This window comes from Corynebacterium axilliensis, assembly GCF_046097495.1.
In the GTDB taxonomy this organism is placed as follows: domain Bacteria; phylum Actinomycetota; class Actinomycetes; order Mycobacteriales; family Mycobacteriaceae; genus Corynebacterium.
Genome location: NZ_CP175768.1, coordinates 2,564,861 through 2,647,055, shown reverse-complemented (window position 1 = coordinate 2,647,055; position 82,195 = coordinate 2,564,861). Strand labels below are relative to the sequence as shown.

The following is an 82,195-nucleotide window of genomic DNA, read 5'->3' as shown; positions in this document are numbered from 1 at the left end:
CACAATCAGTTAACCAACAGTTAACCTCTCGTTGGCGGCTCGGACTAACTTACACAACCAACCAAACGAAGTCAAACTCACGAAGAAATTTTGACCTCACCGGCGCTGAACAAGCTGTCCAACGTCACCACCCGTTAACCTCTCGGCTACCTCGCGGCGACTCGAATTAATATACGCACACCCCCAACAAACAACAAATCGCCAGGCAAACCCACATTTCTTGGCGGGCTCACATGGCGATTTTTGAGCGGTTTCTAGTGATAACAGGCCAACAGCCCGTCCGGGCCATCGATGACTTTGATGTCCGTCTCGAAGATCGGGGTCAAAAGCTCATCGCGCATAATCTCGTGCGGCGAGCCGAACGCCACGATTTCGCCGCCCTTGGCGGCACAGATGTAATCGGCGTAGCGAGCGGCAAAGTTGATGTCGTGCAAGACGATGATGATGGTGCGGCCGAATTCCTGCGCGGCCTGGCGCAGGTGGCGCATCATCTCCACGGAGTGGGCAATGTCGAGGTTGTTCAGGGGTTCGTCGAGAAGCACGTAGTCCGTCTCCTGACACAGCACCATCGCTACATACGCCCGCTGGCGCTGCCCGCCAGAGAGTTCATCCAGGTAGCGGTTCTCCAGCTCCCCCAGGTGGAAGAAGTCGATGTAGCGCGAGACGATGTCCTCGTCTTCCGCAGTCAGGCGGCCCTGCGAATAGGGAAAGCGGCCAAAGCCCACGAGCTGGCGCACCGTGAGCTTGGTGATGAAGTGGTTCTCCTGACGCAGGATGGAGAGAATCTTCGCCAGGTCCTGGGACTTCGTGGAGGAGACGTCGTAGCCGGCGACCTCGATGGTGCCCTCGTCGACGTCGAGAAGCCGGCCAATCATGGTGAGCATCGTGGACTTACCGGCACCGTTGGGCCCGATGAGCGCCGTAATGCCTCCGGAAGGGATCTCCAGATCGATGGGACCAATCTGGGTCTCGCCGGAGTAGGACTTCGATACGTTGGAAAGCTTGATCACAGCTTGCCCTTTCGCAGAATGACAAAGAGGAAGACGCTGCCACCCACCAGCTCGATGATGATGGATACCACGCCCTGGGCGTAGAAGACGTGCTGCATGAGGAAGTACGCGCTGGTCAGTACCGCAAACGCAGTGGCCATGGCCATCGGAAACAGGAATCGGTGGTCGTAGGTTTCCGCCGCCTGGTACGCCAAGGTCGCCACCAAGAATCCCAGGAAGGTCATCGGACCCACGAGCGCAGTGGTGGTGGCCATGAGGATGGAGACCAAGATCAGGGTGTAAATGGCATTCGCCTTGTGGCTCACGCCCAGGTTGGTGGCGGCGTCGCGCCCCAGCGCCAGCACGTTGAGGCGGCGGGAATTCAAGAACATGAGCACCGTGACCACAATGACGAGGGGGATGGCGATGGGATAGTAGGCCGTTTCCGCGTTGCTCACCGAGCCGAAGAGGCGCGCGGTGAGCACGTCAAATTCGCTAGGTGTCAGCATGCGCTGCATGAACGTGGCCACGGATCCGAGGCCGCCGCCGATGACAATGCCCACCAGCAGCATGGCGTGCATGTTGTTGCGACGGCTGGTCAACAGCCAGGAGTACAGAAGCAGGGACAGTCCCACCATGAGAACCAGTTGGAGGAGGAACATGCCCATGTTGCGGGACTGCGTTAGCCCAGCCGCGCCGACGAAGAAGACGGTGGCGGTATTGATTGCCACGTACAGGGACTCAAAGCCCATGATGGACGGGGTAAGAATGCGGTTATTGGTCACGGTGTGGAAGGCCACTGTGGCTACCGCTTGGCAGACCGCCACAATCGCCATCGCCGTAACCGCATCGGCGCGGCGCTTGGCAATGAGCCACCACTTGTGGGTGCCGAAGTCCATGGGGTTGTCGTAAGCCAACAGCCCGAATGCAAACGCGACGCCGACGGCCACAAGAACCCCCAGGATAATCCAGTACTTCCGTGCCGCGGCGGCGGATTGAAAGCTGCCCACGCCGCGCCGACGAGACGTGGGTGGGCGGGCGCTGGACGACGCCGGGAGGGACAGACTGAGACTCATTTCGTGGACCTCACAATCAGGACGACGAAGACGGCTGCACCCACCACGCCGAGGATGACAGAGACAGGCAAAGATCCATCTGGAAATCGCCCAGGCAGCAGATGAGATCGGTGTGAACAACGCGTCTTTCCGCGTCCACCACTTCGTACCGCAAGCCTCAGCCCCGATGCCGCTGCTCGGCGCAGTGGCCGCCACCACCAAGAACATTGAGGTGGGCACTGGCGTGATCGATATGCGCTAGCGCATGTTCGTGTTATGGCTCTCGTTTTCTCGGTCCGCGTCCCTCTACAGGTACCGGCAGACCTGGTCTGGGCTGCATGTGTCGGGGTCCGGGTGCGCGGCGTCGTGCCGGAGGTCGGCGATGGTGCCGTGCAGGGCGGTGAGCTGGGCGATCTGCTGCTCGATCTCGGCCAGGCGCGCGTCGAGGAGGTCTCGCACGTGCTCGCAGGGCGCGTGGCCGCTGTCGCGGATGTCGAGGATTTGGCGGATCTGGGCGAGGGTGAGGCCTGCGGCCTGGCCACGGTGAACGAAGTCGATCCGGGCGACGGCGTCGGGCGCGTAGTCGCGGTACCCGGATGGCGTCCGGTCGGCCGGGGGCAGCAGTCCCTGCTCTTCGTAGAACCGAAGCGTCTTCGAGGTGGTGCCCGCGCGTTCGGCGAGTTCTCCGATGCGCATTGCGGCCTCCGATCATTCGGCAGGGGCCACGCTTGACCTTCCCCTGCACTGGAAGGTCTAGTATGGCTGAAACGGAACAGAAGTCCAAGCCTTGACGGGAGCAGCGATGCCTACGAAGTACGATCTCGCCATCATCGGATCGGGCGGCGGAGCGTTCGCCGCCGCGATTCGCGCGACCATGCTCGGGAAGTCGGTGGTGATGATCGAGCGTGGCACGCTCGGCGGCACCTGCGTGAACACGGGCTGCGTGCCGTCGAAGGCCCTCATCGCCGCCGCCGATGCACGGCACGTCGCCGCCGACGCCGCCGACCGGTTCCCGGGGATCGCGACGACGGCAGGCCCAGTGGACATGCCCGCGCTGATCGCCGGGAAGCAGGCGTTGGTCGAGACGATGCGGGGCGAGAAGTACGCCGACGTCGCCGATTCATACGGGTGGCACGTCCGGCGGGGAGACGCCGGGTTCGCGGGCACCCCGGACGCGCCGGTGTTGGAGGTCACCGCCGCAGACGGAGCGGTCGAGACGATCGAGGCCGAGCACTACCTGGTCGCCACCGGTGCGCGGCCGTGGGCTCCGCCAATCGACGGCCTGGACGAGGCCGGGTACCTGACCTCGACCACGGCGATGGACCTGACCGAGGTCCCCGAGTCGATGCTGGTGCTCGGCGGCGGCTACGTCGCCCTGGAGCAGGCGCAGCTGTTCGCCCGCCTCGGCTCCCAGGTCACCGTGCTGGTGCGGTCCCGGCTCGCGTCGAAGGAGGAGCCGGAGGTGTCCCGGACACTGCAGGAGGTGTTCGCCGACGAGGGCATCCGGGTGGTCCGCCGCGCGGTGCCGACCCGGGTGTCCCGGGACGCGGCGACCGGGCAGGTCGTGGTTACCGCGGACGTGTCCGGCGGCTCGCAGGAGTTCCGCGCCGACCAGGTGCTCGTCGCCCTCGGACGCCGTCCCGTCACCGACGGCTTGAACCTCGATGCGGTCGGGGTGAAGACCGGGGACTCCGGCGAGGTGGTCGTCTCCGACCATCTGCAGTCGTCGAACCCGCGGATCTGGGCCGCGGGCGACGTGACCGGGCACCCGGAGTTCGTCTACGTCGCGGCCCGCCACGGCACCCTCGTCGCCGAGAACGCGTTCGCCGAAGCCGACCGGTCCGTCGACTACTCCCATCTGCCGCGGGTGACGTTCACCGGACCGGCGATCGGCGCGGTCGGGATGACCGAGAAGGAGGTCGTCGCCGCGGGGATCCGCTGCGACTGCCGCGTGCTGCCCCTGGAGTATGTGCCCCGGGCGGTGATCAACCGCGACACCCGCGGGTTCATCAGAGATCGTCGTGAACGCCGATACGAGCGAGATCCTCGGCCTCACCGCCGTCGCCAAGGACGCCGGGGAACTCGCCGCCGCAGGCGTCCACGTGCTCGGCAAGACCATCGCCGAAGTCGCCGACGCCTGGGCCCCCTACCTGACCATGACCGAAGGCATCCGGATCGCCGCGAAGTCCTTCACCACCGACCCGTCACTGCTCTCGTGCTGCGCATGAACGGCAACGCATGCAATCGGGGAGATCTCATCCGGAAGAGGTCCAGACGATGAGCGCCGATCACGACCGCGACGAACGGCGCGCCGGTCCCATCGTCGCCGCAGGGACCGGGCTGCTCCTACTGGCATGCTGCGCGCTTCCGTTGCTGCTCTGCTGCGGCCTGCCGCTCATCGCGACTGTCGTTAGCACCGCCAGCGCCAGCGGCAGGGCCAACCCTTCGAACAAGAAACCCGCTGGCCGTTCTGACCAGCGGGTTTCTTGATATTTGGTGGAGCCGCCGGGAATTGAACCCGGGTCCTTCGTCACCTCGCCAGGGCTTCTCCGTGCGCAGTCTGCACAGGATCTCTACTCGGCCCTCCGGCTCGGGCAAACACGCTCCGGATGATGGGCCCAGTTGCTCTAGAAGTCCCCAACCGGCCGAACAACAAACCGGTCAGGCAAGTTCCCTAGTCGATGCCAGGATCTAGGTCAGGAACCAAACCTAGGCTGACAGACACGCGTCGCTGTAATTAGGCAGCGAGGGCGTAGTCACGCTGAGAGTTCTTCTCTGCGTTTATTGGTTGCTACGACGCTTAACGGTGGTCTCTAGCCTGCACCGGCACGCTTCCCCTGGCTCAATGTACGAAGTCGAAACCAAGTCGACCCCTTGATTCACGTCACCGTGACTGCACATCGCTGTGAAAGCGACGCAGAAAGACTCGCAAGACTTCGAGGTCTCTCTACGGTTCGTATAAGGCTACTGCACCGCGGCCTATTCCCGCAAGAAGCGTCCCCCTCCTTCCACCCTGTCTTATCCGGCCTGGGCAGGCTTGGATAATTCATAAAGCTGCACTTGTGATCGGCGCCAAATCGTTCATTGCTAAGCTGTGCAAGTCACACTCCTCAAGGTAGTAAAGGTAGCGAAGTGAGTTCGACCGTCGAGAAGCACGGCACTGCGTCCGCGGGCAAGCAAGCCAGCAACACTGAATGGGCTATTTCCCTTTTCGGCACCGCCGTGGGCGCCGGCATCCTGTTCCTCCCCATCAACGCCGGCAGTTTCGGTTTCTGGCCGTTGCTCGTGGCCACCATCCTCATCGGGCCGATGACGTACTTCTCCCACCGTGGTCTGGCCCGCATGATTTGCGCCTCCCCGCACCAGGGTGAGGACATCACCGCCGTGGTCACGGACTACTTTGGCAAGACCGCAGGACTTGTCATTTCGGTGGTGTATTTCTGCGCCATCTTCCCCATCGTGCTCATCTATGGCGTTTCCATCACCAACACGGTGGACAGCTTTATTGTCAACCAGCTGCATGGGCCGTCTGTGCCCCGACCGCTGCTGTCCTTCCTGCTTGTCGGCATCATGACCGTCGTCTTTACGTTTGGCCAGCGCATGGTCCTGGCCGTCACGCAGTTCTTGGTCTACCCGCTCATCTTCTGCTTGGGAGCGCTGTCCATCTACCTCATCCCGCGCTGGGACTTCTCCTCCTTCATGGAGGTCGGCAACAACGACTGGCGCGTGGTGGGTGCCGTGGCACTCATCATTCCGGTGCTGGTCTTCTCCTTTAACCACTCCCCCGCCATCTCCCAGTTCTCCCTGGCCATGGTGGCCGCGCACGGCCGTGAAAAGAGCTCCAAAAACGCCTCGCGCGCGCTGGCGCTGACCGCCATTCTGCTCACTGTATTCACCATGTTCTTCGTGTGGTCCTGCACGCTAACCCTCGGTGCGGATGGCTTGGCTGAAGCCCGCGAGCAGAATCTGCCGGTGTTGTCCTACCTGGCCAACGTCACGGGTGTTCCGGTGCTGGCCTTTTTGTCCCCCATCATCGCGATGATCGCCATCATCTCCTCCTACTTCGGCCACGTGCTGGGTGCGACCGAGGGCGGCAACTTCCTCCTGCGCACCGTGGCGCCGAAGGCCACGAAGAAGCTCACGGAGAAGCAGGTCAACTCCATCATGCATGGCATCATCTTCGTCTCCGCCTGGGTGGTGGCCACTATTGACCCCTCGATCCTGGGCCTTATCGAGGCCATCGGCGGGCCGTTCATCGCATCGATTCTCTACCTGCTGCCGATGTACGCCATCCATCGCATCGACGCCCTGGCGCAGTTCCGCGGGCGCGTGAGCAACTACTTCGTGGTCGTCACCGGTCTCATCGCCGTCGGCGCGACTATTTGGGGGCTCTTCGCCTAATTCTCCTCCAGCCACGCCTTCAGCACGACGGCGTGGTTAATTTCTCTGTCCTTGGCGGCGAAGAGGAGGGTGACATCATCGTCGGCGGCACACTGGCGCAACTGCTCCAGCTCCGCGTGGTCGTTCTCATCCAGCTCCGCGCGGTAGCGCCGCGAAAACTCCTCAAAGCTATCCGGGTCGTGCCCCCACCACTTCCGCAGCTCCACGCTGGGGGCCACGTGCTTGAACCAGTGGTCGTAGTCGAGGCGGTGCTTGGCCACGCCGCGGGGCCAGAGCTTATCGACGAGCACCGCGTCCCCACGCAGCTCCTCATCGCCGTGAATAACGTCATGTACCTTTGCCGTGTAAATCATGGCACCCAGGCTAGACGCACAATGGCTAGGCGTTGATCCCCTTCACGCGGCGGCCCAGCTCACGGGTGATATCGCGGTTTTGATCGCGGCGCTTGATGTCCTCGCGCTTGTCGTAATCCTGCTTACCCTTGGCCAGCCCCAGCTCGCACTTGGCGCGGCCGTTCTTGAGGTAAACCTTGAGCGGGATCAGCGTCTTGTTGCCGTCACGCACCTGGCCCATGAGCTTGTCAATCTCGCGGCGGTGCAGCAGCAGCTTGCGGGTGCGCTTGGGCGAATGGTTCGTCCACGTTCCCTGGGAGTACTCCGGGATATGGAGGTTGCGGATGTAGACCTCGCCGTCGTCGATGGTGGCGAAGGCATCCGTCAGGGAAATCTTGCCTTCGCGCATCGACTTAATTTCGGTGCCCACGAGCACCATGCCGCATTCGACAGTATCGAGGATGGTGTAGTCGTGGCGGGCACGTCGGTTAGTGGCCAGGGTCGAGTTGTTATCGGCCACTGCCCCTTTTTTCTTCTTTGCCTTCTTCGCCATAATTCGAACTATGTTACGCCACGGCCAGGCAAAAGCCACATCCGGTCCGCCGCCCCCGTAGGCGCCCCCAGGCGCTGCGCGGCCGGAGTGGCAGCGGATCCTAGGTCCGCACGTAGGCGCGCATGGTGACCTGCGCGGTCAGCGCGGCGAAGAGTAGCGCCACGATGCCGACGATAGGCAGGACCGTCCACAGGTCCCCGGAGGTGATCGGGGCCAGCAGCTGGCGCTGGTAGAGCCCGCTCAGCGCCGGGTCCACAACCAGATTTTTGCCCAACAACATTCCCACGCCGGCCAGCACCACACCACCCAGGGCACCGAGGACGGCTTCCAGGATGAACGGCGCGTGGGTAATCCAGCGAGAGGCACCTACCATGCGCATAATCGCCGTCTCTCGCTGCCGCTGGAAGGCGGCGATCTGCACCATGTTGGCAATGAGCATGATGGCGGCCACGGCCATGACTGCCGCGAGAATGAAGGTGGCGTTGCGGATGGCGTCGAGGTTGCCGGCGGCGCTGCGCACGTCCTCCTGCTGGTCGATGATGTCGGAGACGGCGGGGTTGTCCGCCACGGCGTCGATAGGCGCGGTGTCCGTCGGGTCCTTAAGGCGCACGTGGAAGGCCGCGGGCAGCGCGTCCTTGGACGTCTCCTCCACCATGACCGGATCGGTCTCCTTGAAAAGCTCCACGAAGCGCTCGTAGGACTCCGCGCGGTTGCGGTAGGTCACCGACTCGATGGCGTCGTCCGACTCAAGCTTCTTCTGCAAATCGGCACAGGCCGGGTCCTGGCACTCCGGGTCGTCGGCAGAAATTTGCTCATTGAGCTGCACCATGACCTCCACCTGCTCCAGGTAGATGTCCTTGGTGTCGTTGGTCATCTGCGTGACCAGGATGCCGGCGACCACCAGCGCCACCGAGATGGCGGTGGTGATCACCATGGCGATGGTCATCGTGATGTTGCGCCCCAGGCCCTTGATGGCCTCGCGGAAAACAAATCCCAGGTTCATTTAGATCGCCTCCCCGTAGACCGCGTTTGCCTCGTCGCGCACCAGGGTGCCGTTGTGCAGCTCGATGACGCGCTGACGCGCCTCGTTCACAGCGCGCGCGTTGTGCGTCGACATCACCACGGTGGTTCCGCGGCGGTTGATCTTGGTGAGCAAGGACATGATCTCCGCGGCGGTGGCGGGATCGAGGTTGCCCGTGGGTTCGTCGGCAAGCAGCAGCTTCGGGCGGTTCACAAAGGCACGGGCGACCGCTACACGCTGCTGCTCACCGCCGGACAGCTCGTGCGGCATGCGGTGCTGCTTAGCACCGAGGCCCACCATGTCGAGCACCTCCGGGACCTGCTTGGCAATGCGGGACTTCTTCTTGCCAATGACCTGTAGCGCAAACGCCACGTTGTCGTAGACGTTGAGCTTGGGCAGGAGGCGGAAGTCCTGGAACACGTAGCCGATGGACTGGCGCAGCTGGTTAATCTGGCGGCCCTTGAGCGCGTTGACGTGCATATCCCCGAAGTAGATATTGCCCGAAGATACGTTGGTTTCACGCACCATGAGCTGCAGGAAAGTGGACTTGCCGGAGCCAGACGGGCCGATGACGAAGACGAATTCACCGTCCGTTATCTCGAAGGAGACGTTATCGAGCGCCGGTCTGGTCGATGTCTCGTAGACCTTGGACACATTCTCAAAAGTGATCACTCAAGCAACACTAGCAACAAACGTTGCGCGCGCCTAGGCCTGCTGCTCCGCCATCCGCCAACGGATTCCCGCCTCCAGGAAGCCGTCAATGTCGCCGTCAAGCACCTTGGACGGGTCACCGACCTCGTAATTCGTCCGCAGATCCTTAACCATCTGGTACGGGTGCAACACGTAGGAGCGCATCTGGTTGCCCCAGGAAGCGTTGCCGCCCGCGCCCAGCGCGTCGAGCTCCGCGCGCTCCTCCTGGCGCTTGCGCTCCAACAGCTTGGCCTGCAGCACGCGCATGGCAGACGCCTTGTTCTGGATCTGGGACTTCTCGTTCTGGCAGGTCACCACGATGCCCGTCGGGATGTGCGTCAGGCGCACCGCGGAGTCCGTGGTGTTCACGGACTGACCACCCGGGCCGGAGGAGCGGTAGACATCCACGCGAACCTCCGAGTCCGGCACCTCGATGGAGTCCGTCTGCTCCACCACCGGCAGGACCTCCACCTCCGCAAACGAGGTCTGGCGGCGGCCCTGGTTGTCGAAGGGGCTGATGCGCACCAGGCGGTGCGCTCCCTGCTCCACGGAAAGCTGGCCGTACATGTAGTCCCCATGCACCACGAAGGTGGCGGACTTGATGCCGGCCTCTTCGGCGTAGGAGATGTCGTACACATCCACCTTGTGCCCGTTCTTTTCCGCCCAGCGGGTGTACATGCGCATGAGCATCTCCGCCCAGTCGGCGGCGTCCACGCCGCCGGCGCCGGAGCGAATGTTGATCACCGCTTCACGCTCGTCATACTCGCCGGAGAGCATGGTGGTGACCTCGAGCGATTCGATGGCTGCCCCGAGCTCCTCTAGCTCAGTGGCTACCAGCTCCTTCGAGGCCTCGTCCCCTTCTTCCTCCGCCAGCTCCGCCATGACGGGCAAATCCTCAATCCGCCCGCGCAGGGAGGACAGCTTGCGCAGCTTGGCCTGCTCCGCGGAGAGCGCCGAGGTCACCTTCTGCGCGTGGTCGGGGTCGTCCCACAGCGTTGGGTCTCCCGCCTGGGCCTCCAGCTCGCGCACGTGCTCCGCCACCGCTTCCGGGTCCATCACCTTCTCGATGGAGGTCAGGGTGGCGCTAAGTTCCTCGAGTCGTGCAGTATGTTCCGGACGCATAGCCCCCTATTCTACAAATTCTTGCCCTCTGATTAGCCATCGGCCGCGTTTAGCGCGACAATAGGCGGCATGAGTGACCAGCCAAGCCTCACCGAGATGATCGATGCCATCATCAAAACCTTCATCGTCGCCCACGCGGACGATACCGATGCCCACCTAGCACAGGCCCTTGTCTATAACGCAGGCCGCCTGGCCTGGCGCCTGCGCGAGCAGGGTGTCGACGTAGAGCAAAAGACCTCCGTCTCCGATGTCGTCACCGACGCGGACTTCGCCGCCGAGCGTTTCGTCGCCGGCGTGCTCGAAGCCCTGCGCGGCGAGGACGGCATCGTGGGCGAGGAGGGCGCCAACCGCGACTCGGCCTCCGGCCGGACCTGGGTCATCGATCCCGTCGATGGCACCTACAACTTCGCCTCGGGCGCCGATTACTGGTGCTCTGCGCTCGCGCTTGTCGACGCTGAAGGAGTCATCCTCGGCGCCGTCCACCGCCCCGCCATGGGCTACACGTGGTTTGGTGGCCGTGACTTCCCCACCAGCCTGGATGGCAAGGACGTCACCAAGCTCACCGACGCCCCCGCCGACAAGCTGTGCTTGTCGACGTACCTGCACCCCACCTCCATCACGGATCCCGCCATCGCCTCCGCTTGGGAGAAGGTGGCCCCGCACTTTGCCACCGTGCGCATGCTAGGCGCAGGGTCCGTGGACCTCTCCTGCGTGGCGGATGGCACGTGGGGAGCATGGATGCAGCATTCCGTGAAGGATTGGGATTGGTATCCGGGCCAAGCGCTGGTGCTCGCGGCAGGCGGCGCGGCGCGCAAGGTTGAAGCCGGCGGTGTGGAATGGTGTATCGCGGGCAATAAACAGGTAGTTGATCAGATGGAGGAATGGCTCCGTGGGTAAGTACAAAGAAGACCTCGGCTTGGCCTTGGAGATGGCCGGGCATGCGGATGCCATCACGATGCACCGCTTTGAGGCAGCAGATCTGTCCGTCAAGGAGAAGCCGGACATGACTCCGGTATGCGACGCCGACCTGGCCTGCGAAAAGGCCATCCGCGAGGCGCTGAAACGCTCGCGCCCGCGCGATGAAGTTCTGGGCGAAGAATTCGGCGGCGAGGCCTGCTTCGAGGGCCGCCAGTGGGTCATCGATCCTATCGATGGCACGAAGAATTTCGTGCGCGGCGTCCCCGTCTGGGCCACGCTGATCTCACTACTGGAGGACGGCGAGCCGGTGGTTTCCGTCATTTCTGCCCCGGCCCTGCGCCGCCGCTGGTATGCGGCCAAGGGGGGCGGCGCCTACCGCGTCTTCGGCGGGGAACCCAAGCGCCTACGCGTCTCCGAGGTCTCCGACGTGGCGGATGCCTCCCTTGCTATGAGTTCCTTGTCCGGTTGGGGCTCAAACCGCGATGCTTTCGTGTCCTTGACGGACAAGGTTTGGCGTCTGCGCGGCTACGGCGACTTCTGGAATTACTGCCTCGTGGCCGAGGGCGCCGTCGACATCGCTGCCGAGCCCGAGGTCTCCTTGTGGGACTTGGCCGCTCCGGCGCTCCTCGTCACCGAGGCCGGTGGCCGCTTCACCAACGTTCGCGGTGAAGATGGGCCCCACGGCGGCTCAGCGCTTGCCTCCAACGGCAAGCTTCATGACGTCGCCCTCTCCGCCCTCTCCTAACTCCCCTGCGGCACCGCAGCGCGGCGCCGCACGCCAGCGTCATTCCCCAGCGTCGCGCCCGGTGACGCTTCGATCAAATAAGGCCCCAGAATCTTTAAAGATCTGGGGCACTATTTGTTAGAAACGTACTCTCCCGGCCACGCGCCCACGGCTCCGTGACCGGTTTCGCAGTGGTGGTTAGTTCTCCGGAAGCGCGAAACCGGAACCTACGCCCTCGCGGCGGTTCAGATCCGCGATGATGGCATCGGTGTTAGACACAACCGTGGGGTTGTGCAGCGCGCCCTGCCACGGAGTGTGGCACGACGGCAACCCCGGAATCAGGCCGCGGGATACCGAGCCGACGATGCGGCCGTTGCGGAAGACCGGAGCACCGGAGTCTCCAACCATGGCGCACACCTGGTTGACGGTGACGCGCTCGGTGTGCTGGAAGGTCATGCCACAGGTACGGCCGGTGGCCACGCCGCTCTTGCAGGTGATATCGCCCGGCTGGGTGGTACCACCAACCCCATTAGCGGTCACGCCGTTGTAGCTACGGGACACCTCGGCCTTGGAGCCGAACTCAATGAGCGAATAATCCAGCTGCTCATTCTTTGACACCACGGTGCCGGTCGGGCCAACCTGCCAGGAGTCTGCCGAAGAGACCGGATCGCCGACATTTCCGCAGTGACCAGCGGTAATACCGACCTTGCGGCCTTCCGCATCGGTGCCGGCTGCCGTCAGCGTGCACATGGTGTCCTCATGAATGTAGAGCGGGGTACCCGGGCCGTACAGGGACTTGCCTTCGGTCATCGCTACATTAGATTCCTCCGGAATCTGAGGAGCGTCATAGTAGGAACCAGGCACTCGGTGCAGGACATAGTCCGCCTGCGGTTTACCGGCAGCGATCTTGGAAAACAGGTCATTCTTCCACGCATAGTTCGGATCAGTGCCCTGTGGCACGAATTCCGGCTGCGTGGCCTCCTCCAGCAATCCGATGGGGGCAGGATTCGTCAGCGGTTCACCCGTTTTGGCGTCGGCACCAGCGTAGTCCTGCGGTGCTGCCGGAACCGGTAACTGGGTATCCAGGTTTGCTTGCCCCGCAAGGCGCTGCGCCGCAGGGGAATTCACGGCCCCAGCAACTGCCTGGGACGCATCATTCGACACCGCTGCGGCGGCGCCGTTGACTGTTGAATCGACGGAGTCTGTCAGCCCCTTGTCCACGGGCATGGTCTCAATGCCCACGGACTGCAGATCCTCGCGTACCTGATCAACAAAACCTGCCGAATCAATCTCCGGGATTGTGGGAAGTTCCTGGGCATCCGCCGCTGGGTTACCCAGGAAGAACGCACCTGCGAAAGCCGAGCCCACGAGGACTTTCTTAAGGTGCGGAATTTTTCGCATATTGAGCAATTCCTCTTTCACTTCTTCTCGTAATGGTCTATAAGCCTTCCCCTATGATGGCACGTGCCTTGGACGGCCGTTTTCTAACGTGTGTGACTGTGTCCAACCCGTTACATTACTGACAGCTTTCGGGTGCCCCCTCTCTTTCTTCACCGCTCTCCACACCCCGCGCAGACCTACTATGGAGGCATGTCTGAGACCTCCAATTCTCCTTCACCCTCTGCAGACATTGAGGAAATTGTCGCCGTTGTTCTGCGTGATACCCACGGCCGCGTGCTCGTCCTCCGCATCACCTCCACCCCGGAGTTTGTCCTGCCGTATGGCTCCATCGATGACACAATCAATCCCGCCCACGCAGCCCAGCTCATCGCTCACGAGGCCATACGTGCCGTGGTCGATATGTCCAAACTGCGCCGGCTTGCCACCTACATCTCCCCGGCCACCAACGACGCCCCACAGACCGTCCACGCCCACGTCTATGTCTACGAAGAAGAAATCTCCGTGGCACACCCGGATAAGGAGATCTCTGAGCTGGCGTGGGTCGATCCGGCCGCCCCGGATGTCGATATCGCCCCGTTACTCAAGGAGAGGGTATTCCCCGCCTTGCAGGAACTCTAGCCTCCCAAGTTTTAGACTCCACCCCATGACTACGCAGCGACTACTCCCCGTTCTCGCCGCCGGTTCTCTTGCCCTTGCGCTGGCCGGCTGCGCCACCGATGACAGCACCGACGCCACGCTTTCCGACGTCTCCCCCACCACTCAAGCTGGGTGGAACGATCCGTCAGCCAGTTGTCTGCGCCCTCCGGGATGCCCACGACCGGCGCGATAGCCGACAGTGTGTCGTAGCGCTCTTGATCGCCCGAGGAACGAACGTCGAGGATGAGGATAAGGTCCGGCTGCACGCCGAGCGAGAGCGCCACCTCGGCGTCGCCCCAGCCCAGGGCCACGATGCGCCGCAGGGCCTCCTCGACGGTGACGTCACCGAACTTGGTGGCCACTGTGACCGGATAGGCCGCGGCGTCGCCGTCAGCCGATGCCTACTGCGCCAACGATGCCGACGATGCCGCCACCGAGTTGTCGGCCGCACCGGAATCGGGGTCCGACGAGCATGCGGCCGCACCCCAGCCGACAAGGGCGAGCGACAGGAATACCGCGGCCGAGCGACGAGTGCGGGAAGTCCGCAGAGGCATAAAAGGCCTGTCGAATTGAGAAAAGATAGCCTAACCAACATTAGGTGAACCTATCTCAAGCCGACGAACCTCCAGCAAGGAGAGACAATTCACGTACATCGTCGAAATAAGGTTATCCTTACCTACATGACATCGACGACTCTGCCGACACCGGCCGCGGGCACCCCGCGCGCCGCGGGCCACAGCAGACGACTCCTCGGCCTAGCCCTCCTCGTGGCCACACTCGTCGCCCTCGTCTTCGCCAGCCTGGCACTGGGCGCCAAGGCGACCTCCATCTCAGAGCTCACCCAGGCCTGGCCCACCGCCTGGGAGATCCTGCGCGGGCACACCGACACCGCCCAGGCCGCCGGCACCGTGGGCAGCAGCGTCGCCGAGATCGCCGGAATCCTTGCCACCATGCGCATCCCGCGCACCGTGCTCGCCATCGTCGTCGGAGCTGCGCTCGGACTAGCCGGCACACTCGTTCAAGGCCTGACCCGCAACCCGCTCGCGGACCCTGGACTACTCGGCATCAATGCGGGCGCCGCACTCTTCGTCTCGGCGGGCATCTTCCTCTTCGGACTGACGTCCATGCAGTCGCACCTTTTCCTCGCCTTCCTCGGCGCGGGCCTGGCGGCGCTGCTCGTCTTCGGGCTCTCCGCCGGCGGCATCGGTCGCGGCGACACCCTGGGCCTCGTCCTCGCGGGTTCCGCCCTGTCCGCCGTCCTCGCGGCGGCCACGTCGGCCATCGTCTACATCGATCCCAACGCGCTCGACACCCTCCGCTTCTGGCAAGCGGGGTCCGTCACCGGACGCGGCTTCGACATCATCACCCCTGCGCTCGTGCCGCTCGCCATCGGCGCGGTACTAGCGCTGGCGCTGGGCCCGACGCTCAACATCCTCAATCTGGGCGCGGAGGCCGCGCAGGCGCTGGGCACCAACGTTGCCCGCGCCAATATCCTGGGCTTCGTGGCCATCACCCTGCTGGCCGGCGCGGCCACGGCAGCCGCGGGCCCCATCGGCTTCATCGGTCTCGTGGTGCCCCACGTCGCCCGCGGCATCACCGGCCCGGACTACAAGTGGGTGACCCCCTACTCCGCGCTGGCGGGCGCCTGCCTGTTGCTCGGCGCCGACATCGTGGGCCGCCTCATCATGCGCCCCGGCGAGCTCCAGGCGGGCATCGTCATCGCGCTGCTCGGCGGGCCGGCGTTTATCTGGCTCGTCCGGCACCGAACGGTGGTGAGCCTGTAATGAAGTACCTCAGCCTCGGAAAGTTCAGCTTCCTCTACCACCCGCGCACGCAAGCCTGGACCGCGGCCATCGTGGTCGCGAGCGCGCTCGTGTGGGTCATCAGCCTCGGCATCGGCGAGTTCCCCCTTAACCCCGCCGAGGTCATCGGCGTGCTGGCGGGCGGCGGAAACAAGCTCGAGCGCACCGTCGTCATCGACTGGCGCCTGGCCCGCTCGCTCGTGGGTCTAGCCGTCGGCGCCGCGCTGGGGCTCTCCGGCGCCATCACGCAGCGCATCGCCCGCAACGGCCTGGCCAGCCCGGACATCCTGGGCATCAACCAGGGCGCCACCGTGGCGGCCGTGGCCATCATGGTCTTCGGAGGATCTGCCGGGGCCGGCGGGGCGTTCGGCGCCTACGTCGGCATCCCGCTCGCCGCCATGGCCGGCGGTCTCGCCACCGGCGCGGCCATCTGGATGCTGTCCCGGCGCGGCAGGGTGGATATGTTCCGCCTCGTCCTCGTGGGCATCGGCGGCAACGCCTTCCTCCACGCCCTGGTCACGTACATGTTGGCCGCCACAGATCTCAACACCGCGGCCGCGGCCAAGGTGTGGATGGTCGGCTCGCTCAACGGCTGCACCTTCGAGCACCTATGGCCCACCCTGGGCATGCTCGTGGTGTGTGGCCTAGTGCTAGCCCGCATCGCCATCGATCTGCCCGCGCTGGAGCTCGGCGAGGATTCCGCCCAAGCCCTCGGCGCCCCCTTGAAGAAGATCAACGCGGCACTGCTCATCGTCTCAGTTCTACTGGCCGCGGTGACCGTCTCCGCCGTGGGCCCGGTGGGCTTCGTGGCCTTCGTCGCCCCGCAGATCTCCGCGCGCCTGGCGCGGGTCGGGGCGCCGCCCCTGGGGACATCGGCGGCCATGGGCGCAATCATCGTGTGCGTGTCCGACCTCATCGCCCGCTGTGCCTTCGGCTGGGAGATCCCGGTGGGCATCATCACCTCGGTCATCGGCGGACCTTTCCTCATCTGGCTGCTCTGGCAGCAAACTCGAACACGAAAGTAGACGACCATGCAACGACGTAACTTCCTCAAGATCACCGCTGGCCTCGGCGTCGCCGCCTTCGCTGCGGCCTGCTCCAAACAGGAGACTGCGCCGAGCGAGCAGGCGGCCACCTCCGCGGCATCGTCCAGCGCCGCCGAGCAGCACCAGCGCGTGATCGCGCTCAACACCGGCCAGCTGGACAACCTCCTCATGCTGCGCATTCTCCCGGTGGGCGCGGCCAAGGCCAAGAACCTGGGCGTCGTCCCGGACTACATCCGCAACCGCTTCGGCTCCGACTTCGATCTGGACTCCATCGCGGACTGCGGCCTACGCGCCAACCCGGATCTGGAGACCATCGCCTCCCTGAAGCCCACCCTCATCTGCGCTAACTCGCGTACGGACGAGGCCATCCTGGAGCAGCTCAAGGCCATCGCGCCCGTCGTCACCGGTAAGGGCGGCGGCGAGAACTGGAAGCAGGACCTCCTCACCATCGCCGAGGCCGTGGGCAAGAAGGACTCCGCCGAGCCCCTCCTGGCCGAGTACGAGTCCAACGCCAAAGCCTGGGGCGAGGGCCTATCCTCCAAGCCCACCGTCTCCTTCCTGCGTTCCAAGGAAGACCAGTTCCAGCTCTACGGGGTCAACTCCATGGCGGGCTCCGTGGCCGCCGATGCCGGCCTGCCCCGCCCCGCCAACCAAAAGCAGATTGAGAAGGCTGGCCAGGACATCTCCGCCGAGCAGCTCTCCGAGGCCGACGCCGACTGGATCTTCTACGGCGTCAACGCCGGCGCCGCCGACCCCTCGCAGGCCGCCACATGGCACTCTCTCAAGGCAGTGCAGGCCAACCAGGCCGTGTCCGTGGACTACGAGTCCTGGTACATGAACGCGTCCCTGCTCTCGGCCACCATCATCCTCCAGGGTCTGAAGGACAACATCAGGTAATGAACGCTCGACTTTCCGCGCACTCCGTCTCCGTCGGTTATGGCGATACCGTCATCAGCCGCGACGTCACACTCGACATCCCCGACGGCCAGGTCACCACGCTCATCGGCGCCAACGGCTGCGGCAAGTCGACCCTCCTGCGCGGCCTGTCCCACTTGCTCCCACTGTCGGCGGGCTCCGTCACCCTCGACGGGAAGAAGCTGGGTGACTACTCCTCCCGGGAGCTAGCCACGCGCTTGTCGATGCTCCCCCAGTCCCCCATCACCCCTGCCGGCGTCACCGTCGCAGACCTCGTGGCCCGCGGCAGGCACCCGCACCAGTCCTGGCTGCAGCAGTGGTCCGCCTCCCACTCCGCCGCCGTGGACGAGGCCATGGCGCTCACCAACGTCTTTCAGCTGCGCGACCGCCCCGTGGACTCCCTGTCCGGCGGCCAGCGCCAGCGCGTGTGGATAGCCATGGTCCTGGCTCAGGACACCGACATCGTCTTCCTCGACGAGCCCACCACCTACCTGGACCTGGCGCACTCCATCGACGTCCTCGAGCTCGTCTCCACGCTCAATAAGGAACAGGGCAAGACCATCGTCATGGTGCTCCACGATCTCAACCTAGCCGCCCGCTACTCGGACAACCTCGTCCTCATGAAGGACGGCTCCGTCACGGCCCTGGGCTCGCCCGAGTCCACCATCACGCCGCAGGCCCTGCGCGACGTCTTCGGACTGGACTCCCGCGTCATCGAGGACCCCGTCACCGGCGGGCCGCTCATCGTGCCGGAGCGCCCATAAGCCCCGTCGTTCCCTGCGTTTTTCGATCATGGGAAAGGCAGCGGGAGTTCATCATGTTCACGCTTTCAGTCACAGGACGGCTACTGCACACTGTGTGACACATTCTGCGAATCGTTGCTCATTGCTAGCAAAGACTTAACAGACTCGTGACCAGTAATCTCTAGTCCCCGTCGTGCTGTGAAACTACCCTGTGGGTATGAAGAATCTGCGCGCACTCCTGTCCCTCAGCCTGCTGCTGCCACTCGCCGCGTGTTCCGCCAGCGAGGAGGACTCTGCGGCACCGTCGGCAGTCACGACCACCGTCGTTCACTCGGCCGACGCCCCTGCGGGTGACGATGCCGCCGACGGCACTGTCGGTGCTGGCGGTACTGGCGGTGCTGACGCCGCCGATACCGCCACGGCCGACGACGTTGCTTCCGGGGCCGCTCCCGGCGCGTCCGGCACCGCACCAGCCCCAGCATCCTCCACTATCCCGCCCTTGCCCGAGGGCGCCTGCGCCACCTCCCAGCTCTCCACCGAGATCACCAACGAACAGGGAGCCGCTGGCTCCCGACTCGTCGACATCGTGCTGACCAATACCTCTGACGAGGAGTGCACCCTCACGGGCTTCCCCGGCGTCTCCGCCGTCACCAGCAACGACGGCACTCAACTAGGCCCCGCCGCGCTGCGTGAGACCGGCACCGAAGCTGCCACCGTGACGCTGGCGCCAGGGGCCCAGGCCCGCACGGGGCTCAAGATCACCAACGTGGGATTGCTCGACGCGGCGGCCTGCCAACCGCAGGACGCCGATGGCCTGCGGATCTATCCGCCCGAAAACACCGACAGCCTCTATGTCGCAGTGCCGGGCCTGCAGGCCTGCGCGGGCGAGGTCGACATCTTGTCTGTCCAGCCCATCACTCAGCTCTCCCCGTAAATCATTTCGATCTCCTAACAATTTCCAGCCGGTGATAGGACTCGGCTTCGCGCTTCGTTAGTCTCGGCCACGAGTTCGCCCCTCGGACGAAGGACATACACCATGACCACTCTCCCTGTCCTCCTGCCCCCAACGCACCGCGCGTGCCGCAGTAGCGGCGGCATCAGCAGCCGCGCTCGTTGCGTCCTGCTCCCCCCGACACTCGGCGCGAGGCAGCCCCGTCGGAATCCGCAGTGGCACCTGACTTGAGCGCGGCGACCGAGTCTGCCTCCAACCCACCAGCGACCTCGAGCACTTCCTCACGCGCGACTCGCAGCAGCACCAGCCCAGCTACGTCGAGCAGGGCGGCATCGACACGCAACTGGCCCGTATCCTTGGCCGAAGAAAGCTGCGACCCGAACGCCGGAGTCGCCGACTCCGGAGTCGGCGAATTCGTTGACAAAGGCGAAGCACCAACGGCCATCGTTCATTTCCTGTTGACGGAGGAGCCTGAACGCGGAGCACCTCTCAAAGACTTCAAAGTCACCCAAGATTCTTTCGATGCGTGCGAGCCCCTGAGCTACATCATTGCCTCCGGCAACTACGAGGGCGAACAAGTGGTCTTCTCCATCGTTTTCAACTGGGGCCACCCGCTCAATGACAGCAATGGGTACTTCTCCGGCGACGGCTTCGACTTCACCATTGGCAGCGACTCCGTAAGTTTCACTACGGGCGATACTCCCGCACATGAGGCAGGCAAGCCAGTGAGCGTGACATTTACCGCGATGGACTTCGGAGCACTCAAGACCGAGCTCAACGCAGAAGACAAACACCACATCGGAATCGACCTCACCCATCTGAACGACGCCGTCGATCCGGCCGACCTCGACGAGTTCTACGAATTCGACACCAATAGCGGCCCCGTCCGCTGCCGCTTCTCCATCAGCGAAAGTGAATGCGACTTCCTCGACGGTGAGTTTTCCCCCGCGGAAGCCATGAACGGACCAAGCAACTACTTCCTCAAAACCCATGGCGAAACGGAAGTCGACCTCGCCACCTTCAGAGACGACTCCAAAGACTTCCTGTCCGACAAGAAATTTGAAAAGGTCGGCGACGGCACTTACGAGGCCGGCACCTTGGGTCACCCCATCCAGGCGGAGCTCAAAGACGGCACTCTGACCCTCTACTTCCCCGACGGCGCCTACGTCTTCGAGGACGGCGTCCTCGACTTCTTCAACGAGGATGACCTGGAGGCGGGTACCATGCGCTCGGCGGCAACGTCCTCTGCCCGCGCGGATTAGCCCTCGATGTCGCGCAAGTAACGGGCCGACACCCCGCCCGCAATAGTGCGCAGCGCGACGTCCTTGGTCACCACCGTGCCCGCGGCCACGACCGCATGCTCCCCTTTGTGGATGCCACCTTGATCCTGGAAACGCGCGCCCGAGTTGATGACAACGTTTTCCCGATGTGCGTGTTGCTGCCAAACAGGCTGGATACCTAGCGCGAGCAAGGTATCGCTGTCTCCTAGGCCAACTGCGGCGATGCGCTCGTTCTCATTGCCCTCAATATTTGACGCCGAGGAATCCTCGCCTCGGGAGCAACCGGAAAGGACGAGAGTGGATGCTGCTAAGACAGCGGCCGTCTTCATTGCCGCGCGACGGGTCAGCGAATTGTTTCGAAACATATAGAAGCCTAACGTGTAGGGAGCTCATTGGGGTGCGGTGAAGGCCATCGGACGCACGGGGTGTTGATCGATCCTCGAGCGCGCGTCAATCACGTCTACCGCGTCTACCCCGCATGGGGCAGCCTAACTAGATAAAGGATAGGCTAAGTTAATTATTTCGGGGGGGTGTGTGGCTGCCGATATGGAGGCAGCTCAGCCGCTAGGGGCCAGCCGACAGGCGCTCCCAGCCGAAGGGGTGGGACCCCAGCCGATAGGAAGGCTCCCAGCGGAAGGGGGGATCCCGGCCGACAGGGGGCACTTTAGAAACGGTTTAGCAAACCACCGAACGTCCGCCGCTCCTCCACACGCTTCGCCCGACCACCGGCAGTTACCTACCTCCCCTCCCCACCTCGAACAGCTGGGCACTCCACCCCACCGGCTGCTTCGAACGCACTACCGCACCCACGGCAGCCAGGTGCTTCGCAATCACACGGGCCGTGGGCAGCTGCGATCCATACAGAACGAGGCGTGATAAATCTTCCTGGTAGTCATGATCCTCGGCCCCACTTTCCTGCAACACTGGGGTCACCAGGAACAGCTGCGCCCCAGAACGTAGTACGGCAGCTACCAGCTGCTGCAACTCTATAGTTGGCCAACGTCGCCACGGATCAACCAGCACCACAGCATCTACCTGCTCGCACAAAGTAGCCACTGTGCCAGCCCAATCCGCCCGGCGCGCATCCCCACCGCTACGCCCAACCGTTGGAGCGTGCAGTGCACTATAGCGAGCACGATCCCGGCGGCGTGGAGCAATATCGCGCAGCATAACCTCCTCTGCGCTGGCCCCAGGCTCCGTCATCGCTGCAGTTGCTGCGCCTACTGAGATCCTTGCGTCATCCTCTGCCTCCGAAAACGACCCCAACACCACGGCGTTTGCCTGCGGTATCTTACGTAGAATCTCATCCGCATACACCGCCGCGGCCGGACCTCCCACCGCGCATCGAAGCGAGCCAGCATCCTGTCGCGCTAGTAGCTTGCTGCTCAGAATCTCCGCTGCGGCCGGGGCCGACCACTGAGCACTGGAGGCCGCCTGTTCGTGTTCCTCCACGGCCAGTTGTGGCTGGGTTTGCACAATGTAGTCCCAGCGGTGCTCGCCGGTATCAGCCGGATTCTGCAGTGCCTGCCCTAGCCGGCCAAGTGCTGCGGTCTTGGCGGCCGCCGGCCCGGTAATCCAATCCCTTACTGGAGAATCCGGGTTTACCAACTCGCTGCCCAGCGCAGTGAGGCCGATTCGAACCGCCCGTTGGTCCGCCACATCCTCCGATGAGCTATCCAGTGCTACATCCGCCGACAACGTCACTAACCCCACTGCCTCCAGGTAACGCGCAATCCGGAGAGCCAGCTCCTGCTGCACGCCAGTTGCTTCGGCCAGTTGATCCACTCGATCCGCGCCCTCATCAATCAGGCCGAAAATCCCCATCCCTACGGCTTGGCGCACAAGAATCGCCGACCCCATTTCGGTGAGTTCATGCAGCTCAACCAGCGCATTACGGTAGCTCGTCACAGCCCCTGTCTCCGCCCCCTCACTGTCGCCCTGCAACGGAGTGCCCGTAACCTGCCCCGCACTCTCAGCCTGCGTAGCCGTCGCCCCTGCTTCCGATTGCGCCGGTGCCATTGCGCGCCAGTACCCCGTAATCTCCACGTTTTCCCGCGGAATCCCCAGAGCTCGAACCCAGCGTCGGATCGCCTTCAATCGCCCGGCCTCTCCCGCAGCCCATACATAGGGCATCGCAGCGGGCTCGGCCGCCCACTCTGGGTGTTCTCCGTACAACTCGGTAGCTTTCGCCACGAAGTCCCCGCCCTCGTCTCGCACCTGCCAGTGAATGTCCACCTGTGCTTCGAACTCCAGTCGCTGGACATGTGCCCGCGTGGCTACCTCAATAATCGCCACTGCCCTATACCCGGCGGGCAAAGACTCTATACAGCGAGCAATCGCCGGCAGCGCCGTCTCGTCGCCCACCATCAGTAGCCACGGAGTGTGGGTGGGCAGCGCTGCGCAAGACTTCGGCCCTGCGATATACAGGGGATCTCCCGGTCGAGCTCGTGCGGACCAGTCCTCGGCCAGGCCTTGGCCATGCCGCGCGAAGTCTACGACGAGACGGCCCTGGGAGGCGTCGAATGAACGGACGGTATATGTCCGAAACAGATCTTTGACTTCCTCTTGCCATAGCACCGTCGCGTCCTCCCGTGTGATGGGGTGAGGGCGCTCCCCGGTGGCCGGGTCTGGGAAGATGATGCGGATATCGTCGTCGAAACCATCGCTGACTAGCGGTGGTGCGTCTACGCCGAACGCACTATGGGCGCGTAGTTGTTCGCCCGTCAGAGTAATGCGACGCATCCCTGGTGTGATGTCCTCGATGTCATCGACCTGCAGTTCGCGGATCGTAATGGGGTAGATTTCCCTGTCTCGGCTATTCCTCGCCATGGTCATTCCTTTCTCGTTTCTGGGTTGGCGGTGTGCGGTGAGTCGGTGTGCGTAGGGTCAGTATGTGGGTTGGTTTAGTGGATTGGGACGGTGTGTAGCGGGTCAGTGCGGTGGATCGGCATGCGGTTGGTCGGCATGCGCAGGGTCGATGCCTCTCGCCTCGGGTGCTGGCCGGTCAGCCGAACTCTTGTCCAGCACCGCGGTGCCCACTGCTGAAAAACGTTCTTCCAGCCATCGACTTTCACCAGCTGCGCATGCGTAAGTTCAAGTTCGCTCACCCGCACCGGATACGCCCCCGGACGGCGCCTCCACGCAGCAGCCGGATCCCACTGCGCAGAAGACAAGCAAAGTTCCTTGCGGGTCGGCGGGCGGCAGCGGGGAGGCGAGTGAGCGAACAAGAAAGGGCATAAGAAAACACCCCACGCTGCCACACCGGGCGACACACTCGCGAGGGGTGCTGGAGAAAAAGAGACTAAGAGAGCTTTTTCAAGGTAGGCTTGACCTGCTCCAATACCCATGCACGGGACAGGGAGGTCGGCGTGTTCAGGCCGGCAACCACAGCCTCGTTACCCGCCAGGGTGGCGCCGGACTTGACCTGCGGCAGGTCTGAGTAGCCCGGGATCTTCTCCACCTCCGCGATGTCACCGGTGCGGTTATAGATCACCATGAAGTCCGCAGCCAGGGCGGAGACGTTTTCTGGCGACAGAGTCACGCGCCCCTGCTTTACCTCAATAGAGCCGTCGGTCAGAGGTTCCGGGAATTTCATACCCAGGTCGTAGATGAAAGAGGCTCCTGGGTCCTTCGGGTCGGCCACAGCTCCAAAGGATCCCTGAGCGAACTGGGAGACCACACCGGTCTTACCCTCGATATTCGGCAGCTCGGACTTCGCATCGGTGAAGACCTTCTCATCCTGGTCGATGACTTCTTGAGCTTTATCTTCCTTGTTGAAGATCTTGCCGAGCTCCTTCAGCTGCGACTTCCAGCCGATCCCCTCACCCTCGGTGCCAATACCACCCAGAGTGGGCGCGATCTCGGAGAGCTGTGTGTAGTTATCCTCGGAGATCGTCCAGTAGTCCCCGACGATGAAATCCGGAGCAGCGGCAGCGATCTCTTCCTTCGGCAGAGTCTTGAAATCGGTCTGCTTGATAATCTCCACGCCGTCCAACTTGCCGTCGCGCCACGGGGCATTCATGTCCTTAGCAGACACCACCACGGCGGAGGGCTTGATGCCCATAGCCAGCAGGTTGTCGATGGCTGGACCAATGGCAACGACGCGCTCGGGGTTTACGGGGTATGTGTCTTCCCCCCTGGCGTGCTTGATGGTGACTTCGGAGGCATTATCACCGGAATTCGCTGCGGAGTTTGCGCCTGAGGAAGTATTTTCCGCCTTGCCATCTGTATCGGAGCTGCAGGCTCCCAACATCAGGGTAGTGGAGAGCACGGCGAGACTGAGCGCACGGACAACGATTGAGTTCTTCATCCTGAATGGGTTTCCATTTCACTAAACGAACAAGGTTAGGTAAGGCTACCATCACCCAGGGTAGGCTAACAAGGGTAATCCGAGACTTTTTAACTTAATTTGGATCGGGGAGGGCACGACGATCCAGCTTCCCATTACTGCTCAGCGGCAATGCCTGCAGAGCTGAAGCCATGTCCGACAACAACACGTCCAAACGGCCCCGGCTGAAACATCAACCCCGATTAAGACACCCGCGAGGTTGACAAAATATATCGGAACGCCTCCAAAAATGAAGCCTCGTATATTCCATTACACAGGCCTACAATCGCGGCCATGGAATCGAAGACGCTGACGTCACTGGTATTTGGAAATGTTGTGCTGGAATCGCAGATGACGAAGACGATTATCGTCGTCTACGCCGACGACATGCGGTCATGGTACTTTCGTCCGAACCCGTATACGGAGCTCAAGGTGCCCCTCGATGAGCTGCAGGGGAAGCTGAGCAGAGAGCGCGCGGAACTCATCTCAGAGCGCATTTTTGATGGCGTCAAGCTGGAGCTCGAGGAAAGCTACTCCGGAGGCGTCGACCGCGCCCAAAAGGAGCTCTGCAGTTGGCTCCTGTGTGAGGAAGCAGCCGCTTAGACCAACATCAGGCCGACCCGAGAGCCGACTTAGGCTCAATACGACACGTTGGGCCGTACGCCAGCCGGCGATGCGCCCACTCGAACGGGCCAGGTTTGCCCCAAGCCTCAAGCAGAGCAGCGAGCAGCAGCGTAAGGACAAAGACCAGCAGACCGATTCCAAGCTTGCCGCTCACCGAAGCATCCGCACCTAGTCCGAAGCCGGCTGGGGTGACAAGAACAATAAACAAAACCGATTGCGCAATGTAGCCCGACATAGAGCGCTTGCCCAACGCCACGAAAGCAAAGGCCCACCCAGGAACGCGATTGTTGAGTTTCTCCGTGAGCAGTGCCAAAACCGCCAGAATGCCAGGACCCGTAAGAAAGCCAAAAGCTTGGTTCAGCATCAAGAACACCGGTTCCAATTCGGTTGACACAACACCAGCGGCCGCAAGCCCCCACGGAAGACCAACAAAGACAATGACCATACCTGCAATAACAACCCAGGTGACCAAGGTTCGGCGGTGCGCAGAAACGTTTGCAAGCACGCCCTCCCGCGCCCAGATATATCCGATGAGTAAAACGCCTACCAGCCCCACAAATGTGATGGGGATCTGCCCCAGAGCAGCAACCTCACCGCGCAGGTTGCGGGCGAAATAGTCACCGAATGTGACAAGATCACCGGTCATCGGACGCGAGTTGGGCAGAGGATTGAAGTAACCAAAATAGGCTCCCACCGCGCCCGAGCCGGCGAAAACCGCATAGCCGCCAAAGAACCAGTAGGCAATGCGCCGCAGCGTGCGCGTCGAAAGCGTAAAGCACCAAGCCAAAGCGATGCCGATGAGGCCATAGACCAGCATGATGTCACCGTCGAAAAGCGCGAAGCCATGCGCCAGACCGAAAACTGCCAGCAGCCCGTAGCGGCGGATGAGTACGCGCCGCGATTCTTTAATGGTGTAGCCCTTACGCTGCAGGCTCGCAGCAATGAGACCAATGCCGAATCCCAACAGCATGCAGAACATGGGCAGGCCTCGCACACGTACAAACATGCCGGTGAACACCGCGGCCACGGTGTCCAGGGCGCTATCGGGGCGCACACCGCCCAGGGTGGAGCTGGGACCTATCGACCAATCATTGACTACCCAGCTCTGCACGGCGTTCGCCATGGCGATCCCCAAAAGCGCCGTGCCGCGCGCTAAGTCAGGAACGATAAGTCGTTGTCGTTTCTCCTGCATACACCCTATTTTACTCTTCTCAAGCATCATCTAAGGGCGGTTTGACTAGGCTAAGCCCCATGCCTGAGCCACTGTCGTACTCCTCCACCGAAGGCTTCCCGCAGCTGCACATGTCCCGCGTCATCGACGCTGAATTCGATGATGCCGCGGACAAACTCTTCCGCTGGGGCCTGCAGCGTAGCGGTCTTTTCCGGGTACGGCCCAGTCACGCCACGGTGGAGGAAGGCGCTGAGGTCGGCCTCGGGATGGGGCCGTGGGAGTTTCGCTGCCGGGTGGTGGATGTCTTCCGCGAGGAGGGCCGGTGTGGCTTTACCTACGGCACCCTTCCCGGCCATATTGAGCGCGGCGAGGAGACCTTTACCCTGGAGCGCCTACGGGATGGGCGCACGCTGCTGCTTGTCGACGCCTCCTCCCAACCCGCCCACCTCCCCTTCCTGCGCCCGCTGCTCGATATTCCCCGGCGCGCGCTGATTCGCTTCTTTTACCTCAGGGCGCTGGACTGATCCCCCGCAGCGCCCGCCGGCGGATGGTGGCTAGGCGGTGAATCCGTCCTTAGGATTCCAGGCCTTGCTCACCGCCAGCGCTACCGAAGCATCTTCAGCTTCAACATCAGACACGCGGTAGTAGTGCATGTCCACGTGATCGGCAAAGAGGTGCGCGACGGCATAGCCGTGGGAGTCATAGTCCAAGTGCTTTACCCACGGATTGGCGTCCTTGATTGCGTCCTCAATGAGCAACGAAGTCGAGTTGTCCTCCCCGTGGTAGGTGCCTGTGTAGGTGGTGAGGATTTCGTCGACATTGGGCGCCGTAATTGAGGTAGTCACCAGCTCACAGGCCACGCGCTTATCGTGCAGGTAGATGTCGTTGGCCCATTCCGAGTGAATATCACCGGTAATGAAGAAGGAGTTACCCTCGCGAGCATCAAGAGCCTCAAGCACACGGTCACGGTCGGCGGCGTATCCATCCCACTGATCCGAATTCACGGCAAAGCCAGAAGTATTGCCCTTGACAAAGCGCAAGCCCTCATTGGCCGCGTCATTACCGGGAATGGTCAACAGGCGCATGGGAGCCATCATCACGGAATTGCCCATCACCATCCACGTGGCGTCCGACATCGAAATAGTGTCCCGCAGCCACTGCAACTGCTCGTTGCCCACGATGGTTCGATTCGGGTCCCCGAAGTTAGCGGCGGTGGTTTCCTGATCGCGGTAGGTACGCAGGTCCATCATGGTGAGCTCCATGAGGGAGCCGAAGCGCAGGTTGCGGTAAAGCTTACCGCCCTCGCTCAGCTGCTTTTGACGCAGCGGCATCCATTCGTAATAAGCCTGCAAGGCGTCGTTCCAGCGGCGGGACCACTCGCCCTCTGCAAACCCAGGTGTGTGGTTTTCGGCGCCCTCGCGCCAGGAGTTGTTGGCTGTCTCGTGGTCGTCCCACACCACGACCCACGGGGCCGCAGCATGCGCAGCCTGCAGGTGCTCGTCGGTGCGGTAGCGGCCGTAGCGAATGCGGTAGTCCTCCAGCGTGACGATCTCCCATACGGGGTGGTGCTCACGTGCCACGCCACTCTTGCCCACGTACTCCCCCGTGGGATATTCGTAGATGTAATCCCCAAGGAAGACCACGAAGTCAAGCTCCCCGGAGCGTCCACGCTCCGCCATGTCTTTGTAGGCGTTAAAGAAGCCCGATTCGTAGTTGGCGCACGAGGCCACGGCGAATTTCAGGTTGTCTACCTGGGCGTCGACAGCCGGCGCAGTTTTCGTCCTGCCCACGGGCGAATACGCCCCGCTATGCTCACCCGAGGTCACCTGGAAGCGGTAGTAGTACACGGTGTCCGGGTTCAGGCCAAAGGGATCTACGTGAACGGTATGGTCGTGCTCCGCGGAGGCAACCTCTTGACCGTGTGCCACCACGGAAGCCATCGCCTCATCTGTAGCAATCTCCCATGCCACGTGAACGTCGTCTCCCATGCCAGAACCAGGCAGGGCATCCCGGTCCGGGGTGACGCGGGTCCACAGCACCACCGAGGTGGGCAGCGGATCACCAGACGCAACGCCGTGGAGGAAAGGCAGCTGGGCGCCGGTGTACTGGTTATACGCTTCCAACGGGGCCTGGCGCGGGGTGCCGTGCTGGGCAGTTGCTGCCGACAGCCCATAGCCAGCGGCCGCGGTGGATGCACCAACGGCGCCCCAACGCAGCGCGGTGCGTCGATTAAAGCGGATAGCGCGAGAGTTTCTTAAAGATTCTGAAGAGTCTGGGGTATCTGTGGACCCGAATTCGTGGGACATGGGGCTAAACATAAGCTCACCAAAACTGCTATTTCAACGCGAAACAGCGCGTGATATCCCCTATACCGGGGGCATGTTCCACAGATTTCTATTCTGCTTAACCGAAGGTTCACCTTGAGATGTTTCTGTGACTAGGTCATGTCTGTTTCTCTGTTTTCTCAGCAGAGAAACACTCTCACATTCAACTTCCGATATTCATCGCAAAAGGCACACAAAGCAATAATGAAGCGTTTTAGTTTTTCTCCCGCCTCCGCTGGCGTAGCCACCATGACCGCGGCCGCTCTTGTCTTCACCTCACAGGTAAGCGTTCCCGTTCTGGCTACCGCTCAAACTAGCCCCATTTCCCGGATGGTGCTCCAACCGGGAAGCAAGGAAAGCTCCGTCATTGTCTCGTGGCGCACCCAGGGCCCGGCAGACAAGGAAGTCCTCGAGGTCACCGGCCCAGGCGGCTCCCAGACCTTTGAAGCAGAGGAAAAGGACGGTGGCGCTATTGCCTACGTGTCCAACTACGCCACCGCTACGGGTCTAAAGGAAAACACCGAGTACACCTACCGCGTCGGCTCCGAGGAGGGCGGCTGGTCCGAGCCTGAAACCTTTAACACCGGCAGCTTTGGCCAGGACTGGAGCTTCGTCACGGTTTCTGACGCGCAGATTGGAGTCGATGCCGACATCAAGGGTCAGACCGAGCAGTGGAACAAGACCATCGGCAACGCGGTTGCCGACGCCCCTCAAGCCAGCATGATCTGGTCCCTCGGTGACCAGGTTGAGGGCTGGGGCGCGACGATCGCGCAGTACGACGGCTACTTCTCCTCACCGGAGATTCGAAACATTCCCACCAACGCACTGCCGGGCAATCACGAGACGTACCCGTCAGACCTGGCAATGAAGCACTACGATGAGCACTTCATCAACCCGAATCAGGAGCCAGACCTGCGGGATTTCTACTTTGAGCGCAACAACGTTCTCTTCCTTGGGCTCGACACCAACGCCAGCAGTGACGCGGACATTGAGCGCCATGCGGAGTTCATGCGTAAGACCATTGAAAACCGCGGAGCTTTCAATGACTGGATCATCGTGGGCATGCACCACGCCTTCTTCTCTCAAGGCACCCACTACACCGATGGCGATGTAACCAAGCTCCGTGAAAAGCTCGCTCCGGTCATGTCCGAACTGGACGTCGATGCCGTACTCAGCGGCCACGATCACATCTACACCCGTACCCATCTCATGAACGGCCTTGAGCCGGTGAAGGCTCCTGCGAAGCGTGGCGACGTCCTCGCCCCCAATGACGGTGAGGTCCTCTACATCACCACCACCTCGGCGGGCGGCGGCAAGTTCTATGACTTCCAGGGTGAGGACGGGAAGAAGTACCCCAATGCCCGCATGGAAAACATGGACCCTGCTCTGCCGCACGAGTCCACGGCGATCTGGCGCCAGGACTACGACGAGGACTACATGGTCGTCGATGTGACCGGTGATGAGCTCACCTTCCGCACCTACAACGCCAACAACCCGAACTTGGTGGACAAGGTCACGCTGAAGAACAACGACCACGCCATTGCGGACCCGCGCGAAGAGAAGCCGACGACCCCGGCACCGGCGACCACAACTGAGGTCGTCACCACGGAGGTACCGACCACCGTGACCACCACGGAAACCAAAGAGGTCCCCACCACGGTGACCACCACGCTCCCAGCGGAGAAGACCACCAAGACAGTGACCTCGATGGTGCCCACCACTGAGGAAAAGACCATCACCACCAAGGTGCCGACGACCATTACCACTACCAAAACTGCCGAGCCCTCCGAGCCTTCGGATCCCTCCAAGCCAGCCAAGCCAGGTGAGCCAGCCAAGCCGGATGAGAACTGTGACGAGGGCTCTGCGGGGGCGTCGGCAAGCTCGGCAGGCTCCTCCGATGGATCCTCGGATGATTCGTGCTCGTCCTCTCGCGGCGGCATGATTGGCTTCCTGTTGGGGGCCATCAGCGCGCTGATTGTCGCCGGCGGTGTGGCGGCGCTGGACCCGAACAGCCCGGTCCGCAACAACATTCAGAGCATGCTCGACTCGCTTTACCGGATGTATACCCGGTTGTTCTAAGGCCCCCTAAAACACGCAAACGGAAACGGAATGCACGGGGGTTAATCCCCCTGTATTCCCCGTTCCCAAGCGCAGATCGCCTCCTGTGTGTAATTTAACTCACATGCACACAAAGTCACGTTTCATACCAAAACCATTGCTCACGGCGATTCTTTTCCTCGCAGCAGTCGCTCTCTCCGTCGTAAGCGTTCTCTTTCCCCTCACCGCCACCGCCGAAGATTCACGCTCAACCTCCACTAGTAGCTCCGTGCCGAGCTCCCCCACTGCTTCTAGTGACATGGCCCCGACCATGGTGGTCTTCGATTCCTCCGGTTCCATGATCACCAACGATGCCGGCGGCCAGACCCGCATCGACGCCGCCAAAGATGCCGCCCGCACCTTCATCACCGAAGCCGGGGACGACGCCCCTCTGGGACTTGTCACCTACGGTGGGAACACCGGCGAGGCTCCTGAAGATGAAGCTGCCGGTTGCCAGGACATCACCGTGGTAACGCCACCCGAGGCCGGCAATTCTGAGAAGATGATTGGCCACATGGATGGCCTCCAACCGCGCGGCTTTACGCCCATCGGTGAATCTCTGCGCAAGGCCGCGGCTGAGCTTCCAAAGGAAGGCCAGCGCAGCATCATCTTGGTCTCGGATGGCGTTGCGACATGTACCCCGCCACCGGTCTGCGATGTGGCGAAGGAACTCAAGGAACAGGGTATCGACCTGGTCATCAACACCGTCGGCTTCAACGTTGAGCCCGAGGCTCAGCAGGAACTGCAGTGCATTGCCGACGCCACCGGCGGCACCTATGCCGACGCCTCCGACGCCGATAGCTTGGCCAAGGAGCTTAGCCGCGCAGCACCGCGCACCTTCAACGCCTACGAGTCAGACTTAGAGGAGATCGAAGGCGGCGAAACCGAAGGTTCCCCGGCCACGGTAGACCGTGACGTAGAGGCCTTCTCCACCACTCTTCTTCCGACGGAGGGCAAAGGGCACTCAGCTGAATCCACTACCTTCTTCACTACCCCATTGCTGAAGGCGAGCGCGTGGTGATTGGGCCTGACCCCTTTTTGGTGGACACCTTTCATTCCAGCCCAGTCGGGCTGGGAAGAAAGGTAATCTACCACCATGTCCAGGTACTCCGAACAGTTCAAACGCGATGCTGTGGCCCTCTATGAAAACAATGAGGACCTCTCGCTGAACGCAGCATCAGCAGAGCTCGGTATCAACCGTGCCTCGCTGCATTCTTGGGTCACCAAGTACGGCACCGGAAAGCGTGCCCGCATTAGAGCCGTGCATGATAAAGCCCAAGCGGCGACTGATTCTGAGCGAATCCGCCAGCTGGAAAAAGAAAACGCGAAGCTGCGCGAAGAACGCGATATTCTACGTAAAGCTGCTAAATATTTTGCCGAAGAGACACGCTGGTGATCCGCTTCCAGTTTGTCTATGACCACCGAACCGAATACTCGGTCAAGCGGATGTGCCACGTTTTAAAGCTCAATCGCTCCTCGTTCTATAAATGGGTCCAAACCCGTGAAAAGCGCAGGTTAAAGATGTGTTCCGATGCCCTTATTGGTGCGAGAATTACAACCATCTTCGATGATGAGCACGGGCTTTATGGTGCTAAACGCATCGCTGCAAGCCTCAACGACGATACGGACTTTCCTCCGATCAACCACAAGAAGGTCGCACGCATCATGAAATCCATGGGACTTAAAGGCTTTACCAAGCGCCGCCGATGTGTCACTACCAGGCGCAAGCCTGGCCACCGTGTCATGCCGGACTTAGTAGGCCGTACATTCACAGCCAACGAGCCGAACCGCGTTTATCTTGGCGACATTACCTACCCGCCCTGTAAGGGTGGCAAGAACATGTATTTGGCCACAGTCATTGACACGTATTCACGGAAACTTGCAGGTTATGCGATCGCAGACCACATGCGAGTGTCACTGGTCGTCGATGCACTAGCCCACGCGCACGGTGTGCGTGGCAGTCTTGACGGGGCTGTATTCCATTCCGATCACGGCAGTGTGTACACCTCACAAGCCTTTAGGGACCACTGCACCCAGCTTGGTGTTCGCCAATCCATGGGAGCGGTGGGAACGAGTGCTGATAATGCCCTGGCAGAATCATTTAACGCCACCTTAAAGCGTGAAGTCCTGCGTGATCGGAAAGTCTTTGACAATCCCATCGTCTGCCGCCAAGAAGTCTTTCGATGGTGCATGCGCTACAACACGCGCAGACGGCATTCCTGGTGCAACCTTCTAGCCCCCGATGACTTCGAAGCACTCACATCAGCTACACTGACCCAAGCAGCATAGCTAACCCCCGACGTGTCCACTGTCCGGGGGTCAGGCCCGTCTCCACCTCGTACGCCTCAATCCCATCATCACGCGCAGCGAGCTCGTGGAGGCCACCGGACTGTCCCAGCCCACCATCACCCGCGCCACCGCCGCTCTCCTCAAGGCCGGCCTCATCCAAGAGCGCACGGACCTCACCCGCTCCCAAGGTCGCGGCCGCCCCACGGTTCCGCTCGAGGCCTCCGATAACGGCTGGCTCCTTTCCGGCATCGCGGTCGGCACCACCTCGACGTATATCGGCCTCTACGACACCCGCGGCCGCATTATCCGCGAAGACAACGTTCCCACCCCGGTCTCGAAGCTCAGCCCCGATGACTTCGTCGAGCACGTCATCGCTGGCGTCAACCGGCTCACCACCGGTGTCGACCGCACACTCGTTTCCGTCGGCGTGACCACCTCCGGCTCCGTCGACGAAGAAGGCAAGGTCCACGCGGCCAACCTCGGCTGGGACGGCATGGATATCGCAGGACGCCTCGACTTCCAGTTCGGCGTCCCCGTCACTGTCACCCCGGCCGTGCCCGCCATCCTCGCTTCGGAGACGCAGGCCGCTCCTCTCGGCGACGAAGCCCGCACGCTCGTCCTCTTCGCGGATGACTCGATTGGCGCCGCCCTGTCCGATGAGGACGGCGTTGCCTCCATCGAGCTCCCACAGTTCGACGGCGCCGACCCACGCGACACCCTCGTCAACGCCGCGCTTGCGCCCCGTCTCGCTGAGGCTGCCGATGCCCCCTCGGTCCTTGCCCAGCGCGCCTCCGACCTCGGCCGCCTTACGGCCCAGCTTATCGATGCCCACCGCCCCGACACCGTGGTCATCGCCGGCTCCGCCTTCTACGACGTGCCCACCGCGCCGAAGCTCTTTGCCTCGGCCGCACGCGGCGAGCTCGACCCCGATCTCGCGTCCGCGACGGAGCTGCGCATGATCCCCAACCACAAGGAGATCGTCCGCTCCATCGCCCGCGCCGTCGCGCTCGACCCGCTCCTGCGCACGCCGCTTGAGCTGAACACCGCGAAGGTGCGCGCCGCCTAGGCCAGCCCGCACTCCGCACGCAGTTCGGCAAGGTTGCCGTCGTAGAGATACCCGCGCAGCCCTGCCGCCCGTGCTGCGTCGACGTTGCCCTGGGTGTCATCAATAAAGAGTGTGTCTTTCGCACTCGCACCCAACGCGTCCATCGCCACGTCGAAGGCCCGCTTGTCGGGCTTGACCACGCCAATCTCGCCACTGAGCACCACGGCGGTGAATTCCTTGAGTCACGAGTCGTTGCGCTCGCGCACCATACGACCGAGTCCCACCGGAATATTGGACAGCACGCCCACCGCATTGCCCGCGCCAAGCAACTCCTGGGCGACCCCACGACGTCGAGGTCCGGCGCCGTACACGGCTCGAAGTCCTGAGCGACGGCCTCAGAGATATCGAAGTCCGGAAGGCCTAGGCGCACCTGCATCTGGCGCCACCAGCGTTCGTCGCTCACCACGCCCGCGTCATAGGCCGGGCGCAATTCGTTATACGCCGTCCAAAAAGCGGCCGGATCCTCGGCACCGACGAGACGTAGCAGCGCCTCCTTCGGCTCCGGTGGGCGATGACGGAGCAAGACTCCGTAGAAATCGAAAAGATACGTCGACATACATCCAGACTACGGAAAGCCGCGCAGACTCGTCCCAAAACGACAGAGTTCTAGAAACGGAACAAGCGTCCGGGCAGCCCCGTGGGCACGAGCAGCACCGCCACGGCACCCAGCGCCGCGCCTCCTGCATACAGCGGCACAATGGCGTCCGGAATGATGCCGAGCGGCGTGAAGATCACCAAGCCCACGGCGGCAAGCACGAGCGCGCCGCCGACTGACGCAATGGACTTCTGCGGCAGGCTCACCGCGATGAGCGCAGCAAAAAGAAAGAGACCCGCCCCCGCGAAGGGCCCCAGCATGAGTGCCGCACCAAGCAGAAAAGTGCCGAGCGCAACGTGCGTACTGCTCAACGCCATGCCGACGCCCAAGGCGACGGCGAGCGCGAGGAGCACGACCACGGTCCAGGTTTTCTGCTTCATAGACATATAAAACGCAGTCTCCCACCAACCATGGGGTTGGTGGGAGATATTAGGACAATCTTGATGGGTTTGTTACCGCATGGTCACTGTCCCTTGACCTTTGTGTATTAGCTAGGCCTTGATGGCCACGCGTGACTACTTTGCGCGGGAGCCCAGAGTGGCGTCGATGCGCAGGAGGCCGGAGCCATCGTTGCCCACGAGCTTGATCTGGTCAATAATCTCGGTGACGGTGTCCTCTTCCTCAATCTGCTCGTCGAGGAACCAGTTCACGATCTGGCGGGACTCAAGGTCCTTCACCTCATCAGCGGTACGAGCGATCTCGCGGATCTGCTCGGAGACCTTCTGCTCGTGTGCGTAGGCAGCCTCGAAAGCGTCGAGCGGGGTCGCGGCCTTCACAGACGGAACCGGGACATCGGTGAGCTCCACGCGGTAACCGCGTGCGAGGAGGTGGTTGGCAAACTTCTGAGCGTGCTCGCGCTCCTCCGCAGCCTGAGCGTAGAACCAGTCACGCATGCCCGGGAAGGAAAGATCATCCATCTCGTAGGCCAGCTGGGTGTAGATGAGGGCGGCGCCGTGCTCGTTAATAACCTGTGCGTTCAGCAGGCTCTGCAGCTTCTCGTTCATTGAATATCCTTGCCTTTCGGTACCTGTTCAATAGGTAAATTTCTGTCTTTTCCGACGGCTATCCAACGGGTTTCCGGCGGTATAGTCTCCCATAATACAGATATTCAAAAATGCCGCTAGCTAGGTTAGGGTTGTTATGTCCATAGGGTTTTTGGACATGGAGTCCGGTGTCTTCTTGGACACGGAATCCATGGAGTTCTTGGACACTTCTAGCGGTTTATGGTTATGGCCTGCGTTTCGGCCGGGGTTTGGATAGTTTCGGGTTCATCCGCGGTGGTTGGCGATGTTTCATTCCTTCAACGAGGTTGATGTTGATCTGGCCACCTGGTGGCCTGTGGCTCAACGTGATTGGCAGCGGCACGCTGAAGAGGAATTCACCGTCATGGGCCGTGTAAAACTCCGCAACGTTATCGGCTGTGACCGTGGAGTAGAGCCTGCGGTTTTTAAACCTCAGACCAATGTAGAGACCGAAGCCGCACACGCGTACAACGCCATCTTTGCTCACGCAGAGCTGGTCTGGGATGCCCCAATGGTTTGTTGAATTTGTCGTCGGCACCGTTAGTGTGGGGGTATCGGTGGAAGGTATGCCCTGCTGAGCTGCCATGTCATCGGTGCTGGCCTCGTGTGAAGTTGCCGCTTCCACGGGGCCGTTTAGCATTTCGGGTACAGCGTGTGGATTGTGAGCCTGGTTGTAGGCGACTACGCGGGCCCAGACCTGCTCAGGATCGAGTGGATGCGTAGGCGACGGTGCCTTGGGGAAGGTATCGAAAGCCTGGCGTGGTGTGATGTGCATTTTGCCGACCAGCAGTGATTGATGCCGTCGTCGCTCGTTGTACACCTGGCGATATTCAGCCAGATAGGCGTTGACCTCAGCAAGGCTAACTGGGTGGCGTGCATCGAGGAACTGGGTCAACGTGCGGTGAGAGCGCTCGTCTTTTCCCTGGGTTGTCGGGGCGAAACCAGCAATAGCAAGAACGCCTTGGCTGGCGAGCCAAGTTTCAGTAGCAGAGGAAAACCACGGTGATAGGTGGCAAACGCATCGCCATTGTCGGAAAGGATTTCTTGGGGCTTGCCGTAGGCGGCGAACGCTGCGGCCAGCACAGCGCGCGCATCAGTACCGTTTTCTGGCAGAGCGAACGCTGTGGTTCCGACATCGAACCTGCTGGCATCATCGATAACCTGGTAAATCGTGACATGTGTGTGGGCGTGGTCAAAGAGGCGATAGACCAGTCCATCGATCTGCCAGAGTTCACCGACGAGAGCGCGGGCGAAGCGCTTATAGGAGCTGCGTGGCCGTTTGCGGGCGTTGGCATCAACGAATCCCAGCTCATGAAGCCACGAGGCGATTGTAGAACGCGACGGTGTGGAATCTGGACCTACAGTGTCGAACAAGAAGTAGTAGATCGACCAAGGCCCATAATCCAAGCCTTGCTCCATCAACTCCTGCCTGGCGTGGACGACTGCGATTTTGTCGGCCTCGTGGAATTTCTTAATCGGATTCTTCGGGGCAGTCGAATCCGGCACAATGCCTGCCCGACCCTTCTGCGCTATCCGGCTTTTGATGTTGTGGTACGTCTGCCGCGAGATTCCCAATTCTTTGCAAAACTGTGTGACCGTCTTGCCGTCACGAACGGGATCGAAATCTGCGACCTTTCTACGCTTATGCAATGGAATAGCCATCCGGCTATTCCACCGCCGCAAACGTCCAAAAAGCCACTAGACATCCCGTCCAAAAACATCCTGGACTCCGTGTCCAAAATGTCGCTAGACATCACATAGCTAGGTTAGGGTTCCCAAACATGCAGGCCAAAGACAATTTTGGTCACGGTAACCTAAGTTACCGCAACCTGATCAACGCCCGAATCCACACAAACGGAAGCAATCGAACTAGAGTCGGATGCCCGCCCGCTTGAGCGCATCAAGCACCAAAGGCATCCCTGCCACCGCGGTACCCACGAGCGCCACAACGCCCGCAATCACCCCCACGAGGATGCCGATACCCTCGCTCGACGGTTCCTCCGAGCTCAGCGTTCCCAACTGCGCGGAAGCCCGGGCAAGTCCCGTCGACTTATGCCCCTCGACTACCCCGGCATCCTTGCCATCAGCGAAGTCCAGCACGAGATCAACGTCGCCGCCCTCAAGTATCTGACCTTCCTTATAGCGCAGTAGCGAGCCCTCCAGGCCTGCACCCGCGGTGGCCTGGCGATCCTGCGCGCTCACATCGGTCCCAACCGCGATGGGGGCATCGAGGGTGAACGTGACCAGCACGTCATCATCGCCATCCCTGTCGACCTGCGCGCCCTTATCGCCCGGATCCCCGGACAAAACGTAGTCTCCAACGAGCTCGACCTTCGTGCCTTGCACCTGCAGCTTGAGATCTGAGTAGGTGAGATCGAGGCCGGCCGAGCCGCCCGCGCCCAGGCCTTTGTAGGCCACGATATGCGCCGAACCGTCAAGGACGATGGTGCCGTTGCCGTCCGCATCTAACGTCGTCTCAGCGACGTTGACCGGAAAGAGCAGCTGATTGTCCTTATACGTCGCCCCATCCGTGGTCGTCCAACGGCCAGCTGCCATTGGGCCAGCAAGATGCTCCATAAATGAGGTCTTGATGGGCCAGGCGAATGTACCCGCCGTCAGGTCCTGCGTTGCAGCAGTAGCCGGAACAGCCATTGCAGAGACGATAAGAGCAGATGCGAGAGAAGCAGAAGAGATTTTCTTCACGCGACAGACCTCCAGGTCACTTTAGAAATACAGATAAAACAAGAAGGGGGAAGAGAGGAAATAGTGAACCCGGCGCTATGCTGCGCCCGGATACAGCTTCGCTAGCTCGGCGAAGACTGCCGAGTTACACGCGAAGGCGGCCTGTGCCTCGGCGATGAGAGCGGCACGCTGGGCATCAGAAAGCGCGAGCTCGTCGAGCGCCTTGCGGTACGCGCTGCGGTAGGGCGGAATCTTGCCAATCGCCGCGAAGTTATAGAAATTGAGCGCATCCGGGTCGATACCGTAGAGAGCCCCCAGGCGCGCGGCAATAACCTGCCCACCCGAGATATCGCCAAGGTAGCGCACGTAGTGGTGAGCAACGACCCGGGGCTCCGATCCCGGCGTATCGAGCGATTCCAGGCGCGCGACGTAGCGTGCGGTGGCGGGAAGGATACGCACCTCGTCGCGCCACTGCGGGCCGTACATTTCCGCGAGGTCGAGTTCCAGCGCATCGCGGCGTTCCAACCGGGGGTCGGCCACCGCTCCGGCGATGCGAGTATCCGCTACCGTGCGGACCGCGCGCTCAAGCGCCTCATAGATAAACCACAACTGCCCAGTAAAGGTGGCGAGTGCCTCTGCGCTGAGCTCACCCGCCATCAAGCGGGTCATAAAATCTGAGCCCTCTGCGCTGGCGTGCGCTCGCGCGGTTTCCTCACGCAGCATCTGCGAAAGCGGCGTCGTGGTCATGGCAACGGTCATGGCCAAATTCCTCCTGATTAAGTAACGCTTGCCTAACCTTAATGTGGATAGTCTAAACAAGGCAAGCCTTACATATCAAGACCTATGCCATACTTCATGCCCACAGTGACGCATATTCGACCGAAAGTATGACTAATCGTCGCACCCCCATGCTCAGCGCACATCTCTCCCCCAGGTTTTAGTCCCCCAAATTGCCCGAGAGCCGGTCGAGGCGCTGCTGACTGACCGGATCAAGACCCCGAATATCCACGGTCACGCCGCGCTGCGCGTATTTCTCACGCACCGCATCCAGCGTCGCCACAGTCGAGGCATCCCATACCTGCGCAGCCGACATGTCGATATCGACCTCAGAGACTCCCAGCGTGTAGTCAAAGGAATAGACAAGGTCGTTGGACGAAGCAAAGAAAAGCTGGCCGGTGACGCGGTACGCGGCGCGGGTGGCATCGGAAGCAACGAGCTCGACCTGGGTGAGGTGCGCGACGCGACGCGCGAACGCAATCATGGCCGTGAGCACGCCGGCGATGACGCCGACCGCCAGGTTGTGAGTAACCAATGTCCCCACAACCGTCACGAGCATGACCAGCGTTTCCGACAGCGGCATGCGGTGGATGGTGCGCACCGAGTGCCAATCCACCGTGTCCGCGGCGACGAGGATCATGACGGCGACAAGCGCAGTCATGGGAATCGCACCCACGGTATCGCCCAACACAAGGATGAGAATGAGGAGGAAGATGCCAGCGAGCAGGCTCGACAGGCGCGTGCGAGCACCAGAAGCTTTGACGCCAATCATCGTCTGGCCAATCATCGCACACACGCCCATGCCGCCGATGCTCGCCGCAAGGACGTTGCCAATACCCTGACCGAGGGACTCGCGCGTTTTATCCGAGTGGCTGTCCGTAATGTCGTCGACAAGTTTGGCTGTGAGCAGCGACTCCATGAGGCCGACGAGGGCCACGCCTACCGCGTACGGGCCGATGAGCGTGAGCGTGTCGAGCGTGAGCGGCACGTCAGGGAAAACGAAGCCCGGCAGGCTCGTGGGTAGCTCGCCTTGGTCCGCGACGTCCGGAATGTCCCAGCGGAAGACGACGACGAGCACTGTGATGACGAGGATCGTGATGAGCGGGGCGGGGACGACCTCCGTGAGCCTCGGCCACAGAAGCATGATGACCACACCGAGCGCCACGAGGGGATAGACGATCCACGGGACGTGCATGAGGTGCGGCAGCTGCGCGGTAAACATCATGATGCCCAACGCGTTGACGAAGCCAGTCATAACGGAGCGCGGGATAAAACGCATGAGCTTGGCGACCCCGAGGAAAGCGAGAACAATCTGCAGGACTCCCGCCAGCAGCACCGCCGCGAGGACGTACTGCAGACCGTGGGAGGCAGACAAGGGAGCAATGACCAACGCGACCGAGCCGGCCGCGGCGGAGATCATGGCAGGACGACCACCAGTAAAGGAGATGGAGATTGCCATGATGACGGACGCGAAGAGTCCAACGCGTGGATCCAGCCCCGCCAGGATCGAAAAGCTTAAGACCTCGGGGATAAGCGCGAGGGCGACGGCGAGGCCGCCGAAGACTTCCATGCGCAGGCGCGCGGGGGAAGAAAAGACGTAGCGAAAGCTCGCGAGCACGCCGGTAGGCGCAGGAATTTGGGCTCGTCCCCCAACTACCACTTCCAGAGATAAACGAAGGCCCGTCAGCTGCGCGCTGACGGGCCTTCTCCCCATGACTAATCTTTCGGCACTTACCGTGAGAAGGAAGTGGAGCGCGACCTTCCTAGTAAGCAACCGCCCGTGATTAGGCAAGGCTTAGTTTATAAACCTTTAGTTGGATGGTCAAGGGGGAACGAGAACTTTCTCCCGCGATCCCGCGAAATATCACCGTTACCACTAATAATTCCGAAAAATTAATGTATCGCGGCACGAAATAGGATGAGAGTTATGGCAACAGATTCGTTCAAAGAACCGCTCAAAGAACTCGAAACCCTCATCTCCGAGGGACTCGGGCGGTTCTGGCGTTCAGACCCGACTCCCCCTTCCGTCAGCTACGACGCCACCGAAGGCCTGCCGGAGACACCGGCGGCGGAACAAGTTTCAGACTCTCCGCGCCACGGCATTACCACCCCTGCGCCCGCTAACGCCTTGCGCGAGGAAGTGGCCGACGAAATCGCCGAGCTATTGCGTGCCGAGCGCCGCAGCTTCTTCGACCTCGACTTTCGCCATCCACGCGGGTCCGCAGGCGACGACCACGAGGCAGAGACCGCGGCACGCCTGGCATCGCTACCGCTCGGCGCACGCCTGAAGCCACGCGGCGTTTTCGAAGACGACTGGGCAGCGCGCCCGGATGAAGACCACCCATGGCCCATCATTCTCATCCACGGGACGACGGATACGAAAGGCGTATGGCAGCTGCTCGGCTCCGAGCTGCGCGAGGACGGCTGGACCGTGTTCGCACCGGACTATGGCGCCCGCGCCACCGGCCCCATCGCCGCCTCCGCCGATCAGGTCGGCGCGTATATCGACGCGGTCCAAGCCGTCACCGGCGCGGAACAGGTCGTGCTCATCGGACACTCTCAAGTCGGTATCGTCGCCCGCTACTGGATGCATAACCACGATGCGGTGGACCGCGTGCGCCACATCATCTGCCTGTCGGCGCCCAACCACGGCACCACCCAAGGTGGAATCGTCAGCTCGTTGATTTCCAGCCGCCGCCAAGAACACGTCATGCGCTCCATCATCGACGCTTACTTCGGCCCAGCCGGCATGGAACAAATCGTGGGCAGCGCGACGCTGGAGGAGCTCAACCGCAACGGTGACCTGGCCCCCGGTGTGAGCTACACGTGCGTGGCCACTAAGCAAGACTCCATCGTCGTGCCGCCGGAAACCTGTTTCTTGGATCCCGGCGACACTCCCGACGGAACGGTGCGCAATGTCTATGTGCAAGACGTCGACAAACGCGCCGTCGTCTCACACATGGATATGCCCATGGACAAGCGCGTGCGCGCCATCGTGCGCACGGTGCTCAAACAGCTCTCCCCCACCCTGGACAATCCTCACGACGCCCAAAGCCACGCCCTTGCCAACGCGGGTCACGCCGACTCGGAATAGACCCGTGCAGGTTCGCTAACGCAGGCGCGCCAGCAGGGGATTAAGAACGCCGGACTGCACGATGGCGCCGCCGATGACCGCAAACATGCCGCCCAGAGCGGTCAGCGCCAACACGATATTCCACACGTTGGAAAAAGAAGAGCCTTCTTCGCCCTTGTTATCCGTGCCGCCTTGGTTCTGATCCCGCCCCTTTTCCGGCTTCTTCTCTGGGTCCTTCTCAGGAGTCTTTCCTTGGTCTCCTGCCTGGTCCTTGCCCTGCTCGTCGCGGCCCGGCTCGTCCTGCTCCCCTGGGGTGGTCTCGGTGCCCTCATCGGCAGGACCCACACACTCGGACGCGGTCTTCAAGGTCACCTGTGCATCATCAAGTTCCGGCTTGTAGCTCTCGTTGTACATGCCCATGAAGATCACGTCGATACCCTCGATGTGCTGGATCTTCGACTCGCGATCGTAGTAGGTACCCGCCTTCGGCTTGTACGTCACGTCGGTCGCATTCAGCGTGAGCATATCGCCGTCCTTCGACCATGCGGCATTGCCCTCAGCGAAGGTATCCGTGCCCGACTTCTTGTTTTCTTCCGTGCGGTCCTCCGGGGTGTATTCCGTCATGCCCTTGCCCGGCACGTAGTAGCCCTCGTAGGACGTGCCCGCCTTTGCCTGCCCTGCCTCCGTGAGGACATAAGGCGAGAGCATCTTGGTGTACAGCGCACCGTGGTGGCCCTCAAACTCCAGCGTCGAATCCTTGGTTCGAATATCGGCTTTCGTGACGGTGCCGTCTTCGCCCAGGCTCACCGAGGACGCAGAAGGATCCACCTCGAAGTGGAACTGAAAGTCTGCTCCGCCTTTGTTACCCTCGTCCTGCGTTACCGCGCCGGACGTGGTCCACCCACCCCTCGCGATGGGGCCGGTGATGTAGTTGCGGAAAGATTCCTTGATGCCCCAATTCACAGTTCCGGAGACAATGCGGGTCTCCAGGGTCTGGCCAGGGGCGCAGGTGGGGGCATCGGCAGCAAAGGCTGCCGGAACGGTCAGCGCCGAGGCGGTCAGCGCCAGCGCGAGAGAAGAAGAGACAATACGCATGAGTTAAGACTCCTTAAGTAGATCGACAAAAGACTGCTCGGGATCGGCGACCTGACATCGCGCGGGATGGACTGAGATGTGGCCGTCTGCCTTGCTCACCTGGATGGGCCAGCGATAGACCTGCGACAAAATCTCGTCGGTGTAGACCTCGCGCACCGGGCCGGCGGCGGCAACTGCCCCGTCTGCTAGGCACACGATGTGATCGCAATAGGCCGCAGCGGCGCCCAAATCGTGGAGTACCACCAGCACCGCCACTCCAGCCTGCGCCGCGATCGAGCGCACCAATCCCAAGACTTGTTCTTGGTGGCGGATGTCCAGCGCCGCAGTCGGCTCATCGAGAAGAATCACCGGGGTCTGCTGCGCCAGTACACGGGCCAACGCCACACGCGCACGCTCCCCGCCAGAGAGCGTGGCAATATCGCGGCCGGCCAAGTGCGTCGCATCCACCGCCGCAAGCGCTGCGTCGATGATCGCGGCGTCCTCGGCCTGCCTGGCGGTGCCCTCCCAAGGGCGCCGGCCCATGGCCACTACATCACGCACGAGAAACTGGAAGGACACAGTAACGTCCTGCAGCATCACCGCACGCGCACGGGCCAACGCCCCTGGGGAGGACACCGCCGGATCCTGCCCCACGAGGGAAACGGAACCGGTGTAATCAATATCGCCGGCGATGGCCGCCAGCAGCGTGGACTTGCCCGCACCATTCGGGCCGATGAGGCCGGTGACCTCCCCTGGGCGGGCGACAAAGGAGACATCGGAAAGCAGGTTCCGCTCGCCGATCGAAACGGAAAGATTCGCAACGTTAATCATCAATGCATTCCCTTCTTCATCATCCGGCGCAACAGCACGAAGAAGGTGGGGCCACCCACGAGCGCGGTAAAGATACCGATGGGAAGGTCGGCGAAAGGAATGAGCGTGCGCGCAGCGACGTCGGCAAAGCCAATGAGTACGGCGCCCGCCACCGCAGAGGCCGGCAGCAAGACCCTGTTTTCTGGGCCGATGATCGTACGCAGCAGGTGCGGCACGATAAGGCCGACGAACCCAATAAGTCCGGCGAAAGCAACTGCGCCGGCGGTAAGGATCGCCGAGGCAGCGATGGCGATAATGCGCAGTCGCTTGACGTCGACGCCAGTGTGTTCCGCGGCGCGCTCGCCCAGCGCGAGCACATCTAGCTGGCGGCCAAGACGCAGCGCAATGGCCATCCCGAGGAGGGCGATGGGGAGGCCCACCCACACGTGTTTCCACTGGGAACCGTTGAGCGAACCCATTTGCCAAAAGATGATTTGCTCGCGGTTCGCGGTAGGCGCCAGGTACATCATGAAGGAGATGATGGCGTTGCACACCGCGTTGATAGCAATGCCGGTCAGGATCAGATTGACCACCGCCACACGCCCTCGTGAGCGCGCCAACTGGTAGATCAGCGCGGTAACCAGCAGCGCCGTAGCAAACGCCGCGAGCGGCACCGTGAAGGTACCCAGGACGGAGATATTAAAGACGATTACCACGGCCGCGCCTACACCGGCACCGGAGGTCACGCCCACGATGGAGGGCTCAGCCAGCGGGTTGGCGAACACGGCCTGCATGAGCGTGCCCGCCACTCCCAAGCACGCGCCGACCAAGAAACCGAGCAGAATGCGCGGCAGGCGGATCTGCCACACGACGTTGGCCGTCAAGCCACCGCCAGGGCCCGCGGCCATAATCTGCACCAAGTCACCCAGCGCGACGTAGTACTGCCCCAGCGCAAGCGACAGGATGAAGGCGACACCAAGCAGCACCCCAAGCGATACGAATACACCAACCCGCAGGCGGGAGCGCCGAGCGAAAACCTCCGTGGGGGCCGCCGGTTTAAGCATTGTCTGGGTCATAGATTGCCTGCGCAAGTTTGAGAAGGGTCTGTCCGGTCAAGGGCCCGAAGGCGAGCGATTGCCCGTCTGGGATGGTCACGATCCGCTGCTTTTGGCCCGCGGTGGTTTGTGCAATGCCGGGGCGCTCGAGGAGGCCTTCGACGCCGCCGGTCGACTCCAGGCCGCCCGTCATCATGATGATGACCTCAGGGTTAATCTTTGCCAAAGATTCGGCGTTGGCAGGTTCGGCGTAAGAGAGGTGGTATTCGGTGCCGAGGTCTACGCCGCCCACACCCTCAATGAGGTCCTTGGCACCCGTGCCTTCTCCCATGATGAAGAAGATGCCGCCGTTGCCGCGCGCGTAGAGGAACGCCATGCGCATTGGCTCCTCCGGCACGATGTCTGCGATGGCCGCCTTATCTTTTTCGATTTCTTCGACGGAGCGGTTGGCCAGCGTTTCGCCTTCGTCTGGCAGACCCACGACCGCGGCCAGGTTTGTGATGTCCTCGGCCACCGAGTCAATGGTGCGTTTCGGCTCCATGACCACGGTGGTCACCCCTGCGGCGCGAATCTGGTCGATGGCGTCGCGTGGGCCGATCGAATGATCGACGATGACCAGCGTGGGCCGGAGTTCGAGCACGGCTTCCACGTTGATGTTGTGTCCGCCCTGGGTCACGACGGGGCGATCGGCGATAGCGTTTTCCGTCGACGACACCGTGCGACCCACGATATTGTCCGTAAGCCCTAGGCCCTCGAGGGTTTTCGTATACGTACCGTAGAGATCCAATGCCACGATTCGGGACACATCCGTAACGGAGACGTCGTAGCCGTCAGCATCCGTGAGCTCTACCGGCAGCGCGGGAGTAGGCGACTCCGCCACCGCGACGACATCCTCGAAGTCCGTCACATTCGACACACCCGTAAACGAGCGCGGGTCTTTGGCCGACTGCGCGTCTGGGAGGGCGTCGCGCAGCTGCGCGTCTTGGGATTCATAGGCGCCTTGGACGCCGCACCCTGTGAGGGCGAAGACACACGCCAACGCCACCAAAAGTCGTTTCATGCGAAACGTATCCTTTCTCAAGTCTTGGGTAACAAGGGGTGCGCTACGCCGGGTTGCGCAGGACGACGGAGCCCATGGAACCGCCGGCGATGGCGAGGCCTGCGATAAGCAGCAGGAGCCACGTGCTCGCCTCCGGCGAGGAGCCCGCGGCCGCGGCCTTCTTGATCTGGAAGTTGCCGCTGCCGTCTTCATAACCAGACGTGCTCGTGCCGGCCGCGGCCTGCGGGCCGTCTCCCGCAGAGCTTTCCGATGCCGCCCGCTTTGCCGCCGCAGCGCTCTGACCGCCGGAGGTCGTCGCCGCACCAGTGTGTGCCGTAGTTCCGCTCGCCCCGGCGCAGTCCCCGGATCCGCCAAGTTGTGCATGCAACGAAAGCGGATCAAGGGTCGTGCCCGGCTCATAGAAATTCGCGAACGCATCATTGCCCGCTGCGGTCAGCGTGACGGTGGCTTCGCCGTCGACGGCGGAGTCACTCACGTCGAGCAGGCTAAACGACACGTCTCCGAGCACCGTGCGTCCAAAGTCCTTGCGCTCGCCCTCCATGTTGGAGGAACGCACGTCGGCGATGAGTTGACCGCTCGTCCCGTTGAACCGGACTTCCAGGTTCGCGATATTGAGATCGAGGACTCCGTTGTGGCCGGTAAAATGCATAGCGCCGCCGTAGCGGATGGAACCTGACTGCGCCGCAGTATCCACATCTCCGCCGGTGCCCGTGAACTGGAAACGCGAGTTGTCGTACCCTACGCCGTCGAGCGTCCAGGCGCCCTTGGCGATGGAGCCGGTGATATACGACTGGAAGGACTTCTTGACACCCCACTCGGCGGTCGCAGCCTGCACGCCCGTGGCTACGCAGGTTTCTGACTGCCCATCACTAGCCGCGGACCCGGGGTCCTGTGGCCGCGCGGTTCTTGTGGTTCCAGTAGCACCAGTAGTGCCGGAAGTACCCGAAGTACTACCCGAAGTGCTCGAAGTACTACCCGAAGCACCCGAAGGGCTCGCGGTGCCCGAAGTGTTGGCTCCCGACGCGCCTGAACCACTCGTGGTGCTAGTGGTAGTGCTGGTGGTCGTGCCCGTGGCGGCTTCCGTGCGAGAACGGAAGGATTCTAGCTGGTCTAGGAAGGACTCCGTGTTGCCCATGAAGGTGGTCAGGCCATTCATGGTGTCGTTCGTTTCCTTCAGAATCGCCATGGCTTCTGCATTGCGACCAGTAAACGTGCCCGAGATTGTCCCCAAGGACTTCGAACCGCTGCCTGAACCGCCAGAGGACCCGCCGCAGCTGCCATCCGTGGCCACGGTCCCTGACGAGGGGTCCATCGACTGTCCCGACTCATAGGCAATGAAGAGTTTGTGTCCTTCGTCGGTGAGCGTGACGTCGCCGGAAAGGTCGAGCGTGTGCGCGGACGCGTCGACGGGTTGATCTAAATCGATCCCCGCGATGACCACGTTATCGCCGGTAATCTGCGGGCCGCGTGCGGACTTATCCACCATGTCAGATTCATAAGAGACGTAATCCACCACGATCGCCGCCCGGTTGCCGGAGGCCTGAATCTGCCAGTCTGTCAGCGTCATATCCAACAGATCGTCGCCGCCGTAGTTGTGTCCAGTGAAGTGGATGACGCCGCCGAAGGGGACGGTGACGGTATCGCCGTTTACGGAAGCCTTGCCCGGAGTGAAGGTAAAAGCACCGTCTGCGCCGGTTTCGGAACCGGTAAAACCAATGCCGTCCGTTTCCCACTGGCCCTTGGCGACTTGGCCTTGGATATAGCTTCGGTAGGACTGCTTAATACCCCAATTCCAGGAGCAAGTGCCGGCAGCCGAGGCGACAGGAGCGTTGAGCGCGACCGAAGGGAGTGCGATGAGAGTACTGGCAGCAAGAGTGCCCAATATTCGACGGAGAATCACGGAGAGAGTCCTCATGAAGTATTGATGCGATGAACAAAAAGAATCAGAAGTTAGGCTACACATACCTAAGCAGTTTTGTATAGGCTATACTAACCTAGATTAGGTAAGCAACCCCCAACAAAGGACACCCTCATTCGGTCATGACATCGTCGTCTACCAGCGCCTTCAAAAATCTGTATCCCGACGTAGACCCCACGCGTGGGCTACCTCTCAGCGTCTCCGAGCGCCTTGCGCTGTCTCTCGCGCTCGCGATTGCAGCTTATGGAGCCGTCACCGCAGACATGCTCGTTGCAGGCGCCGGCGTGGCCTTCACCCTCATCGCCTCGGTGCTGCAACAGCACAAGACCGCGCGTCGGATTCGCTCCGAAGCGCGCACTCGCTTCCCCGGCGAAGACTGGGCCGAATACCGCGCCACGCGGCGGCTCAACCTCGGCGTCCTAGTCCCCTTGTGGGTCTGCATCATCATCGCCTTGTGCGCGGCCGGATACTGGTTCGTGCCGCTCGAATATGCAACTCCCGCCGCCATCGTCATCGCGGTTCTCGTTGCCCTGCTCGCCTGGTTCATGCCAGGCATCAGCCCCCTGTGGCGAGGCAAGCAGACCGATCCCCCGGCACCAGAGAAAACACCGACACCGCAGTCATGTACTTCGAGAAGCTTTAGGCCTGCCGTACCCCAGCCTTACACATCAAGCAGATCCAGTAGCTCATCAAAAGCCGGCGCTACCTGCGTGCGCCACAGCGTCGTCGCCTTCGGGTCGCCGCGTCCGGGGCCGCCGTTCACCACAGAGACCTCTTTGCCCTGCTTGAGCGCGTCGAGCATGAAGCGATAGCCACTCATCACGGCGAGCGACGAACCGGCGACAAGCAGCGAGCGCGAGTCCGCAAGCAGCGCACGCGCGGCGTCCCGCCGCTCCACCGGAACCGGCTCGCCGAAGTAGACGACGTCCGGCTTGAGCAGCTCCGAACCGCAGCGGACGCACGGCGCCATCACGAACTCGTCGACCGCCTGCTGCGACAGCGCGACGTCGCCGTCCGGGTTAACTTCATCCGCGCGCACGACCCAGCGCTCCAGATAGCCCGGATTCGCGGCTCGTTGTTGAAGTCTGCCCAGTGGAAGAAGTAGTCCGGGTTGAACTTGCCTGCGCCCGGGTTGGCGAAGTAGATCGTCTCTTCTGGGGTCATGGCGACGAAGATTTGCACCAGTGAGAAGATTCCCTGGTAGACGCCCTCGTGGGCGTACTTGGTTATCTGGTTCGCACCTTGGGAGACCGGCACGCCGGAGCGCTTCAGCTCGATGTGGAAGACCGGCATACCGTTAATGAGCAGCATCAAGTCGCCACGTCGGGTGGGCAGCAGCTCATTGGCGGTCTGGAAGCGCGGCTGGACGGCAATCTGGTAGCGCGACTGGCCACCGGCAATCTCTAGGCGATCGTAGATTTTCAGGCTAACCTCAGAGCCGAAGTTGGCGGCCTGCGGTGCATCTCGGGTAATGGTCACGGTGCTACCGTTGATGAACTCGTTGAGCGCCAGCGGCGTACGCAGGTTGTTGACCTGCTCGATGATTTGCGCCATCTCGCCCTCGGTGAGCGGCACGTCGCCAAGCAGGTTACGGCCCCGGTTGTTGGCGTAAAGAATGTTCGCCCAGTTGTCGATGAGCTGCTGCTCTGTCGGGAAGCGCAGCAACTCCTTGCTCCAGCCGTGGCGGGTTAGCAGGTCGATGAGTACCGCCTCGAACTCAGCCTCAGAACGAAATGGTGTGGTCATAGCTGCTCCTTAGATGAACATCCGTTGCAGCAGCGCCGCCTTGGCCTGCTTAAGGGACTCGATGTACTTGGCCTCGGTAGCAATGAGCGTGTCCAGCCGTGTGAACACTGCACCGATGGCCTGTTGTTCTTCAAGGGTGGGTGGAATGGTAGCCGCCGCCTCTGCCAAGTGACGGGCGTTCAGTGACGGCAAAGCACCGCTCTGAGTGAATCGGGTCAGGTCCACCGTCTTGAGGTAGGTATCGGCAAACTGAACATCCCAAGATTTGGTGTCCAAGGAAAACGCCATGAGATTGTTGTCGAGGAGGAATGTATCGGTAGCGAGTCTTTTGCGCCCTAGGAAGACAGCAGCACCAACCTTGGCGAACAGAATCGCAGGTACAGCTGTTACAGGCACCCAGTGATTACGAACAATCTGTTCCTCCGTCACATAGTGGTTGGCGGAGCGCAGTTGCAGCTCATTCCCTGGTGCGGAGAGGTCCGATACCTTGTAGAAAGGTAGGCCTGCTTCCCCGCCTTGTTCACGTTCCGGGAATCCGACGCCTGACTTGAACGAGCCGAGTTCACCCAGTGTTGTCGTCTTCCACTCACCGTCGAAGCCCTCCAGCCGCAACTCCGGCACCGTCTGCCCCTCCTCCTGCGGGAACATCCGTTGCATGAGAGCAGTTTTGGCCTGCTGCAGGGCCTGGTGCTTCTTGGTGTGCTGGTTGATGGCATCGTCGAGGTTGGTGAAGATAGCGCCGATGGCCTACTGTTCTTCGAGAGCGGGCGGGAAATAAACAGCCTGATTGAACAGCTCAGTCTTCGTGATACCTTTGATGGTGCTACCCTGCAGCTGGTCAGCGAGTCCCTCCATACGCCGCTTAACAGTAAGAGCGATGTATTCAGGGTCACCGGAAAGGTCTGATAGCGATACAAAGTCCTGGCTGGTGGCGTAAGGGAACGGCATAAAAGAGACCTTGCCAACGCCAACACGAGTGACGACTGCAACAGAGTCGGCAGGAATCTGCATAGCAGCAGAGCGTGAAATAGCTTCCTCGGTGATGTGCTTACGAGGGGCGACCGGGGCGACCCCCTGCTCCGCAACATCAGAGGATTGAATCCAAGGGATGTCCCCGGACCAGTAGCCCGGTTCATCGCTAGATGGCGTACCGCCACCGTAAGTCCTTTCGCTGAGGTCTCCAATGGCTTTCAATTCCCACTCACCATCGAAGCCCTCCAGGCGCAGTGCGGGCACGTTGTGACTATGCATCGCGACCACCGCCCAGCAGCTCCTGGAGTGCAGCCACGGCCTGCATGTCGGCGGCGTTGCCGGTAAGCCCGCTCAGTAGGCCAGCGAGTTCTTGCTCCGTCTCGCGAATCTTCACGTCGAGGTCGGTCAGCGCGACGGCGTACTTGTCGTGCAGCGCCTGGACGCGGCCGGCCAGGCCTGCAAGCACGTGACCAGGGATTTCGCGCAGGTCATCCATAAGTGAAGTAATCCACTTGGCGGTGAGCACCTCATCGACCTGCGCTTCGGTAAGCGCTTCAATGGTCGCGTAGGTGTCTTTCTCCAACTGCTCTTGCGCAGCCTTGAGGTTCTTCTTGAGCTTGTCCCGCTGGGCGATAAGTGCCTTGGCGCTGAGCATGGCAGCCTCAGTGCTGTCCTCCGGCCAGGTCTCGCCCTTGGCCAGCTTCGGCAGGTCCTTGATGGCCTTGTTCAGCTCGGTCTTCTTGAAGGCGTCCTGCTTGTCGTTAAGTATCTCGGTCAGGTCGGTCTTGTCGACTTCGCTTAAGCCCTCGACAAGCTGTGTTAGCTCAGATACAGCTGTGTCCACGTCGCGACTTAGCTGCGTTACCTGGTCCTTCTGTTGCGCCAGGTAGAAGGTCTGCACCAACTCGTTGGGAGCAACGCGCCCGTCCCATCCGATTTGGACATAGACCTTTTTCTTTTCCTTGGTCTTCCACTCCATCACGGGGTGGTTGACCCGCAGGGCATCGAAGCCTTCGGTCTGGATGACTTCTAGGTCACCGGCGGTTTTGACCCAGCTGTCATGCAGTACCTGGTAGCCCTCGTAGGCATCAACCAACGGTACAGGGTCGAGTCGGTCGAACAGGTCTGCCTTAAGCTGGTCCTCGGTGGTGGTAATGGGCACGGTGGCCGCGCCGTCCACCAGCAGCGCGTGCAGCTTCTCCGGGAGGTCGGATAGTGCAGCGTCAACCTGGTTACGCAGTGCCTGGGCTGCAGGGTGCTTGTCGATGGTCTCGCGCAGGTTGGCGGTCTTCAGCTCCGCGTAGCCTTCTACCTTCTCGGTGAACAGCGCCTCACGCAGTCCCGGTAGGGCGGTCCAGTAGTGCTCCAAGGCGGCAATCTCACTGGTGGGGATGCCGCCGTGCATGGTGGCGTACAGGTCTACAGACTCTGGCGGCAGGGTGGCGGACACGTAGCGCGGGATGTTGAGGTTGTGGTCGTTGGCACGAATCTCGTCGCGGGTCACGACCTTAGCGAAGTGTGGCACGTCAACGCGGTTGCGGACGGCATCGACGATGCGTTGGATGTCGCGGGCGCGCAGGTGGTTGTACTTACCCTGCTTGATGAAGCCCTGGGAGGCGTCGATGAACAGCACGTCATCGCGGTCACGTTCTTGCTTGAGCACCATGATGATGGTCGCGATACCGGTGCCGTAGAAGATGTTGGAAGGCAGGCCGATAATGGCATCGATGTGGTTGGCCTCGATGAGATTGCGGCGGATGTCGGCCTCCGAGCTGCCACGGAACAGCACGCCGTGCGGCAGGACGATGGTGAGGATACCGTCGGGTTTGACGTGGAACAGCTCATGCAGCAAGAAGGCGTAGTCGGCCTTGGTCTTCGGAGCTAGACCAAACCGTGCGAATCGCGGGTCAGCCTCGTTGCCTTCGGGTTCCCACTTCTGGGAGTAGGGCGGGTCGGAGACTACGGCGTCCACATAGAGCGGCTGGTAGGTCTGTACCGGGTCGAACTCGTCGAACATCGGCCAGTCATGGGCCAAGCTGTCACCGTTGCGGGCGACGATGTTGTCCGCCTTCACGCCGCGCATGACCAGGTTCATGCGGGTGAGGTTGTAGGTGTTCTCGCGCAGCTCCTGGGCGAAGTACTTAATACGGTCTGGGTCCCCCATGCGCTTGGCGACGGCATGGCCGATGTTAAGCAGCAGGGAGCCAGAGCCGGAGGTCGGGTCGTAAATCTGAATCTCGTCGCGGTCCTTGAGGTGGTCAGCGACGATGTTGCTCATGATGAGCGAGACCTCATGCGGGGTGTAGAACTCGCCTGCCTTCTTGCCCGCGTTAGCCGCGAACTTCTCGATGAGGTACTCGTAGATGTATCCCAGCACGTCATAGCCCTGCTTGCCATCAGTGGGGATGTCATCGATAAGGTCCAGTAGCTTCTTGATGGCTGAGGTACGGGCAGCGTCGGTTGTGCCCAGCTTCGACAGGCTGGTGTCCAGGGTGTTAAGGATGCCCTCGAAGACGTGCTTGTGCTCCGGGGCGATGTTGCGCTTGAAGGTAGCCAGGCCGTCGCGCACGTGAGCGATGGAAAAGTCGTTACCCATGTCCCGCCACGTCGAGTACAGGTTCTCGTAGGTGAGGAAGTAGCCCAAGTTGTTACGCACCAGGGCCACGGTGTCAGTGTCGGTCTCAACGAGCGCATCGGGCAGGTCTTCCGGTTCAGCGTCGTTATTGAGCATGAACTGCTCTACTTGGTCGGACAGGAACTTATAGAAGATGAAGCCGAGAATGTAGTCCTTGTAATCCGGCTTAAGGGACATTTCGTGTGGATAAATCGATGTGGATTCCCCGGGCAGCCTGGGGTAATGCGGTGATCTTGATTTTGAACTGGTTCCAACAGCCCGATCTGAGAAATCAACACCGGATAGTCCTAGGTCTGTGGTAGGAGGACTGCTGGCGGTGCGGTAAGGCCAATTCCTATGGCTAAAAGGAATCGGCCGTCGTGTGACATGTGCGGCCACGGACTGGTGAAGAACGGCAAAACCGCGGCAGGAACCCAACGCTGGCTATGCCCTCAGTGCAACGCATCATCGGTTAATACCCGGGTGCACACCAGCGAGATTCGGCACTTCAAAATCTTTATTGACTGGATTCTTTCCGGGGAATCCGCAGACCATTTAGCCACACGGCTTGGCGTAACAAGGCGCACGTTAACCCGGTGGTTCAAGATGCTGTGGTTTATCACCGTGCCAACCGCTACAGACCCCTATCGTGTCTATGACCAGGTCTTTATCGACGGCACCTACTTTCACAAGAAATGCCTGCTTGTAGCCTGCACCGATACACACGTCATCGCCTGGCATTGGTGCTTGCGGGAGACCTCATACGAGTACTTAAAACTGCTCGACAAAATCGCTCAACCACTCGTTGTCACCACCGACGGGGCAGGCGGAGCGCTCAAGGCGCTGCGCACTAAATGGCCCGACGTGAAAATCCAGCGCTGCCTAGTCCACGTCCAACGCAACACCTTTGCCGACATCAGCCGCAACCCGATTCACCCAGCCCATAAAGCAATCCGGAAGCTGGGCTACATGCTCGTCCAGGTACACAGCCTTGAGGACGCTGCACGGTTTACAGCTGCAGTCCACCACACCCGCATCACCTTTGGTGATTGGCTTAAACAGCGCACCTATCGCAGCACGGTACCTGCAGGCCAAGTACCGAAATGGGTCAGCCCCAACCAGAAATGGTGGTACACCCACCGCAACGCCCGCAGGGCTCTAAAGCGCTTAGAAAAGCTCCTCCACGAAGAACAGCTATTTGCCTTTCTCACCCCGCCTGAAGGTGTCACACACGATTTAAAAGCCACTACAAACCTGCTGGAAGGTGGCATCAACAAACAGCTCAAAGACTTAGCCGGAAACCATCGTGGCATGTTCGATGAGCATCAGCGCATCACCATGGACTGGTGGCTCTACACTCACACCGAAGACCCGGTAGCGCCGCTGGAGTTAGCCAAGCAACAAGACTTCGGACGCCAAGGAGAAAAGACAGCACGCGCGGCCTGGGCAAAAGAGCAACTTAAACGACGCGGCCACCCAGACGGGCGACCTGCCACATACGACACCGGCATCGACAACGAATGGAACCCCAGCTTAGGCATAAGAAAAGGCTGGGCCGGACGCTCCTAAATCCACACGAAATGTCCCTTAACGCGACACGCTGCAAATCCACACGAAATGTCCCTTAAGCCTGTAATCCTGCGCTTCGATCTTTGAGCGTACCGACGATACCGTACAGCGAGAAGATTTTACTTTCTAAGTGCATGGCTTGGGGGGAGCGGCGAAGTCCTACGTGGTGCAGGATTCAAAGCCCCAAATGGCGATTCCAGCACAAAACAGAAAAGGCCCCTACCGGTGTTTCCACTGGTAGGGGCGGGAAGTTGGTAGCGGGGGCAGGATTCGAACCTACGACCTCTGGGTTATGAGCCCAGCGAGCTACCGAGCTGCTCCACCCCGCGTCGAGATGTACTTCCGAACATCAAGCGCTTCAGCACACTGTGGTTAATCACTAGGATTTTTACCCCGTGTGCCGGCGACTCATGTAACTATACAGACGCCATGGCGCCTACCCAAATCCCCTGGGCAGGCGCCATTTCTCTGGACTACGTGGAGCTACTACTGAGACTGCAGCGAGCGGTACTCCTCCACTGCCTTGTCCAGCTCGTCCAAGGCCTTGCCGTACTCCTCAAAGGAACCGTTCTTAGCCTTGTCCACGCCATCGAGAGCCTTGTTGATGGCGTCGATAGCCTCGCCTTCACTCGATGCCTTCGGAGCGGAGGCCGGTGCGGAAGCGTCGGAGTCCTTGGAGTCAGCCGCGTCCTTCTTGTCACCGCCAGTGTTTCCAGCCTGGTCACCGTCCTTGCCGGTATCGCCTTCGATCTCCGTGATGTTCTGCGCGGCCTTCGGGTCGATTCCAACCTGGTCCAGGGCCTCACCGATGGTCGGGGCATAGCCCACACGGCCCTTGTAGGACACCAGCACGCGCAGCAGCTTCGGGAACGCGGACTCTTGGCCCTTACGCTGCGAGTAAATCGGCTCGAGGTAGAGGATCTCCCCATCCCCCACTGGCAGCGCCAAGAGGTTACCGTTCTTCAGGTCATTCGAGCCCTGCCACAGCGTGCGGTCACGCGCCACCTGGTCGGAAGACATCATCGCGTCCTGTGCCTGCTTCGGGCCCTGGGTCTGGGTATTCGTCGGCAGCACGCGCACGGTGATGTTGCCGTAATTGTCCGGGTCAGAGGACACCGCCATGTGTGCGGAGAGGAACTGACGGTTCAGGCCACGGTAGGAAGTGATGAGCTGGAAGCTCGGCTTCTTGGTCTCCGGGTCGGCTGCCAACACGTAGTACGGCGGCTGGTTCAGTCCCTGAGATTCACCGGCGGTGGGGTCCTCCGGCACGGACCAGAAGGCATCGTTGTTGAAGAAGACGCCCGGGTCATCCACGTGGTACTTGGCCAGCAGATTGCGCTGCACCTTGAACATGTCCTCCGGGTAGCGCAGGTGCTGGCGCAGTTCGTCGGAGATCTCCGACTCTGGCTTGACGACGCCCGGGAACACACCTTCCCACGCCTTGAGCACGGGGTCCTCGGTGTCGAACTCGTAGAGGTCAACGGTGCCATCGTAGGCGTCGACAGTAGCCTTGACCGAGTTACGGATGTAGCCCACCTGGTCGTTGACCAGGCGCTGCGTGGTGCCGTTGGGGTTCTGCGTGTCCTGGGTGGTCTCCGTCAGGGAGGTGCGCTGCGAATATGGCAGCGAATCCAGGGTGGTGTAGCCATCCACGACCCACTTGATGCGCCCGTCGATGACGGCCGGGTAGGTCGAGGAATCCGTGGTCAGCCACGGGGCCACCTTCTCCACGCGTTCGCGCGGATCGCGGTCATAGAGCAGCTTGGAATCCGCGCCCACGCGGTCCGAGAGCAGGAAATTGAGCTCCTGGTACTTCAGCGCGTAAGCAGTGCGGTCGACCACGTTGCCGATGTCCACGCCGCCTTTGCCGTCGTAGGTGTAGGTAGAGGTATCGGTGTCGTACTCCACCGGTTCGTCGCCAGTCTTGCCCACGATGGCGTAGTCCATGCCGTCGCGCGCGCTGGCGATAACCGGGCCGTAGTAGGTGCGCGGCTGATCCACCTTGATGCCCAGGGATTCCTCGGCGTTCTGGGTCTCGCCCTCGCCCTCGGCGTCCTTGCCGGACTGGGTCTGCAGATCCGCCACGGTGAAGATGGGGAAACCGCCGCGGGCAGAACCTGCATCCCGGGCCACCTCATCCACCTTGTTGGCCTGGGCCGCAATGAAGCCGTTGCCGTGGGTGTAGACCGTGTGGCGGTTAATCCAGTTCTGCTGGTTTTCCTGCAGTTCGTTCGGGTCCAGCTCGCGGGCCGCCACCACGAAGTCCCGCATCTCACCATCAATCTGGTAGCGGTCCATGGCCAAGGTTTCCGGGAAGCCGTAGAAGTTCTTCAGCTGCTGCATCTGCGTAAACGTCGGGGCCAGAATGTCCGGGTCGAGCAGGCGCAAGTTGGAGATGGTGGAGGAATCGGACGCTACCTTGTCATCGGAGACTTCCCCTTCGCCCCAGTTGTTTTCGTAGGTGACCTTGTCATCACCCAGACCATAGGCAAAGCGCGTGGACTCAATGTTGCGGGAGATAGACTCCGCTTCCTTGGCCTGGCGGTTCGGGTTGACGGAGAAGCGCTCCATAATCAGCGGCCAGCCTTGGCCAATCACCAGGGAGGAGACCACCATGAGCACCACGGCTAGGCCAGGGATGCGCAGATCCTTAATGACTAGCGCAGAGAAAATCGCCACGGCCACGAACACGCCAATGATCATGAGGATGATCTTGGCGGGCAGGTAGGCGTTGATATCCGTGTAGGAGCCACCGGTAAACAGGCTGTGTTCACTGTAAAGAAGCTGGTAGCGCTCGAGCCAGTAGCCAGCTACCTGCAGCAGCATCCAGATTCCGGCGGTGACCACCAGTTGGGTGCGCGCCGGCTTCGACACCGCACCGCGCACACCGGCCGCCCGGTTGCCAATGCGAATGCCGCCCAGGATGTAGTGGCCCACCAGCGCGATGATAAAGCACACCGCAAACAGCATGGAGAAGGCGTTGACCAGCATGGACCACACCGGCAGCTGGAAGGCGTAGAAGCCTAGGTCGTGGTGGAACTGCGGGTCCTCAACGCCAAAGTCGTGGGAGTTGAGGAAGAGCATCACCGTGCGCCAGTTCGCCTGGCCCAGCAGGCCAGAGACGACGCCCACGAGGACCGGGATGGTCTTGAGGAAGACGCCCATGGTGCGCTCGATGGACTGACGGTACTGGTAGACCGGCGAGTTCAGAATCCGCCATGTCCAAGGAGCTGCCGCGCCCCCGCCAGACCAGCATGCCGGCCACGTAGCTAATTCCGGCGGCCACGAGTCCAAAGACCACGAAGAGCACGATGCGTGCGATGAGGGTCTTGGTAAAGACCCCGCGATACTCAATCGCACCGAACCACTTCCAGTCCGTATAGAAGCCCACCAGCATGGGGCCGATGAACAAGAGGGCGGCGATGATGACGACGACCCAGGACACAACCCTGGGAGGACGTTTCATCGGGGCGGCGGGTCGGTTCAGTCCGGAAGCCAACTCCAGCTCCAATCAAGTGTCGTGCGAATATAGAGGTATCAAGCTTCTAGTCTAGAGAAGCACTAGAAGCACTGTGAACATCAACGAACGAGGACGCTTATGAGTTCCCCATCAACTTCCCAGCCCGCTGCCAACCGCGCTCTCAACAAGGCCATGCGTGAAGCCGTAGAGTTCATCCACGCCGAAGGATGGGATGCTCCGCCCACGCTGTTCGCCCTAGTGCCGACGCAGCTGGTGGCGGCGCAGTTGGGTGACGTCGACGATTCCTCCCCGCTCACCCTCGTGGTCCAGGACCTACCGGAGGGCATCGAGCCGGGTTCGGAGCACCTGGCGGAATACGTGGCGCGCCTGGCGTGGCCGCGGGAGATCGCCGGCGTCATCCTGGCGCAGGAGATCACGTTTAAGGACACGGAGGACGCCGCGCTTGCCGACGCTCACCCGGCCCGCCTCTTCTCCGGAGTACTCCGCACGGAGGACGCGGAGCTCACCCTCCTCCAGCTGCGACCGACCGAGGACGAGCTGGAGGCGGCCGGCCCCTTCGCGCAGGACGATATCCAACTGCGCGGCGGCCCCAACGTCGCCCCCGGTGTGATTGCTGCGCTGCGCTACGGCTTGGAGCAGGATCCGGACGATCTCGCCTAATGGGCTAAACTCGACCTCTAGTGGCCTTATTCGCTTCTCGAAGGAGTCTCTCGTGCGCTTGATCTCCCGCTTTACCGCCGCCGGCGCGGCTCTTCTTGCCTCCGGCTGCCTGCTTGCCGCCTGCGGCAACGATGAGCCGGCACCGACCCCGGCGCCCTCCTCCCCCGCGGAGGCAGCGGAAAGCGCCGTTGAGTCCGCCGCCGAATCCACCACGGAATCAGCCGAGAAGTCTGCCGCGGGGTCCAGCTCGGAGACCGCCAGCTCCGAGTCCACCACTTCCGCGTCTGTCTCGTCTGGGTCCTCCGCGGCCGCACAGTCCGAGAAGGCCTCCGGCTCTGCGGAACCGAGCGGGGAGAAGAGCTCGAAGTTCACCGCCTCGGTGGATGAGGCTTACGCCATCTTCGGCGACCTTGTCCCCGAAGAGATCTTCGCGGAGTTTGACCGCTGTGACCCCAACGGGGTGGAGGATTCCTTCAACTGCTCCGGCTCGAAGGTGGGCCAGTTCCAGTTCTTCAAGTCCAAGACCAAGGCTTCCCAGACCACCCAGGTGCTCACGGAGCTGCGCAGCTCCCGCGTCGTCGAAGACAGCGGCAGCCGCGTGGTGGGCTGGTCCATGTTGGGCAATACCGCCATCCTCACCGTAGTCAATAACGACGAGGGCCTCATCATGCAGCAGATGATCTCCACGGATCAGGAGGACCCAGAGGAGCGCCTCACCGAGCTCGGCCTGGTCTAAAGGCAGCGACTATAGGCAGGGGCCTAGCTGCCGCAGGTGTCCACCTCACCGCCGTGGGCGAAGGCGTCCATGGCCGAGATGGCGTCGTCAAGCGTATGCACCTTCGCCACCACCATGTCTCCGGTATCCCGGCTGGTGGCCTCCGCGCAGTTCTCCTCTGGGGAGAGGAAGAGCTCCGCACCGGCATCGCGCGAGGCACGAACCTTGTGGACGATGCCGCCAATGGGGCCAACCACGCCATCTTCACCAATGGTGCCGGTGCCGGCCACGAACTTTCCGCCCGTGAGATCCTCCTCGTTGAGCTTGTCAATCACCGCCAGAGTGAACATCATGCCCGCCGAAGGTCCACCGATATCCTGCAGGTTGTACTCCACCGAGATATCCCCCGCGGGCACCGACGTCATCAGCACTCCCAGCAGCGGCATGTTTTCGTCTTCCGAATGGCTGCCCAGCGTCACGCGGGCAGTGGATTCCTTATCCGCGCGGCGAATGCCGAGCTCAACCTCGTCGCCCGGCGCCAAGTCACGTATCTTGTCCTGCACCTGGCCCGGCTCGGAAACCTTTTCCCCGTTGACCGCGGTGATGGTGTCGCCGTCCTCCAGCGCGTCCGCTGCCGGGGAATCCTCCAGTACCTGCGCCACCTCCACCTGCACCGGCTTGTGCAGGTAGTCCATGGCCGCCACCGTCGCAGCGGACTCAGACTGGGTAAAGGCCTGCTGGTTGGCCTCATTGACCTCCTGATCCGTCTTGCCCTGCGGAATAACGGTGTCAATGGGCACCAGCGTGTCATCCGTGAACATCCACCGGCCCAGGGCCTGCGCCATCGTCATGTTCGTGCGCACGGACACCGTGGTCATGTTGAGATGCCCGGCGGGCTGAAAGGTCTCAGGGGCGTCCACCTTGACCACGTCCGCGTCCTCCACCTGGCCCAAGGTATTCACCGTCGGCCCCGGCCCCTCTGCTGCATAGGGCACGGTCAGCGCGATATCTGTGCCGGGGATGTGGTCAATGCTCAGCAGCGCGCCAGTCAGCACCACCGGGATCGCTCCCCAAGTCAGGGTGCGGAGGCGGCGGGCGTGGGGGTTCTGCGGTGAATTCACGGAGAAACAGCCTACAACGTTTTCTGCGCTGTTCGCTCTCAGCGTTGCCGGGACCCTAGAATCAGTGGCACCAATACCGGTACATTGGGGCGCATGAGCAACGGTTTCGGTTTTTCCTTCCCCAACAACGATGATGACGACGACAAGGATCGTCGCGACCAGAACCCGTTCGGCGCCTTCGGCTTCAGCGCGAATGGCGCTGGCGGTGGCCTGGGCGACCTTTTAAACCAATTTGGCCAGATGCTCTCCGGCATGGGCTCCTCCATGAATTCGCCGGAGGGCAGCGGTCCGGTGAACTACGACCTGGCCAAGCGCATCGCGCACCAGCAGATCTCCGAGGACAAGGAGGTCAACGACAAGGACCGTGACGCCGTGCAGGAGGCAGTACGGCTAGCGGAGCTGTGGCTGGATGACGCCACCTCGCTGCCCACTGCTTCGGGCACCGTGACCGCGTGGAACTCGGGCCAGTGGCTGGATGCCACGCTGCCAATGTGGCAGCGCATGGTCACCCCCGTGGCCGAGCACATGAACAATGCGCAGCTGGACTCCCTGCCAGAGGAAGCCCGCGAGATGATGGGCCCGCTGTCTTCCATGATGAATTCCATGTCCGGAATGAACTTCGGTATGAAGCTGGGCCACGCTTTGGGTGACTTAGCGGCGCAGGCACTGACCGGTTCTGACTTCGGCTTGCCGGTCTCCCCCGCCGGCACCACCGCCCTTCTGCCGCACAATATTCAGGCCATCGCCCGCAACCTCAACGTCCCCGCCCAAGAGGTGCTGGTCTACATCGGTGCCCGAGAGGCCGCCCGCCAGCGCCTGTTCAAGCACGTTCCGTGGCTGGTGGAGCGCCTCGTGTCCTCCGTTGAGGAATACGCCATGGGCTTGGTCATTGATACCTCCCACATCGAGGAAGCTACCCGCGAACTCAACTTGGAATCTGGCGACCCACAGGCAATCCAGGACGCGATGGGCAAGCTGCAGGGCATGGACCTGTCTCCGCGGATCACCTCCCGCAACGCAGGTGCTGCCTCCCGCCTCGAGACGCTGCTGGCGCTCGTCGAAGGTTGGGTGGAGCACGTGGTCACCGAGGCATTGGGGGAGCGCATCCCGTCGACGAAGACGATGACGGAGGCGTGGTCGCACCGCCGCTCCACCGGCGGCTCCGCGGAGAAGGCCTTCTCTCAGGTCGTGGGCATTGAGCTCAACGCCCCGAAGGTCGAGGCCGCCGCCGAGCTGTGGCGCCGCGCCACCGTGGCGGTCGGTGCCGATAAGCGCGACTCGGCGTGGGACCACCCGGACCTGCTGCCGACGGCGGAGCACATTGACAATCCCGCCTCCTTTATCGACGGACTGCTCGATGATTCCACCGATGAGGGCTTTGAAGAGGAGTTCTCCAAGCTGGAGGAGATGCTCAAGCAGGAGTCCGATGGCACTGCGTCGCAGGACCAGGACCAAGGCCAAGACTCAGACGATAAGCAGTCCGGCGGCAACGACGACGGCGAAGAAAACCCGGACAAGGAGTAGCCGCCGGAGTAGCTGGCCTCAGCGGAAGCGCTGGTAGGCCTCCAGGTAGCCCTTGGCGCGCTCCGCCTTCGGCGCGCGGTCGGCCCACTCCCAGAACTCCGGACCATGCCCGGGCACGAAGGTGTGGGTCAGCTCGTGGATAATGACCGCGTCGAGGACGTACTCAGGCACATCCTGTAGCCGGTCCGAAATCCGAATATCTCCCGTTGAGGTAGTGCAACTACCCCAACGGGATTTTTGGTTTCCTACCCAGCGAATGGACCCCAGCTTCGCGCGGCCCTCGAGGTAGCGCATATTGAGGTCGCGAGCGCGGGCGGCCAGGGAGGTGTCGGAAAGCGGCGCCGATGAGTGCTTCTTCTCCACTTTCGCCACGATGTCCGCGACGGCTTTCTCCTCCTCCACCGCCGACATCCACGCCGGGATGCGCACCTCCAGCACCCCGTCCACCAGACGGGCCTGGACGGTGCGCTTGCGCTTAGCGGAGCGGATCACGCGGACTTCGGGCTTGCTCGACATGACAGGGAATTCTACCTGTGGTGCAATGAGAGACATACCGCGGTTGGGAACCAGCCCGGCGCGGAATAAGGGGGAAGGACTGTCATGGGGGCAGAAACCTATAGGTTGGCGCCGGATATCACGGCGCTGGAACGCGAACCGGGAGTCGTCCAATGCGGCATGGATGCCACGCGGGTGGGCGTGCTGCAGGCGCAGCCGTGGCTTGCAGAGCTACTCAACCGGCTGCGCACGCCGCTGACCCGGCAGACCATTGAGCGCTCGCTGGTCAACGGTGGCCTCAGCCAGGCTGCCGCCCGGAGTCTGGTGGACGATCTCATTGGATACCACATCCTGTGGCCCACGCCGCGCACGCAGCGCGTTGCCGTACTGGGCAGCTCGCAACTAGCAACGGAGCTGCGGGACGCGCTCATGGCAGACGGCTTTCAGCCCCGCGCTCCCCTGCGTGCAGATAAACCCGCCGACTACATCGCCGCCGTGGCCGGGCACCTGCCCATCGTGGCCGTGGACATGCTCGCCGGTGCTGTCGACTGGGCCGACGCCCTCCAGGCCGGACCGGCCACATGGCTACCGGTCTCCATGATGGACGCACGCGGCATCATCGGCCCCGTCCGCGTCGCGGGCTCAGGGCCCTGCCCACTGTGTGCGCACCTGCACCGCATTGACGCCGATGAGCACTGGCACGAGGTGGCCCGCCGCGCCGAGAAGGCTGACGCACCCGGGGATCCGGTCGTGCGCGCCGCGGTGGTCCTCCACTCCGTCGTAGCAGTGCGCCGGCTGCTGGGCAGGCCCTCCCCGCCGGGCGCGCCGCGCGGCAAGCCGCTTGCCGGGGAGCTCAAGGAGGTCGACCTTTACGGTGTAGAGCAGCACCGCCTGGTCTCCCAGCACCCGCGCTGCCCGCACTGCGCGGGCGGTTAGTGAGGATGCTGCGTCAGTCCTAGCCCCGCGCGGCGGCAATAATCTGCAGCACCTCCGCGCCATAGCGCTCCAGCTTGGCCGGGCCGACCCCGGAGACGCCGAGCAGCTCCGCCTCGGTTTCCGGGAGCTCCTCCGAGATGGCCTGCAGCGTGGCATCCGAAAAGACAACGTACGCCGGCACCTTCGAGTCCTTGGCCACTGACGCGCGCCACGCACGCAAGGCAGAAAAGACTTCCTCGTCACCCTCGTACTCACACCATTCGTGGCGGCCCAGCACCTTCTCCGCCGGACTGGTGAGCTCGCCGGAGCACACGCGGCAGCGCCGCGGGCGGTAGCGGCGGTTGGAATGCGCGGTGTCCTCGATGCCAGGCACCAGACCGTCGAGGAAGCGGGTGCGCTCGCGCGAGGCGCGCGAGCCCGTGGTCTTAGCCAAAGCCCACGACAGGGCCAGGTGTTCGCGCGCGCGGGTAATTCCCACGTAGAACAGGCGGCGCTCCTCCTCCACCTGCTCATCGCCGGCCTTGATGGCGTGGTTGATGGGCAGCAGCTTTTCCGTCAGCCCCACCAGGAACACCGCGTCCCACTCCAGGCCTTTAGCGGCGTGAATCGTTGCCAGCGTCACGCCCTCCATGGTGGGATTGTGCTTATTCTCCGAGCGGCGGTGTAGCTCCCCCAGCACTCCGTTGAGGTCAATATCCTCGTGGTCGTTCACGATCTGCTGGATGAGGGCCACCAATGCGTTGAGGGATTGCCACCGCTCACGCGCCTGCGCGCCCTGCGGCTCCGTGGCGCTCAAGCCCAGCTCCACGAACGCCGCGCGCGCAATCGCCACCGGGTCATCGGGCAGATCATCCCGTCGGGTGGCGGCGATAAGCACGCGAATGGCCTCCAGAATCTCCGGGCGGCGGAAGAATCCCTCGCCACCGCGGACCTGGTACACCACTCCGGCATCCGCCAACGCCTGCTCAAACTGCTCAGACTGGGCGTTGATGCGGTACAGGATGGCAATTTCTGAGGCCTTCACGCCCTGGTTGAGCAGGGTAAGCACCTGGCCCGCGACTTCCTTGGCCTCCACTTCCTCTGACTCATAGGCCTTGAAGGTGGGATCGGGGCCGGGCTCGCGCATGCCCTGCAGTTCCAGGCGGGTGCCCGCGGCACGCCCGCTGGCCTTGGCGATGACCTCATTGGCCAGGGTGGTCACCTGCGGCGTGGAGCGGTAGTCCCGCTGGAGCTTGACGACGGTCGCCTGCGGGTACGTGCGCGAAAAGTCCAACAGGTACTCCGGGGAGGCGCCGTTGAAGGAATAGATGGTCTGGTTGGCGTCCCCGACCACGGTGAGGTCATCGCGCTCTCCCAGCCACGCCTCCAGCACCCGCTGCTGTAGCGGCGTGACGTCCTGGTACTCATCGACCACGAAGGTGCGGTACTGCTCACGGAATATTTCCGCCACGGCCGGCACGTTTTCGATGGCCCCAGCGATGTGCATGAGGAGATCGTCGAAGTCGAGGTACATCAGGTCCGGGGTGGACTTCATCTGCTCATAGCGGCGGAACACCTCCGCCACGGCCGCCGGATCTCCCGGGGCTTCGCGGTCGGTGTTCTCGATGATCCCGGGATAGCCATCCGGGCTCACCAGGGAGGACTTGGCCCACTCGATCTCCCCCAGGAAGTCACGGATGGTGTCCTTCGAGTTATCCAGTCCCAGGGAGCGCACCGCGCGGCCGACGAGGCTGAACTTGTTATCGATGAGCTGCCACGGCAGATCACCCGCCACCTGCGGCCAGAAATACTTCAACTGCCGGCGCGCCGCGGCGTGGAAGGTTTGGGCTTGCACTCCCCCGACGCCCATCTGGTGCAGGCGCTCGCGCATCTCACTGGCGGCGCGGGTGGTAAACGTGACGGCGAGGACGCGCTGCGGGTTCACGAACCCCTGGTCCACCATGTGGGCAATGCGGTAGGTGACCGTACGGGTCTTGCCGGTTCCGGCACCGGCCAGGATGCAGACCGGGCCGCGCGGCGCCGTGGCGGCGGCGCGCTGGTCCTCATCGAGCAGGGACAGATCCGGTCTTTTCACCGTGGAACCACTCCATAATCATCGTGTGTGCAATTGAGCCCTTCCGGGCAATGGTCAAACTCGGCAGCTCTGCGCGGGACACCCACCGCACCTCCGCGAGCTCACCGTCAGTATCGCACACGGGGCGGACATCCCCCGTGGCCGCGGAAAACCCCACCATGAGCGAACCACTCGGCGGCCACGGCTGCGAGCCCCAATAGGTCACCTGCTCCACCCGCCGGCCGGTCTCCTCCAGAGCTTCGCGCTGGAAAGCCTCCTCGAGGCCCTCCCCCGGTTCGACGTACCCGGCGATAAGGGAGAAGAACCCGGACCGCGCACGATTGCGCGCGAGCAGAATTCGGTCTGATTCCGGGTGGTGGATGATGCCGATCACGGCGGGGTCAATGCGCGGGAAGACAAAAGCATCCGCATCGCGCCCCACCGCTCCCGGCTCGGGAAAAGATAGTTCCCGGCCAGTTCGCGGGTGGAAGCGCATTTCCCGGCGGTTGCGCATGAGGTGCAGGACTTTGAGGATTTCGCCGTGCCCGGCAAAGAAGGTGGCATCCTCCAAGCGTCCCAGATCAGCAGCGAGCTCCTCCTCTAGAAAGAAGGCGCGAAGCTGACCAACTTCCACGAGGGCCTCTCCGGCGGGGTGATCCACCAGCACTGGGTGACCGTCCTCAGTAACGGGTATGCGGCCAGAGGCGGTGACAGGCAGATACATGCGGCGAGCTGCTACTTCTCGTCGTCAGACTCGTCGGTGTCCTCGACCGCTTGCTGCATCTCGTGCTTGATGTAGAGCAGGCGGTCACCCGGCTTCAGCGCATAGGCATCCGCGGTATCCACGCGGTGCAGTTCGTTGTTGCGGAGGACGGCGAGGACGATATCTGCCAGGTGGCGCGGGTTGGAGCCGACCTCAAATTCGCGCACGGGGCGCTCCGAAACGGAGAAGCCCTCGTTCGGGGACAGCAGGTCCTCCATCATCTCCACCACGGTCGGGGTCACGGTGGCCAAGCCCAAGAGGCGGCCGGCCGTCTCGGCGGAGGTGACCACGGAATCAGCGCCGGACTGCAGCAGTAGGTGGCGGTTCTCGGACTCGCGCACAGAGGCCACGATCTTGGCCTTCGGGTTGAGCTCGCGCACCGAAAGCGTACACAGCACCGCGGTATCGTCCGTGGACGGGGTCACGACGACCGAAGACGCGTGCTCCACACCGGCAATACGCAGCACGTCCTGCTTGGTTCCGGAGCCGTAGATGGTCACCAGACCGTGGTGCTCAGCATTGGCCAGGGAGGCACGGTTGGTATCGATGACCACGATCTGGGAGGCCGGGACGTCGTCGGCGATCAGCGCGGAGACCGCGCCGGCGCCCTTGGTGCCGTAGCCGATGACGACGGTGTGGTTACGCAATTGCTTTCTCCAATTCTGGATCTCAAACGTGCGGCGGGCCCGATCAGTAAGCACCGACAGGGTCGCGCCGACCAATAACACAAGGAAGAGCAGGCGGGCTGGGGTAACGATGATGAGGTTAATGAACCGCGCCGGCGGGGTTACCGGCACGATATCGCCGTATCCCACCGTAGTCAGTGACACTGCGGCGTAGTATGCGGCGTCGAGCAAGGAGAGGCCCTCGCTATAGCCGTCCCCATCGAGGTAGACCACCACTGTGACGAAGATGAGTAGGCCCATGGCCCAGAAAACGCGTCGAGCAAGCTGTTTCCACGGGCTGGTGCTCTCCGTGCGGGGCAACGTGATCACGTCGATCAGCGCGTGATCTGGCTGCGACGTCAGTTCCACCTGCGGTAAGAACCGCGACTTAAAGCGCTTTCCTATGTGCTTGGCCACGAAGTGCCATCCTCCCTTGACCGGAGCGGATATACCGAGAAACTACCTTAGACTCAACCCGGGTGGGGTCGAAACTGCAGAGTTTAGAAGGTTGGCCAACTCTTCGCCACTGGGCAAGCTCTTCGGCTCCAGGAGGTAGCCCTCGCTGACGTAGTAGAAGGCCGCGCGAACTGAATCTACCTTGTGGATTCGCCGCCATGCCTCCGCGTACACGGCAAGCTGAATCTCCGCCGCGGTGAGTGCCTCTCCCTTGGGCTGACGTCCGGTCTTCCAGTCCACCACGAACCAGGTGCCGTCCGCCTCTTGGAATACGGCGTCCATGCGGCCGCGCACAACGGAGTCACCGATGGTGATTTCAAAGGGCGCCTCCACATAGGACGGCGTGCGCTGCGCCCACTCCGAGGACAGGAAGGACTCCTTGAGGGCCTCAAGGTCCTGATTCGGTTCGTCGTGGGAGCCCGGAAGCTCGTCCTCCCCGAGCAGCGCTGGGGAACCAAAACGGTCTTCCAGCCAGGCGTGGAAGGCGGTGCCGCGCTTGGCGTAGGAGTTCGGTTTGAAGGGAACGGGGCGACGCTGGCGGCGGGCAAACTGTATGGGATCGGCCGCCATCGCCACCATGTCGGACGCCGTCAGCTCACCGGGCAGCTGCACATCGACCACGGGGGCCTTCAGCGCCTCGTTCTCCTCAATCAGCGCGGTAGCTTCCCGCTCCCAAATTTCGAAAGTCTCGCCATCGCGCAGTGGCGGCAGTTCTTCCATAGCCGCTCGTACCGCGTCTGCTGCGCTGATTGCCTCCGGCCGCGGGGACAGCGCTGGGAAGTGCGCCGTCTCTTCTGCGCCTTCGGCCTTCTCCTCCGGAGCCTCCGGCACATCCCAGTGCACGACCAAGTCAGGGTGCTTGTCCTTGAGCAGTGTCAGGTAGTGGTACGGCCCCTTCTTCCTTTTGTTCGTGCCCGAGCCCGTCACCGTCAGCGAGGACTCAGTGCGCGTGATGGCTACGTAGAACAAACGCGCTGCCTCTTCGGCTTGGAACTCGCGGTCCTGCGCAAGGAAGGCCTTGCATGCCTTTTCAAAGGCCGACCGGTCCTTCGCGTCATCGGGCACGTCGATGTAGTCCTCATCTCCGGGGACCTTTTGGATCTTGGTCAGGAAGGTTTCCGCCTGCGCCTTGTAGCTCGAGGAATCCGCGTGGGCAACGCACACGTGCTCCCACTCCAGTCCCTTGGCCTTGTGCACCGTCATGATCTGGACGCGGTTGCGCACTGCAGGTACCTCACCGGGAGTAAGACCGTTTTCTTCCTCGCGCGCCAACTTGAGGTAGTCCAAGAAGGCGGCCAAACCGTCACCGTGGAACCCAGCGACAATATCCGCGAAGGCGTCAAGGTGCGTCGTCCCGCCTGGGGTTCCCGCGGCGAGTACCTCGGTGCGCAGACCGAATACGGTCTCGATGTCAGCGAAAATGTCATTTAAGGACTTGCCCAGGGAGTACGTGCGCAGGTGACGCAGTTTCGCCGACACGGCTTCCATGCGCTCCAGCCCTTCCGGGGTATAGCGCTCGCGCTCGCCCAAGTCCGCCAACGCATCGGCCAATCCCAAGACCTGGTCTGGTCCTTCTGCCACGATGGCTTCGACCTGTTCCGTTAAGTGCGCCAACGGGTCACCGCCCTCCCACCTGGTGCGTCCCTCGGTGGCGCCAGCCAGGTTGCGCTGGCGTGAGTGAAGAGCCTGAATATCTGCGATGCCCAGCCCGCACATGGGACCGGTGAGCACGCGCAGCGCAGCGGCGGCGTCCTGCGGCCGGACCAACAGCGTTGCCACTGCTACGAGATCCTGGATCTCTGGTTTCCACAACAGGCCACCCAGGCCGAAAATTTCGTTGGGCACGCCGGCCTCATCCAGGGCAGCGGCGATCAACGGCGATTGCTTATTGGTGCGTACCAGCACCGCGGCACTAAAGTCCTCACCTTCCGGAGTAGCGTCATACAGCTTACGCAGGTGCTGGGCAATAAAGTCTCGTTCTTCGTCTTCTGTGGCGAAGTAGCCCAACTGCACATCACCAGCCGGCGCGGTGGGCTTCGGTGCCAGCTCATCGACGGGCCGCTTACCCGGCGCAGCAGAAAACAGCTCGGCGGCCACGTCATTGGCTAGCGTCAACACCGTGGAGGGATTGCGCCACGACGTCGTGAGCTGATCCTTGGGAGCATTCTCCCCGTCGTTTTGCGGGAAGTCCTCAACGAAGGCGGCGAGGTTTTCCGACGTGGCGCCACGCCATCCGTAGATGGACTGCATGGGATCACCCACGGCCGTCACGGATAGGCCTTCGCGCTCGCCACCAAACAGGGAACGCAGCAGGATGCGCTGTGCATGAGAGGTGTCCTGGTATTCGTCGAGCATGATGACGCGGTAGCGCGCGCTTTGCTCCTCCCCCAGCACGGGGAAGTTCTGCGCCAAGGTAGCGGCGATGGACATCTGCTCACCAAACGTGATGACCCCACGCTCTGCCTGCTCCTTCTTGAGGGCATCCACCAGGGGCAGGTACTGCAAGCGCAGGCGCTGTGTATCGAGATACTTTTGCAGATCTTTGCTGAACTCGCCTTTGGTTCGCGACGACTTTTCTAGGTCTTCTGCCGTGGCGCGGAAGGCATGCTCGTGCTCGCGCAGCAGCGTGGTGTCAATGAGCTCTCCGTCGAGGGCATCCGACAACGCGATGACCGTTTGAGTCACTGATGCCACTTCGTTGTCGGCACTCAGAGCACCGGTGAAGTTGCTTACTACCTCATGCGCGATGGAGTAGCGCTCGGCAGCGGTGATCATGCGGGCATCCGGCTCTACTGGCATGAGCAGGCCGTATTCCCGGACCAGATCACCTGCGTAGGAATCATAAGTGGATACCTTGGGGGCGATGTTCTCCAGAGCGTCCGCAGCCGCCGTGCCCGGCGCGACCAGCCCGGAGGAGCGCAGCGTGAGCAATTGGCGGCGGATTCGCTGCTCCAGCTGCTGTGCCGCCTTGCGCGTGAAGGTCAGTCCAAGGACCTGCTCCGGGCGCACCAGACCGTTAGCCACGAGGGACACCACGCGGGAGGCCATCGTCTCGGTCTTGCCGGCACCTGCACCCGCCACGACGAGCTTGGGGCCCAAGGGGCCGTCGATGACCGTTGCTTGCTCCGGCGTTGGTGGGAAGGGTTTGCCCAACGCGTGCGCCAGGGCGTCCGGACTGAAGTGGTGAGCTGAATTCTTAGGCATTGGTCACCAGACCTCCTTCATTCATGATGGGGCAGATAGAGCGGATGGGGCACCTCTCACAGTCCTTGTTTTCGCGTGCCGTCAGGCCGGGACCTCGCAGTTCGGCGACCAGCTCCGGTAGCTTGCGGGCAAACTCCTCAAGTTCCTCGGGAGGGACGGGATCTTGGTCCCGCGTGGCCACGGACTGATTAGTCGAGCGCGGGTAGACCAGCTTGCCGCCGGCGCGGGAGAGACCGTCACCCGTGCGGATTTCGGATACCCATTCCTCGCCGTGCTCCTGCCCCGCATCCACGTCAGCATCAGGGCCCTCGCCGGGGCTTCGCTGACCGGGGACGATAGCGCCGTGCTCTAGCGCCAGCTGATAGGTCAGCAGCTGCTGGTTTTCCTTAACGGCCTGCTTCGTCGGCACCGTCTTCCCCGTCTTCAGATCCACCACCATGTAATCCTCGCCGGCTTTAACAAGGCGGTCGATGTAGCCGTGGATAGTCACGTCTGGCGCGACCTCCACCGTGACGGGAACCTCCACGCCCACTGGGGTAAGCCGTACCGTGGAGCTCACAGACCACTCCGCGGTCCGATCAATAAGGCGCACAAAGTCCTCCAGCTCGCGCTCCCTCTTCCACGCCGGAACATCGAGGATGGCTTCAAAAGCATCGACCACGAGCTTCTTTGCAGGGCCGCTCTCAACGCCGCGCCCCAGGGCCTCTAAGAACACGTGCGCCAGGTTGCCGCGGACGAGGTTGAGAGTCGAGGAATCGTCCTCAACGAGCCGGCCCAGTACTGCATTAAGCGGACACTTCATCAGCGCCTCGACGCGCGAGGGGGACACGGTGCTGGATCCGCGCAGGGCCGGCTGCGACGCAATGGAGCGTGCCGCCCACCACTCGTCCGGATGCGCCCCGGGAACACCGCCATGGGCAAGGCGGGCCAGCTGCCGCACCGCCTGGGAGCGCTCAAGCTCGCTCGATTCCGGGTCGGCAGCACAGCGGCGTAGCTGGGCCACGAAGGCGGACACGGACAGTACGGAGACCTGCAGAGGGTCAAGCTCTTCGTCGGCAGAGCCGCCGCCGCGCAGCGTCACTGGACCGGGCTCCGGAACGTCAAGCCCCAGCTCGCGCGGCAGGCTTTGACGCGCCAGCCGCCGGGCGGCGTCCCGGCGTGCACGCTGTCCGGGGACATCTACCCCCTCGACGGACAAGAACTCGGTGATAAAGCGCGACGGCTCTTCGACCTCATCGCCCTCCGGGGCGTCCACCGCGACGATGAGGAGGCGGTGACGGTGCCGGGTGGTAGCTACGTGGAAGAGACGGCGTTCTTCTGCCAAGCGGCCCGCGACGTGGCTGACCGGGGTCCCCGGCGAGATGTTACGGTCTAGAAGATCGATGAGCCCTTCCTGGTCAAAGAGCGAACCGGTCTCCCCCACCGAGGGCCAGGTTCCCTCCTGCACTCCGGCCACGATGACCGTGTCCCATTCGCGGCCGACAGCGCCGTGTGCGGTGAGGATCTCTACCGCGTCCGGCAGCGCGGAGCGGCGGTCACGCACGCCCGTGGGAAGCTCTTGTTCGGTGATGTGCAGGATGAAGGAATCCAGCGATGCGCCCGGGCGGCGCTCGGCATAGTCACCGGCGGCATCGAAGAGCGCCATCATGGCGTCCAAGTCGCGGTCCGCCTGCGAGCCGGCCGCACCGCCGCGCAGGGCCGCGGCCTGCAGGCGACCATCAAGACCAGTGGCATTCCATACCGCCCACAGGACTTCCTCCACCTCCGCCTCGGCCCGCAGCGCCTCACGCCCGGCGGACAGCACACCGCGGATACGGGTGAGGATGGCCTCCTCGCGCTCAGTGAGAAGGTTGTTGAAATCCGGCAGTTCGCCGTCGAGCAATTCCCGCAGCGTGTCCATGCCGCGCTGCTCCGGGCGCCAGCGGCGCAGACCGCGGATGAGGCGGCGCAGAGTTACCGGGTCGGCACCGCCGACAGGGCCGGTGATGAGGTCTTCCAACTCGGCCGGTGTGAGCTCGGCCTCCAGCGCGCGCAGGGCCAGCATCACGGACTTCACCAGTCGTTGCTCAGCCAGCACCACATCCGTGGGGCTAATGTGCACCGGCACGCCCGCTGCCAAGAGCGCGCGGCGAATCGGACCGATATCCTTGGTGGAGCGCACAATCACGGAGATATCGCGCCAGTCCACGCCCTCCTCTAGGTGACGGCGGCGTACTGCATCTGCGACGACATCGCGCATAACCCCGCGCGAGTCCACCACACTCACGCAGACCGGCGCCGGGGTCCGGCGGGGCGCAGTCAGCCGCAACTCAGTATCTGCCTTCCAAGACGTGAGAAACTCGGCATTGGCGCCGCGGAACGCAAAGACTGCCTGATCGGGGTCTCCACCAATAACAGTTAGTTCCGCGCTCTTGGAAAGCTCGGCGATGAGCTTTCCGGCGGTCGGGTCCAAAAGCTGTGCGTCATCAACCACGATGGTGTGCCAGGGATGGTTCTGAAGGAGCTCCGGGCGCAGCAGCACCTGGCTCACCAACTCCGCAGCCGAGTAGGAATGCGAACCAGCCAAGGCCTGTGTGCGCTCGTATTCACGCAAAAATTCGCCCGCTGAGCTCCACATCGGGCGTTGGTGCTTCGCCCCCAGTTCTTCCAAGTCAGCCGGCCCCAGGCCGCGCTCGATCGAGCGCAGCAGCAAGTCACGCAACTGCCGGGCAAAGCCTACATAATCAAGCGCAGGGCGAATCTCCTCCGGCCACGCGCCACGCCCATCGCTTGCCTGACCCGAGAGGAGTTCCCGGATCACCGCATCCTGCTCGGCACCGGTAATAAGCCGCACGTCCTCCTCACTCCCCCGGCGCAACAGAGCGAAGGCCAGGGAGTGTACGGAGCGCACCATGGAGGCTTGCGCCGCGTAGTCATCGAGATGCTCAGCTAGCTCACGGCGCAGCATCGACCCCGACTCCTTGGAGGGAGCGACCACGAGGATGCCGGAGGCGTCCATGCCGGCGCGAAGGCGCCCCACAACGACGTCAATAAGCAGGCTCGATACGCCCGCACCCGCTGTTCCCAGCACTCGCCAGGTGCCGGTGGTGGGAAGGAGAATGTCCCAGTCGCGCGTGGAAGCGCGGCGGGTGCGGGGAACTAGGCGGACATCCGGCGAAGGCGGAAGCATGGCGCCGGTGTGGGTGGCTGACTGGCTGGAGTATTTCACGCCCTACAGTCTGTCAGATGCCACGGACACGAGCGTCTCTTCCACCCTTTCAATGCTCGAACGCACTGTCGATTTGGACTGTGGGTGCAGCGTATTGACGTAGCGCCGGTACGCCACCGCGCGCAACAAAAGTTGGCGAATGCCGGGCACGGCAGCAAAACGGTCGCAAATGTCGTCATCCACCACGCCGGCGATCAGGCCATCCACCATGACTAATGCCGCCGACCATCCGCGCGGCCGGGGGCTGGCCGAGGGCACAATATCTGTGAGCGCGGGCGGATTCACCCCTGAAAAGATGGTGGTCCCCAGAAGGTCCATGTGCGCCGTGACCAACTCAACGCCCTCCAATTCGGCATCGGAATAGGCCTCACCTGTTTCCTCCCACGCGGCGCGCTCAGCGCGCGCGAAAACGTCCTCGCGGTGCCCCACGGTGGGCAGTGGTGAGGCCACCATGGCGTCGTCTAGCCGCAGCGCCAGCTGAGCTGTCTCGTCAACGCGCCCGCGCAGGTGGCCGGGGACGAACTGCGTCGCCTTCCAACCGGAGAAGGTATAGCGGCCGTCCGTGGTGAGCACGGGACGGGCAATGCGCGCGCCAGGCAGCTCCAGCTTCTCCCGCACTTTAGCGGACCAACCGGACCACTCGCGAGCCTCGGCATACACCACATCCCCTAAGTGGATCCCATTGTCCCAGGCGGTTCCTAGCACCTCACCGGCAGCGCGGCGCGGGCTTGCCTCAGCATGAAAAGCAGCCAGAACTGGTTCGGGTGGCAGCGGCATGAGCACATCCTCCTAGTCAGGGTTGTGGGGGTCGCGGTTCGCCGGATTCGGGTACGGCCACGGGTTGGGCTCGCACGTAACGTCCTCGTCCGGATAGATCTCCTCCGGCTCCTTCTTCGCCAGCACGCCGTTGTTCAAGCTCAACGTCTGCTGCATCATAACCGGAGCCAGCTTGCCATTTCCGCCGCACGCTTGGTGCGCGGCATAGCCAATCGCGTGGCCAAACTCGTGGTTAATAAGGTACTGGCGGTAGTTACCCAGGTCCCCTTCGAAAGGCACCGCGCCGCGCACCCAGCGGGATTCGTTGAGGTTAACAACGGATTCGCCCGTGATCGCAGTGTGGCACGAAGTTTCCATCTCGAGCTGTGCGCCGCACATCTCCGCGGTGGTGGCAAGGGAGGACAGGCGGAAGCGGGTATCTGGGTTGTCGTCCGGCTTGACGTGGATGAACTCGAAGTCGCCAGCGGCGGTCCAGCCGCGGGGGTCCGACAGGGTGGCGTCGATCAGCGCTGCTACCGCCACGTCTCCGCCGTACGCCGACGTGTCCACGCCGTTTTCAATCTCTACAGAGAACCGGACGGTTTCCTTGCCGCCCTTGCCCACGTGCATGGTGGACGGGCCGGCGTTACGGTAGGTTTGATCGCCCTGTTCCGTAAACGCGCCGCCGGCGGGCAGCCCCTCCTTAGCGGCCTCCACTGCGCTGGCATTGGCGGGATCGGGACCCTTGCGCGCGGACGCGGTAGCACCTGCGCTGCTGTGCGACGCCTCCCCCGCGTCCCCAGCGTCAGCCGCGGTGTTCTCGGCAGGGCTGCGCACGACATCAACCAGCATCCAGACGGTGATGACCACCATCACGGGGATGGCGACAACCCGCCACCAGCCGTATTCGTTAGCAAACCGCACCACCGCCGAAGGGCGCTGGTGCTTAGACCGGGAAGACTGCTGAGGGCGGTGCTGAAAATCCGCAGGGTTGTCCATGGCCATTTAGGCTACCGCGCCGGCTTACTCGGATGGTTGTTAACCCGCGAAACCGACGGTGTGGGCGCGTGCGGTGCCGATTTCGACGTACACCACGCGCTCGGTGCGCACGATGTACTTGCGGCCCTTAGAATCCTCCAGCTCGAGCGTGGAGTTATCCGCCAGGGCACCGTTGATGGTCTGCGCCAGCTCCTCCTGGGTTCCTTCAGCGTGAATAACCAGCTCGCGAGCGGTATCAGCAAAACCAATCTTGATATCCATGTGCATATGCTCCTTATACTCAGTACTTCTTCTCATGCCGGAGCCCCGGTCAACCCGGAGACCACCGTCGTCGTCCGGCGCCCCAGCGCTCTAATGGCCCCACTATAGCCACGTCCTCTACTATCGAGGTGTGCATGCCCCGAATTCCTCAAACGCTTCCCGCGATCAGCGCAATGAACCATCCGCATCCCCGACGTTTGCGTCCCTCGGCGTAGCCGCTGAAATTTGTGACGCACTCGCTGACCAGGGGATCACGCGCACCTTCGCCATCCAGGAGCTCACTCTTCCCATCGCTCTCAATGGCCAAGACCTCATTGGTCAGGCCCGCACCGGCATGGGCAAGACGCTGGGCTTCGGCGTTCCTTTGCTGGACCGCGTCTTTGACGATGCCGACATTCCGGAACTCGATGGCACTCCCCGCGCGCTGGTCATCGCCCCGACCCGCGAGTTAGCTATCCAGGTCAGCGGGGACCTTGCGGCGGCGGCCGCGAACCTCCCGCTGCGCGTCGTCACGCTGTGCGGTGGGCGCCGCTTTGAGAAGCAGCTGACGGAGATTGACAAGGGAGCCGACGTGGTCGTGGGCACGCCGGGCCGCCTCCTTGACCTGTGCCAGCGCAAGCACCTGTCCTTCGACAACGTCAGCGTCCTCGTCTTGGACGAGGCGGACGAGATGCTGGACCTGGGTTTCTTGCCGGACATCGAAAAGATTCTCCAGCTCTTGCACGGCAATCCGCACCAGACCATGCTCTTTTCCGCCACCATGCCGGGGCCCATTATGACGCTGGCGCGCACCTTCCTGAACAAGCCGGTCCACATCCGCGCGGAGTCCGGCGAGGAGGAGCAGACGCACGCCTCCACCCGCAAGGTCACGTTCCAGGCCCACCGCATGGACAAGGTAGCGGTGCTCTCCCGCATCCTGCAGGCGCAGGACCGCGGCCGCACTATCATCTTTGCGCGGACTAAACGCGCGGCGGCAACCGTGGCCGAAGACCTGGCGCAGCGCGGCTTCCGCGTGGGCGCGGTACACGGGGACATGGATCAGTCCGCGCGCGAGCGCTCACTGGCTGCTTTCCGCGACGGCACGGTGGACATCCTCGTGGCCACGGATGTCGCCGCCCGCGGCATCGACGTGGACGATGTCACCCACGTCATCAACTATCAGGTGCCGGATGATCCGATGACCTTCGTGCACCGCATCGGCCGGACCGGCCGCGCCGGACACAGCGGCACCGCGGTAACGTTGGTGGGATACGATGAGCTGCCCAAGTGGCAGGTGATCAATGATGAACTGAACCTCGGCGAGCCCACTCCGCCGCAGTGGTTTAGCACCTCCCCGGAGCTGGCGGAAGCACTCGACATTCCGGAGGGTGTTACCGAATCCGTCGGCCCGGCCACCAAGGTGCTGGGCGCGCCGGCTAAGCGCGGGGCTCACTCGCAGCGCTCCGAGCGCGCGGAGCGCTCGCCGCGCCACGCCACGAATTCCGCCCGCGCTGGGCGCCGCACGCGGGCGACTAGCCGCCGTACCCGACAAGGAGGACGCCGATGAGCGCTGAGAATCTGGACCAGGAATCCCCCATGAAGGATTCGGCACGGCCCAAGCCCTCGGCCCCGATCCTGCGCTCAACTAAGGCCGACTGGGTAGCCGTGGGCGCTATCTCCGCAGTCAGCGCCATTGCCCTCGCCGGCGCGTTTGTGACCGCACCGATCCGGCAAGCAGAGCTTAGCCCCGCCGCGGACACGGTTGCTGACACAGAGGCCGACGCCTCCGCGGAGCCCCTGGATTCCATCCCCGCGCACCTCACCGAGTCGTTTTCGCTACCCAACACCCCAGTTCCGGGACAGTCCCGCGTGGTGAGCGCACAGGGAGTGCTTGTCACCCACGACGGCGATACCTTGACCGCCACTTCCCCGACTGGGGAGACGGCGTGGACTTATCGCCGCGGCGATGCCGACCTCTGCTCTCTGGGAACTGCCTGGAACAAGATTGTGGCCACGTACCGAACGGGCAACGGCTGCGGAGACGTCGTGGCGCTCGACGCCGCGAGCGGCCAGTACGACAGCACTCGGAGTGCCCGCAGCGCTCAAGAGGTCGTGCCGATTTCCTCCAACAGCAACGTCGGCACGGTATCCACGGAGCGCATTGAACTCTGGCGCGATGACATGGTGCGCACTGTCGAGTACGGCGAGGTCGACGCCAAGCAGGAGCCCGGCCAGCAGCCGCACGAGGACTGCACGATCACCTCCGCGCTGACGCGCACCGAAAACCTGGCCGTCACGGAATCCTGCCCCGATTCCCCGGACTCCACGTGGCTGCGCATCCAGAAGACCACCCCAGAGGATTCTCGCGCGCCAGAAATCACGCGCGATATTGAGATCAATGACCCGGGCGCGCGCCTAGTCGCCGTCGGCCAAGAGGCCGCAGCAGTATTCCTGCCCAGCGATTCTCCCCGTATCGTGTCCTATAACTTCGACGGCGAGACCATCGCGTCCACCGAAGTGGAGCCCTCTAAGGCGCTTACCGACGCCTCCGCCCCCTTCGCACCGGCGATTGCTGATTTGCCCCACAACATGACGTGGTTCGACGGGGAGCGCCTCTACTTGTTTACCCCGACGGAGCTGCGCGTTGACCACATTGTGGACGGCGCGTTGGGTACCGGCGTGGCGGTCGACGACCGGCTCCTCGTTCCCACTGCGGAAGGCATCGCCGTGGTGAACTGGTCCAGCGGCGAGGTGGAGCGAACGATCGACGTCGACCGCGAAGGCTACTCGGGCCCGGTCTCCCTGACCCTTGCCGGCACTGCCATCGTCGAGCAGCGCGGCAGCACCGCCGTGGCGCTGACAGCTTCCTAGAAGTTCTGCTCCGCCCACTGGGCGGTCGCAGGTACTGCCATCATCAGGTAGAGGACGACGGCCGCGCTAGCCAGCGTGACAATGCCCAAGGCGATGGCGCCGCCATTAAACATTTGAAAAGCCATGGCAGCGAGGATGAACTCCACCAGCACAATGGCGCCGCGTCCCCAGCGCTTTCCCTTCACAAAGGCCCACGAGCCGATGATGACGAACCCGAAGACAATAAAGAGGAAGATCGCCGTGCCCAGGCCCACGAAGGGCGAGGCACCCGAGTCGGAGACCATCGACGCGTTATCGGCCCCGGACATCTCCCGAACGATGAGGAAGATGCCGAAGATGATCACCGCGATGGACTGTACGACGGCAATTCCGGCGGCCAGGAGTACTGGGCGCGGTGCCTGTTCCTTGCGTTCCTTGCGCAGTGGGATGGAGTTCTTGGGGGATGGTGTCTTCTTCTTGCTCACGAGCTCTCAGTCTACTGTGTATATTTCCTCGATTTAATACGAGTTAACCCGCGCGTTGATGCCAACCCAGCTATCCGAAGGGGCCATTTCGGGGGCAGGGGGCGGCCGGAGGATTTGACGCGATCTGCGTCACCACACTCACACTTCTACCGTTAAACCGCCTGTTAGAGCGGTTTCTGACAGGCTTCTTACAGCAAGACTTCGCGTCAGTGCCGCGCCCCGAGAGCATATTTTTTAGTGAGCTTCACCACTTTTTGGGCTTTACCTCTAGCGGACTGTGAGTAAACATGTCATTATTCTCAGGTAGCAAAAACAACGGGCTGTTTAATCAGTTCGAAACTCGGAGCAACATCCGGGTAAACAACAGGTGAATCACGGCGGCGTCGACGCTGGCCCTAACTCGAGACAGGGCCCCACTGACCGCAGACCAATTCACTTCCACCCTTTAAAACTCAGGGCAGCACACGTCCGTGCGTCTACGTCCGTGGACTGTCCTGGTGCACACCCTGCTGTCTAAATTTTGTTAGGAGATTTCAATCATGGATTGGCGCCACGAAGCTGTTTGCCGCGACGAAGACCCGGAGCTGTTCTTCCCGGTCGGTAACTCCGGCCCCGCACTCACCCAGATCGCTAAGGCCAAGCTGGTCTGCAACCGTTGCCCGGTTGCCTCTTCCTGCCTCAAGTGGGCCCTCGAGTCCGGCTTGGACGCCGGCGTGTGGGGCGGTCTCTCCGAGGAGGAGCGCCGCGCCCTCAAGCGCCGCAACCGCAGCCGCGGCCGTGCCCGCGTGTCCGCATAAGCAGACCCCGATTTCCGCTCCGGCATACCCTGCCGCTACAGTTGAATAAGTTCATTTACCCTTAAAAGAAGGAGTACGCGATGAGCAAGCGTGGCCGTAAGCGCAAGGATCGCCGTAAGAAGTCCGCTAACCGCGGCAAGCGTCCTAACGCATAACGTCAGCAACTCAAGGCTCGCTCCCTACCGTTTCCCAACGGCAAGGAGCGAGCCTTTTGCTATGCACGGCGGGCACAGTGCCGAGCCGCCCTACAGGAGAATGCGCCAAGAATGGGGACTAGCCCCAGGTAATCTCCGTGCGCGTGATCTGCACGGAGATGCGCTGGCGCAGCGACTGGGGAGCGCGTTGCCCGCCGCAGCACTTGCGCACCAGCGCCCGCACCACTTCTTCGCTGTCGAGCCGCTCCTGGCAGGAATCGCATTGGGCGATGTGCTCTCGAATGGCCAGGGCCCGCGCGTAGCTCGTCGAATCATCGAGCAGCTCCCGGAAGAGTGCCTCGACCTCCGGAGAGTTGCACGCACCGCAGTTGCGTCCGGTTGCGCGTTCCATTACTTCTCCTCCATTTCTGGGTGCATGTCAGGGTGGTTGCGGCCAATGCCCTGTTCTCGTGCCACGTCCTTCAACGCCGTCCGCAGTAATTTTCTTCCACGGTGTAGCCGGCTCATCACCGTACCCAGCGGAGTGTCCATTATTTCCGCGATTTCCTTGTAGGCCAAGCCCACCACGTCTGCGTAGTAGACCACCATGCGGTAGTCCTCCGGAAGGTCATTCATGGCCTCAGAAATCTGCGAGTCCGGCATCTGTTTCAGGGCCTCAACCTCGGCGGATTCCAGACCGGTCGAGTCATGCCCGGCCGTGGTGTAGAGCTGGAAGTCACTCAACTCGTCTGCGGAGGATTCCGTCGGCCGGCGCTTGGCCTTGCGGTAGGAGTTGATGTAGGTGTTCGTCATGATGCGGTAGAGCCACGCCTTGAGGTTCGTGCCCTGTTTAAAGGAGCCGAAGTTGTTGTAGGCCTTGAGGTAGGTTTCCTGAATCAGGTCCTCGGCGTCCTGGGGGTTGCGGGTCAGCCGCATCGCGCCGCCATAGAGCTGGTCCAGCAGGGGCAGGGCTTGTTCCTCAAATAGCCGCTGCTGCTCGCGGTGCTGGGTCGGCGCCTGGCGCGCACTCGTTGTTTCTGTGGCCATGTCTACCATGGTAGCGCCCCGGACTAGGCTGGAAGACATGTCCAAGAAGACCCCGCATGCCGCCACCCCCGCCCTGAAAATCCTCGAAGAGGCCGGGGTGGAACACAGCGTCACCACCTTTG

The 82,195-nt window shown here is 62.3% G+C and carries 73 protein-coding genes, 1 tRNA gene, 1 other RNA gene and 5 pseudogenes (1 of these 80 only partly in view); 29 read left to right on the top strand and 51 right to left on the bottom strand.

What is annotated here, in order from left to right:
• Positions 1-254: 254 nt before the first annotated feature.
• On the bottom strand, positions 255-1,010 hold the full coding sequence (locus ACKFR8_RS12705) for an iron ABC transporter ATP-binding protein (protein ID WP_306507908.1): 756 nt from the start codon (positions 1,008-1,010) through the stop codon (positions 255-257).
• Entirely contained in the window at positions 1,007-2,065 is a 1,059-nt protein-coding gene (locus tag ACKFR8_RS12700) for an iron chelate uptake ABC transporter family permease subunit (RefSeq protein ID WP_408930235.1), read from the bottom strand. Before ACKFR8_RS12700 ends, ACKFR8_RS12705 begins: the two co-directional genes overlap by 4 nt.
• 67 nt (positions 2,066-2,132) lie before the next feature.
• On the opposite strand from ACKFR8_RS12700, the pseudogene ACKFR8_RS12695 reads away from it, so the two are divergent.
• A pseudogene (locus tag ACKFR8_RS12695) lies at positions 2,133-2,303 on the top strand (LLM class flavin-dependent oxidoreductase); the annotation flags it as partial.
• A gap of 47 nt (positions 2,304-2,350) precedes the next feature.
• Here ACKFR8_RS12695 and ACKFR8_RS12690 read toward each other — a convergent pair.
• Positions 2,351-2,740 (bottom strand): heavy metal-responsive transcriptional regulator, encoded by a 390-nt coding sequence (locus ACKFR8_RS12690; RefSeq protein ID WP_042529932.1) that lies wholly within the window; start codon positions 2,738-2,740, stop codon positions 2,351-2,353.
• Between the two features lie 106 nt (positions 2,741-2,846).
• On the opposite strand from ACKFR8_RS12690, the pseudogene merA reads away from it, so the two are divergent.
• Positions 2,847-4,272: pseudogene (merA, locus tag ACKFR8_RS12685) on the top strand (mercury(II) reductase).
• A gap of 266 nt (positions 4,273-4,538) precedes the next feature.
• Here the strand turns inward: merA and ssrA are convergent.
• Positions 4,539-4,918, bottom strand: a transfer-messenger RNA (tmRNA) gene (ssrA, locus tag ACKFR8_RS12680).
• A 258-nt stretch (positions 4,919-5,176) separates the two neighbouring features.
• Between ssrA and ACKFR8_RS12675 the strand changes: the two genes are divergently transcribed.
• Positions 5,177-6,445: a septum formation initiator gene (locus tag ACKFR8_RS12675; protein ID WP_296134683.1), complete on the top strand. Its 1,269-nt coding sequence runs from the start codon at positions 5,177-5,179 to the stop codon at positions 6,443-6,445.
• On the opposite strand, the gene ACKFR8_RS12670 is transcribed toward ACKFR8_RS12675, so the two are convergent.
• From ACKFR8_RS12670 to prfB, 5 genes are all read right to left on the bottom strand, one after another.
• Positions 6,442-6,798 carry a DUF488 domain-containing protein gene (locus ACKFR8_RS12670; protein ID WP_296134686.1) on the bottom strand — a complete coding sequence of 119 codons (357 nt, stop codon included), beginning with the start codon at positions 6,796-6,798 and terminating at the stop codon, positions 6,442-6,444. The two genes, ACKFR8_RS12675 and ACKFR8_RS12670, sit on opposite strands and share 4 nt — an antisense overlap.
• 25 nt (positions 6,799-6,823) lie before the next feature.
• Positions 6,824-7,330, bottom strand: a complete 507-nt coding sequence (smpB, locus tag ACKFR8_RS12665) for an SsrA-binding protein SmpB (protein WP_296134687.1) — start codon at positions 7,328-7,330, stop codon at positions 6,824-6,826.
• Between the two features lie 100 nt (positions 7,331-7,430).
• Positions 7,431-8,333: a permease-like cell division protein FtsX gene (gene ftsX / locus ACKFR8_RS12660; protein ID WP_296134688.1), complete on the bottom strand. Its 903-nt coding sequence runs from the start codon at positions 8,331-8,333 to the stop codon at positions 7,431-7,433.
• On the bottom strand, positions 8,334-9,023 hold the full coding sequence (ftsE, locus tag ACKFR8_RS12655; RefSeq protein ID WP_408930234.1) for a cell division ATP-binding protein FtsE: 690 nt from the start codon (positions 9,021-9,023) through the stop codon (positions 8,334-8,336). It abuts the gene before it with no gap.
• Positions 9,024-9,056: 33 nt separating this feature from the next.
• Positions 9,057-10,163 carry a peptide chain release factor 2 gene (prfB, locus tag ACKFR8_RS12650; RefSeq protein ID WP_408930233.1) on the bottom strand — a complete coding sequence of 369 codons (1,107 nt, stop codon included), beginning with the start codon at positions 10,161-10,163 and terminating at the stop codon, positions 9,057-9,059.
• A gap of 69 nt (positions 10,164-10,232) precedes the next feature.
• Here prfB and ACKFR8_RS12645 point away from each other — a divergent pair, with 69 nt between their 5' ends.
• Together ACKFR8_RS12645 and hisN are read left to right on the top strand one after the other, a co-directional pair.
• Entirely contained in the window at positions 10,233-11,060 is an 828-nt protein-coding gene (locus ACKFR8_RS12645) for an inositol monophosphatase family protein (protein WP_070524681.1), read from the top strand.
• Positions 11,053-11,826: a histidinol-phosphatase gene (gene hisN / locus ACKFR8_RS12640; RefSeq protein WP_250224757.1), complete on the top strand. Its 774-nt coding sequence runs from the start codon at positions 11,053-11,055 to the stop codon at positions 11,824-11,826. The genes ACKFR8_RS12645 and hisN overlap by 8 nt, the downstream gene beginning before the upstream one ends.
• Before the next feature lie 177 nt (positions 11,827-12,003).
• Here the strand turns inward: hisN and ACKFR8_RS12635 are convergent, their stop codons facing one another.
• The gene (locus tag ACKFR8_RS12635) at positions 12,004-13,206 is read right to left on the bottom strand and encodes a hypothetical protein (RefSeq protein WP_070685598.1); all 1,203 of its coding nucleotides are present in this window, start codon (positions 13,204-13,206) and stop codon (positions 12,004-12,006) included.
• Between the two features lie 189 nt (positions 13,207-13,395).
• Between ACKFR8_RS12635 and ACKFR8_RS12630 the strand changes: the two genes are divergently transcribed.
• Positions 13,396-13,824 (top strand): NUDIX domain-containing protein, encoded by a 429-nt coding sequence (locus ACKFR8_RS12630; protein ID WP_070596549.1) that lies wholly within the window; start codon positions 13,396-13,398, stop codon positions 13,822-13,824.
• A 143-nt stretch (positions 13,825-13,967) separates the two neighbouring features.
• Here the strand turns inward: ACKFR8_RS12630 and ACKFR8_RS12625 are convergent.
• Together ACKFR8_RS12625 and ACKFR8_RS12620 are read right to left on the bottom strand one after the other, a co-directional pair.
• Positions 13,968-14,204: pseudogene (locus tag ACKFR8_RS12625) on the bottom strand (ABC transporter substrate-binding protein); the annotation flags it as partial.
• Positions 14,205-14,243: 39 nt separating this feature from the next.
• Entirely contained in the window at positions 14,244-14,396 is a 153-nt protein-coding gene (locus ACKFR8_RS12620; RefSeq protein ID WP_227485943.1) for a hypothetical protein, read from the bottom strand.
• A gap of 126 nt (positions 14,397-14,522) precedes the next feature.
• Here ACKFR8_RS12620 and ACKFR8_RS12615 point away from each other — a divergent pair, with 126 nt between their 5' ends.
• The 5 genes from ACKFR8_RS12615 (at position 14,523) to ACKFR8_RS12595 (ending at position 19,282) form a co-directional block, all read left to right on the top strand.
• Positions 14,523-15,626 carry a FecCD family ABC transporter permease gene (locus ACKFR8_RS12615; RefSeq protein ID WP_070596551.1) on the top strand — a complete coding sequence of 368 codons (1,104 nt, stop codon included), beginning with the start codon at positions 14,523-14,525 and terminating at the stop codon, positions 15,624-15,626.
• Positions 15,626-16,669 (top strand): FecCD family ABC transporter permease, encoded by a 1,044-nt coding sequence (locus tag ACKFR8_RS12610; RefSeq protein ID WP_010189115.1) that lies wholly within the window; start codon positions 15,626-15,628, stop codon positions 16,667-16,669. The genes ACKFR8_RS12615 and ACKFR8_RS12610 overlap by 1 nt, the downstream gene beginning before the upstream one ends.
• Positions 16,670-16,675: 6 nt before the next feature.
• A complete protein-coding gene (locus ACKFR8_RS12605) occupies positions 16,676-17,587 on the top strand; it encodes an ABC transporter substrate-binding protein (protein ID WP_070684175.1) in 912 nt (303 codons plus the stop codon).
• A complete protein-coding gene (locus ACKFR8_RS12600; protein ID WP_010189119.1) occupies positions 17,587-18,369 on the top strand; it encodes an ABC transporter ATP-binding protein in 783 nt (260 codons plus the stop codon). The genes ACKFR8_RS12605 and ACKFR8_RS12600 overlap by 1 nt, the downstream gene beginning before the upstream one ends.
• Positions 18,370-18,565: 196 nt before the next feature.
• Entirely contained in the window at positions 18,566-19,282 is a 717-nt protein-coding gene (locus ACKFR8_RS12595; protein ID WP_070596553.1) for a DUF4232 domain-containing protein, read from the top strand.
• Between the two features lie 163 nt (positions 19,283-19,445).
• Here ACKFR8_RS12595 and ACKFR8_RS12590 read toward each other — a convergent pair whose 3' ends face one another.
• A complete protein-coding gene (locus tag ACKFR8_RS12590; protein ID WP_408930232.1) occupies positions 19,446-19,724 on the bottom strand; it encodes a hypothetical protein in 279 nt (92 codons plus the stop codon).
• Between the two features lie 34 nt (positions 19,725-19,758).
• On the opposite strand from ACKFR8_RS12590, the gene ACKFR8_RS12585 reads away from it, so the two are divergent.
• A complete protein-coding gene (locus tag ACKFR8_RS12585) occupies positions 19,759-20,562 on the top strand; it encodes a hypothetical protein (protein WP_408930231.1) in 804 nt (267 codons plus the stop codon).
• Here ACKFR8_RS12585 and ACKFR8_RS12580 read toward each other — a convergent pair.
• The 3 genes from ACKFR8_RS12580 to ACKFR8_RS12570 form a co-directional block, all read right to left on the bottom strand.
• On the bottom strand, positions 20,559-20,945 hold the full coding sequence (locus ACKFR8_RS12580; protein WP_070596556.1) for a hypothetical protein: 387 nt from the start codon (positions 20,943-20,945) through the stop codon (positions 20,559-20,561). The genes ACKFR8_RS12585 and ACKFR8_RS12580 overlap by 4 nt on opposite strands.
• Positions 20,946-21,312: 367 nt before the next feature.
• Positions 21,313-23,409 (bottom strand): siderophore-interacting protein, encoded by a 2,097-nt coding sequence (locus ACKFR8_RS12575; protein WP_408930230.1) that lies wholly within the window; start codon positions 23,407-23,409, stop codon positions 21,313-21,315.
• 472 nt (positions 23,410-23,881) lie between these two features.
• Positions 23,882-24,889: an ABC transporter substrate-binding protein gene (locus ACKFR8_RS12570; protein WP_010189126.1), complete on the bottom strand. Its 1,008-nt coding sequence runs from the start codon at positions 24,887-24,889 to the stop codon at positions 23,882-23,884.
• A 312-nt stretch (positions 24,890-25,201) separates the two neighbouring features.
• Between ACKFR8_RS12570 and ACKFR8_RS12565 the strand changes: the two genes are divergently transcribed.
• A complete protein-coding gene (locus tag ACKFR8_RS12565) occupies positions 25,202-25,510 on the top strand; it encodes a hypothetical protein (protein ID WP_257157668.1) in 309 nt (102 codons plus the stop codon).
• Positions 25,511-25,517: 7 nt separating this feature from the next.
• Here ACKFR8_RS12565 and ACKFR8_RS12560 read toward each other — a convergent pair whose 3' ends face one another.
• The gene (locus tag ACKFR8_RS12560; protein WP_257157667.1) at positions 25,518-26,723 is read right to left on the bottom strand and encodes a DUF418 domain-containing protein; all 1,206 of its coding nucleotides are present in this window, start codon (positions 26,721-26,723) and stop codon (positions 25,518-25,520) included.
• Between the two features lie 59 nt (positions 26,724-26,782).
• Between ACKFR8_RS12560 and ACKFR8_RS12555 the strand changes: the two genes are divergently transcribed.
• Complete coding sequence (locus ACKFR8_RS12555) at positions 26,783-27,226, top strand: DUF1990 domain-containing protein (RefSeq protein ID WP_257157666.1); 444 nt, start codon at positions 26,783-26,785, stop codon at positions 27,224-27,226.
• A gap of 30 nt (positions 27,227-27,256) precedes the next feature.
• On the opposite strand, the gene ACKFR8_RS12550 is transcribed toward ACKFR8_RS12555, so the two are convergent.
• Positions 27,257-29,008 carry an alkaline phosphatase D family protein gene (locus ACKFR8_RS12550; protein WP_257157665.1) on the bottom strand — a complete coding sequence of 584 codons (1,752 nt, stop codon included), beginning with the start codon at positions 29,006-29,008 and terminating at the stop codon, positions 27,257-27,259.
• 222 nt (positions 29,009-29,230) lie between these two features.
• Here ACKFR8_RS12550 and ACKFR8_RS12545 point away from each other — a divergent pair, with 222 nt between their 5' ends.
• The 4 genes from ACKFR8_RS12545 to ACKFR8_RS12530 all read left to right on the top strand — a co-directional run bounded on the left by ACKFR8_RS12545 (position 29,231) and on the right by ACKFR8_RS12530 (position 34,478).
• On the top strand, positions 29,231-31,105 hold the full coding sequence (locus tag ACKFR8_RS12545; protein WP_257157664.1) for a purple acid phosphatase family protein: 1,875 nt from the start codon (positions 29,231-29,233) through the stop codon (positions 31,103-31,105).
• Positions 31,106-31,352: 247 nt separating this feature from the next.
• Positions 31,353-32,144, top strand: coding sequence for a vWA domain-containing protein (locus ACKFR8_RS12540; protein ID WP_296134371.1), 792 nt, complete (start codon positions 31,353-31,355; stop codon positions 32,142-32,144).
• Positions 32,145-32,219: 75 nt separating this feature from the next.
• A protein-coding gene (locus ACKFR8_RS12535) for an IS3 family transposase (protein ID WP_102234021.1) occupies positions 32,220-33,412 on the top strand; the annotation gives its coding sequence in 2 pieces (ribosomal slippage) (positions 32,220-32,499 and positions 32,499-33,412; 1,194 coding nt in all).
• A 19-nt stretch (positions 33,413-33,431) separates the two neighbouring features.
• Positions 33,432-34,478, top strand: a complete 1,047-nt coding sequence (locus ACKFR8_RS12530; protein ID WP_070532436.1) for an ROK family transcriptional regulator — start codon at positions 33,432-33,434, stop codon at positions 34,476-34,478.
• Here ACKFR8_RS12530 and ACKFR8_RS12525 read toward each other — a convergent pair.
• From ACKFR8_RS12525 to ACKFR8_RS12490, 8 genes are all read right to left on the bottom strand, one after another.
• Positions 34,475-34,681 (bottom strand): HAD-IA family hydrolase, encoded by a 207-nt coding sequence (locus ACKFR8_RS12525; protein WP_070524703.1) that lies wholly within the window; start codon positions 34,679-34,681, stop codon positions 34,475-34,477. The two genes, ACKFR8_RS12530 and ACKFR8_RS12525, sit on opposite strands and share 4 nt — an antisense overlap.
• A gap of 442 nt (positions 34,682-35,123) precedes the next feature.
• Positions 35,124-35,498, bottom strand: a complete 375-nt coding sequence (locus ACKFR8_RS12520; protein WP_070524705.1) for a hypothetical protein — start codon at positions 35,496-35,498, stop codon at positions 35,124-35,126.
• 129 nt (positions 35,499-35,627) lie between these two features.
• Entirely contained in the window at positions 35,628-36,116 is a 489-nt protein-coding gene (locus ACKFR8_RS12515; RefSeq protein WP_070524707.1) for a ferritin, read from the bottom strand.
• Between the two features lie 223 nt (positions 36,117-36,339).
• The gene (locus tag ACKFR8_RS12510; RefSeq protein WP_408930229.1) at positions 36,340-37,029 is read right to left on the bottom strand and encodes a hypothetical protein; all 690 of its coding nucleotides are present in this window, start codon (positions 37,027-37,029) and stop codon (positions 36,340-36,342) included.
• Positions 37,026-37,796, bottom strand: coding sequence for a hypothetical protein (locus ACKFR8_RS12505; protein WP_408930228.1), 771 nt, complete (start codon positions 37,794-37,796; stop codon positions 37,026-37,028). Before ACKFR8_RS12505 ends, ACKFR8_RS12510 begins: the two co-directional genes overlap by 4 nt.
• 207 nt (positions 37,797-38,003) lie before the next feature.
• On the bottom strand, positions 38,004-38,786 hold the full coding sequence (locus ACKFR8_RS12500) for an HtaA domain-containing protein (protein WP_083299245.1): 783 nt from the start codon (positions 38,784-38,786) through the stop codon (positions 38,004-38,006).
• A gap of 126 nt (positions 38,787-38,912) precedes the next feature.
• Positions 38,913-39,563, bottom strand: coding sequence for a biliverdin-producing heme oxygenase (locus tag ACKFR8_RS12495; protein WP_070524757.1), 651 nt, complete (start codon positions 39,561-39,563; stop codon positions 38,913-38,915).
• Between the two features lie 190 nt (positions 39,564-39,753).
• Complete coding sequence (locus ACKFR8_RS12490; RefSeq protein ID WP_070524759.1) at positions 39,754-41,163, bottom strand: SulP family inorganic anion transporter; 1,410 nt, start codon at positions 41,161-41,163, stop codon at positions 39,754-39,756.
• A gap of 348 nt (positions 41,164-41,511) precedes the next feature.
• Here ACKFR8_RS12490 and ACKFR8_RS12485 point away from each other — a divergent pair, with 348 nt between their 5' ends.
• Positions 41,512-42,687 (top strand): esterase/lipase family protein, encoded by a 1,176-nt coding sequence (locus ACKFR8_RS12485; protein WP_070524711.1) that lies wholly within the window; start codon positions 41,512-41,514, stop codon positions 42,685-42,687.
• Between the two features lie 15 nt (positions 42,688-42,702).
• Here ACKFR8_RS12485 and ACKFR8_RS12480 read toward each other — a convergent pair whose 3' ends face one another.
• From ACKFR8_RS12480 to ACKFR8_RS12435, 10 genes and pseudogenes are all read right to left on the bottom strand, one after another.
• Positions 42,703-43,761, bottom strand: a complete 1,059-nt coding sequence (locus ACKFR8_RS12480) for an HtaA domain-containing protein (protein WP_070524713.1) — start codon at positions 43,759-43,761, stop codon at positions 42,703-42,705.
• 3 nt (positions 43,762-43,764) lie between these two features.
• Entirely contained in the window at positions 43,765-44,571 is an 807-nt protein-coding gene (locus tag ACKFR8_RS12475; protein WP_070564966.1) for a heme ABC transporter ATP-binding protein, read from the bottom strand.
• Positions 44,571-45,614, bottom strand: a complete 1,044-nt coding sequence (locus ACKFR8_RS12470) for a FecCD family ABC transporter permease (protein ID WP_180963883.1) — start codon at positions 45,612-45,614, stop codon at positions 44,571-44,573. The genes ACKFR8_RS12475 and ACKFR8_RS12470 overlap by 1 nt, the downstream gene beginning before the upstream one ends.
• Positions 45,607-46,665 (bottom strand): heme/hemin ABC transporter substrate-binding protein, encoded by a 1,059-nt coding sequence (locus ACKFR8_RS12465; protein WP_070532438.1) that lies wholly within the window; start codon positions 46,663-46,665, stop codon positions 45,607-45,609. The genes ACKFR8_RS12470 and ACKFR8_RS12465 overlap by 8 nt, the downstream gene beginning before the upstream one ends.
• A 43-nt stretch (positions 46,666-46,708) precedes the next feature.
• Complete coding sequence (locus ACKFR8_RS12460) at positions 46,709-48,580, bottom strand: HtaA domain-containing protein (RefSeq protein ID WP_144793836.1); 1,872 nt, start codon at positions 48,578-48,580, stop codon at positions 46,709-46,711.
• 664 nt (positions 48,581-49,244) lie between these two features.
• A pseudogene (locus ACKFR8_RS12455) lies at positions 49,245-49,655 on the bottom strand (Sir2 family NAD-dependent protein deacetylase); the annotation flags it as partial.
• Positions 49,553-50,329: a type I restriction endonuclease gene (locus ACKFR8_RS12450; RefSeq protein WP_408930227.1), complete on the bottom strand. Its 777-nt coding sequence runs from the start codon at positions 50,327-50,329 to the stop codon at positions 49,553-49,555. The gene ACKFR8_RS12450 and the pseudogene ACKFR8_RS12455, both read right to left, overlap by 103 nt.
• Before the next feature lie 9 nt (positions 50,330-50,338).
• The gene (locus ACKFR8_RS12445; protein ID WP_227485839.1) at positions 50,339-50,986 is read right to left on the bottom strand and encodes a restriction endonuclease subunit S; all 648 of its coding nucleotides are present in this window, start codon (positions 50,984-50,986) and stop codon (positions 50,339-50,341) included.
• Positions 50,987-51,076: 90 nt separating this feature from the next.
• Entirely contained in the window at positions 51,077-51,565 is a 489-nt protein-coding gene (locus ACKFR8_RS12440; protein WP_232748495.1) for a restriction endonuclease subunit S, read from the bottom strand.
• 7 nt (positions 51,566-51,572) lie between these two features.
• Positions 51,573-54,113 (bottom strand): type I restriction-modification system subunit M, encoded by a 2,541-nt coding sequence (locus tag ACKFR8_RS12435; RefSeq protein ID WP_408930226.1) that lies wholly within the window; start codon positions 54,111-54,113, stop codon positions 51,573-51,575.
• A gap of 159 nt (positions 54,114-54,272) precedes the next feature.
• Between ACKFR8_RS12435 and ACKFR8_RS12430 the strand changes: the two genes are divergently transcribed.
• On the top strand, positions 54,273-55,484 hold the full coding sequence (locus ACKFR8_RS12430) for an IS1249 family transposase (protein ID WP_408929539.1): 1,212 nt from the start codon (positions 54,273-54,275) through the stop codon (positions 55,482-55,484).
• A 252-nt stretch (positions 55,485-55,736) separates the two neighbouring features.
• On the opposite strand, the gene ACKFR8_RS12425 is transcribed toward ACKFR8_RS12430, so the two are convergent.
• Both ACKFR8_RS12425 and ACKFR8_RS12420 read right to left on the bottom strand, forming a co-directional pair.
• A tRNA-Met gene (locus tag ACKFR8_RS12425) sits at positions 55,737-55,813 on the bottom strand.
• 157 nt (positions 55,814-55,970) lie between these two features.
• Positions 55,971-58,950: pseudogene (locus ACKFR8_RS12420) on the bottom strand (UPF0182 family protein).
• Positions 58,951-59,082: 132 nt separating this feature from the next.
• Here ACKFR8_RS12420 and ACKFR8_RS12415 point away from each other — a divergent pair.
• Both ACKFR8_RS12415 and ACKFR8_RS12410 read left to right on the top strand, forming a co-directional pair.
• Positions 59,083-59,625, top strand: coding sequence for a PPA1309 family protein (locus tag ACKFR8_RS12415; RefSeq protein ID WP_296133269.1), 543 nt, complete (start codon positions 59,083-59,085; stop codon positions 59,623-59,625).
• A gap of 52 nt (positions 59,626-59,677) precedes the next feature.
• A complete protein-coding gene (locus tag ACKFR8_RS12410; RefSeq protein ID WP_408930225.1) occupies positions 59,678-60,361 on the top strand; it encodes a beta-N-acetylglucosaminidase in 684 nt (227 codons plus the stop codon).
• A 23-nt stretch (positions 60,362-60,384) separates the two neighbouring features.
• Here ACKFR8_RS12410 and ACKFR8_RS12405 read toward each other — a convergent pair whose 3' ends face one another.
• Positions 60,385-61,461 (bottom strand): YlbL family protein, encoded by a 1,077-nt coding sequence (locus ACKFR8_RS12405; protein WP_408930224.1) that lies wholly within the window; start codon positions 61,459-61,461, stop codon positions 60,385-60,387.
• 93 nt (positions 61,462-61,554) lie between these two features.
• Here ACKFR8_RS12405 and ACKFR8_RS12400 point away from each other — a divergent pair, with 93 nt between their 5' ends.
• Positions 61,555-62,985: a zinc-dependent metalloprotease gene (locus ACKFR8_RS12400; RefSeq protein ID WP_408930223.1), complete on the top strand. Its 1,431-nt coding sequence runs from the start codon at positions 61,555-61,557 to the stop codon at positions 62,983-62,985.
• An 18-nt stretch (positions 62,986-63,003) separates the two neighbouring features.
• Here the strand turns inward: ACKFR8_RS12400 and ACKFR8_RS12395 are convergent, their stop codons facing one another.
• Positions 63,004-63,501, bottom strand: a complete 498-nt coding sequence (locus ACKFR8_RS12395; protein ID WP_408930222.1) for a M48 metallopeptidase family protein — start codon at positions 63,499-63,501, stop codon at positions 63,004-63,006.
• Between the two features lie 84 nt (positions 63,502-63,585).
• Here ACKFR8_RS12395 and ACKFR8_RS12390 point away from each other — a divergent pair, with 84 nt between their 5' ends.
• Positions 63,586-64,416, top strand: coding sequence for a TOMM precursor leader peptide-binding protein (locus ACKFR8_RS12390; RefSeq protein WP_296133277.1), 831 nt, complete (start codon positions 63,586-63,588; stop codon positions 64,414-64,416).
• Positions 64,417-64,435: 19 nt separating this feature from the next.
• Here the strand turns inward: ACKFR8_RS12390 and ACKFR8_RS12385 are convergent, their stop codons facing one another.
• From ACKFR8_RS12385 to ACKFR8_RS12350, 8 genes are read right to left on the bottom strand one after another with little or no spacing between them, the layout of a single operon-like run.
• Complete coding sequence (locus tag ACKFR8_RS12385) at positions 64,436-66,490, bottom strand: ATP-dependent DNA helicase UvrD2 (protein ID WP_408930221.1); 2,055 nt, start codon at positions 66,488-66,490, stop codon at positions 64,436-64,438.
• Positions 66,459-67,193, bottom strand: coding sequence for an NAD(+) diphosphatase (locus tag ACKFR8_RS12380; RefSeq protein WP_296133281.1), 735 nt, complete (start codon positions 67,191-67,193; stop codon positions 66,459-66,461). Before ACKFR8_RS12380 ends, ACKFR8_RS12385 begins: the two co-directional genes overlap by 32 nt.
• 11 nt (positions 67,194-67,204) lie before the next feature.
• Positions 67,205-68,314, bottom strand: coding sequence for a potassium channel family protein (locus ACKFR8_RS12375; protein WP_296133282.1), 1,110 nt, complete (start codon positions 68,312-68,314; stop codon positions 67,205-67,207).
• 42 nt (positions 68,315-68,356) lie between these two features.
• Positions 68,357-71,557: an ATP-dependent helicase gene (locus tag ACKFR8_RS12370; protein ID WP_408930220.1), complete on the bottom strand. Its 3,201-nt coding sequence runs from the start codon at positions 71,555-71,557 to the stop codon at positions 68,357-68,359.
• The gene (locus ACKFR8_RS12365; RefSeq protein ID WP_408931021.1) at positions 71,550-74,726 is read right to left on the bottom strand and encodes a PD-(D/E)XK nuclease family protein; all 3,177 of its coding nucleotides are present in this window, start codon (positions 74,724-74,726) and stop codon (positions 71,550-71,552) included. Before ACKFR8_RS12365 ends, ACKFR8_RS12370 begins: the two co-directional genes overlap by 8 nt.
• 42 nt (positions 74,727-74,768) lie before the next feature.
• A complete protein-coding gene (locus tag ACKFR8_RS12360; RefSeq protein WP_306506991.1) occupies positions 74,769-75,542 on the bottom strand; it encodes a hypothetical protein in 774 nt (257 codons plus the stop codon).
• A gap of 12 nt (positions 75,543-75,554) precedes the next feature.
• Positions 75,555-76,526 (bottom strand): DUF3152 domain-containing protein, encoded by a 972-nt coding sequence (locus ACKFR8_RS12355; protein WP_296133287.1) that lies wholly within the window; start codon positions 76,524-76,526, stop codon positions 75,555-75,557.
• A 33-nt stretch (positions 76,527-76,559) separates the two neighbouring features.
• Entirely contained in the window at positions 76,560-76,781 is a 222-nt protein-coding gene (locus ACKFR8_RS12350; RefSeq protein WP_296133288.1) for a DUF3107 domain-containing protein, read from the bottom strand.
• A 130-nt stretch (positions 76,782-76,911) separates the two neighbouring features.
• Here ACKFR8_RS12350 and ACKFR8_RS12345 point away from each other — a divergent pair, with 130 nt between their 5' ends.
• Together ACKFR8_RS12345 and ACKFR8_RS12340 are read left to right on the top strand one after the other, a co-directional pair.
• Positions 76,912-78,327: a DEAD/DEAH box helicase gene (locus ACKFR8_RS12345; protein ID WP_296133290.1), complete on the top strand. Its 1,416-nt coding sequence runs from the start codon at positions 76,912-76,914 to the stop codon at positions 78,325-78,327.
• The gene (locus tag ACKFR8_RS12340) at positions 78,324-79,631 is read left to right on the top strand and encodes an Rv3212 family protein (protein ID WP_408930219.1); all 1,308 of its coding nucleotides are present in this window, start codon (positions 78,324-78,326) and stop codon (positions 79,629-79,631) included. Before ACKFR8_RS12345 ends, ACKFR8_RS12340 begins: the two co-directional genes overlap by 4 nt.
• Here ACKFR8_RS12340 and ACKFR8_RS12335 read toward each other — a convergent pair.
• Positions 79,628-80,095, bottom strand: a complete 468-nt coding sequence (locus ACKFR8_RS12335; protein ID WP_296133291.1) for a hypothetical protein — start codon at positions 80,093-80,095, stop codon at positions 79,628-79,630. The genes ACKFR8_RS12340 and ACKFR8_RS12335 overlap by 4 nt on opposite strands.
• Positions 80,096-80,634: 539 nt before the next feature.
• On the opposite strand from ACKFR8_RS12335, the gene ACKFR8_RS12330 reads away from it, so the two are divergent.
• Both ACKFR8_RS12330 and ACKFR8_RS12325 read left to right on the top strand, forming a co-directional pair.
• Positions 80,635-80,892, top strand: coding sequence for a WhiB family transcriptional regulator (locus ACKFR8_RS12330; protein WP_296133292.1), 258 nt, complete (start codon positions 80,635-80,637; stop codon positions 80,890-80,892).
• A gap of 80 nt (positions 80,893-80,972) precedes the next feature.
• Entirely contained in the window at positions 80,973-81,047 is a 75-nt protein-coding gene (locus ACKFR8_RS12325; protein WP_100227335.1) for a 50S ribosomal protein bL37, read from the top strand.
• Between the two features lie 118 nt (positions 81,048-81,165).
• On the opposite strand, the gene rsrA is transcribed toward ACKFR8_RS12325, so the two are convergent.
• On the bottom strand, positions 81,166-81,438 hold the full coding sequence (gene rsrA / locus ACKFR8_RS12320) for a mycothiol system anti-sigma-R factor (RefSeq protein ID WP_296133294.1): 273 nt from the start codon (positions 81,436-81,438) through the stop codon (positions 81,166-81,168).
• Complete coding sequence (locus ACKFR8_RS12315; protein WP_373692265.1) at positions 81,438-82,073, bottom strand: sigma-70 family RNA polymerase sigma factor; 636 nt, start codon at positions 82,071-82,073, stop codon at positions 81,438-81,440. Before ACKFR8_RS12315 ends, rsrA begins: the two co-directional genes overlap by 1 nt.
• 37 nt (positions 82,074-82,110) lie before the next feature.
• Between ACKFR8_RS12315 and ybaK the strand changes: the two genes are divergently transcribed.
• Positions 82,111-82,195 carry the start of a Cys-tRNA(Pro) deacylase gene (gene ybaK / locus ACKFR8_RS12310; protein ID WP_296133297.1) on the top strand. The gene runs 419 nt beyond the window's last position, so the window shows 85 of its 504 coding nt (coding positions 1-85); the start codon lies at positions 82,111-82,113; its stop codon lies beyond the right edge, outside the window.

Excerpts from the sequence above, each read along its gene's own strand:
- ACKFR8_RS12475 (WP_070564966.1), bottom strand. The coding sequence starts at position 44,571 with ATGATTAACGTTGCGAATCTTTCCGTTTCGATCGGCGAGCGGAACCTG.
- ACKFR8_RS12635 (WP_070685598.1), bottom strand. The coding sequence starts at position 13,206 with ATGCGAAAAATTCCGCACCTTAAGAAAGTCCTCGTGGGCTCGGCTTTC.
- prfB (WP_408930233.1), bottom strand. The coding sequence starts at position 10,163 with ATGCGTCCGGAACATACTGCACGACTCGAGGAACTTAGCGCCACCCTG.
- ACKFR8_RS12595 (WP_070596553.1), top strand. The coding sequence starts at position 18,566 with ATGAAGAATCTGCGCGCACTCCTGTCCCTCAGCCTGCTGCTGCCACTC.
- ACKFR8_RS12555 (WP_257157666.1), top strand. The coding sequence starts at position 26,783 with ATGCCTGAGCCACTGTCGTACTCCTCCACCGAAGGCTTCCCGCAGCTG.
- ACKFR8_RS12600 (WP_010189119.1), top strand. The coding sequence starts at position 17,587 with ATGAACGCTCGACTTTCCGCGCACTCCGTCTCCGTCGGTTATGGCGAT.
- ACKFR8_RS12545 (WP_257157664.1), top strand. The coding sequence starts at position 29,231 with ATGAAGCGTTTTAGTTTTTCTCCCGCCTCCGCTGGCGTAGCCACCATG.
- ACKFR8_RS12520 (WP_070524705.1), bottom strand. The coding sequence starts at position 35,498 with ATGTCTATGAAGCAGAAAACCTGGACCGTGGTCGTGCTCCTCGCGCTC.
- ACKFR8_RS12355 (WP_296133287.1), bottom strand. The coding sequence starts at position 76,526 with ATGGCCATGGACAACCCTGCGGATTTTCAGCACCGCCCTCAGCAGTCT.
- ACKFR8_RS12570 (WP_010189126.1), bottom strand. The coding sequence starts at position 24,889 with ATGAAGAACTCAATCGTTGTCCGTGCGCTCAGTCTCGCCGTGCTCTCC.
- ACKFR8_RS12380 (WP_296133281.1), bottom strand. The coding sequence starts at position 67,193 with ATGTATCTGCCTGTCACCGCCTCTGGCCGCATACCCGTTACTGAGGAC.
- ACKFR8_RS12690 (WP_042529932.1), bottom strand. The coding sequence starts at position 2,740 with ATGCGCATCGGAGAACTCGCCGAACGCGCGGGCACCACCTCGAAGACG.
- ACKFR8_RS12580 (WP_070596556.1), bottom strand. The coding sequence starts at position 20,945 with ATGTTTCGAAACAATTCGCTGACCCGTCGCGCGGCAATGAAGACGGCC.
- ACKFR8_RS12365 (WP_408931021.1), bottom strand. The coding sequence starts at position 74,726 with ATGCTTCCGCCTTCGCCGGATGTCCGCCTAGTTCCCCGCACCCGCCGC.
- ACKFR8_RS12370 (WP_408930220.1), bottom strand. The coding sequence starts at position 71,557 with ATGCCTAAGAATTCAGCTCACCACTTCAGTCCGGACGCCCTGGCGCAC.
- ACKFR8_RS12360 (WP_306506991.1), bottom strand. The coding sequence starts at position 75,542 with ATGCCGCTGCCACCCGAACCAGTTCTGGCTGCTTTTCATGCTGAGGCA.
- ACKFR8_RS12575 (WP_408930230.1), bottom strand. The coding sequence starts at position 23,409 with ATGGCGAGGAATAGCCGAGACAGGGAAATCTACCCCATTACGATCCGC.
- ACKFR8_RS12400 (WP_408930223.1), top strand. The coding sequence starts at position 61,555 with ATGAGCAACGGTTTCGGTTTTTCCTTCCCCAACAACGATGATGACGAC.
- rsrA (WP_296133294.1), bottom strand. The coding sequence starts at position 81,438 with ATGGAACGCGCAACCGGACGCAACTGCGGTGCGTGCAACTCTCCGGAG.
- ACKFR8_RS12445 (WP_227485839.1), bottom strand. The coding sequence starts at position 50,986 with ATGCAACGGATGTTCCCGCAGGAGGAGGGGCAGACGGTGCCGGAGTTG.
- ACKFR8_RS12485 (WP_070524711.1), top strand. The coding sequence starts at position 41,512 with ATGAGAGTTATGGCAACAGATTCGTTCAAAGAACCGCTCAAAGAACTC.
- ftsX (WP_296134688.1), bottom strand. The coding sequence starts at position 8,333 with ATGAACCTGGGATTTGTTTTCCGCGAGGCCATCAAGGGCCTGGGGCGC.
- ACKFR8_RS12700 (WP_408930235.1), bottom strand. The coding sequence starts at position 2,065 with ATGAGTCTCAGTCTGTCCCTCCCGGCGTCGTCCAGCGCCCGCCCACCC.
- ACKFR8_RS12395 (WP_408930222.1), bottom strand. The coding sequence starts at position 63,501 with ATGTCGAGCAAGCCCGAAGTCCGCGTGATCCGCTCCGCTAAGCGCAAG.
- ACKFR8_RS12610 (WP_010189115.1), top strand. The coding sequence starts at position 15,626 with ATGAAGTACCTCAGCCTCGGAAAGTTCAGCTTCCTCTACCACCCGCGC.
- ACKFR8_RS12460 (WP_144793836.1), bottom strand. The coding sequence starts at position 48,580 with ATGAGGACTCTCTCCGTGATTCTCCGTCGAATATTGGGCACTCTTGCT.
- ACKFR8_RS12315 (WP_373692265.1), bottom strand. The coding sequence starts at position 82,073 with ATGGCCACAGAAACAACGAGTGCGCGCCAGGCGCCGACCCAGCACCGC.
- ACKFR8_RS12450 (WP_408930227.1), bottom strand. The coding sequence starts at position 50,329 with ATGACCACACCATTTCGTTCTGAGGCTGAGTTCGAGGCGGTACTCATC.
- ACKFR8_RS12515 (WP_070524707.1), bottom strand. The coding sequence starts at position 36,116 with ATGAACGAGAAGCTGCAGAGCCTGCTGAACGCACAGGTTATTAACGAG.
- ACKFR8_RS12340 (WP_408930219.1), top strand. The coding sequence starts at position 78,324 with ATGAGCGCTGAGAATCTGGACCAGGAATCCCCCATGAAGGATTCGGCA.
- ACKFR8_RS12350 (WP_296133288.1), bottom strand. The coding sequence starts at position 76,781 with ATGGATATCAAGATTGGTTTTGCTGATACCGCTCGCGAGCTGGTTATT.
- ACKFR8_RS12505 (WP_408930228.1), bottom strand. The coding sequence starts at position 37,796 with ATGGCTATTCCATTGCATAAGCGTAGAAAGGTCGCAGATTTCGATCCC.
- ACKFR8_RS12330 (WP_296133292.1), top strand. The coding sequence starts at position 80,635 with ATGGATTGGCGCCACGAAGCTGTTTGCCGCGACGAAGACCCGGAGCTG.
- ACKFR8_RS12500 (WP_083299245.1), bottom strand. The coding sequence starts at position 38,786 with ATGGCTGTTCCGGCTACTGCTGCAACGCAGGACCTGACGGCGGGTACA.
- ACKFR8_RS12470 (WP_180963883.1), bottom strand. The coding sequence starts at position 45,614 with ATGCTTAAACCGGCGGCCCCCACGGAGGTTTTCGCTCGGCGCTCCCGC.
- ACKFR8_RS12480 (WP_070524713.1), bottom strand. The coding sequence starts at position 43,761 with ATGCGTATTGTCTCTTCTTCTCTCGCGCTGGCGCTGACCGCCTCGGCG.
- ACKFR8_RS12645 (WP_070524681.1), top strand. The coding sequence starts at position 10,233 with ATGAGTGACCAGCCAAGCCTCACCGAGATGATCGATGCCATCATCAAA.
- ACKFR8_RS12415 (WP_296133269.1), top strand. The coding sequence starts at position 59,083 with ATGAGTTCCCCATCAACTTCCCAGCCCGCTGCCAACCGCGCTCTCAAC.
- ACKFR8_RS12495 (WP_070524757.1), bottom strand. The coding sequence starts at position 39,563 with ATGACCACGACGCCGCTTTCGCAGATGCTGCGTGAGGAAACCGCGCGA.
- ACKFR8_RS12550 (WP_257157665.1), bottom strand. The coding sequence starts at position 29,008 with ATGTCCCACGAATTCGGGTCCACAGATACCCCAGACTCTTCAGAATCT.
- ACKFR8_RS12620 (WP_227485943.1), bottom strand. The coding sequence starts at position 14,396 with ATGCCTCTGCGGACTTCCCGCACTCGTCGCTCGGCCGCGGTATTCCTG.
- ACKFR8_RS12630 (WP_070596549.1), top strand. The coding sequence starts at position 13,396 with ATGTCTGAGACCTCCAATTCTCCTTCACCCTCTGCAGACATTGAGGAA.
- ACKFR8_RS12435 (WP_408930226.1), bottom strand. The coding sequence starts at position 54,113 with ATGTCCCTTAAGCCGGATTACAAGGACTACATTCTCGGCTTCATCTTC.
- ACKFR8_RS12490 (WP_070524759.1), bottom strand. The coding sequence starts at position 41,163 with ATGGAAGTCTTCGGCGGCCTCGCCGTCGCCCTCGCGCTTATCCCCGAG.
- ACKFR8_RS12565 (WP_257157668.1), top strand. The coding sequence starts at position 25,202 with ATGGAATCGAAGACGCTGACGTCACTGGTATTTGGAAATGTTGTGCTG.
- ACKFR8_RS12430 (WP_408929539.1), top strand. The coding sequence starts at position 54,273 with ATGGCTAAAAGGAATCGGCCGTCGTGTGACATGTGCGGCCACGGACTG.
- ACKFR8_RS12670 (WP_296134686.1), bottom strand. The coding sequence starts at position 6,798 with ATGATTTACACGGCAAAGGTACATGACGTTATTCACGGCGATGAGGAG.
- ACKFR8_RS12615 (WP_070596551.1), top strand. The coding sequence starts at position 14,523 with ATGACATCGACGACTCTGCCGACACCGGCCGCGGGCACCCCGCGCGCC.
- ACKFR8_RS12605 (WP_070684175.1), top strand. The coding sequence starts at position 16,676 with ATGCAACGACGTAACTTCCTCAAGATCACCGCTGGCCTCGGCGTCGCC.
- ACKFR8_RS12465 (WP_070532438.1), bottom strand. The coding sequence starts at position 46,665 with ATGAAACGACTTTTGGTGGCGTTGGCGTGTGTCTTCGCCCTCACAGGG.
- ACKFR8_RS12560 (WP_257157667.1), bottom strand. The coding sequence starts at position 26,723 with ATGCAGGAGAAACGACAACGACTTATCGTTCCTGACTTAGCGCGCGGC.
- ACKFR8_RS12390 (WP_296133277.1), top strand. The coding sequence starts at position 63,586 with ATGGGGGCAGAAACCTATAGGTTGGCGCCGGATATCACGGCGCTGGAA.
- smpB (WP_296134687.1), bottom strand. The coding sequence starts at position 7,330 with ATGGCGAAGAAGGCAAAGAAGAAAAAAGGGGCAGTGGCCGATAACAAC.